Genomic DNA, 114725 nt, shown 5'->3' on the forward strand with positions numbered 1-114725 from the left:
GTGACCAAACGAACCCGTACGACCCGAAATGTAACCCTCCGGAGTCGAACGTGAGCCGAGAACGCATTGTCATCGTCGGAGCGGGGTTCGCCGGTTACCAGGCCGCCCGTACCCTCTCCCACCGGGTCAGGGGCGCGGCCGAGATCGTGCTGCTGAACCCCACCGACTACTTCCTCTACCTCCCGCTCCTGCCCCAGGTGGCCGCCGGCATCCTGGAGGCGCGCCGGGTGACGGTCTCCATCCCGGGCACGCTGCCACGGGTACGGCTCGTGCTCGGCGAGGCCGACCATGTCGACCTGGAGGCGCGCAGCGTCAGCTACACCGGACCGGAGGGCGACCGGGGCGAGCTGCGGTACGACCGGCTCATCCTCGCCGTGGGCAGCGTCAACAAGCTGCTGCCGGTCCCCGGAGTGGCGGAGTACGCGCACGGCTTCCGGGGGCTGCCGGAAGCGCTCTATCTGCGCGATCACATCACCCGCCAGATAGAGCTGGCCGCCGTCACCGGTGACCACGCGGAGGGCGCCGCGCGCGCCACCTTCGTCGTGGTCGGCGCCGGCTACACCGGCACCGAAGTCGCCGCCCAGGGCAAGCTCTTCACCGACGCGCTGGTCCGTAAACAGCCCGCGTGGCACCGGACGGACAAACCCCGCTGGCTGCTCCTCGACATCGCCCCACGCGTCCTGCCGGAGCTGGACCACAGGCTGTCGGACACCGCGCAGCGGGTGCTGCGCGAACGCGGTGTGGACGTCCGTACGGGCACCTCCGTCAAGGAGGCGCGACAGACCGGGATCACGCTGGACAACGGTGAGTTCATCGAGACCCACACCCTTGTCTGGTGTGTGGGTGTACGGCCCGACCCGCTGGTCACCGATCTCGGACTGCCCGTCGAGCACGGCCGGCTGCGGGTGGACCCGCAGCTCACCGTGGTCGGCCACCCCGAGGTGTTCGCCTGTGGCGACGCCGCGGCCGTACCGGATCTCACCAGGCCGGGACACTTCACCCCGATGACGGCTCAGCACGCGAGCAGGCAGGGCAAGGTGGCGGGCCGCAATGTGGCCGCCTCCCTCGGATACGGGGAGCGGCAGACCTACAAACACAACGACTTGGGATTCGTCGTGGACCTCGGCGGAGTCAAGGCGGCGGCCAACCCGCTCGGCGTGCCGCTGTCGGGGCCGCTCGCCGGGGCCGTCACACGCGGCTACCACCTGGCGTCCATGCCGGGGAACCGGGTGCGGGTCGCGGCCGACTGGATGCTCGACGCGGTACTGCCGCGGCAGGCCGTCCAGCTCGGACTGGTCCGCTCGTGGACGGTGCCGCTCGACTCCTCCTCGCCGGAACTGGCGAGGGTTCCCGGCGCACCCCGTAAGGAGTGACATGAACAGCCGACGCGCGAACAGCCAGCACCCGCACAGCAGGCGCCCGAAAGCCCGGCCCCACCATCTGAACACCGAACAACTCACCGAACTGGGACAGCAGTTGAGGGTGGACTCGGTACGCGTCGCCGACGCGGCCGGGTCGGGCCATCCCACCTCCTCGATGTCCGCCGCCGACCTCATGGCGGCGCTCCTCGCCAACCATCTGCACTACGACTTCGACCGGCCGGACCATCCGGGCAACGACCGGCTGATCTTCTCCAAGGGCCATGCCTCGCCGCTGCTGTACTCGATGTATCTGGCGGCCGGCGCCGTGGACGAGAAGGAGTTCCTCACCTACCGCACCCTCGGCAGCCGGCTCGAAGGCCATCCGACCCCGCGGCTGCCCTGGGTCGATGTCGCCACCGGATCGCTGGGCCAGGGTCTGCCCGTCGGCGTCGGCATGGCGCTCGCCGGCCAGCGGCTCGGCCACACTCCGTACCACGTCTGGGTGTTGTCCGGCGACAGTGAGATGGCCGAGGGCTCCGTATGGGAGGCGATCGAGCACGCCGGGGACCAGCATCTCGACTCGCTGACGCTCGTCATCGACGTCAACCGGCTCGGTCAGCGCGGACCCACCCGCCATCAGCGGGATCTGGACGCGTACGGCCGCAGGCTACGCGCCTTCGACTGGCACACCATCGAGATCGACGGCCATGACCTCGATGCCGTCGACGCCGCCTTCAGCGAGGCCCAATCAACCTTCCGCAAGCCGACCGCGATCATCGCGGGTACCCGTAAGGGCCGTGGCGTCGCCTCCGTCGAGGACCGCGAGGGCATGCACGGCAAGCCGCTGCCCGACGCGGAGAGCGCCATCGAGGAGCTGGGCGGCCGGCGCTCCATCCGGGTGTCGGTGGCGAAGCCCGCCGAGCCCGAGACCCACCCACGTCGCGCGGGACGGCGCGGCACCATCACGCTGCCGCACTACGACGTCGGCGACTCGGTCGCCACCCGTGATGCCTACGGCAGGGCGCTCGCGGCCCTCGGCACGGCCCGCGAGGATGTCGTGGTACTGGACGGCGAGGTCAGCGACTCCACCCGCTCCGAGTTCTTCGCCAAGGAGCACCCCGAGCGGTTCTTCGAGTGCTACATCGCCGAACAGCAGATGATCGCCGCCGCCGTCGGCATGCAGGCGCTGGGACATGTCCCGTACGCGTCGACCTTCGCGGCCTTCCTGACCCGCGCGCACGACTTCCTGCGGATGGCGTCCGTCAGCCGGGCGTCGATCAATGTCGTGGGCTCGCACGCGGGCGTCTCGATCGGCCAGGACGGTCCGTCCCAGATGGGCCTGGAGGACCTGGCGATGTTCCGTGCCATCCACGGCAGTACGGTGCTCCACCCCTGCGACGCCAACCAGGCGGCGCGGCTCGTGGCGGCGATGCACGAACTGCCGGGCGTCTGCTACCTGCGTACGCTCCGGGGCGCGACCCCGGTGATCTACGGGCCCGACGAGCGGTTCCCCGTCGGCGGCAGCAAGGTGCTGCGCCGCTCGGACGCGGACCGGGTGACCCTGATCGGCGCCGGAGTCACGGTCCATGAGTGCCTGAAGGCGGCGGATCTGCTGGCCGCGGAGGGCTTCCCCGTACGGGTCGTCGACCTGTACTCGGTCAAGCCCGTCGACGAACAGACTCTCCAGGCCGCGGCCGACGAGACCGGCTGCCTGGTCACCGTCGAGGACCACCACCCGCAGGGCGGCATCGGGGACGCTGTGGCCGAGGTGTTCTCGGACGGCCGTCCCGCGCCGAAGCGGCTCGTACGGCTCGCGGTGGGGAACATGCCGGGCTCGGCGACGCCGGCGGAGCAGCCCCGGGCGGCGGGCATCGACGCGGACTCGATCGCGGCGGGGCTGCGGCTGCTGGTGGAACAGACCCTCCGCTGAACAGCGCACTCACGGGAACACACGGCGCGGACACACACGAGAACCGGACACACACGAGAACCGGACACACACGCCGAAGAAGGGGAAGAGGGAAGACGGTATGAGCCCCCATCCAGGATCGCGGCCCGCACCGGCCGTGACACACCGGCCGACGGAGCGCGAAGGACGCATACGTACCTGCGTTCCGGCGCGGGTCACCCCGCGCGAGCGCCGGGCCAGAGCCCGCCATGGGCGACAGGAGACGGCCGATCAGGAGTGGAACGTAGTGCGTGGAGAGGACTGAATGACAGTGCGGCTGACCACAGCCCGACTGAATACCGGCCTGGACGTGGCGGCGGGCCAGGACGCGGACACCTGGGAGTGGCTGCGGCACGCGGCCTGCACCGGTGCCGACCCGGAGCTGTTCTTCCCCGTGGGGGACTCGGGACCTGCCGTGGAGCAGGCGGAGCGCGCCAAGAAGGTGTGCCACGGCTGCCCGGTGGAGAGCCAGTGCCTCGAATGGGCGCTGGCCACCGGCCGCACCTCCGGGGTCTGGGGCGGTACGGACGAGGAGGAGCGCCGTCGGCTGCGGCGCCGCGCGGACCGGCGCGGGGCCCCGGACGGACCCCTGGACGGACCCCCGGCGCGCCCCCGCCGGTCCACCGCGCCGGGGCGGCAGCGGCGCCCGTGAACCGGGCCCACGTCCCACGTGGTCCGGGCCCCCCGCCCGCGTCCCGTGTTGCGGGGCCGGGCGGGGCACGGGAGGGTCGGACTGCCGAATCGAGGCGAATCGAGGAGGAATCGCCCCATGCCCATCGCGACGGTGAATCCCGCCAGCGGAGAGACGCTCAAGACCTTCGACGCGCTGGGAGCCGAGGAGATCGAGAGCCGGATCGCGTCCGCCGACCGGGCGTTCCGGCAGTATCGGCTCACCGGATTCGACGAACGCGCGCGACTGCTGAACCGCGCTGCCGGCCTGCTGGAACGGGACGCGCCGGAGATCGCCCGGACCATGACCACCGAGATGGGCAAACCGGTCGTGGCGGCCCGCGCGGAGGCGCTGAAGTGTGTGAAGGCGATGCGCTGGTACGCGGAGCGCGCCGAGGAACTGCTCGCGGACGAACACCCCGCGGACGCGGACGTACGGGACGCGGGCGCCTCCCGGGCGAGCGTCCACTACCGGCCGCTGGGCGTGGTCCTCGCGGTGATGCCGTGGAACTTCCCCCTCTGGCAGGTCGTACGGTTCGCCGCGCCCGCTCTGATGGCCGGCAACGTGGGGCTGCTCAAGCACGCCTCTAACGTCCCGCAGACCGCCCTGTACCTGGAGGACCTGTTCAGCAGGGCCGGATTCCCGGCCGGCTGCTTCCAGACGCTGCTGGTGGGCTCCAGCGCCGTCGAGAACATCCTGCGCGACCCCCGGGTGGCCGCCGCGACGCTGACCGGCAGCGAACCGGCCGGCCGGTCGGTCGCGGCGATCGCGTCCGACGAGGTCAAGAAGACCGTTCTGGAGCTGGGCGGCAGCGATCCGTATGTGGTCATGGCCTCGGCGGACATCGAACGGGCGGCGCGTACGGCGGTCACGGCCCGCGTGCAGAACAACGGCCAGTCCTGTATCGCCGCCAAACGCTTCATCGTGCACGAGGACGTCTACGACGCCTTCGCCGAGCGGTTCACCGCCGGAATGCGTGATCTGACGGTCGGCGACCCGATGGACGAGTCCACGGACGTGGGGCCGCTCTCCAGCGAGCGTGGCCGCGCCGACCTGGAGCGGCTGGTCGACGACGCGCTGAGCCGGGGCGCGACCGCGCTGTGCGGCGGACAGCGGCCCAAGGAGCATGAGCGGGGCTGGTATTACGCGCCCACCGTGCTCGCCGGCATCACCCCCGCCATGCGGATCCACCGCGAGGAGACATTCGGTCCGGTCGCCACGCTCTACCGGGTCTCCGGGCTGGACGAGGCGGTGGCGGTCGCCAACGACTCGCCCTTCGGGCTGAGTTCCAATGTCTGGACGCGTGACGAGGGAGAGGTGCGCCGCTTCGTACGGGACCTGGAGGCGGGCGGCGTCTTCTTCAACGGGATGACGGCCTCGCATCCCGCCCTCCCCTTCGGCGGTGCGAAGCGCTCCGGGTACGGGCGTGAGCTGTCGGCGCACGGCATCCGGGAGTTCTGCAACATCACCACGGTGTGGCACGGGGCGGAACCGGACGACGGTTCCTAGACCCGGTCACACCACAAGGGCCACGGCTCTCGACCATGCCGGCCGGGATCACGACGGGGGCCAGGGCCGGGACCAGCAGGGAGACGGTATGCGCAAGGCGACCACGACCACCGCGGGGGCATCGGCCGGGCTCACCGATACGGAACTCGCCGCCCTCGACGCCCACTGGCGTGCCGCCAACTATCTCACCGTCGGCCAGATCTATCTGATGGCCAACCCGCTGCTCCAGGAACCGCTGGCGCCCGAGCACATCAAGCCCCGCCTGCTCGGCCACTGGGGAACCTCACCCGGTCTGAACCTGGTGCACACCCATCTCAACCGGGTGATCAAGGCCCGGGATCTCGACGCGCTGTGCGTCTGGGGGCCGGGACACGGCGGCCCCGCCGTACTCGCCAACTCCTGGCTGGACGGCACGTACGCGGAGACCTATCCGGATGTGGGCCGCGACCGGGCGGGCATGGAACGGCTCTTCCGGCAGTTCTCCTTCCCCGGCGGGGTCCCCAGCCATGTCGCCCCCGAGACACCGGGCTCGATCCACGAGGGCGGTGAACTGGGCTACTCGCTCGCGCACGCCTACGGAGCCGCGCTGGACAACCCCGAACTGCTGGTCGCCTGTGTGATCGGTGACGGAGAGGCGGAGACGGGGCCGCTCGCCGCGTCCTGGCACTCGAACAAGTTCCTCGACCCGGTCCATGACGGCGCGGTCCTGCCGGTCCTGCATCTCAACGGCTACAAGATCGCCAACCCGACCGTGCTCGCCCGGCTGCCGGAGAGCGAACTCGACTCCCTGCTGCGCGGCTACGGCCATGAGCCCCTCCATGTCAGCGGCGAGGAGCCGCGGGCCGTCCACCGCGCCATGGCCGCGGCCATGGACCGTGCCCTGGACCGTATCGCCCAGATCCAGCGGGACGCCCGCGAGGGCCGGACCACCGACCGGCCGTACTGGCCCATGATCGTGCTGCGTACGCCCAAGGGCTGGACCGGCCCCCACGAGGTCGACGGACTGCCCGTCGAGGGGACCTGGCGCGCGCATCAGGTCCCGCTGAGCGGCGTACAGGACAACCCCGAGCATCTGCGCATGCTCCAGGCGTGGCTGCGCTCCTACCGTCCCGAGGAACTCTTCGACGCGATGGGCACGCCCGACCCCGCCGTCCTCGACTGCGTACCGGCGGGAACGCGCAGGCTCGGCGCCAATCCGCACGCCAACGGCGGTCTGCTGCTGAAGGATCTGCCGGTCCCGCCGCTGGAGCGGCACGCCGTACGGGTCGACAAGCCCGGCACCATCCTGCACGAACCCACCCGGGTGCTGGGCTCGTTGCTGGAATCCGTCATGGAAGCCTCCTCCGGACGGCGTGACTTCCGGGTCTTCGGCGCCGACGAGACCGCGTCCAACCGGCTGGACGCGCTGTACGAGGCCACGGGCAAGGCATGGCAGGCCGCGACGCTCGACACGGACGAGCATCTCGCGCCCGACGGCCGGGTGATGGAAGTGCTCTCCGAGCATCTGTGCCAGGGGTGGCTGGAGGGCTATCTCCTCACGGGCCGGCACGGTCTCTTCTCCAGCTACGAGGCGTTCACCCATATCGTCGACTCCATGGTCAACCAGCACATCAAATGGCTGAGGACCTCGCGGCGGCTGCACTGGCGCCGCCCCATCGCCTCCCTCAACTACCTGCTCACCTCGCACGTCTGGCGCCAGGACCACAACGGCTTCTCCCACCAGGACCCCGGCTTCGTCGACCACATCCTGAACAAGAGCCCCGAGGTCGTACGGGTCTATCTGCCGCCGGACGCCAACACCCTGCTCTCCGTGGCCGACCATGTGCTGCGCAGCCGCGACTACGTCAATGTGATCGTCGCCGGCAAACAGCCGAGCTTCGACTGGCTCACGCTCGACGAGGCACGCGCCCACTGCGCCCGGGGCGCGGGGGTCTGGCAGTGGGCCGGTACGGAGAGCGCCTCCAAGACCAGCTACCGCGAGCCGGACGCCGTCCTGGCCTGCGCGGGGGATGTGCCCACCCAGGAGACACTGGCCGCCGCCGGCCTGCTGCGGCGGTATCTGCCCGAGCTGGTCGTGCGCGTGATCAATGTCGTCGACATGGCGCGGCTGCTGCCCCATGACGAACACCCGCACGGGATGACGGACTCCGAGTACGACGCCCTGTTCACCACCGACAAGCCGGTGATCTTCGCGTACCACGGCTATCCCTGGCTGATCCACCGGCTCGCCTACCGCCGCCGGGGGCACGAGAACCTCCATGTCCGCGGCTACCGGGAGGAAGGGACGACCACGACCCCGTTCGACATGGTCGTCCGCAACGACCTCGACCGGTACCGGCTGGTCATGGATGTGATCGACCGGGTGCCGGGGCTGGGGGTACGGGCGGTCGCCGTACGCCAGACGATGGCGGACGTACGCGCCCGCCACCACACCTGGATCCGCGCGCACGGCACGGACCTGCCGGAGGTCGCCGACTGGACATGGACGGGCTGAGCCCGGCTCCACCGGACGGCGGAGCCGGGCTCGTCACCACATGAGCGCCTCTGTCGTACGAGCGCCACTACGGCCTACGGCGTGAACTCGCCGCTCAGCGCGGCGGCCATCCGCAGCTGCGGCGCGGCCTCCTCGGCCCGGCCCTGCCGCTCCAGCGTGCGGCCCAGCATCAGCCGGGCGTAGTGCTCCACCGGGTCGCGCTCCAGGACGGTGCGCAGCTCGGCCTCGGCCTTCGCCAGCCGCGCCGAGTGGTAGTAGGCGCGCGCGAGCAGCAGCCGCGGGGCGACCTGCTCCGGGACCTCGTCCACCAGCCCGGTGAGGATACGGGCGGCGGTGACGTACTCCTTGGCGTCGAAGAACAGCCGCGCCCGGTCCCAGCGCTCGGCGGCCGTTCCGTACTCGTAGTACGTGGTCTCCACGTGCCCTCCTTCATCGGCTTCGTACACCGTGAACACCGTAAGATGGTTGAACATTCCACTATCGATTTCGTGTGGGTACTGCCCGACCGGGCACCACGGGAATAGGTTGTCCGCCATGAGCAATCTTGATCGTCAGGCATCCGTCAACGTCTGCGGCGGTCGCGGCTTTGTCGTCGCCGAACCCGTACGTGAGTTGCTGAGCCCGCGCCGGGTCCAGCTGGGGGAGTCCACGGAGGTCCGCCGGCTGCTGCCCAACCTGGGCCGCCGCATGGTGGGTGCCTGGGCTTTTGTTGATCACTACGGGCCGGACGACATCGCCGACGAGCCCGGCATGCAGGTGCCGCCCCATCCGCACATGGGGCTCCAGACCGTCAGCTGGCTGCACGACGGCGAGGTGCTGCACCGCGACAGCCTGGGCAGCCTCCAGACGGTGCGCCCGCGCGAACTGGGACTGATGACATCGGGCCGGGCGATCTCCCACTCCGAGGAGAGCCCGCGCTCACACGCCCGCTTCCTGCACGGCGCCCAGCTCTGGGTCGCGCTCCCGGACGCCCACCGCGAGGTCACCCCGCACTTCCAGCACCACGCCGACCTGCCCGTCGTCACCGCCCCCGGCCTGATCGCGACCGTCATCCTCGGCACCCTCGACGGCGCCGTCTCGCCCGGCACCACCTACAGCCCGCTCGTAGGCGCCGACCTCGCCCTCGCCCGCGGCACCGATACCCGGCTGCCGCTCGACCCCGACTTCGAGTACGCGGTACTGGCGATGTCGGGCGAGGCCGAGGTCGACGGCGTACCCGTACTGCCCGGATCCATGCTCTACCTCGGCTGCGGCCGCACGGAACTCCCCCTGCGCGCCGAGTCCGACGCCGGCCTGATGCTCCTCGGCGGCGAGCCCTTCGAGGAGGAGATCGTCATGTGGTGGAACTTCATCGGCCGTTCGCACGAGGAGATCGAGGAGGCGCGGAGGGGCTGGATGGACGGCTCCCGCTTCGGCGAGGTACGAGGCTACGACGGCGCCCCCCTGCCCGCCCCCGAACTCCCGCCGGTGGCCCTGAAACCGCGGGGCCGGGTGCGCTGACCTGTCGGCGGCCGTCGCAGGATATGCCCACGACTGCGTGATCACCTTGTTCAGGGCGTCGTTTCGGGGCGGAGGGTGATGGTGGCGGGTGCCCGTGTCGCCCGTACCTGGCAGGGGCCGAAAGACGCTGTGTGGGTCCGGACGGCGACCCGCGCACACCGGGGCGGGTCTCCCCGACGTTGGGGCCACCCGTGGGAGTTGTCCCGCTAGTGGCCCAAGATCCACAGCGGCCGGATGGCAGAGCCGCCCGGGGTGCCGGAACCTGTCGCCGCGGGCCCGGCGTCCCGGCCTGCCACAGAGCCCCCTGACAGAAGGAGTCCCATGCGTGTCCTGTACGCGCGGCTGCTGCCGGTCCTGGCAGTGTTCGCGGCTGTGGCGGGCCTGGTCACCCTGGGTTTCGGACAGCCCTCCTCCGCCGCCTCCAGTCCCGCCGTCCCCGAGCCGTACGGCGCCGAGGTCCGCGCGGCGGCCGCCCCCACCCCTCCCGTACCGGCCCCCGAGGCGCCGGCGCCCGGGAAGCCGTCGCCTCCCTCCGTGCCCTCGACGAACCCCGTGCCCGTGCCGCCCCCGAGCGCGGACCCCTGCCAGTCGGTCAACGGGATCCCGGCGAGCACCGCCTGTTCCGGCGTGGCACAGAACCAGGCGGCCAACGACAAGTGCCAGGTGGAGAACTTTCACAACTGCGCCCGGCCGATCACCGGCCAGGCACAGGAGACCTGGCAGCAGAACCAGGGCGCCCACGCCCAGGCGCAGCAGGAGTTCCACGCCGTTCAGCGGGACCAGTCCGCCGCGAGCGGCACCGCGGAGCTGTGCCATTCCTCCTCCGGGATGCGGGATCGGCTGACCGACTCGAATGTGATCGTTCCCCCCTCCGAGTGGTGGGCCTGCTGATCAGTCCGCCGGGCCCGGCACCTCGTACCGCCGGGCCCCTCCAGACCACAGCCCAGTGCTCCAGACAAGGAGATGTCCGTGTCACGACGCCTCGCGCGCCGCTGCATGACCGCCCTGCTCGGCGGCTCCCTCGTACTCGCCGCCCCGCCCCTGCCGGCCGCCGCGGCCGAGGAGGTCGCCGCGCCCATCGAGAACCCCGACGCCGCGGTGCCCGAGCTGACGACCGCGGCACCCGCGGCAAAGGCTCCCGACCGGTGGACGGGGGTGCAGGTCCAGCACTTCCCCAAGACACTCGCGGGCCACCCCGACGGGCTCCAGGCGGTCTCCCTGAACTCTGCGGGACCGGGCACCCTGACGACCCGGCTGTGGCGGGTCCAGAAGGGCTCGAAGGTCACTGTGACCTGGGACGACAGTTCCAGCACCCACGCCGACTGCAAGCAGAACGAGGTCGGCGACGGGCAGCGCTACGAGGTGGTCGCACCCGGGCCGTCGGCCGGCTCCGCCGTGCCCGAGCAGTTCACCACCAAGGGCACCGACAAGGGCAGAGCGGCCTGGCAGTCGGGCCGTTCGTACTCCTTCACGGCCGAGGAGAACAACCCGAAGATCACCTTCGCCTCGAAGCAGCCCGACAAGGCGTCCAAGTGCGGCCCGCTGCTGACCCGTTTCCGCGCCCAGCAGGAGCCCGCGCCCGTACCGTACAAGGACAAGAAGCCCCAGCTTCCGATGCCCGAGGCGTACAAGAACCATGAGGCGGTCCCGCCCAAGGACGTCGTGACGGCGTGCAACTCCGCCGACGCCTGCCGCTTCGAGAAGGACGAGCGCTACTCCTTCCAGTACTACGACCGGCCGCGCATGGTGGGCCAGGCGTACATCAACTGCACCCGCAACGCCGTCACCGACGAACGTCAGGTGGAGTGGCAGGAGTACCCCTACGACAATCTCACCCAGTACTTCGTGGCGGTGGAGAAGAAGCCGCTCAATCCTCGGCAGCCGCTCAACGAAAGCCTCAAGGAGATCGCCGTGCAGATCGGCGGTGGTTTCACCCGGGCCGACGGCAACCCGCTGGAGATGGCCACCACCAATCCCCTGCTGTGGAACCGCAAGGAACAGCGCAAGCTCGCCGTCACCGTCCAGCCCGGTGAGGTCAGCTGGGTCGAGGTGCAGCCGGCCCGGGAGCGGCTCACCGGCACCCTGGTGAAGACCCCGGATCTGCGCCTCGACGTCACCGCGGATGTCGCGTCGGGTGCCTTCGGTGACCGCTTCTACCAGCGGACCGGACCGCTCAGCCAGGTCGAGCTGGCCCGCTGCGCCGACTCCCGCTACAACGCGCGGACCCCGGACGAGACGATCGGCGCCCCGACCCTGCGCGCCGGGATCCCGGTGACCGGACTGCTCCCGGTGGCCGCGCGTGCCTCGGACGCCGGGACCCGGGTCCGGCCGGTCACCCCGGTCGAGGAGTCCCGGACCCACTGACAAGGGTCGTGCGCCGAGCACGGTGCAGGGCGGCCGGATCTGATCCGGCCGCCCTGCACCTCGTGTCGCGGGGGACGGATCAGCCGACTCGCCGCCAGGTCGTCCGGTTCGGCTCCAGGACATAGCGGCCGGTGGGCGTGCCGGTTCGGGGCGCCGGGGCGGCCCGGTGGAGGCTGCGGCGCTCCCCGTCGGGCTGGCCGGCCTCGGCCCCCTTGGGCCGCAGGGTCTGGCACTTGTCAGGGTTGGTGAAGGTCTGTGCCACCACGGTGCTGGAGTTCACCGTGGAGGGGACGTCCACGGCCACATTCCTGACCAGCTTGCCCGTGCCGTCCACCACGAGGTCCCCGACGACGCGGGTCATCGCGTTCAGCGCACCGAACTGCAACTCGTCGTTGGCCTTGATGGTGAACGCCACCTCGGTCGTCTCGGTGTTGGTCATGCTCCAGGTGCGGTTCCAGGTGCCCTTGAACGCCGCGGTGAAGGCACCCTTCAGCGCGAGATGGATGTTGCTCTTGGCGGCCACGGTGGTGCTGCCCGTCTCCGTCATCTGATCGGTGTTGGTGACCTGGTGCTCGGCGGTGACGCTGTCCTTGGCCGTGCCCTCGACCTTGGTCTCCTGGTTGGGGCCCTTGTCCTTGGGGGCGGTGTGATTCGTCGTGCCGGCCGTGGCGGTGGTCTCTTTGGTCTCGCTGGCCTTGTCGCTCTCCTGGTGCGTCTGCTGCGCCGAGACCGTAGCCGTGCCCGAACCGCTGACCTCGTTGTCGGTCGCCACCTCCCCCTCAATGGTGCCGCTGCCGGAGATCTCCCCGCCGATGTTGTCGGCGCTGCTGGACTCCAGCGTCACCGTGCGCTTGACGGTCATCGGTTCACTGGTGCAGTTGACGGCGCCGTTGGCCACGGAGTGCACCACGCTGGTGTATTCACGGGAGCGCTTCGGATCGAGCCGGAACGAGCAACTGTGTCTCCCGGGCCGGCCGCACAGCTGCGTCACCTCCGACACCGCCCCGAGCGCCCGCTCCCCATCGAAGGCCCGAGCCCTGGGCACAGGGCCGGGAGGGCCGCCGCCGTCCCGCGCGGTGGCCACCGCGGGCGCCGCGAGGGACAGGGTGAGGACGGACAGCGCGGGAAGGACCAGCGCTGTATGGCGGACCAGTTGCCCCCGGGCGGGGTGAGGCGGTGCGGGGTGGACCATGGAAGTCTCCTTGTCATCGCACGGGCCGGGGCAGCTGTCCTGACGGCACATCACACCGGTCGCGGGCAGACGTCACCGCGGGCCTGGTGCCCGTGGCGGTATCTCCATCGTCCGTGGCCCTTGCGTGCGTTGCGACCGCTGCTCCCGCCGAATACGCCGATCTGCCCTGCTGGTACGGCATACAGGTGGCGGGGTGGACAGGACGGACGTCGTCCCTCGGGTACCGGGCGGGCCCGTGCCACAGTGGCCCCGATCTGTGGCGCCGGGCGTCACGCCTTCAGCACAAGGAGTTGGAGTATGGCCAAGAAGAAGACCCGACTGCGGGTCAGGAACACGAACGGACACGTCAAGAACGCGACGGCCAGAATCGTCGCCACCCTTCACAGCGTTCCCGATGGCGAGCCGCTCGAAGGCGAGGACATCGAGTTCTACACGGGCGACGGCGACGACTCCCTCGGTTCTGCACGGACCAATGACCGTGGTGAGGCGGAGCTCAACGCCGGCAACAACTACCTTCAGCCGCTGAAGTGGGGCAGGGCGCTGGAGGGTGGCCTCAGCGCCGAGTACTTCGGCAGCGCCGAGTATCAATCCCACCCCAGGGTGAGGGTGACGATGGAACCGGGCGCCTGAACGAGGCGATCGTGCCCGCGGTGATCGCGACGGCGGCCTCGATGAGGTTGTAGGTGGTGGCAGCGACCACCAACCGTATGCGGCGGGTGTGCACCGTGACCGCACGTGCAGCCGAGACCTGAGACCGCCGCCTCGACGACCTGTTCACCGGCATCGGGCACCGCTTCGGGTGCGTCGAGCCACGCCGCCGTACGCGCGACCATGTCCGCGGCCTGCTCGCTCCAGTGGCCCGCAAGAACAGCCGGCAACTGGCCGAGCAGGCCGACCACACCACCCCCGACGGCCTGCGGCACCTGCTCTCGCGCGCCGCTGGGACGCGGACGAATCCGTGACGACCTGCGGACCTACGTCGCCGGGCAACTCGGCCGCGAGGACGGTGTGCTGATCATCGACGACACCGGGTGTGCGCCACGAGGCGCTGGTGCGCCGTGAGGGAAGGCAGGCCGCGGCAGGCCGGGGGGCGAGCGCGGGTCTCAGGTTGTAGCTGCCCGTCTCAGCTCGGCAGGCCGCAGTGTCAGCCTCTTGACCGCCTTGTCAGGACGGAGGCGACTTCTTCGGTTTCGCCTCGGGCGGTCTTGAGGAGCAGTCCGACGATGTCGTCCCAGGAGGCGAGGGTCGCGTCCACCGGTTCCGGCTGACTGGATTCGACGTTCTGCCAGCGCACGAACTTGTCCGGGAAGACGCTCAGCGACCATCCGGACTCGTGCTGCAGTGAGACATCCGGGTGTTCCTCGTCCGCGTTGCTGAGTTCGTTGAGGATTTCGCGGATCCGGGCCTCGTTGGGCTCGTCGAACTCTTCACCCATGGTGTCGTACATGAAGTAGGTCACGGTCAGGCTCTCCGGTTGGGCGGTGCGCCGTTGGGGATGGTCTACGGTCGATTCAGGTAGCGGCTCACGGTCTCCGGGTGGATGACGAGCCGCACCTGGTCCTCTGCCAGCATCCCGGCGAGGGCGTCGGCGCGCGTCGGGTCGTCGAGGTCCCAGTAGCGGGCTGCCAGGCGGGCGCACAGCTCGTGTGCTCCGTCGGGTTCCACCGTGGTGTGCCCGGCGACCGACAGCCAGCGCTCGCGTTCACCGACCGGGGCGGCGACAACGATCGAGGCGCGGGGGTCGCGGCGCAGGTGCCGGACCTTGAGTGTGTCCGGGCCCGTGAACAGCTGGATCGTGCCCCCGGCGGTGGCCTCGAACCACACCGGCCGGGGCTGTGGCGGGAGCGGCCCGCCGGCCACGGACAGGAGGCCGTGCAGGGGGCGTTGGAGGAATGCGAGGTCCTGGGCGGTCAGTGAACCGGTACCACGGGGCGTGCTCCCCGTTGGCGCGGCGCTTCGACCAGGCCCGCGTCCCGCGGGCCGGAGCTGACGGGCGGTCATCGGTGCCACGCCCCGGCGGTGGCGGCCCGTACGACGTAGTCCTCGAAGGTCCGGGGCGCCCGTCCCAGCACGGTGGCGAGGTCCTCCGTCGTCGTGGCGAGCAGCCCGCGTTCCATCAGCACGAACATCTCGGCGACATGCGCGGCGTCGTCCTCGCTCAGGCCGTCCTCGACCAGCGTCGCGGCGTACTGGGCGGGGGAGAGCCGCCGGTAGGTGAGGGGCCGCCCGGACGCGCGGGCGATCAGCTCGACGGCCTCCCCGAACGTCAGCGCCCGCGGCCCCGTCAGCTCGTAGACCCGTCCGGCGTGCCGGCCGGCCTCGGTCAGCACCGCGGTCGCGGCGTCGGCGATGTCCTCGACGTCGACGAACGGCTCGGGAACCTCTCCGGCCGGGAGCGCCAGCTCCCCGGCGGCCAGCGGGGCGTGGAAGACGTCCTCGTCGAAGTTCTGGGCGAAGTTCGACGCCCGCAGGACGGTCCACTCCAGCGCCGAGCCGCGCACGGCGTCCTCGGCCGACCGCATGTCCAGCCCGAACGTGGAGTCGCCCCAGGTGTCGGCGCCGCGCCCGGAGAGCAGGACCAGCCGCCGCACTCCGGCAGCCTCGGCCCGGGCCACGAACTCGTGTGCCGGGCCCGGCACACCCGGGGGCACCACATAGACGACGGCGACACCCCGCAGGGCCTCGTCCCAACCACCGGGGTCGGACCAGTCGAACCGGGTCGGGCTCGACCGGGAGGCGGTACGCACCGGCGTGCCGCGCAGCCGCAGCCGGGCGGCGACCCGCCGGCCGGTTTTACCTGTCGCGCCGAGAACAAGAGTGATGGCGTTGCTCATGACGCCGATTGAACACGGCCGGATCGGACGATCCCATAGGCCAGAAGCCGGATCGCCTGCGTATTCGTCCAGCTCCGCGGGCGGCTAACCTCGCTGAGGTGGACGTGTTCAGTGATCTGATCCGCGGGGTGCGGGCCCACGGCTCGTTGTTCGGCAGCTCGACCCTGTCCCCGCCCTGGGCGCTGCACTTCGTGGACGGCGCGCCGCTGACCCTGTGCATCGTCCTCACCGGGGCGGGCTGGATCGTGCCGGAGCACCGTCCGCCCGAGCCGCTTCGCGCGCGCGAGACGCTCATCGTGCGCGGCCCCGCGACGTTCACCTTCGTCGACGAGGTCGGCACCCGGGCCGAACCGGTCGCGTGCGGTGAACACTGCGCGACGCCCGAGCAGGGCGGGACCCGGCACCGCCTCGGCTGGCACGATTCCGGCGGTGACGCCGGTGGCGGCCGCGGTGCGACGACCCTGATCGTCGGCGCCTATCCGGTGCGCGGCGAGATCAGCCGCCGGCTGCTGGACGCGCTGCCCGTCGTGCTGCGCGCGGACGCAGGCGGTACGGCCGACGCCGTGCTGGATCACCTCGCCGCCGAGACCGGCATGGACACACCGGGCCAGCAGGTCGTACTCGACCGGCTGCTGGACTGGATGCTCGTCTGCACGCTGCGCGAGTGGTTCGACCGGCCCGGCGGCAAGCCCCCGGCCTGGTGGGCGGCCCAGCGGGACCCGGTGGTCGGCCACGCGCTGCGCCTGCTGCACGCCGAACCGGCGGCACCGTGGACGGTCGGCGCGCTGGCCGGGCGCACCGGGGTGTCGCGGTCGACGCTGGCCAAGCGGTTCGCCGACCTGGTGGGTGAGCCCCCGCTGACCTACCTCACCCGCTGGCGCATGACACTCGCGGCGGACCTGCTGGTCGAGAGGGCGGACGCGACCGTCGCGGACGTCGCCCGCACCGTGGGGTACTCCGACCCGTTCGGGTTCAGCGCGGCGTTCAAACGGGTCCGCGGCGCCAACCCGAGCGAGTTCCGGCGTTCCGCGGCCATGGCCTTCCCGGCAGCCGAGCGGCCCGTACCGGCCCGGCCCGGACGCCTGAGCCAGGGGTAGACCCGCGGTTCCGCCGGATACGCCTCCGATCCGCCGGCGGGCTCAGCGCTCCTCGGTGAGCAGCGCCAGGCAGGCCGCCAGGCTCACCGACCGAAGGTGCTTCGCCACGGCGAGCAGGTCCATGCTCCGGACCCGGCCGGACACCGACAGCGCCATGACGGGATTGCGGGCCTCGTCCAGCACGGGCACCGCCAGGCAGGCGACGCCGGGGATCAGCTCACCAAGGCTCGTCGACACACCCTGCCGGCGAACCTCGGACAGCACGATGCCGGTGTGATCGCCACGAGCGCCGGCGACGGACGGGGTGGCGACGGACGGGGCGGTGGCGAACGGATCGGCGGCGTCGAGCAGCGCGCGGCCCAGTGCGGTGCTGTGCGCCGGTACACGCTCGGGCAGCCGGAAGGAGGCCCGCGGTTTGCGGCTGCCGTGTACGCGCTCGACCAGGACGACGTCCCGCCCCTGGAGCACCGCCAGGCTGACGGTCTCGTGGGTGAGTTCGTACAAATCCACCATGTGCGGCAGGAGCGTCGCGCGTAATCGGCCCACGGGCAGCCCGAGAGCCCCGGCGGCCAGATCGGCCAGCGCCGGGCCGGGCCGGTAGGCGCCGTCCGCGTACGTGACCAAGCCGCGCCTGACGAGCAGTGACAGCAGTCTGTGCGTGGTGGACTTGGCCAGACCGCTGGCGGTGACGAGGCTGGTGAGAGTGGGCGGCACACCCGCGGCGGACAACCGGGTGAGGCACTCCAGCAGCAGGAGGGCCTTCTCCGCGGCGCCGGGCGCCCGTGCCGCCGCTGTTCTCGGACCCGCGTCGAGGGAATCCATCACGTGGTGGTGCTCCTGTCGGACAGTGTGGAACAGGCAGACGATTCTATGGACGTGCGGCCGAGCGGCGGCCCGCCGGCTACGCCCACCGCACCTGCTCCCGGTGGCTGTGGTAGCGGTTGGTGACCCCGTACCAGTCGAAGTGCGCCACGATCCAGGTCTCCAGGCCGGCTATGTACCGGGCGAGCAGCGGATCCGCCGCGCGCCGCACCTCGGCGGCGAGGGCCATGAAGGCACGGACCGCCTCGTCGTGTATCGCGGCGGCCCGCCGCAGCGCCTCCGCGTGGTCGCACCCGTACTGCTGGGCCAGCACCTGGGGCAGGCTGCGCGCCAGATCGTCCTCGTGCGTGTGCTCCTTGCGGGAACCGAGCACGTCGTTGGCGTAGTCGATGACGTCCGCCGCGGCGGTGTTGAGCGCGCGGACGGCCGGGCCCGCCCACACCGGTCCGGGCAGTTCGAACCCGCGGGCCACGTCCACGAGGGTGAACACGATGTGGCATATCCCCGTGTAGCGGCGCAGCTCCACGTACTCGTCGAACGTGGGCGTGTAGGCGCCGAGGCCATATGTCACCTGGCACAGCGCCGACATGAAGTACTCCGTCATGCTGCCGCGCACCCGCATCAACTGCTCGGGGCCGGCCCACGCGGCAAGCCGGACGAAGAGGTCGCGCAGGCTCGCGCCGTACGGATCGTCGGGCGCGGGAGCGGCGGCGGGGTCCTCCATCACGGCCCGCAGCCGCAGCACGAGACGGGCGGTGGGCACCCCCTGTTCAGCGGGGCGGGGACAGTCGGCGTACCGGTCGTCGAACGCCGTCAGCCATGCGGTCAACTGCGCAGCGATGATGCTCGGTTCGAGCAGGCCGTCGGCGTGTGCGGCGCCCGTCAGCCAGCCGATCCTGATGCCGGAGAGCCGCTCCCGCTCCGCCGGTGTCCGGATGAGCTCGAAGCGCTCCATCCACGCCACGACCTCCCGCTCGACCGTATCCGCGTGGGGGCGGGCGGTCCGGGGGAGCGGGCAGTACAGGTCGGGTACGAGCAGGGGCTCAGGCATGGTGCGCTCCGGGAGGTGACGGTGCTGGGCGGGCCGAGTCTGCGGAGCGAACGTGTGGGCGGGAAGCGGCTGTTCCACTGGGTGGAACGGCCCCTTGCCCCGCCCGTCGGCCGTGTTCACACTGCGTGTTCCGCAGGAGCAACGGGCCCCCTGCGACGCGACCCCTGGAGAGTCCCGCGCCATGCCTCCCAGCGACGGATGTCCTGTCTTCCCGTCCCCTCAGGACCCCTCCGCCGACCACGACATCAACGGATCAGCGCTGCTGGCCGACGGACCGGTGGCCGCGGCGGTCATGGCCGACGGCACCCCGGTCCGGCTCGCGCTCAGCCATGAGGCCGTCCGCCAGGTGCTGATCGACCCGCGGTTCAGCCGTGCCGAGGCAGCGCGCCCGGGAGCGCCGTCCGTTGTGCCCTTTCACTCGCGGAACGGGCTCCTGCACGCCATGGACCCGCCGGGGCACACCGCGCTGCGGGCACACATCGGCCGGGCCTTCACCTCGCGTACCGTCGAGCGGCTGCGCCCGGAGATCGAGGCGCTCGTGGCGGAGATGCTCGACGCGATGGAGGCCGCCGGACCGCCCGCCGACGTGGTCGCCCATCTGACCGCGCCGCTGCCGGTGAAGGTGCTCTGCCGGCTGCTCGGCGTCCCCTACGAGGATCACGGGGCCTTCCGCGGGTGGATCGAGGCGATCCTGCCCGCCTCCGCGGCCTCCGCCGGACAGGCGGCCACGGCCGCCGAGCAGCTCACCACGTACCTCGAAGACCTGATCGGTGCCAAGCGGCGCGCCCCCGGCGACGACCTGATCAGCACGCTGCTGGCCCCCGGACCCGACGGCCCCCCGCTGGACGACGCCACGGTGCTGGCGAACCTGGTGCCCGTACTGGTGGCCGGACATGACACCACCCACAACCAGCTCTCCAATTCGCTCGTCGCACTGTTCGCCCACCGTGAGCAGTGGGACCTGCTGGTGCGGTGCCCGGAACTGGTGCCCCGTGCCGTCGACGAACTCCTGCGCCACCAGCTCCTCAGCCGCATCGGCATGCTGATGCGCGTCACCACGGCGAAGGTGGACCTGGCCGGGGTCACCCTGCCTCCGGGTACGGCGGTGAACGCCCTCAACTGCGTCGCCAACCGCGACCCGGCCGTCTTCCCCGACCCCGACCGCCTCGACATCCGGCGCCGGGACGCCGGAAAGCACCTGGCGTTCGGCGCCGGGCCGCACTACTGCCCCGGCGGACAGCTCGCCCGGCTGGAACTCTCCGTCGCCCTGCTGGCACTGGTCCAGCGCTTCCCCGCCCTGCGCCCCGCCGTACCGGTGGCGGAACTGCACTGGAAGGACGGCATCATGCGGGGCCCCTGGCAGCTGCCGGTCGTCTGGTGACGGGCTCCGGCGGACAGCCCGTGACGGAGCCGGCCCGTGACAGCCGGGCGGAGCGCGCGGCGGACAGACAGCGCCCGCCGGGGGCCTCGCGCGGACCCTGGGGCCACGCCGTGGTGATCGGCGCGGGCTTCACCGGGCTGCTCACCGCCCGGGTGCTCGCCGGGCGTTTCGACCGCGTCACGGTGCTGGAACGGGACGAACTCCCTTCCGGCGCCGCACACCGCAGCGGACTGCCCCAGGCGCGGCACCCGCACGGGATGCTGGCGCGCGGCGCCCGGATCGTGGAGGACCTCTTCCCCGGGGTCCGCGCGGAGCTGGCCGCCCAGGGAGCCCCGGTGTTCGACTTCGGGGCCGGGTTCGCGACCCGCCTGCCGTACGGCTGGGCTCCGCGGCGTCCGGTCGGCATCGAGGTGCAGTCCTTCGGCCTGGCCGACCTGGAGGCGGTGCTGCGGGCCCGGGTCCGGGCACTGCCGGGCGTGCGGGTACGGGACGGATTCGTCGTGGAGGGGCTGCGCTTGAGCGCGGATCGCCGCATAGCGGTCGGCGTCACGGGCCACCGCAGGGCGGACCCCGGCCAAACGCCGGTGCGGATCGAAGCGGACCTGATCGTGGACGCCGCCGGCCGCAGGTCACGCCTGCCGGGCTGGCTCGCCGCGGCCGGGCTGCCCGCACCCCGGCGGTTGAAGGTGCCCTCCCCGCTGGTCTACAGCTCGCGCATGTACGAGCTGACCGGCGACCAGGCGCCCGACTGGCTGGTCGCCTTCGAGATGACCCTGCCGCCCCTGGTGGACCGCGGCGGCGCCGCGGTCACGGTGGCCGGCACGCGGCGGCTGATCAGCCTCGTCGCCCCGGCGGAGACGCTTCCGCCACCGCGTGACGACGAGGCGCTGCGACGGTTCGCCGCGACGCTGCGCAGCCCGCACTTCGCCGAGGTGATGGCACGGGGCCGCCCGGTGTCCCCGGTGTACCGCTGCGTGGTGGGCGGCAACGACTGGCTCCGCTACGACCGTCTCCGGCCGCGTCCGGACCGGCTGCTGGTGGCGGGCGACGCGTTCTGCGCGTTCAATCCCGTGTACGGCCAGGGACTCACCGTGGCGGCGCTCCAGGCCCGGCTCCTGGCCCGTCTGCTGGCGACCGCCGACGGTCCGGGCGGGCTCGCACACCGCTTCCAGCGCCGTGCCGCCCGGATCGCGCTCGTGCCCTGGCTGACGGCCACGGCCGCCGACGCCGGCTGGTCGAACGGGCTCGCGGGCCGCCCGGAGCGGATGATGCGCGGCCTCCTCGACGTGGTACTGAGGCGCCTGCCGGACGAGCCCGAGTTGTACGCGCGCTTCGCCCGGGTACAGAACATGCTCGCTTCCCCCGCCGTCCTGCTGCGTCCGCTCCTGACCCGTCGGGGGCGTCCGGCCCGTCCGGGGCGCCGTACGCGGTCAGCGGGTCCAGGAGCGGACGCGGCCGCTTCACCTGACGATGTCACCGTGCGGGATGGAGAGTTGGAGAACCGTGTCCCCGGTGCCCGCCCTAGATCTGGTAACGGGAGTGATGGATGTGCCAGACATAGGAGGACACGACGGACTCGACGGCCCGCGCGTGAACAGTGAGAGGTCGCTCCTCACTCACAGCCAGTTCGGTGATTCGGGCGCGGGCCACGGTGGCCTGCTCTTCGCACATGCGGGAGGCCAGCCGGAACGCCTCTTCGAGGTCGCACGTGTGCTCTCGCATCAGCAGTGTGGGCAGGCTGAGAGGGACCGGCCCGTCGTGGGCCGTCTCCTTCGCGTATGAGGCGAGGTCGTTGATCCACCCGGCGAGGTCGGCGACGGCCGTCTCCAGGTCCCGGACCGCCGCCGAGGACCTCCGCGCATCGGTCAGTTCGTACCCCAGCATGACTTCCGCGGTCGCCATGACGGTGCGTACGAAGACGGTGTGCGGACGCATCGCGCGGTAGTCGTGCAGGGTGATGTGTTCGGGCCTGTCGAGGTGATGTGCCTCCCAGAGGATGCCGAAGAGGTTGTCCCGCAGGTGCGCGGTGAGCCGCAGGTATTGCGTGGGCGTGGCCCGTTCCCTGAACCGGTCGAGGAGATCGCGCAGCGCGGCGGCGAAGGCGCTTGGTTCGCCCGGCGGTTCGTGGTGGCCGGCGAGGAGGTGGACGCACTCACTGATCCGGCGGACCAGACGGGCGGGGTCACGGGCGCCGGCCGCCTCGCCGTGGGCGTCGTCGAACGCGGTGAGCCACAGGAAGAGGTCGGCGCAGAGGAAGAGGCTGCTCCGGTCGGCCGTGGGGAAGGTGCGGGCCATCCCCTGGGCCGTGATGTCGGACAGCGCGCCCAGCGCGCGCTCCGAGCCGATGAGCGGAAACGTGTGCAGCCACTGGACAGCGTGCCGCTCGATGTCGGAGGCGTGCGGGCTGGCCGGGAAGGGGCCGGGGAAGGAGCCTCGTAGGTCGGGCATGGGCAGGGCACGCGCAGGCGTGCGGATCGCGTCGTTCACCGGGCGCTCTCCGTGTGGGCGTGCTGTCTGGGTTCGGGCACCATGTGGAGGGACGAGGGGTGTGTGGTGATCGCGCCGACCGGGCGTACGGCGGCGCCGGGTGTCGGCCGTAGCCGCCAGCGGGACGCGACCAGCGCGGTGATGATGGTCGCCTCGGTCCAGGCGAACGCGTCTCCCATGCACATGCGTTTGCCGGAACCGAAGGGGATGAAGGCGCCCTTGGGCGGCTGGGGGCGCTCCGGCAGCCAGCGGTCGGGGTCGAAGCGCAGTGGATCGGGGTAGAGGTCGGGGTCCCGGTGCAGCGCGTAGGCGCTCCAGATCACATCGGAGCCGGCCGGCAGGCTGAACTCACCGAGTTGCACGGCCGAGATGGCCTGCCGGGTCACGAGCCACGCGGGGCTGTACAGCCGCAGGGTCTCGCTGACGAGTCTGCGGGTGAAGGCCAGGCGGGGGATGCGCTCGGCGGTCAGCGGGCCTTCGGCGAGCACGGAGTCGACTTCCTCGTGCAGTCGGCGCTCCAGGTCCGGGTTGCGGCCCAGTTCGTGGAACAGCCAGGCGAGGACGACCGCGGTCGTCTCGGAGCCCGCGGCGAGCAGTCCGGTGACTTCCGAGAGGATCTCGTCGTCGGACAGTGTCTCGCCGTTCTCGTCCTGGGCGGTCAGGAGCAGCGACACGATGTCGTCGTACGCGCCGGGACGCGCTCGGTGTTCCGTGATGATGTCGGTGACCGCGGTGCGTAGCGCGTTGTTGGCGGCGTCGGCCTTCCGGTTGCGCCGGATGGGCAGCCGTTCCAGGGCCGAAATGGGCATCAGGGCACGCTGGAGGGCGGTGGTGAAGACGGTGTCGACGCTGTGGAGGATCGTGAGGGCGGGTTTCCGCTCGGGGGTCGAGGAGAACAGCGCCGACAGCACGACGCCCTGGGTCATGAGCTGCATTTCGGTCTTGAGGTCGAGCGGGGTGCCTTCGTGCCAGCCGGTGATGTACGGCTCGACGGTGTCCCGCATCGTGTCGACGTAGCCGGCGATCTGTTTGCGGTGGAAGGCGGGCTGCATCATGCGGCGCCGGCGCAGGTGCGGTCTGCCTTCCGCGACGGGCAGGGCGTCCTCGCCGAAGAGTTTGAGTTTCTCGAAGAGCAGCCCCTTGGTGAATTCGTCGGCCTGGCTGGTCAGCATCTTCTGGATCAGCTCGGGTGAGTTGACCACGGTCACCGTCTTCGGGCCGACGGTGAAGCGGACGACGGGGCCGTGGGTGCGCAAGCGCTGGATGAACGCCAGACGGTCCTTGAACAGCGGTACGGCGTGCCCGATGAGCGGCAGTTTCCCCGGAGCGATCGGCGGAACGTTCATGCTGGTCGTCACGTGTCTGTCCTACCTGTCGGCGTCTGTGGGGGTGGTCCGTCGCCCGTCCACGCCGGGGCGGGTCCGCAGCATCTCCCGTACGGCGAGTACTTCCGCGTCGATCATCGCCTGGGGTGCGTACAGGGTTTTGTCGTGCCACAGGGCGGGGTGGTGGCCGGGGCCCGCCGCCGCGTCCAGGTACGTCTCGGCGCGGTCCAGGGCGTGGTCCAGGGCGCGGTCATGCCGCGGCTGACGCGTGGCGGTGGCGGTGGCGGTGGCGGTGGACAGCAGGATCTGGGCGGCGTACGCGGTTTCTTCGACGGTGCCGCCCCATACCCCCCAGGAGCCGTCGTCCCGCTGGGTGTCGAGGGTCCAGGCGGCGGCGGTCTCCACGGCCGAGGACGCGTGGTCTCCGCCGTACTGCGTGAGCGCGGCCACGCACCGCTGGGTGGCGTAGTACGGCGAGGCGTGCCATTTGTCGGGCCACGGTCCTTCGGGCCGCTGTTGGCCGATGAGCCAGTCGCGCAGTTTCTCCGTCCGGGGACCGTAGGTGTGCTGTGCTTCGGGGTGCCGGCGCAGGTGGCTGCCGAGCGCTTGGAGGGCGTGGGCGTTCGCCGTGACCGATCCGGTGTCCTCGCCGATGTAGCAGTCGTAGTGGCTGCCGTTGTGGAACTGGTCGAGCGGCTCCGGGGTGTACGGAAGGCCGACGCGTGAGCCCACCAGCACGGCCATGGCGGTGTCGTCGGCGTCCGTCATGAGGCCGGGTGCGCCACGTACTCCCCGGGGATCGTGGATGTCGGCGGCCCACTTGCGGAGGGTGGGCAGGGTGGCGGCAGGCAGGTGGGCGCGAGCCAGTGCGGCGGCGACCCACAGGCGCTCGAAGACGAGGATCGGGGCCGCCTCGGGGAACAGACCCCCGTAGCGCTGTGCCACAGGTTCGAGGGCCGCGACGGCTCCCGCCGAGGGCGCCGGCGAGGCCGCCGCGGCGCGAGCGGCGGTGGCGGCCGGTGAACTGCCCAGCAGGTCCTGTCCGTCGGGTATGAGCGCCCGCGGTATGTACCCGGCGACACCTTCGAACGTGTGGTGAAGCTTGACGGGGAGGCTGCCCGCCGCGGTGTACCGCTTCGCCACGTACGCGGGCACCGCCTGGTCATAGCCGCGGGGGAGCGCGGGCCCGGGTCCAGGACGCCATCCGCCGAGGTCCGGTATCCCGTCGCGGGCGATGAGGGCCGTCCGCTCGTGGATCTTCGCGACCAGGCTGGGGACGAGGATCTCGGCCGCGGCGGTGTCGGGCCATGGCCCTGCCGGTGGCAGCGCGCGCAGCGCGGCGAGGCCCCGGTCCACCGCCGTGGCGAGCCGCCGGGCGGTCTCCGCGGACGTGGCGCCTCGCCGCAGGACCGCCAGCGCGGCCTCCACGCCGCTGAGCGTCGGCAGCAGGCGGTACGGCGCGGGCCCCTCACCCCAACTGCCGTCGGGCGCCTGCTCCTGGAGCAGATACGCGATCCGGCGCGACTCACCCGGCAGCCAGGGGGCCGCCGAGATGACACGGGCGGTCTCGTAGAAGGAGGGGCGGACGCTGCCCCACCTGTCCTGGTCGATCCTCGCCACCAGACGTGCGGCCTGATCGGAGTAGGTCGCGCTCACGACCGTGTCGCTCATGGGCTTGTTCCACCTCACGGTTCCGGTGACGGGTGTACGGGCGGTCATGTCTGCCGCTCCGTGGCGGCCAGGGCGATCCGGCGCAGTTGGCCGGTGGCCGCTTCCGGGAAGGGCGCCTCGTCCAGGGCGGTGAGGGCCGCGTCCCGGCGTGCGGCGATCATCTCTTCCACGGTCTGCCGGGCGCCGGTGGAGTCCAGGATGGTGCGGACCCGGGCGGCCTGGTCCTCGTTGAGGTCGCTTCGGCCGACGAGGCCGCGCAAGGTTCTGCGTTCTGTGGGAGAGGCCCGTTGGACAGCGAGGGCCATCAGTACGGTGGCCTTGCCCTCGCGCAGATCGTCCAGTATCGGTTTGCCGGTGGCGACGGGGTCGCCGAACACACCGAGCAGGTCGTCGCGCAGCTGAAACGCTTCTCCTAGCGGAATGCCGAAGGCGCTGCAGGCGTCGAGCACGGCCGGGTCGGCTCCGGCCAGGGCCGCCCCGATCTGAAGGGGGCGTTCGACGGTGTATTTGGCGGTCTTGTACCGGATGACGTGCAGTGCCGTTTCCGCGTCGCCGGTCAGCCGGCCGGTGGTCTGAAGGTCCAGGAGCTGGCCGTACATGACTTCGCTGCGCATGTCGGCCACCAGGGGCAGTACCTCGGCGAGCCGGCTCGGTTCGACGCCCGTTGAGTGGAGGAGCTCGTCGGACCACACCAGGGCCAGGTCTCCGAGGAGGACGGCCGCGCCCATTCCGTGTGCCTCGGCGCGGCCGAGGGGACCACCGCTCTCGGTGTACGCGGTGGCGAGCGCGCGGTGGGCGGACGGTTGCCCGCGGCGGACATCGCTGTCGTCCATCACATCGTCATGAATCAGGGCGAATACCTGGAAGAGCTCAAGGCTGGCGGCGGCGCGTATGGCGGCCGTCATCTCGCCGTCGGCTCCGGCGGCCTGCCATCCACAGACACACAACATGGAGCGCAGACGTTTTCCGCCGGAGAGGAGCCTGCGCAACGTGGATGTCAGGTAGCTCAACTCGGCTCCTGGCGCGGCCTGTTCTTTGGCGTCCAGGAATCCGGTCAGAGCCGCACTCACCTCGTGCCGTACGGAGGAGAAGCCCGGCAGTCTGGTGCCGGGAAGTGTCTCTGTCATATGCGGTTGATCCCCTTTCGGTCGAGAACCGTCCTAACGGTTCCGTTCGGGCAGAGGACGGGGCCAGGGACACTGTTTTTCCCCACGGCGTCGCGGTAGTGCGGATCAGTTCGCCAAGGGCACCACCGCGACGCCGTGTTCGAGAGCAGGTTATGAAGAGGTCACCGACTCGCGGTCGCCTGCTGTCAAGGAGGATCCCGTCTCCGTCTCAGGGCTGGAGGAACTCCGGCTCCAGGGAGTGGCGCCGTTGGCGTCGGGAGTCAGCGGAGTGAACCGGGCGGGAAGCGACGTGAGCGTCCGGTGGACGGGCCCGTCGCGGTAGATCAGCTCATCGGGGGCCACGGCGATCTCGATGTCCGGCAGGTAGCTGGTGAGTCTCTCGATCGCGGCGGTCGCGATCAGCAGAGCCAGGTCACGGGCCGGACAGGCGTGCGGGCCGGCGGCGAATGCCAGGTGCGCCTTGCTGCCCGAGCGGTAGCCGTCGGCCGGCGTCCCCGCGTGCGGGCAGGTGTTGGCGGCGGCGTACGACACCATGACCGGGGAGCCGGCGGGAATGTGCGTGCCGTAGAAGGTGACGTCCTCCTTGGGGAAGTGGAAGCTGTAGTTGGCCAGCGGCGAGTCGTTCCACAGCGCGTCGTCGATAGCGTGCTGGACGGGCAGGCTTCCGGTGGTGAGCGTGCCGAAGTACCGGTCGTCGGTCAGCATCCGTACGCACGTGTTGGCGATGAGGCTGGCTGTCGGCTCGTTCCCCGCGCCGAGGGTGATGAGGATCTGATTGATCGCCTCCTCCTGGTTCAGCCCGTTGGGGTGGTCGATGAACCAGGACGTCAGATCATGTCCGCGCTGCGCGGCCTTGGTCTGATAGAGGGTCTGCAGATAGGCGCCGAACGACTGCGCTCCTTCCGCCTTCTTCTCCGGGTCGGTGTCCACCATCGCCGCCAGAGCCCGTACAAGCTGGGGGCCGTGCTCGTCTCCCATCCCGAACAGGGCGTTGAAGACCATCAAGGGCAGCTGCTGCGCGTACTGACGGACGAGGTCGACCGTTCCGGTATCGGCGAAATCCTGAAGGAGCCGGTCGGCGTAGCGGAAGGTCAGAACGCGGACATCGTTGGGGTCGAGGAGAGCGAAGCTGTCCGTGATGACCTTGCGCAGGTGCGCGTGCTCGTCACCGTCGGCGAAGAAGAGACTGGGCCGCCACTCCACCATGGGTCTGATCGGGCTGTTCTCCGGAACCTGGGGCAGCCAGGTGCGGGTGTCCTTGGACCATGTGTCCGTGTCCTGCAGGAGTTTGAGTGCTGCCTGGTAGTCGGTGACCAGGTGGACAACGAGACCGGGGTCGATCTCGGCGAGGCCGACCGGCCCCTGCAGGCGCAGCAGTTCATAGCTGCGCTGCGGGTTGGCCGCGTGCTCTGGCCCGTGCAGGGACACAGCTGTCGCGGCTGATGGTGTGTTGCTCACGAGGCTCCGACTCCGGCGGTGGCTATGGAATGGGCGGTCAGTTCGATGAGGGCGCTGAGACTGCTGTTCAACTCGCGGGCATCACAGGTGACCAGTGGGGTGTCCGGGGCGAGGTCGAGTTTCGAACGAACGATCTCCAAGTCGTAGTCGGGCGAGTCAGGGAAGGTATTGACTGCCACGGCATACGGCAAACCGCGTTCCTCGATGAGATCCATCACCTCGAACGATTCGTCCAGGCGCCGGGTGTCGACAAGGACGAGCGCGCCGAGAGCCCCGAACGCGATGCCCTCCCACAGGGGAAGGAACCGGCGCTGGCCGGGAGTTCCGTACAGGTACAGGACAACTCGGTCACCGGGGAGGGTCAGACGTCCGAAGTCGATGGCGACCGTGGTGGTCTTCTTGTCCCGGAGGCCGACCAGGCTGACGTCGTCGGTGCCTGCCGCCGCGTCCGTCATGACTTCGTCGGTGTGCAGCGTGGGGATCTGTGACAGAGTCTTGATCGCGGTCGTCTTGCCGACGCCGAGAGGTCCGGCGACAAGGATCTTGACTCTCTGGTGGTCTCCCTCAGGCAGGTACACCGGACGCGGGCTAGGCGACACGGAGGGATTGGAGTCCACTCAGAACCTCTTCCATGAGTTGCCTCGACGGCCGTCCGGCGCGCGAGGGGGCGAGCGCATCCGGGATGGGCACGCTGGCGGTTAACAAGCCGTCACTGACGAGTTGCTCGGCGAGCACCAGGGCGACACTGACCGGCAGAGCGAGATAGCCGGCTATCTCGACCGCGGTGAGGGAACCACCGGTCACCAGCTCGACGACACGACGGTGCACCGCCGTGTGGTACGAGGCGAGCGGAATGCCACTGGCACGCAGAGCCGTCAGCGTGTCGAGGGTGCTGGGCAGCGAGGCACCGCTGGTCCCGGTCGCCAGATAGGGCGGAAGCAGGCGCCGCTGGTGCTTGTCGCGACTCATGACGCGCCGTCATTGGTGCGCGCGGAGACGGACATGAACTGCTCCCCGAGCTTCTTCGCCTGCCGGGCCATCTTGTTGATGACGACCCCCATGTGCATCGACTCGTCGCCCGCGGCCGCGATCAGGGTGTTGGCGCCGGCCGGCATCACCATGTAGGTGCCCGTGGGCATCGTCACGGCGACGGTCTCTATCGGGGTGTCCGGCGCGGCCCGCAGCGCTGTGTTGGCGGCGGCGCGAGAGGCGGAGTGCAGGGCCGAGGTCATCGCGGCTATGCCGTCCGCCTCGTCGACCGTCAGGCCCTCGGACCTGGCCTGGACCATCCCGTCGAGCGTCATGATCAGGGCATGGTGGACACCCGGGATCTCGGTGATGGGCGCCAGGTACCAGGTCTCGTTCTTACCGTCGGGCAGGGTCACTGTGTTTCCTCCAGATCAATACCGTCTCGGCCGCTTTTGAGGCCATCGTGGAAATCACTCCAGGTGGCGAGAGACCGCTCCGGGTCAGGGGCACGAGGTGTGGGAGCGGCGAGTTCACCGGTGGATATCGCGCTTCCACGGCGGCGGCGCTGCGGCAGGCTCTCCGCGGTGCCCGGCGCGCCCGTACGCGAGTGCGCGTCGCCCGGCGCGGTGTCGGCGACCGGGGCCGGCCGCCTGTCCGCCCTCGGAGCTGTGACGGGCAGGGGAGCCATCACCGAAGGCGGCTCGGCCTCCTCGTCGATTGAGGTCAGCAGGTTCGGGGGAATGGTCACCACAGCGCGCACCCCGCCAAAGGGAGACGGATTGTCAATGGAGACGTGGAAGCCGTGATCGGCGACGAGGCGCCCGATCGCGACAAAGCCCTGAGAGGGAGGGTCGCCGAGCTCGGTCAGCATGACCTCCTGCGTCTCGGCCGATACCAGCCGTACACCCCGGGCGAGTGCTTCGCTGGTCATGCCCTTGCCCGCGTCATCGATCGTGATGCAGACGCTGCCGTTGCCGGTCCGGATCAGACCGACATCCACGGCGAGGTCGTCACGGGAGTGCTCCAACGCGTTGGCCATGAGCTCCGTACAGACCACGGCGACGGGCTCGGCCGCACGCCCGACGAGCCCGACATTGGTCGCGAGCCGCGAGTTGATCTTGATCCGGTCGAAGCCGCGCAGCCGGGACGAGGCACCGGAAACGATCTCGGACACGTAGGTGTCCTTGCGCACGTGCCCCGGCCACGCGCCGCATACGATGGCGGTCCGCTGGATGAGGCGCAGATTCTGCTCGTTGAGATGGTCCGCGGCCAGCACCCGGTGCGTCACGCTCCGCGACCCGCTGAACTCCTGTTGCAGGGCTTCGAGTTCCGACTGCAACCGGTACGACAACGCCTGCGAGTCCTGGCTCGCGCCGCGCAGCGCCGCGCGGGCGGCCGCGTCCACCCGGCGGCGCTCCTTCAGCACGATCCCCGAGACGCGGGTGAGCACGGAGTCGAGAAGTTCCGCGTCCTTGGACGGTGTCGTTTCCTCGTGGAGCAGTCCGGGGACGGGGTGGTGAGAGCTGATCAGACTGAGCGCGAGGGCCGGAAGCCGGACGGAGGCGAGATGATCCACCTCATCACGGAACCGCGCCTCACGGGTCTCCACGTCCTTCGCGCGGGATTCGGCTCCGCGCCTGCGCGCCTCGGCGGATTGCGCGAGGTCCTCGGCGCTCTTCCGGGCTGCGTCCAATGTCCTGCACCGTCGCGCGTGTTGGCGACGCGAGCGCGCCAGCAGCAGTGCGACGGCGCCTGTGACGACAGCCACGGCGCCGAGCACAACGGCGGGATCTGAAAGAGATGTCACGGAAAAAGGGTCCTAGGGGTTTGATGGCGGGACAATGAAGTCGTCGAACCGGCATACATCGAGCGGCTCTTCACGTCAAAGTGTGTCCATCTTACGGGAGTTGATCTACCCCTGCGGCGTGGAGAGGCCGCGACGATTCCACGAGGAGAATGAGCTGTCTGCCCGTTTGCATATGCTCATGACTGGTTTCGTCAACCTTCGAGGGCGCGGTGGACGGACCACTGAGCTGGGGTGATGTCACCTCACGCCGTGGGCCGCGCCCCAAACGCCGACCGGGCGGTGCCCTGAGGACACCGCCCGGTGAAGCGCCGGTCCACGAGCTACCGGCCGGGGTCTACGAGCCGCCGGCCGGGAGCGTTCCGAGCCACTTCTCGATCGTGTCCGCCGTCAGCGCGGAGTGCTCCTTGGCGAGTGAGAGATGGTTCGCCTCGATGTCCAGGACATCGTCCGCGGGTACGGAGGAGGTGTCGAGGATGAAGCCGTCCAGGTCCTGGGTGCACCGGACTTGGAGGGTGCGGGCCGTGGGCGGCGGGGTCTTGGACTCCGTCAGCGCCATGAACCAGTGCACCATCGCGGACATCCTGGCGCTGTTCAGCATCACGGACGGGGAGTCGATGTCCGCCAGGTAGAACCGGGTGGTCGCGTCGAGGTCGTTGCCCTCGCCCAGGCCGTAGTGGATGCTCGCGCTGTCCAGCAGGATGACGCCCTCGGGCTTGATCCCCCAGGTCTCCTCCATCGCGCCCGCCGCCAGATAGGCGAGTGAGCCGCCCGACGAGTGCCCCACCAGGACGAACGGTTCGCCGTCGCTGGCGTGCAGTGCGCTCTCCGCGACGATACGGACCGCGGCCTCGCTCGTGGCGGGCAGCGGTTCACCGGGAGCGAAGCCCATCAGCGGGAGTGCGGAGAGGTGCCGCTTGCCGCGGAAGTGGGCCGCGATACGCGCGTACTGGTGTACGCCGCCGGTGGCGCCGGGTGCGCTGACGAAGATCAGCCTGGGGCTGCGCGGGCCGTCCGCCAGGACGACGGGCGTCGACAACTCCTCCAGATCGGCGGGGGTTTCGAACGTCGGCCGGGTGTTCGCCACGGCCTTGAGCAGGCGCATGCCCTCGACGAGTTTCCCGTTCCGTACCGCGCTGTAGAAGAGGCCCTCCAGCGTCTCGCTCGCGTCCTGCGACGGCCGCGTGACCGTGGCGGGACCGCCACCGCTCGCGGAGCGGGTCACCTGCTGCCCGGTCCGCTGCGAGGCGAGTTCCTGGTGCAGCCAGCCGGCGAGCTTGAGGGGCGTCTCGTTGTCGAAGACGACCGAGGTGGGCAGTCGCAGGCCGAGCGCCTCGGCGAGCTGGTTACGGAGTCCGACGGAGACCAGGGAGTCGAAGCCCAGCTCCAGGAAGCGCCGCTCCGGGTCGATGGCGCCGGGGTCACGATGGCCCAGCAGACCGGCCGCGTACCCCGTCACCAGCTCGGTCAGCAGGTGGAGCTGTTCGGCCGGTCCGAGTCCGCGCAGCCGGCCGAGCAGGGTGACGGGTGACCGGTTCGCCGCGGCGGCGGAGCGGCGCGCCCGGGGGACGAGGTCCCGCCACAGCGCGGGCAGTGACTGCTGGGCCTGGAGGCCCGCGATGTCGAGGCGGACCGGGATGACAAGCGCCTCGGCGCGCGCCACCGCCGAGTCGAAGAGCGTGAGACCGGCGGCCGTGGAGATCGGCGGCATCCCGGAGCGGGACATCCTGTCCATGTCGGACTGGGCCAGTGTGCTGGTCATCCCGCTGCCCTGGGCCCAGGGTCCCCAGGCCAGGGAGGTCGCGGGCAGTCCGAGGGACCTGCGGTGCGCGGCCAGGGCGTCCAGGAAGGCGTTCCCGGCCGCGTAGTTGGCCTGACCGGGGCTGCCCACGACACCGGAGACCGACGAGTAGAGGACGAACGCGGCCAGATCCAGCGCACGGGTCGCTTCATGGAGATTCCAGGCGGCGTCGGCCTTCGGCCTCAGAACCCGGTCCAGTCGCTCGGCCGTGAGCGAACCGAGCAAGGCGTCGTCCAGCACACCGGCGGTGTGCACCACGGCGGTCAGCGGACGCGCGGCGGGTACGGCCGCCAGCAGCGCGTCCAGCGCCGTACGGTCCGCGACGTCACAGGCGGCGACGGTCACCTCGGCGCCCTGGGCCGTCAGTTCGTCCCGCAGCTCCGTCGCGCCCGGTGCGTCCGGGCCCCGGCGGCCTGCCAGGAGCAGATGCCGTACGCCGTGTTCGGTGACGAGATGGCGGGCCAGTTCGCCGCCGAGGCCGCCGGTACCGCCGGTGATCAGTACCGTGCCCTCACGGTCCCAGACGGGCGCGGCGCCCGCGGGCGGGGAGGTCGTCCCGCTCTCCGGCAGACGGGCGAGGCGCCCGGCACGGACGGTGTTGTCGCGCACCAGCGTCTGCTGCTCGTCCAGGGCGAGCAGACCGGGCAGCACTCCGGCCGACAGGAACGTGTCGTCCATGTCCACGAGCAGGAAACTGCCCGGATTCTCCGTCTGCGCCGACCGTACGAGCCCCCAGACCGCGGCCGCGGCCAGATCCCGGACCTCCTCACCCTCCGCGGCGACCGCACCGCGCGTGACGAAGACCATCCGCGAACCCGACAGCCGCGGCTCGTCCAGCCACTCCCGCAGAAGGCCCAGCACCCACCGGGTGAGAGCACGCACCGCCGCCGCCTGCCCCAGCTCCAGATCACCCACCACCGGCACCAGGAACACATCCGGCACGGCACCGCTCTCGCCGACCGTCCCGGCCAGTGACTCCGCATACGCGACGACCGTCTCGTCCGCACGGTGCATCGCGTAACCCAGATCCAGCTCATCGGCGCCGACGACCGCCCAGCGGGTACCGGACACGGGCCGCTCCGTGGGAACGGAGACCCAGTCGACGCCGAAGAGCGAGGCCGGCTCCTCACGGCGTGGGGCGTCGGCCGCCTCCGGCAGCGCCGGCCGCAGGGCCAGCGACTCGACGGAGAACACCGGCTCGCCCCGCATGTCGACGGCCGCCAGCTGGAACGAATCCTGGCCACTGGGGGTCAGCCTGACCCGCAGGGCGGAGGCGTCCGAGGCATGCAGGGAGACCCCGGTCCAGGCGAAGGGGAGCAGGCCCCGTGAGGCGTCCTCGGGCCCGGCGAACACCGTGCTGTGCAGGACGGAGTCGAACAGCGCCGGGTGCACTCCGTAGCCGTCCGCGTCACCGGCGTCGTGGGGGAGTGCGACCTCGACGTAGATCTCCTCGCCCCGGCGCCAGGCCGCGCGCAGTCCGCGGAATGCCGGACCGTACCGCAGTCCCTTGCGGGAGAACCGGTCGTACAACCCCTCCACCGCCGCGGCGTCGACGGCTGTCGCGCCCTCGGGCGGCCAGACGGACGCGTCGAAATCGACCACGTACTCCTCGCGGCTGATCCGACCGGAGGCGTGCAGCGTCCACGCGGCGTCCGGGACACCGGAGGGGCGGGCGTGGCAGCGCAGCTCGCGGTGTCCGTTGCCGTCCGCGCCGCCGATGGAGATCTGGACCTCGGCCGCGTCGTCGTGGGGAAGGACCAACGGGGCGGTGAGAATCAGTTCCTCGACGCGGTCGCAGCCGACCTGGGTCGCGGCGCGGACGGCCAGTTCCACGAAGCCGGTGCCGGGGAAGATGACCAGCCCGTTCAGCACATGGCCGGCCAGCCAGGGATGCGACCGTACCGACAGCCGGCCGGTCAGCAGCACCTCGTCGGAGCCCGCCACCATCACCGCCGCGCCCAGCAGCGGGTGTTCGGCCGAGACCAGGCCCAGACCGGAGGCGTCCACGGGACGCGCCGATATCGACGGCCAGAACCGCTCGCGCTGGAAGGCGTACGTCGGTATCTCCACCCGCCGTGCGCCGGGGAACAGCCGCTGCCAGTCGAGGGCGGTTCCCCTGACGTACGCCTCGGCGGCGGACTGGAGGAAGCGGTCCCAGCCGCCGTCGTCCCTGCGCAGCGAACCGATCGCGAGCGCCCCGCGGTCGGTGGTGGCGATGGTGTCCTGGATGCCGGGGAGCAGCACGGGGTGCGGCCCGACCTCGATGAACTGCCCGTATCCGTCGGCCAGTAGCGCCCGGGTGGCCTCCTCGAACCGTACGGTCTCGCGCAGATTGCGGAACCAGTGCTCGGCGTCGAGTCCGGTGGTGTCCAGCCGCCCACCGGTGACGCAGGAGTAGTAGGCGGTCTCCGGGCCCTTCGGTCTGATGCCCGCCAGCGCTTCGAGCAACTCGTCGCGGAGCGCGTCCACCTGCGAGGAATGGGAGGCGTAGTCCACCGGGATCACGCGTGCGCGGGCCCCGTCGGCCTCGCACGCGGCGACCAGCTCCTCCAGCGCATCCGGCTCACCGGAAACGACAGTGGCGGACGGGCCGTTGACGGCGGCGATCTGGATACGGCCCTGCCACGGCGTGATCCTGCCGGTGACCTCCTCCGCCGGCAGGGCGACGGACGCCATGCCGCCATGACCGGACAGGCCGCGGATCGCGCGGCTGCGCAGCGCCACGATCCTGGCGCCTTCCTCCAGGCTGAGCGCGCCGGCCACGCAGGCGGCGGCGATCTCGCCCTGGGAGTGGCCGACCACCGCGTCGGGCACCACACCCACCGCACGCCACACCTCGGCCAGGCCGACCATGACGGCCCACAGCGTGGGCTGGACGACGTCCACCCGCTCCAGGCCGGGAGCGTCCCCGGTCTGCCGGAGGACCGCCTCCACGTCCCAGCCGGTGTACGGCGCGAGGGCCTGTCCGCAGGCGCGTACGCGCGCGGCGAACACCTCGCTGGTGTCCAGCAGGCCGACGGCCATGCCGGCCCACTGAGCCCCCTGCCCGGGGAAGACCAGCACGGTCTTGCCGCCGCCGCCGACCGGGCTCCTGCCCCGGACCAGCCCGGGGGCGGTCTCGCCGGCGGCGAGCGCGTCCAGACCGGCCAGGAACTCCTTGCGGTCCGAGGCGACGAGTACGGCGCGGTGCTCGAATCCGGTGCGGGTCGTGGCCAGCGAAAGGCCCACGTCCGCGGGGGACAGTTCGGGCCGCGCGGAGACGAAGTCCCGTAGCTTCGCCGCCTGGTCGCGTACCGCGGCCTCGCTCTTGCCGGAGACCACCCACGGCAGCGCCCCGGTACCGGCGAGCGCCGTCGCGTCCTCCCGGACGGCGGTCTGCTCCGGGACGGGCGGCTGCTCCGGAGCGGAGGGCTGCTCCGTGGCGGGGGGCTGCTCCAGGATCACATGTGCGTTGGTGCCGCTGATGCCGAACGACGAGACGCCCGCGCGCCGCGGGCGGCCGGTCTCCGGCCACGCCGTGCGCTCCTTGAGCGGCTCGACGGAGCCGGCCGTCCAGTCCACCCGGGTGGAGGGCGTACCCAGATGCAGCACCTCGGGCAGCACACCGTGCCGGAGCGCCATCACCGTCTTGATCACACCCGCGGCGCCGGCCGCCGCCTGGGTGTGGCCGATGTTGGACTTGACCGCGCCGATCAGCAGCGGCCGTTCACGCCCCTGTCCGTACGCGGCCAGCAGCGCCTGCGCCTCGATCGGGTCACCCAGACCCGTGCCGGTGCCATGGGTCTCCACCGCGTCCACGTCAGCGGGGGAGAGACCGGCGACGGCCAGCGCCTGCCGGATGACGCGCTGCTGCGAGGGGCCGTTCGGCGCGGACAGACCGTTGGACGCGCCGTCCTGGTTGACCGCACTGCCCCGCAGTACGGCCAGCACCGGATGGCCGTTGCGCTGGGCGTCCGAGAGACGCTCCACGACGAGCATGCCGATGCCTTCCGACCAGCTGGTGCCGTCGGCGTCGTCGGAGAACGCCTTGCACCGGCCGTCGGGGGCGAGGCCGCCATGGAGGCTGAACCCGGCGAAGCTCGACGACGTCGTCATCACCGTGACACCGCCGGCCAGCGCCATCGCGCACTCTCCCGCCCGTACCGCCTGCGCGGCCAGATGGAGAGTCACCAGCGACGACGAGCACGCGGTGTCGAGGGTGACCGCCGGGCCCTCCAGACCGAGCGCGAAGGAGAGCCTGCCCGACATGACGCTCGCGGCCAGGCCGTTGCCGGCGTACCCGGCCATGTCGTCGTCCGAGGCCAGTACGAGATGGGCGTAGTCCTGGGAGTTGGTGCCGACGAAGACACCCGTCCTGCTGCCCCGCAGCTCGGTGGGGTCCGTACCGGTACGTTCGATGGCCTCCCACGCCGTCTCCAGCAGCAGCCGCTGCTGCGGATCCATGGCGACGGCCTCGCGCGGCGAGATCCCGAAGACGCCGGGGTCGAACTCGGCCGCGTCGTAAAGGAATCCGCCCTGCTGCGTCGCGCTGCGCCCGGGACCGTCGCCGGCGAGTGCGTCGAGGTCCCAGCCGCGGTCGGTGGGGAACCCGGAGATCGCGTCGCCGCCGGAGGAGACCAGCTCCCACAGATCCTCGGGGGAGCGCACTCCGCCGGGATACCGGCACGCCATCGCGACGATCGCCACCGGCTCCTGCATGCCGGACTCGACCTCCTGAAGACGTTGGCGGGTCTGGTGCAGATCCGCGGTGACCCACTTCAGGTAATCGAGGAGTTTCTTTTCGTCCGGCATCCTCAGCGAACCTCTCTTCCCATGGCGATGAGCACGTCTGAGCACGTTGCGCTGGTACGGCCGTCATGACCGGTGCTCGGCGGCCGGCGTGGCCGCGGAGTGGTGCCATCCTGGGAGCCGAATGTGTCCGCCGTGGCTAGAGAACACGTCGGGACAGGCTCGGTTGTGCCGCGATGGGAAGTTCGCCGGATGTCGGTGGCGGGTCGAAGCGGTGTCGGCCGTGTATCGGTTCCGGCGGCGGGAAGCGGCCTCACACAGCACCACCCACCACATCCCGGGAGACGTGGTGGGTGGGCGTGATCGTGCCGCGGTGTGTCCGCGCGGGCGTCGGGCCCCGGTCAGCTGCCGACGTAGGCCGCGAGGTGTTCGCCGGTGAGGGTGGAGCGGGCGGCGACGAGGTCGGTGGGCGTGCCCTCGAAGACGATTTGGCCGCCGTCGTGGCCGGCCCCCGGACCGAGGTCGATGATCCAGTCGGCGTGTGCCATGACCGCTTGGTGGTGCTCGACGACGATGACCGACTTCCCGGAGTCGACCAGCCGGTCGAGCAGCCCGAGCAGCTGCTCGACATCGGCGAGGTGCAGGCCGGTGGTCGGCTCGTCGAGCACGTAGACGCCGCCCTTCTCGGCCATGTGGGTGGCCAGCTTGAGCCGCTGCCGCTCGCCGCCGGACAGGGTGGTGAGCGCCTGGCCGATGGTGAGGTAACCGAGCCCGACGTCGGCGAGCCGCGCCAGGATCCTGTGGGCCGCCGGGGTCTTCGCCTCGCCCTCGCCGAAGAACCTCTCGGCCTCGGTCACCGACATCGCGAGCACCTCACTGATGTCGCGGCCACCGAGGTGGTAGTCGAGCACCGCTGCCTGGAACCGCTTCCCCTCGCACTCCTCGCAGGTGGTGGCGACGCCGGCCATCATCGCCAGGTCGGTGTAGAGGACACCGGCGCCGTTGCAACTGGGGCAGGCACCCTCGGAGTTGGCGCTGAACAGCGCCGGCTTCACACCATTGGCCTTCGCGAACGCCTTGCGGATCGGGTCGAGCAGTCCGGTGTACGTCGCCGGGTTGCTCCGTCGCGAGCCGCGTATCGCGCCCTGGTCGATCGACACCACACCCTCGCCGGCGGCCCCCGACCGCTGACGCAGTGACCCGTGGACGAGCGAGCTCTTCCCGGAGCCGGCGACGCCGGTGACGACGACGAGCACCCCGAGCGGGATGTCGACGTCGACGTCCCGCAGGTTGTGGGCACTGGCGCCGCGGATCTCCAGCGCCCCGTTGGGCGTCCGCACCTTCTCCTTGAGGGCGGCCCGGTCGTCGAAATGGCGGCCGGTGACGGTGCCGCCGGTCCGCAGCCCCTCGACGGTGCCCTCGAAGCAGACGGCGCCGCCCGCCGTACCGGCGCCGGGGCCGAGGTCGACGACGTGGTCGGCGATCGCGATCGTCTCCGGCTTGTGCTCCACGACGAGCACGGTGTTGCCCTTGTCCCGCAGCCGCAGCAGCAGGCCGTTCATCCGCTCGATGTCATGGGGGTGCAGGCCCGTGGTGGGTTCGTCGAAGACATACGTGGTGTCGGTGAGCGAGGAACCGAGGTGGCGGATCATCTTGACGCGCTGGGCCTCGCCGCCCGACAGCGTGCCCGACGGCCGGTCGAGCGAGAGATAGCCGAGACCGATCTCCACGAACGAGTCGAGGGTCCCCCGCAGTGTGGCGAGCAGCGGCGCCACCGAGGGCTCGTCGAGACCGCTGACCCATGTGGCCAGGTCGCTGATCTGCATCGCGCAGGCGTCGGCGATGTTGATCCCGCCGATCCGCGACGACCGGGCCCCCTCGCTGAGCCGGGTGCCGTCGCACTCGGGGCAGGAGGTGAACGTCGTCGCCCGCTCCACGAACGCGCGGATGTGCGGCTGCAGCGCGTCGATGTCCTTGGAGAGCATCGACTTCTGGATCTTCGGTATCAGGCCCTCGTACGTCAGGTTGATGCCGTCGACCTTGATCTTGGTCGGCTCCTTGTGGAGGAGGTCGTGCAGTTCCCTCTTGGTGAACGTGCGGATCGGCTTGTCCGGGTCGAAGAAGCCGGAGCCGCCGAAGATACGGCCGTACCAGCCGTCCATGCTGTAGCCGGGGATCGTGAGCGCGCCCTCGTTGAGCGACTTGCTGTCGTCGTAGAGCTGGGTGAGGTCGATGTCGGAGACCGTGCCCCGGCCCTCGCAGCGCGGACACATGCCGCCGGTGACCGAGAAGGTCTTCTTGACGGCCTTGCTGCCGGCGCCGCGGTCGACCGTGATCGCACCGCTCGCCCGGACCGAGGGCACGTTGAAGGCGAACGCTTTGGGCGAGCCGATATGCGGCTCGCCGAGGCGGCTGAAGAGGATGCGCAGCATCGCGTTGGCGTCGGTGGCGGTGCCGACCGTGGAGCGGGTGTCGGCACCCATCCGCTGCTGGTCGACGATGATCGCGGTCGTCAGCCCTTCGAGTACGTCGACCTCGGGCCGCGCCAGCGTCGGCATGAAGCCCTGTACGAAGGCGCTGTACGTCTCGTTGATCAGCCGCTGCGACTCCGCGGCGATCGTGCCGAACACCAGCGAGCTCTTGCCCGAGCCGGAGACACCGGTGAACACCGTCAGCCGGCGCTTCGGGATCTCGATGCTGACGTCCTTGAGGTTGTTCACGCGCGCGCCGTGCACACGGATCAGGTCATGGCTGTCGGCAACGTGCAGCGCGGGCGACTGCGTGTCCGTCCTCGTGGCCGTGCTCATCGTGTCTCCATCTGTATCTGAGAGGCGGGACCGCCTTCTTCGCGCGGGCCGGCGGTGTCGGCCGGGGTGGCGCGTGGTGTCCGTCCGGCTGACATCGGCGCCTCCGGACCCCGGCCGCGCGGCGCGCCCGGCCGAGGCGCCAGACTAACAAGCGGCCGTCGCGCATCACCTCGACCGGCGCTCACCGGTCCTGAAGCAGCCCGAGGACGTTGCCGTCGGGGTCCGTGAAGGTGGCCACGAGACGGCCGCCGCCGACGTCGTGCGCGGGCTCCTTCACGGTGGCCCCCGCGGCGGTCACCTCGGCGAGCTTCGCCTCGATGTCCGGCACGTGCCAGTACGCCACGGGCGAGGTCATGCCCTGCGGTCCACCGCCCGGCACCAGTCCGATGTGCTGCCCCTCGGCCTCGAAGCCGACGTAGTAGGGCGCGTCGGCCTGCGGCTCCACGCCGAGCAGGGCGGTGTACACCTTCTTGGCCGCCGCCAGGTCGGAGACGGGATGCAGCACGGTCTTGATCCCCTGGGTGGAAGAGCTGGTCATGGTCACTCCTGAAGTCGTGGGTCCGGTCGCGATGGGCCGGTTCGAAGACGAACGGGCGGTCCGGGAACCGACAGTCCGATGGCTCCGGACGAGGCTCGCGTCGGTGGTGGTGATGTGTACGGCGATCACGCTAGTGCGGCTGGTTGACCGGCGCTTCTCGATTCCTGACCGGTCTGGTCAGCTGCTCCGGGACCACTGCTCCGGGCGCCCTGCTCCGGGATTGGGTCAGGCGTTGCGGGTGCTGCGGCGGGCGCCGCCGTACTCGGCGTCGGTGACATGGTCGAGCCAGTCGACCTCGTCGGTCTCCCACACGGCGATCTGGGTCAGGAAGCGGTCGGGGGCGGCGCCGTGCCAGTGCTCCTCTCCGGCCGGGGTCCGGATCACGTCGCCGGGGTGGGCCTCGATGATCTCACCGCCGCGGGACTGGAGCAGGGCGATGCCCTCGACGATGTAGAGGGTCTGGCCCAGGCCGTGGGAGTGCCAGGCGGTGCGGGCGCCGGGGGCGACATGGACCGCGTTCACACGGGCCCGGGACGGCTCCTCGCCGCGGTAGATCACATCGGCCCACGCGTCGCCGGTGAACCACTCGGCGGGCAGCTTGACGGTCGGCCGCTTCCTCAGGAGCTCCATGATTCTCCCCTTCCTTCCAGGAGGCCGGGAGCCCGAGCCCCCGGCCTCGTCGAGGATGTTCTCCAGCCGGGTGCCGGCGCTCGTCGTGTTGGGCCGGCCGGCGTAGAACGCCGGACGGGTCAGCGAGGTACGGCTCGGCCGGCGTGGTGACGGCGACGGTGAGTCAGGCCGTGTTCGCGGTCAGGGACCGAGCAACTGCCGGAGGTCGTGAATCACACCGTGCGTGGCATGGCCGAGGGCGGCGGGCGGTGTCGGGCCGCCCGCGTAGCCGACGACCGGCATCCCCGCCGCGAGGGCGGCGTCGACACCGGCGGGGCTGTCCTCGATGACGAGGCAGCGGTCCGGCGGGGTGCCCAAGGCGCCGGCGGCGTACCGGAAGAGGTCCGGGGCGGGCTTGCCGTGCGCGACGTCGTCGGCGCTGAAGACCCGCCCGGCGAACCGTTCCCACAGGCCGGTGACCGTCAGCGAGTGCTCGATGCGCTCGTGGCCGCCGCTGGAGGCGACGCAGTACGGCAGGAGCCGACCGTCGAGCGCGTCCAGCAGCTCGGCCACGCCGGGCATGGTGAACGGCCGGGCGGTGAACGCGGCACGGAGCCGGGCCCGGTAGCTGTCGAGCCAGTCCGGGCCGACGGGGACATCGGCGTGGGCACGGATCTCCGCGTACAGGTACGACTCCGGGCGGCCCAGAAACCGTTCCCGTACCTCGTCGGGAGTGAGCGGCCAGCCGGCTTCGGTGGCCAGCTCCGCGACGACGGCCGGGCCGATGCGTTCCGTGTCGACGAGCACTCCGTCGCAGTCGAAGACGACGAGACCGACCCCCCTCAGTCCGGTGGGGGCGCCGCCCGGGACGGCGTTCACCGGGACCCCGCCATGTCGAGGGACTCCAGGGCGGCCGCCACGACGGCTTCCTCGGTCATGCCCATCGCGGTCATCGCGTCGGAGGCGGAGGCCGAGGTGCCGAACCCGTCGATGGTCACGGCGCGTCCGGCGTCGCCGAGCAGATCGTGCCAGCCGAAGACGGAGGCCGCCTCGACCACGACGCGCGCCCGGACAGCCGGCGGGAGCACCGCGTCCCGGTACGCGGCGTCCTGCTCGGCGAACCAGTCCTTGCAGGGTACGGAGACGACCCGGGCGGTGATTCCGCGCCCGGCGAGAGTCTTCCGCGCGCCCAGTGCGAGCGACACCTCACTGCCGCTGGCCAGCAGCACCACATCGACGGCGCCCTCGGTCTCCTCGGCACCGGCGACGACGTACGCACCACGCGCCACACCTTCGCGCACGGCGTCGGCGGGCGTCGGCAGCACGGGCAGCGCCTGGCGGGCCAGTACGAGCCCGACCGGTCCCGGGCGGCCGAGGGCGGCGAGCCAGGCGGCGGCGGTCTCGGCGGCGTCGGCCGGGCGTACGACGGACAGACCCGGCATGGCGCGGAGCGAGGCGAGGTGTTCGACCGGCTGGTGGGTGGGGCCATCGGCGCCGAGCGCCACGGAGTCGTGCGTCCAGACATGCACGACCGGCAGCCGCATGAGGGAGGCGAGCCGCAATGACGGCCGCTCGTAGTCGCTGAACACCAGGAAGGTGCCGGCGAAGGGGGTGTCGTAACCGACGAGGGCGATGCCGTTCAGCGCGGCGGCCATCGCGTGCTCGCGCACACCCCAGTGGATGTTGCGACCGCTCAGCCCGTGCCCGCCGGCCCCGTGCCCGCTGTCCTCGTCGGCGGGGAGGAAGGAGCCGCCGGAGCCGATGGTCGTACGGTTGCTGTCGCCCAGGTCGGCGGAGCCGCCCCACAGACGCGGCAGCCGCTCGGCGAGTGCCTGGATGACCTGGCCGGACGCGTCGCGGGGCGCGACGGCGGCGCCCGGCTCGAAGACCGGCAGCGCGTCGGCGGCCTCGGCCGGATCGAGCGGGCGGATCGCACGCTCGCGGGCGGCGGCGAGTCCGGGGTGGACCAGCGCCCATTCGGCCAGTGCCGTGTCCCAGGCGCGGTGCAGTTCCGCACCACGTCCCCGCGCGGCCCTGGTGTGTTCCAGAACGTCCGCCGGCACGGTGAACGGCTCGTCGGCGACGCCCAACAGCGCCTTGGTGGCCGCGACTTCGGCCGCCCCGAGAGGAGCGCCGTGCGAGGCCGGGGTGTTGGTGGCGTTCGGCGCGGGCCAGGCTATCCGCGACTTCAGCACGATCAGGCTGGGGCGGCCCTCGTGCGCGTGAGCGGTGGAGAGCGCGCGGTCGAGCGCGGCGGTGTCGATGTCGCCGTCCGCGCCGAGTCCCACGGTCTGTACGAACCAGCCCTGCGCGGCGAACCGGGCGGCGGTGTCCTCACGGGTCGTCAGATCGGTGGAGCCCTCGATCTGGATGCTGTTGTCGTCCCAGACCACCACGAGGTTGTCCAGCCGGTGCCGCCCGGCCAGCGCTCCGGCCTCGTACGAGATGCCCTCCTGGAGGTCACCGTCGGAGCACAGCACCCACACCGTACGGGCGGGCACTTCGCCGCGCGCGACGGCACCGCCGCCGGTCAGCCGGCCCTCGTCCCGCTTGAGCGCCATGGCCATGCCGACGGCGGTGGCGACGCCCTGGCCGAGCGGCCCCGTCGTCGTCTCGACGCCTGTGGTGTGGCCCAGTTCGGGGTGCCCCGGTGTCAGGGAGCCGAGCTGCCGGAAGCGCCGCAGGTCGTCCAGACCGAGGCCGTAACCGGTCAGGTAGAGCTGCGTGTACTGCAGGATGCTCGCGTGCCCGCAGGAGAGCACGAACCGGTCGCGGCCCTCCCAGCCGGCGTCCGCGGGGTCGTGCCGGACATGCCGTTGGAACAGCAGATGAGCGACGGGCGCCAGCGCCATCGCCGTGCCGGGGTGGCCGGAGCCGGCCGTCTCGACGGCGTCCATCGCCAGGGCGCGGGCCACCGCGACGGCCCGTCGGTCCATGTCGCCGAATACGGGGGCGGTGACGGGCGCGGTGGTCGTCCGCGTGGGTAGGGCGGTCACGGCAGCTCCTCATAGATCATGTCGTCATGATGACTTCGCATAACGTAACCCATGGCCCAACCGGCCCCCGTGGCGGCGGATTGCGGTGGTCCTGGCCGGATCAGGCGTCGGGAGTGTGACGTGGAAATTGCCTATTGACGTCCACTCGGCTTCTAGTCATCATGACGTCTTGACGACACACGGACTCGATGAGGAGACCACGGATGGCCGAGCACAAGTACGCACAGGTGCGCGACCATTTGCTGCGGCGGGTGAGCGGTCTTCCCGTCGGCGGCCGGCTGCCGCCGGAGGCGGCGCTCTGCGAGGAGTACGCGGTGAGCCGCATCACACTGCGCCGCGCGGTCGACGAGTTGGTCAATGACGGACACCTCATCCGTGAGCAGGGCCGCGGCACCTTCGTCACCCGGCCCCGCTACGCGCTGAAGCACCGCGAGCGGTTCGTCAGCGAGGTCACGGGCTTCTTCACCCAGATGAGCCGTCAGGGGCACACGGTCACCTCGGAAGTGCTCGCCCAGGAGCCGACGCGGGCGGGCGCGCGGCTGGCGGCGGCCCTCGACATCAGCCCCGCCACGTCCGTCATCCGGCTGGAGCGGCTGCGCCGGGTGAACGGAGTCGTGCACCATCTCGCGGAGTCGTACGTGGAGGAGGAGCGCTTCCCCGACGTGCGGACGGCGGACTTCTCCGCCACCTCCCTCTACGCCTATCTGCGGGCACATCACGATGTGCTGCTCGCCAGGAACGAGATCGTCGTCGGCCTGCACGAGTGCGACGGCCGGGAGGCGGGACTGCTGGGCGTGGCGGTCGGGTCTCCGCTTCTGCTGGCGACCTCCAGGGTCTTCGACCTGAACCGGAAGCCCGTCATCCATGGGACGTCGAAGTTTCTGCCGGAGACCGCCGAACTGTCCTTCGACATCATCGCCGACGCCGAGTAGCCCCGGCCTCATCACCCTCTCGCAACGTACGGAGCGCGCACATGCTCAGCGAACTGCTGACCGAGGAGAAGATACGTTTCTCCAGTGACAGCCTGACCTGGCGGCAGGCCGTGACCCAGGTCGCGGACCCCCTTCTCGCCGCCGGTGACATCACGTCCGGCTATGTCGCCGCGATGATCGACTCGATCGCCGCCGGCGGCACGTACATCGACCTCGGTTACGGCATCGCGCTCGCCCACGCCCGTCCCGAGAGCGGCGCCGTCCGCACGGCCATCTCCATGCTCCGGCTGGCGGAGCCCGCGCCCCTGCTCGACCGGCCGGAGCACTCCGTCGACCTCTACTTCTGTTTCGCGGCGGTCGACGCCGCCGCGCACACCGGAGCCATGTCGTCGCTCGCCCGCATCCTGTCGGACACGGAGACCCGCGAAGCGCTGCGCGACGCGCGTTCCGCCGCCGATGTCACCACGTTGATCACTCGTTTCGAGGAGACCCGATGAAGTTCCTGGCCATGTGCAGCACCGGACTCGGCAGCAGTTTCATGGTGCGTATGAACATCGAGGACATCGTCCGTGAGCTCCGGCTCCCGGATGTCACGGTGGAGCACAGTGACATCAGCTCGGCGGGGCCGGAGAGCGCCGATGTGTTCTTCGTCGCCAAGGACCTGGAGGACGCCGCGGCCGGACTCGGCGATGTCGTGGTCCTGAACAGCATCATCGACAAGGACGAACTGCGTGACGCGGTGAAGTCCGCGGCCGCTCGCCACGGTCTGCTCTGACCGCGGCCCCGCGTCCGCCCCGGCTGTACCACCGGCAGCCCTTCATCACAGCGACCACGGCCCAGTCGTGCCCGTAGTGCCCCCAGACGTGCCCGAGTGGCCGTAGACGTGCCCGCAGAGAGGCGTTGCCCCAGTGAACAGCGTTCTGAACACCCTGCTCGACATCTTCAGAGAACCGTCCGTCATCATCGGACTGATCGCTCTGCTGGGGCTCGTGCTCCAGCGCAAGTCCCTCTCCGACACGCTCAAGGGGACGATCAAGGCGTTCGTCGGCTTCCTGGTCCTGGCCGCGGGCGCGGGTGTCGTGTCCGATGCCCTCACGCCTTTCGGTGAGATGTTCCAGCACGCCTTCGGTGTCCAGGGCGTCGTGCCGAACAACGAGGCGATCGTCGGCAAGGTCCTTACGGACTACGGTTCCCAGGCCGCGCTGATCTTCTTCTTCGGCATGATCGTGAACGTACTGCTGGCGCGCTTCACCAGGTTCAAGTTCATCTACATGTCCGGGCACGTCGCGCTCTACCTGTCCGCGATGATCGCCGTGATCCTCATAGCCAACGGATTCAGCACCTGGCAGACCGTGCTCTGGGGCTCTCTCGCCGAGGGTCTGATCACCACGCTCTCGCCCGCCCTGGTGCAGCCGTGGATGCGGAAGGTCACCAAGCAGGAGAACGTGGCTCTCGGTCACACCGGTAACTTCGGCATCGCCACCAGCGGTCTGGTCGGCAAGCTCGCCGGCGACACCAAGAAGTCCACCGAGGACCTGAAGATCCCCAAGGGGCTCGGCTTCCTGCGGGACACCACCGTCGTCATCGCCGTCTCCATGGGCGTCATCTACCTGCTCGTGACGCTGGTGGCCGGTGCCGGATACGTGGAGGACAAGCTCAGCGGCGGCCAGTGGTTCCTGCTCTGGGCCGTCATGCAGGCCGGTAAGTTCTCCGCCGGTGTCTTCATCATCCTGGCCGGTGTCCGGGTGGTCCTCGCCGAGATCATCCCCGCGTTCAAGGGCATCTCCGAGAAGCTGGTCCCCAACGCCAAGCCCGCCCTCGATGTTCCGATCGTCTTCACCTTCGCCCCCAACGCCGTCCTGATCGGCTTCCTGTCCAGCTTCGTCGGCGGACTGATCGGCATGGGCGTTCTTGTCGCCATCGGCGGGACGATCATCATCCCGGGCATCGTCGCCCACTTCATGACCGGCGCCGCCTCCGGCGTCATCGGCAACGCGACGGGCGGCAGGCGCGGTGCCGTACTCGGCGCCATGACCAACGGCCTGATGATCACCTTCCTGCCGCTGCTCGTCCTGCCCTTCCTGGGCGACGTCGGCCTGGCCAACTCCACCTTCTCCGACGCCGACTTCGGGGTCTCCGGCTTCCTCCTCGGCAGCGCCGTACGCTGGGGCCACGCCGCCGTCATCGTGCTGATCCTCGCCTCGCTGGCCGCCGTCTTCGTCGGAAGCGCCGTGGCCACCCGCCGCGAGGCGGCCAGGTCCGCGGCCGACCCGGACCCGGAGTCCGAGTCCGAGCGGCAGCCGGCCGTCTGACCCGCCGTGTGACGGCGTTCGACGCGGCCCGACGCACATCGTCGGGCCGCGTCACGCTGTGATGCCCTGCTCGTGGTGTGGTGTGTTGTCGTGCCGGGGGAGCAGGAACGGGGTCGCCAGCAGCAGGAGACCGGCGATCGCGATCGCGGTGCGGGGGCCGGTGAGGCCGGCGAGCAGGCCCCACAGGGCGGTCAGGGCCGCGATGGTGAGCTTGCTGGTGATCGACCACGCGGACAGGGTGCGGGCGACCCGGTCCGTCGCGGTGTGGTCGAGCCGGTACGTGGCGTACACCGGATTGAACACCCCCGAGCAGGTGATCAGTCCGAACTCGACGACCATGACGAGCACGAGTCCGCCGGCGCCGGGGCCGATGAAGGCCAGCCCGAACAGCCAGCACGCGCGCAGTGCCCCGGCGGTGAGCATGACCTTGTGCCGTCCGAACCGCGCGACGAGCCCGGGGGCCAGTCGTGAGCCGATGAGACCGCCGACGCAGGGCACGGCGAAGGCGAGACCGTACTGCCAGGGTGCGAACCCGAGGTGCCTGAGCATCAGGACGGCGAGCACCGGCGAGGTCGCCATGATCAGACCGTTGACCAGGACCGTGTTGAAGAACAGCGGACGCAGCGCCGGGTGGTCCAGGATGTACCGCCAGCCGTCGAGCAGGTCGCCGGCTCGGAACCGCGGCGCGCCGGTTCGTACGGGGCGCGGCTCCTCGCCGCCGATCGCACGGATCCCCGCCGCCGAGAGCAGATAGCTGACCGCGTTGGCCACCACGGTCATCACCGGGCCGAACAGCCCGATCGCGGCCCCGCCGAGCGGCGGTCCGAGCACCGACGCGGTCCAGGTCGTGGACTCGAACCGCCCGTTCGCCACCAGCAGGTCCTCCGGCCGCACGAGCGCCTTCAGGCACGCGCCGCTCGCCGACGTGAAGGCGATATCGGCCGCACCGACGACGACCGCCACGACCAGGAGCTGGGTGAAGCCGAGCAGGCCGAGCGCGAACGCGGCGGGGACGCTCATCAGCGCGGCGAACCGCAACAGGTCCATCGCGACCATCACCGGCCGCTTACGGCGGAACTCCACCCACGGCCCGAGCGGCACCGCGACCACCGCGCCGACCGCCAGCCCCGCGGCCGCCAGCAGTGACACCTCGGTCGTCCCGGCGTCCAGTACGAGGATCGCGATCAAGCGGAACGCGTCGAACGCCAGCCACGTGCCCAACGCGCTGACCCCGTACGCCGCCCACAGCCACCCGAACTGCCGGCCCAGCGACTTCCTGACCACCATCCCACCCTCTGACGTGCGACGTCCACGGCCTGCGCCGTCGCGTCCCGCAGTATGTCAGCCGGCGCGCGGGACGTAGTACGGGCGGTTGTGCGCCGCGACCGGGGCTGACTGGTATGTCCACGCCCCGGCGGCCGGGGCGCCCGCGATGAGGGCGGTCAGGTCGGCGCCGACGGGTGAGGACGCGTCCTGGACGGTGAGCCGCACCCGGTCGGCCTCGCCGGTCAACGACCGGTATTCGTAGGGCTGGTAGACGTTCAGGGGACCGGCGATCGGCCGGCCCGCCGGGTCGGTGCCGTAGCCGGTGATGGGGGTGTTGTTGACGGGGGTACGCGGCAGCCCGGCCAGGTCGGCGGAGAAGGAGAACAGCGGCAGCTCCTGGCGTTCGATGCCCGCGCCGGAGGGTGCGTGCGCCGCCTGCTTGCAGGCCACGGTCCAGCTGTCACCCGGGGGGCCGTTGAGGGACGGCATCGTCGCCTCGAACCACGCGGGGTACTTCGGCTCTCCGTAGAGCTTCGTGCCGGCCTCGATGGCCAGCGGGTTGTCGCACAGCACATGGAGCCGGGCGATGCCCAGCAGCTTGGTCTGGTCGTAGCCCTGCGCGAACTGCTCGTACGACAGCCGGGCCGGACGCCCGCCGCTCGCGGTGGGATGGGCGATGATGCTGTACTCGATCTCCTGCGTGATACCCCCGCCGTTCGGATACTGGGCGAAGTACAGCTGGTAGTTGAGCGTGACGCACGCCTGACCGTCGAATTCGGCCGCGCTCAGGTCGGGATGGTGCTCTGCCAGCGCCTTGCGTACCGGCGCGGGGTCGACCAGATAGTCGAGGCCGATGTTGTGCAGGGCCCCGTAATGGAACGGCAGTTGGTAGGGGGCGGCGACGGGCGGCAGTGTGAGGTCGTCGGTCACGGGGCGTGAGTCTCCTCGGGCGTGGCCGGGCCCGGAGAGTGTCCGGGGACCGGCGGGCGGATCGTGACGCGCTGTTCTGACAGGTCGCGGTCGATCTGTTCGGCGCTGCGCAGCGTGATCGCGGCCATGGTGAGCGTCGGGTTGGACGTGCCGAGCGAGGGCATGGAACCGCAGCCCACCGCGTACAGATTGGGGTGGTCCCAGCTGCGCTGCCACGAGTCGACGACGGAGTCGGCGGGGCGGGCGCCCATGATGTGCGTGCCCGCGCCGTGGCCCGCGCCGCGGTAGGCGTAGGGCCGGCCCCCGTACTCGAACCATCCGGGCTGCGACGGCCCCGGCTCGTACCGGCTGTGGTCCCGCGCCCCCAGAAGGGCGAAGATCTGGTCGGACACGGACTTGGCCGCGACGATGCCCTGTTTCACATGAGCGGACAGGTCATAGGTCAGAACGGGGCGCGGGTTGCCCAGCGGGTCGCGATGGCGGGCATCGAGCGTGACGCGATTGGCGGGATCGGCGCTCTGCTCCATCTCGAACTGAAGGGCGAACTGCCGCCCGATCCGGTCCCCGGCCGCCTGCCGCAACGCCGCGCCGAACAACGCCCCGCCTCCGCCGGGCGCCGCCGGGTCCGCGGGGCGCAGCAGCGCGGCGACTTCGTGTCCCGGCGGGCCGACCGCCCAGTTCCAGCCCCAGTTGCCGATCTCGATACGGAACGGGGCGCGGGCGGCGCGGACCGGACCGAAGCGGAAGCCCTCCAGGCCGGAGGTCGAGCCGGGGCCCCGGTAGGGGCCGACCCGCTGGGGCATCAGGCCCCAGGTGAGCAGGACGGGGTGATCCATCAGGTTCCGGCCCACCTGGTCACTGGAGTTGGCGAGGCCGGACGCGAGCAGGAGCCGGGCGTTCTCGATCGCGTGGGCCGCCAGCACGACCGTGTGCGCGTGGACCGTTCGCCGGGTGACGGAGGCGGGTCGGGCCGGGTCGTCGTAACGCTGGTACTCGACGCCCGTGATCCGGCCGGCGGCGTCGGCCAGGAGCCGTCCGGCCACCGCGCGGGTGCGCAGGGTGACGCCCGGCCCCCACCGTTCCTGCGTGCGCCGCGGCGTGTACTTCGCCCCGGTGGGGCAGATGGGGATGCAGCTGGCGCTGCCCTCGCATACGGGACCGTGCTCCTCGGTGGCCGTACTGTTGCGCGCCTGGGGCGTCCCGACGACCCGCAGCGTGGTGGGGCGCGGGGACGAGGGATCCCACACCTCGTGGCCATTGAGCCGTTCGGCCATGAGCCGGTCCAGATAGCTCGCGGGGAGCGGACGGTGCGGGAAGGCATAACCGTCGGCGAGCGGCAGGCCGACGTGGTCCCGCTGCTCCGCCGGATCGGCGGCGACCCCCAGTTCGCGTTCCGCGGCCCGGTAGTACGGCTCCAACTCCTCATATCCGATGGGCCAGTTACGGCCGTACCCGAAGTCGGCGGTGCGGAAGTCCTCCGGGTGCATGCGCGGGGTCAGCCCCGTCCAGGCCGTGCCCGTACCCCCGTTGACCCGCAGATAGCCGCTCGCGTACGGCAACGGGCCGTTCTGGACGAGGTATCCGCCGGCCCGGTAGCCACCGCCGGGGCGGCCCGCGAGATCCAGTACGTCGGGCGAGGGCACCAGGGCGTTGTCCGCGATCGCCGCGCCGGGAACCTTCACCGGCGCCGCCCGGAACCGTTCCGCGTCCGCCGCGCGTCCGCTATCGGGACCGGAGTCACCCTCGCCCATACCCGATTCCAGGACCAGGACACGCCACCCGCGGTCTCCCAGCCGCCGCGCCACCAACGACCCCGCGATCCCGGCGCCGACCACGATCACATCGAAACGCTCCCCGGCGGTCAACGCTCCCCGCCTTCCGCCGGCGCACCGGCGGGACGCTCGGCCCAGCTGCCGTAGCCGGGCCGGCCGGCGCCGGGGGCGTGGCCGCCGAAGCTGCTCCACACCAGCCCGCGGGCATAGGCGCGCGCCGGAAGCGGAACGGGTACGGTCCGGCCGTCGTCCCCCCGCAGTCCCGGCCACGTGCCCACGTACCAGAGGTGGCACACGGCGCGCGCCAGCTCACCCAGCTCCTCGTCCTTGTCCGCCACCGCCCGCGGGTCGGCCGCCTCATCCGCCAGCGCGTCCACCAGCCGTGCGTAGAGCGGCGGTTCGACCTGCCGGGCCACGAACTCCTCGTAGATCCCGGTCATTCCGGTCGCCGTCAGCTCGGCGGCGTCGAACCCCGTCAGCGCGGCCGAGAGCGTGACGAACCGCTCGGTCAGCGTCATGGACAAAATCCCCCTCTTCGAACCACTCACCGGAGACCGGGCATATCAGCCGGGATCCCTACCTCGATCGGAACCCGTTCATGCCTCGAAAGCTCGCCGAGTGCGAGTGCGGCCGAACGCAGAGTGACGGAGGGGTGTGTGGCGCCGGGGACGCCGGGGAACTACGACCGACGGCCCGGCTTGCCGCGCCGGCCGCCCTTGGGGCCGCCGGAACCACCGCGCGGACTCCTACCGGTCGACTTACCGGCTGACGTGCCGGTCGACTTGCCCGTCGACTTTCCGACCGCCGGCTTCCGCCGCGCACCGCCCGTGCCGGGACGCTCGCGCTTCGGCTGCGGCGGGGTCGGGCGGCCCCGCGAGCTGTTGACCGTGCGCCCGCGCACGATCCCGATGAAGTCCTCCACCAGTTCGGTGGTTTCGTCTTCCGGCCACGACAGAGCGACGCGCGACTCGGGGGCGTCCAGGACCGGCCGGTACGTAAGGTCCCTGCGGTGGTGCAGACGGGCCAGTGACTGCGGGACGACGAGCAGTCCCACCCCTGCCGCCACCAGTTCGACGGCGTCCGCCGTCGTGGCCGGGCGCGCGTTCGCGGGCCGTCCCGGCCTGAGCTGCCAGTCGAGGGTGTCATCGAGGGGGTGCAGCACGATCTCGTCCGCCAGGTCCTCGGCGGACACCTCGTCGACCGCCGCCACCAGATGGTCCTTCGGGACCACGACCACCGTCGTCTCGGTGTACAGAGGGATCGCACTGAGGGCGGTCCGGTCGATCGGCAGCCGTACGAAACCGGCGTCTGCCCCGCCGTCCCGCAACAGATCCGGCGCTTCGGCGGCGGACACCGTGACGAGGTTCAGCGGGATGCCGGGCAGCCGCTCGTTCCAGATCCGCACCCACTTGGTGGGCGTCACGCCGGGGACGTACGCGAGCCGGAACGAAGGGGGTACTTCCGAGCCTGTCACGCCACCAGGTTACCGGCCGTGGTCGGAGGTATCGCACACGCTCGCTACTCTTGACACCATGACGTCGCACCAGACCATCCAGACCATGAAGCCCGCGACCGCGGCGAAGAAGCTGGGTGTGTACCTTGAGGCCACCCCCGCCGAGTTCCAGGAGGGTGTCGTCTCGCGCACCGAGCTGAACGCGCTGCAGGCCGATCCGCCCCAGTGGCTGCTGGAACTGCGACGCGACGGCCCGCACCCCCGGCCGGTGGTGGCGGCGAAGCTGGGCGTCTCCATCTCCGGTCTCGCGCGCGGCGGCGTCACGGAAGCCCTCACCACCGAGCAGATCGAGGCGCTGAAGAGCGACAGCCCCGGGTGGCTGCGCCAGGAACGCGCCACCCAGGCCGAGGTCCGGAAGGAAGCGCTGCGTATCAAGGAGAGGAACGCGGAGCGAGGCGAGCAGCCCCGCCGTCCGCGCTCCTGACGCTCTCCGCCGCCGGCGCGCCGTCGCGTACGCCGAGTTCGACCACCGTGCCGGTCACCCGGGCCTGTTCCGCCGCCCACACCACGCGGTGGGAGGCGAGGCTCTCGGCGGCGTCGGAGAGCAGCAGGGACGCGTCGCGGGTGGCGACGGCGGTGAGGAAGGCGTCGGTCAGCTCCTCGTCCCCGCCTCCATGGCCGTCCTCCGGGGAAGGCCCCGGGCTCCCCGCCGCGTTGGTCCGTGTGTGGACCGTCTCCTCGGAGCCGTCGCGGAAATCGACCACCCGCAGTGTGCTTCCGTCACCGTCGATGAAGCCGTGTGTGCCCAGCAGCCGGGTGCGGCGCTGTTCCATGGGCGTGAAGGCGCTCATGGTGAACGAACAGGTGGCGCCGGAGTCGAACTCCATGCTGACCACCTGATGGTCGACCACATCGTTGTCGCACGCGTACACACAGCGGCCGTACGGCCCGGTGCGCAGCGCGTCCAGTACGCCCGCCTCGGTGTGGTCGTCGGTCACCGCCGACAGCGGCCAGAATTCCTGGTCCGGATCGCCGAGACAGCCCAGGTAGAGCCGCTTGGCCGAGTACGGGCAGCCGGTCTCCAGCGGGCAGTCGAGGCAGCGGCCGGTCGCGCCGGCCGGGGCGGCCTCGGGGCGGAAGTGCGTCAGGCTGCCGAAGGAAGCGACCTTGCGCGGCGCACGTCCGAAGAGATGCACCAGCCAGTCGATGTCGTGGCAGGACTTGCTCAGCAGCATGGGTGCGGAGGTGTCCTGACGGCGCCAGTTCCCCCGCACGAACGCATGGGCGTGGTGCCACCAGCCGACGGGCTCCAGATGCTGGACGCTGACCAGAGCGCCGATACGGCCACCGTCCAGCAGCCGCCTCAGCAGCCGGGTGTACGGCGTGTAGCGCAGCACATGGCAGACGGCCAGCAGGATGTCGTTGCGCCGCGCCGCGTCCGCGATCGCCGTGGCCTCGTCCTCGCTGGTCGCCATCGGCTTCTCCAGGAGAATGTGGTAACCGAGATCGGCCAGTGCCACCGCCGGTTCGGTGTGCAGCCGGTCCTGGGTGGCGATGACGCAGGCGTCGGCCAGCTTGCCCGCCGCCGCCACCTCGCTCCAGTCCGCGTACACCCGCTCCGGCGGAACCCCGAACTCCTGCGCCGCCCGCGCCCGGCGCCGCGGGTCCGGCTCGGCCACCGCGACCACCCGTCCCGCGCCTGTCGCCAGGGCGCGCCGGGCGTAGGTCATTCCGCGGAGTCCGGCTCCGACGAGGACCATCGTCACCTGGGACATGGGTCTCCCTTCCTTGAGTCCGTCGAGCCCATTGCGTCGGTTGGGACGCGCCCGTCCTGCCCCTGTCCGATCAGCCGCAGCAGCCGGGCGACCTCGTCCGTCACAGCCTCCCGCGCGGGACGCAGATAGGCGCGCGGATCGACGGTCGCCGGCCGCGCGGACAGCCAGTCGCGCGCCGACGCGGTGAAGAGGGTGTTGAGATGCGTGGCGATATTGATCTTGCGCATCCCGGCCCGCACGGCGTCGGCGAGATGGCTGTCGTCCACCCCCGACGAACCGTGCAGCACCAGCGGGACGGGCACCGCCGCGTACAGCTCCCGGATCAGATCCAGATCGAGCGACGCGGTGCGCCGGGTCATCTGGTGGGACGAGCCGACCGCGACGGCGAGCGCGTCGACACCGGTGTCGAGCACGAACCGGGCCGCCTCACCGGGATCGGTGCGTACGCCGGGGGTGTGGGCGCCGTCCTTGCCCCCGATCGCGCCGAGTTCCGCCTCGACCCACACTCCGTACGTATGGCACCAGTCGCTCATCTCGCGCGTACGGGCGACGTTCTCCTCCCAGGGGAGATGAGCGCCGTCGTACATCACGGAGGTGAAGCCGCGCCGGACCGCCTCCTCGATCAGATCGGGCCGGGTGGCGTGGTCCAGATGCAGCGCGACGGGTACGGAGACGGCGGCGATGGCCTCGTGCGCGGCGGCGGTGAGTGGTCCGAGGGCGCCCCGGTACGCGACGGCGTTCTCACTGATCTGGACGATGACGGGCTCGTTCGCCTGCTCGGCGCCCGCGAGGACGGCTTCGAGCTGTTCGAGGAGGACGACATTGAACGCACCGACGCCGTGCGTCGCTTCGCCGAGGATGTCGCCGGTGGGGACGAGTGGCATGTTCTGTTTCCCGTGATGGACAGGTGGGGGGCGGATGGCGGACGTGCGTTACAGGGACGCGGGAGTGCTCAGTGGCCGAGCGTCGTACGCAGCGACGGCTGGAGCAGATCCGCGTGCGCGCGCACCATGTCGTCGCACAGGTCCCAGATGCGTTCGACGGGCAGGGCCGCCGCGGTGGCCGGGTCGGCCATGGCCGCCTGCCGGATGGAGCGCGGATCGTCCTCCAGGGCGGCCCGGACGACCAGTTCGTTCATGCTCAGATAGCCCCGGTTGAGCGCGGCGCACTGGGCGGGCAGTGAGCCGACCCGGGTGGGCTGCACACCCAGCGCGTCCACCAGACACGGCACTTCGACGGTGCCGGCCGACGGAAGATTGTCGATCAGCCCGTGGTTCGGGACATTGCCGTAGACGGTGCGGGGTGTGCCGGTGGTGATGCTGTGGATGATCTGCGGGGCGTACTCCATGGTGCCCTCGACGGTCAGCGGGGCTCCGCAGGCCAGCGCGTCACGGGTGCGCTCGTACTCGGCGATGTTCTCGTCGACGATGCCGAGATAGGCGCCGACGGGCAGGCGCAGCCGCTCGATCTCGCTGTCGTGGTGCAGATACCAGGGGACGTATTCGGAGGAGTGCTCGCTGGTCTCGGTCGGGTAGTAGCCGAGGCGCCGGTACATGTCGACGCGGACCCGGCGCCGCAGCTCCGGGTTCTCCGCGACGAGGGCGTCCAGCCGCGGGTAGAGGTCGCTTCCCCGGTGCTCAAGACGGAGCACCCACGCCTGGTGGTTGACGCCGGCGGCCCGGTAGGTGACCTCCTCGTGCGGGACGCCCAGGAGGTCCGAGAGGTCGCGGATGGTCCAGTACACCGAGTGGCACAGACCGACGACACGGGTCAGCCCGGTGGCCCGGGTGAGGTACTGGACGTTCATCGCCATGGGGTTGGTGTAGTTGAGCAGCCAGGCGTCCGGGCAGACCTCGGCGATGTCCTCGCCGAGCGACTTGAGCAGCGGGAAGGTGCGCAGTGCGCGGAAGATCCCGCCCACGCCGAGCGTGTCCGCGATGGTCTGGCGTACGCCGTAACCGGCGGGGATGTCGAAGTCGGTACGGGTCGACGCCCGCATGCCGACCTGGACGATGTTGATGACGAAGTCGGCGCCTTCGAGGGCCGCGCGCCGCTCGGCGTGGGCGGTGATACGGGGCGTGGTGCCGCTCGCCCCCGTCAGCCGGTCCGCGATGTGGCGGGCCGCGCCCTCGGCCGTGGCGAGCCGTTCCGCGTCGATGTCGTGCAGCGCGATATGGGCGCCCTTGAGCTCCGGGAAGGCGAAGAGGTCCGCCAGCAGGCCCTGGGTGAATACGACGCTTCCCGCGCCGATGAACGCGATCTTCGGGGTGGTGAGGGTCATCAGAGGTTCTTTCCGTTACGGGCGAGGGCCGTTCGGGCCTCGTCCCAGGTGGGCTGGGCGGCGGTGCCGCCGTGCGCCCGGGTGGACAGAGCGCCGCAGGCGGCGGCGAACGCGAGCGCCTCGGCGGTGGACAGGCCGCGCAGGAACGCGGCGATGAAACCGGCGTCGAAACTGTCTCCCGCGCCGACGGTGTCCCGTGGCCGGGCGGGGATCGAGGGGGCGCGCAGCAGGGTGCGGCCGTCGTGGACGAGGGCGCCGTCGGCCCCGTTCTTGACCACCACCTGTGGTCCGAGGGCCGCGAGTGCGCCGGCCGCCGCCTCCAGGGAGCCCGTGGCGGCGGACGAGCCTGCCGCCTCCGGGGACGCGGCGGCGGACGCGAGAGCCAGCGCCTCCTGCGCGTTGGGCAGCAGGAAGCCGGTGACCGCGAGCGTCGCGTCGATACGGCCGGGCGCCCACTCGCCGGAGGGGTCGTCGTTGGTGTCGAGTGAGGTGGTGGCGCCGTGCGCCCGTGCCATGGCCAGCAGTTCGGGCAGCGCGTCGGCGAGTTTGGGCAGCAGGAAGTAGGAGGCGGCGTGCACATGCCGGCTGCTGGTGAGCAGCGCCTCGGGGACGTCGTCGGGCCCGGTGGCGGCGAGGGTGCCGGGAGAGGTGAGGATCGTACGGTCGCCGTCCCCGCGCGTCACGACCACCGTGAGCGGTGTCGGCAGAGCGGGATCGACGCGCAGCGCGTCGGTGTTGACGCCCCGGGCGGTCAGTGCCGTACGGACGAAACGCCCCGCGTCGTCGTCCCCGACGCGCCCGGCGAAGGCGACCTTCAGCCCGAGCCGGGCGGCTCCGCACGCCATGATCGCGGCGGAGCCGCCGAGTGTGAGCAGGCCGGTGTCGACGAGTTGTTCGCGCTGTCCGAAGGCGAGCGGCGCGTCGAGCGGTCCCAGAACGATGTCGGGGTTGGCGTCCCCGATGACAAGCAGGTCGAAGGTGTGCGGCATGCGGCTTCCCGTGATCGCGGCCCTGCCTGCGCAGGTGTGGTGTGAGTGATGGTGTGCGTGGTGGTGTGTGCGTGTGCGTGCGTGGTGTGTACGTGCGTGGTGTGTATGTGAGGGCGGGACCGGACTCAGCCCTTGAGACCGCTGGACGTGATGGACTGGATGAAGGACTTCTGTGCGAAGAGAAAGGCGAGCAGCACCGGAAGAACGGTGATCACATTGCCCGCCATGACCGCGGACCACTGGGTGTGGTGCTGCCCCTGGAAGGTCGTCAAGCCGAGCTGGAGTGTGTACTGGGTGTCGTGATTGATGGCGATCAACGGCCAGGTCAGGTCGTTCCAGGTGGTCAGGAAGGTCAGGACCGCCACGGTGCTCAGGGCCGGGCGCGACAGCGGCAGCACGATGAGGAACAGCACCCGCAGCCGTGAGCAGCCGTCGATCCAGGCCGCTTCCTCCAGCTCCCTGGGCAGGGAGAGGAAGAACTGTCGCAGGAGGAACACGGCGAACGGTGTGACGAGCGACGGGACGATCAACGCGCCCAGGGTGTCGATGAGTCCGAGATGCTTCATGACCAGGAACGTGGGGATCATCGTCAGCTGGAACGGGATCGCCATCGTGGCCAGCATCAGGCCCAGCAGGACACGGGAGCCGGCGAACCGCATCCGGGCGAACGCGTAGCCGCCGAGGGAGCCGAGCAGCAGGTTGGACGCCACCGCGACCACCGACACGATCAGCGAGTTGGCGAACCAGCGCGGGAACATCGCGTTGCCGAGCACATACCGGTAGCCGCCCAGATCGATCCCCGACGGCCAGAGGGCCGGCGGGAAGCGGTTGATCTCCGCGTTGCTCATCACGGAGCTGAGCAGCAGCCAGATCAGCGGGATCGCGAAGATCAGGGTGAGCGGGGCGAGCAGCAGATGCCAGGGGCTGAACGGCAGCCACCGACGGCCGCGCGGACGCCCGGCGGCCGGCCCGGCGGAAACGGAAGAAGAAGGAGAGGAGGGGGCGGAGGAAGCGGAAGCGGATGTGGCCGTCATCGTGCGGCTCCTTCGAGGCGGTGGTTCTCGCGCCGGCCGCGTACGGCCCGTGTGACCCGGGGGACCGCGCCGATCAGGAGCAGCGCGAGCGCCAGCGCGTAGGCGGCCGCCGCGCCGTAACCGGCGGTGAAGTTCTTGAACGCCTGCTCCCAGATGAAGTAGACGATCACCGTGGTGGAGCCGAGTGGTCCGCCCTTGGTCGTCACGTACACCAGGTCGAAGACCTGAAGCGCGTTGATGGTCTGCCACAGCAGGAGGAACACCATGACCGGTGTGAGCGCGGGGAGGATGACATGCCGCAGCAGGTGCCAACGCCCGGCGCCGTCCAGCCGCGCCGCCTCGATGAGCGACGGCGGCACATCCTGGAGCGCGGCGAGAGTGACCACCACGCAGAAGCCGGTGCCGCTCCACAACGAGATCGCCACCAGTACGAGCAGGGCCTGTCCCGGGTCGGTGAGGAAGCCCTGCGCCGAGATGCCGAGCTTGTGCAGGACGGAGTTGGCCGCCCCGAACTCCGGGTCGAGGATGAAGGAGAACAGCACCCCCTGCGCCGTCGCCGAGATGACGAACGGCACGAAGATCAGTGTGCGGTACACACCCACGAGCCGGATCCGCTGGTTCAGTACGAGGGCGAGCAGCAGCCCCAGGCCGATGCTCAGCGGTACGTACAGCGCCGTGTACAGCAGTGTGTTGCGCACCGCCTGGCCGAAGTGCGGATCCTGCGCCAGCGCGCGGTAGTTGCCGAGACCGACCCAGCGGCTGGGCGTGACCAGGTCGTCGGCCTGGAAGGACAGCAGCAGCGACCAGGCCACGGGGATGACGCTCAGCCCGAGAATGATCAGGACGGAGGGCGAGACGAACGCCCAGGCGGTCGCGGACTCGCCGCGCGCGCGGCGTCGTGGACCGCCCGGCCGTGGTCGCTTCCCACGGGCGCTCGACGCCGCGTCGCGGGTGCTGTCATGGGTGGTGCGGTCGTTGTGGCCGTTGTGTTCGGGGCCGTGGTCCGGAAGCGTGAGCGGAGTGGGCAGGCGCGACATCGTATTCCTCTCAACGCGGGATGAGCAGAGCGGCGTTGGCCTCGTCCGCGCACGCGCGCAGGGCCTTGACGGGGGTACTCCTGCCGAGGAGCACGGCGGCGATGGCCTGTCCGAGTGCTTGCGAGATCTGCGGATACGCCGGGTGTACGGGACGTACGCGCGCCGTGTCCAGCGCCTGGGTGAACACCGGCAGCCCCTCGGTCCCGGCCGCCTTCTCCCGCCAGGCGGGCAGGGCCTCCGTACTCCGGCTCAGCGGCAGGCTGCCGGCCATGATGTCCCAGCGCACATCCTGGGCGGGCCGCGACAGCCAGGTGACGAAGGTGAGAGCCGCCCGTACGCGCGCCGGACCGTTGTCGAACACGGTCCATGTGTCGGGTCCCGAAATGGTCATCGGCTTGCCGCTGTAGCTGGGCAGCGGCACCACGTGATAGTCGACCTTCGCCTGCTGGATGTCGGGCAGCTGCCACGGTCCGGTGGCGACCATGCCCATCCGGCCGGCGAGAAAGACCTGGTACATCTGCTCGCTGCCGGGCTTGGGGTCGATGTAGACGCTCTTGTCCTTCGCGAGCGCCGCCAGCGTCTCCAGGGCCTGTACGCCGGTGTCCGCGAACCCGATCCGCCGTCCGTCCTCGCTGACGACGTCGCCTCCCAGGTCCCACACCATCGGCCACAGCCGCCACACCGTGTCCTCGTCGCCCACACCGGGCCAGCCGGTGCCGAACGTGCCACGTGCTCCGTCGGTCAGCTTCCTGGCCGTCGCCACGAACTCGTCCCAGGTCCAGCCCGGTTCGGGAAGGGGCAGTCCCGCGTCGCGGAAGAGCTTCTTGTTGCAGACCACGGCGAGCGCGTCGAGCAGGGCGGGAGCCGCCCGTACCTGTCCGTTGAGCGTGACGGCATCGCGGGCGGGGGCCCAGAAGTCGTTCCAGGGGAGGGGGCCGGAACGGACCGTATCGGTCAGATCCACCACCGAAGGACTGCGTGCCACGCTGGCCAGGTCCGAGCCGAAGACATAGGCGACGTCGGGGAAGGAGCCGGACGCGAGCGCCGCGGTGATCTTCTGCAGCATCGCGTCGGACAGCACGCCTCCGCCGGGATCGACACGGATACCGGGATGGGTGCGGTTGAACTCCGTGACCAGTTTCTCGATCGCCTCGCGGCCGGTGTCGGTCTGTCCGTGCCAGAGCTCGACCGTGACCCGTCCGTCGGCTCCGACGCCGTCGCTCGTGCCCGCACCGCATCCGGGCAGGGCCGCCGTGGCGGCGGCGCCGAGCGCCAGACCGGTGCCCCGGCGCAGGACCGTACGGCGCGAGAGCCCGGCGGGAGTACCGGAAGTACCGGGAACGCGGTGTGCTGTGGCCATAGAAGCCCCCAGGGGAAAACGCGGCACGGGACGGTCACGCGGGGAGCGTCCCGGCACGGTGGGTGGTGTGTGCTGTGAGGTGGTGGCGAAGGGCGCGCCGCGTGGGGGGCGGGGAGCGGCGGCTCGGTGCACCCGACCGGAAACGGGGGTGGACCGAGCCGGTCAGAACCGCTCGACGGGCTGATCGGGCGGGCGGCTGATGAGGGGCATCGTGAGCTCCAGAAAATGGGGGGTACGTCCCCGCCTCGGACTCCGCGAACTCCGCGGGGGTCCTGGCGACTCAGTCCGGGCTGACGGTGTAGTGGACCGCGTACCGGCTGGGCGTACCTCTGGCGCCGGGTGCTCAACTCTGGCGTTGCATGGAGTAAAGCGAGCAAGTTTCGGCATGTCAACAGATCGAAGCTGCGCACTTTGCGCATATGGACAGCGGGTGCGAGGGTCACCGGACTTCCGGATATTCTCCGAGCTGCGCATACCCGCGCGGGTCTATGCTCATCTCATGCTGAAAACTGAGCGCCATGCGCGGATACTTGAGCATGTCTCCGCGCGAGGCGGCTCCGATGTCAGGGAACTCTCGCGGCTGCTGAACGTCTCGGGGGCCACGGTCCGGCGCGATCTGCAGCATCTGAGCCGGCTGAACCTGCTGCGCCGTACGCACGGCGGAGCGGTGGTCGGCAGCGTCGGGGCCGAGCTTCCGGTCCAGCACCGTACGGAGCGCTGCCGCCCCGAGAAGCAGGCCATCGCCCGGGCCGCGGCCGAGTTGGTGCCGCCGGGCGCGGTCGTCGGCCTGACCGGTGGCACGACCGTCACCGAGATCGCGCGTGTGCTCGCCGCGCGCGGACCCGTCACGATCGTGACCAACGCCGTCAACATCGCCGCCGAACTGGTGCCGCACAGGGATGTCACGCTCGTCGTCGTCGGCGGTAACGCCCGTACCGCGAGCTACGAACTCGTCGGCCCCATCGCCGAGAAGACACTGGCTGACCATCACACCGACATGACGTTCCTGGGGGTGGACGGGATCAGCGCGGCCCACGGCTGCACGACCCACGATCAGCTCGAAGCGGCGACGGACCGCGCCTTCGCCGACAACAGCGGCCGGACGGTCGTCGTGGCGGACCATTCGAAGATCGGGAAGGTCACCTTCGCGAAGATCTGCCCGCTGACGGACATCGACCACCTCGTCACCGACAGGGCGGCCCCGGCGGACCACCTGGCGCGCATCGCCGACCTGGGCGTAGCGGTGACGGCGGTCTGACCCGGCCCGGTGGCATGCGGCTGACCCGTGCGGTCACCACGAGGTTCCCCTGTCACCGGAAAGTGCGTTCTTCCACGTCAGGGCATACTCACCTACAGTTTCCGAGTAACCAGAAGAGACCGTCTCAGATGCCGCTGACACCCCGGCGCCTCTGCCGGGGCCGGCCGGGCGAGGAGCCACGTGTGACCATCCTGAGGACATACGCCCGCGCCCGCCATGCCGACGGGGCCGAGGCCGAGTACGTCGAGTGGACGCCGGAGCTGGTACGGCAGCACGTCCGTCGCTGAAGATCGCGCGTCCGTGCGCATCGCGTCACGCGGTGCGATTATGGGGGCATAGGGGATGGTGAGGCGGATGTCAGCGGCGCGCAGGCAGTCGAGCCCGAGCCCCGGTGCTCCGCCGCCCGCGCGTTCGGAGGTTCCTTTGGACGCACCCAATGACGCGACCGCGGTGGTGGACGCGGCGGGCAAGGTCGTCGCCTGGACCCGGGGTGCTGAGGAGGTCCTCGGCTACCCACCAGGGGAGGTGGTGGGCGGGTCCGCCGCGCTGCTGCTGGCCGACCCGGGCGACCGGGTGCGCGCGGTGGCCGTCGCCGAGCACTGTCGCGCGGGGGCCGGGTGGAGCGGGGTCGTTCCGCTCCGGCACCGCGACGGCCGGCGCCTCGAAATGAACCTGCGCGTCTCCACCTCGTTCCGTATCGGTGGCGATGAGTGCTTTCTGATCTCGGCATGGGCGATCAGGACCCAATGGGCGATGGGCCAGTCCGTACTGGACGGGTTCCTGACCCGGTCCCCCGTCGGCATGGCGGTCATGGACATGGACCTGCGCTACACCTGGCTCAACGACACCCTGGAGCGTTTCGGCGGTGTGCCCCGTGAGCAGCGCCTGGGCCGCCGTCTGAGCGAGCTGCTCCCGGGCCTCCAGGCCGACATCCTCGAAGACCTGATGCGCAAGGTGCTGCAGAGCGGGGTACCGGTCACCGACTACGAGTACCTCGGCTGGAGCTGGGCGGATCCGCATCGCCAGCACGCCTACTCCACCTCGTTCTTTCCGCTGGTCGACGCCGCCGGAGCCGTCACGGGCGTGTGCTACATGGTGCTCGATGTGACCGACCGATGGAACGCCCGCGAGCTGCTGGCCATGGTCAATGACGCGGGAGCCATGGTCGGCAGCACCCTCGACGTGACACGGACGGCCCAGGAGCTCAGCGATTTCGCCGTGCCGCGCTTCGCCGACTTCGTCACCGTCGATCTGCTGGAACCGATCCTCAGCGACGAGGGTCAGGGGACCTGGCTGACCGACGCGGGACCGGCCGTCACACAGGTGACGCTGCGCCGGGCGGCCATGAGCTCCGTACGGGAAGGGTGCCCGGAGGCCGTCGCCAGGATCGGTGAACGAGTGGAGACCATCCCCCCGCCGCACGGCCCCGACCTCCTGGTCAACGGTGAGCCGGTCCTGATACAGCTTCTCGAACCCACCAGCCGCCAGTGGGTGACGGGGCAGCCCGCCAGGGCCGCCTCCATCCGCGAGTACGGACTGCACTCGCTCATCTCCGTGCCGATGCGGGCGCGGGACACCATACTGGGCATCACCACGTTCTTTCGCTCGCAGAACCCCGTCTCCTTCAAGCCGGACGATGTCCTGCTGGCCCGGGAAGTCGTCGCGCGCGCGGCGGTGTGTGTGGACAACGCGCGCCGCTTCACCCGTGAACACAACGCGACCGTGACGCTTCAGCGCAGCCTGCTGCCGCACAGCCTGGCCGGCGGTGCCGCCGTGGACGTGGCCTCGGTCTATCTGCCGGCGGGCGCGGGGGACGGTGTGGGCGGGGACTGGTTCGATGTGATCCCCCTGTCCGGCTCCCGTGTGGGACTGGTCGTCGGCGATGTGGTCGGGCACGGCATCAGCGCCGCCGCGACCATGGGGCGGCTGCGTACGGCGGTGCAGACGCTCGCCGACATGGACGTGCCCCCGGACGAACTGCTGGCCCACCTCGACGATCTGGTGCTCCGCCTCAGTGAGGAGGAGCCGCCCAACGAGGCGGCCGACCCGTTCCGTACGACCGTGGTCGGTGCCACCTGTCTCTACGCCGTCTACGACCCGGTCACCCGGCGTTGCACGCTGGCCAGGGCCGGGCACCCGCCGCCCGTCGTCGTCACTCCGGAGGGGGACGTCAGCTTTCTGGAGCTGCCCGCCGGACCGCCGCTGGGGCTGGGCGGGCTGCCCTTCGAGTCCTCCGAGGTCGAGCTCGCCGAGGGCAGCCTGCTCGGTCTCTACACCAACGGACTCATCGAGGCCGCCGACCGGGACATCGACCTCGGCATGTCCCGCCTCGGACACGCCCTGGCCCAGCCCGGCCTGTCCCTCACGGCGCTGTGCGCCGCCGCCGTGGAGCGGCTGACCGCCGTGGCGCAACCCGACGACGTGGCGCTGCTGCTGGCGCGTACCCGTGCCCTGAGCGCCGAGCATGTCGTCTCCTGGCACGTCGCCTCCGAACCCGCCGCCGTCGCCGGCATCCGCAATCTGGCCACCCGCCAACTGGAGGAATGGGGCCTGGACGAGCTGGTCATGACGACCGAACTGATCGTCAGCGAGCTGGTCACCAACGCGGTCCGGTACGGCTCGGGGCCGATCCGGGTCCGGCTGCTGCGCCAGTCCCGGCTGATCGTCGAGGTCGCCGACGCCAACAGCACCTCTCCCCGGCTGCGGCACGCCAGGACCACCGACGAAGGCGGCCGGGGGCTCTTCCTCGTCGCCCAGCTCGCCCACCGCTGGGGCACCCGGCACACACCCGACGGCAAGATCATCTGGGCGGAACAGGAGCTGATGTGACCCCGCCTCCGCGCTGGGGTCAGTTCGAGGCCGCCCACGCGTAGCGGTGCTCCGGGCGGCCGGTGTCGCCGTACTTCAGGGTCAGGCTGATATGCCCGGCGCGCTCCAGGTACTTGAGATAGCGCTGGGCCGTGGAGCGGCTGACGCCGGTGCGTTCCGCGACCTCGTGGGCGGAGAGCGGTTGCCCGGCCTCGCCCAGGGTGCGGCGGATGAGGGCGACGGTCGCCACGGAGTGTCCCTTGGGGAGTTCGGAGCTCGGGGCGTCCGCGATCTTGAAGGCGCTGAAGATACGGTCCACCTGCTCCTGGCCGGCCTCGCCGCGGCCACCGACACCGTCGAGCGTGCGGCGCATGGCGGCGTAGCCGTCGAGTCGCGCCCGCAGCCCGGCGAAGCTGAAGGGCTTGACCAGATACTGGAGCGCGCCGTACCGCATCGCGGCCTGGACCGTGGCCACGTCACGGGCGGCCGTCACCATGATCACATCGGCGTGGTGGCCGAGTTGCCGCATACGGCGCACCAGCGTCAGGCCCGTCTCGTCCGGCAGATAGTGGTCGAGCAGAACGAGATCGACATGGCGGCGCTCCAGGGTGGCCAGGGCCTGAGCGGCGGTATGGGCACGGCCGATGACCCGGAAGCCGCGCACCTGCGCCACATACGCGGCGTTGATCTCGGCGATATGGAAGTCGTCGTCCACCACGAGGACATCGATCATCGTGACTCTCCTGCCGATGTGAGCTGACGCGCGGGACCGTCCCCGGCGAGGTCGTCCGGGGCGAGCGCCTCGGGCAGTACGACGGTGAAGACCGCGCCGCCGCCCGCGCGCGCGGTCACCCGGGCCATGCCGCCGTACCGCTCGGAGAGCCGGCGTACGAGAGCGAGCCCGATGCCCCTGCGCCGGCGGAACGCGACCGGCGCGGGATCGGACGGGTCGGCCGGCGGCGGGGGAGGGGCGGGCCGTTTCGTGGACCAGCCCTCCGCGAAGATCCGCTCGCGCATCTCGGGCGGCACTCCGGGACCGGTGTCGGAGACCCGGATCACCGCCGTGGTCTTCTCGGCACGCAACTCGACCTCTACGAAGGGCTCCACGAAGGACTCCACCAAGGGCTCCGCGGAGGTCTCCGTGGACGGCGCCGCGGAGGGCTCGGCGGGGGGTTCCGTCAGCCGCCGTCCGGCAGCGGCGTCCAGCGCGTTGTCGATGAGATTGCCGAGTACGGTCACCAGATCGCGCGGATCGACCACCCGGTGCGGCAGCAGTGTGGCGGGCGAGATACGCAGCGACACCCCGCGCTCGGCGGCGATCGCCGTCTTGCCCACGAGCAGCGCCGAGACCAGCGGATCACCTACCCGCTCGGCGATCTGTTCCGCGGACGCCCGGTGCGCGCTGGCGACCCCGGCGACGAACTCCACCGCCCGTTCGTGGCGGCCGAGTTCGAGCAGTCCGAGCACGGTGTGCAGCCGGTTGGCATGCTCGTGGTCCTGTGCCCGCAGCGCGTCGAGCAGCCCTTGGGTGCTGTCCAGCTCACGCCCGAGCAGCTCCAGTTCGGTACGGTCGCGCAGCGTCACCACGGCGCCGCCGTCCCGCGTCGGCATCCGGTTGGCGACCAGGACCCGGCTGCCGCTGACGGCCAGCAGATCCGTCCCGTCCACCCGTCCCGCCAGCACATCGGTCGTACGGCCCGGCGCGAGCACCTCGTCCAGGGCGCGGCCGGTGGCGTCCGCGTCGAGCCCGAGCAGCCGTACCGCCTCGTCGTTGGCGAGCCGGATCCTGCCGTCCCGGTCGAAGGCGACCACGCCCTCCCGTACCCCGTGCAGCATCGCCTCCCGCTCGTCCAGCAGCGCCGAGATATCGGCGAAGGCGACACCGTGTGTGATCCGGCGCAGCCGGCGGGCGACCGCGACGGCGGCCAGCGCGCCCGCGCCCAGCGCCGCGCCCGCGCAGAGCAGCAGCCCGGGGATGGTGTCGATCAGCCGCTGGCGCACACTGTCGTACGCGATACCGACCGACACCGCGCCGATGATCCGCCCGTCGCTGTCGTACAGCGGCACCTTGGCGCGGGCCGAGCGGCCCAGGGTGCCCTTGTCGATCTGCCGGATCTCCCGGCCGGAGAGCGCGGCGCTGGGGTCGGTGGAGACATGCCTGCCGATCTCGCCGGAGGTGGTGTGCGACCAGCGCACGCCATGGGTGTCCATCACCACGACATACAGCGCGCGCGTGGCCCGGCGGACCCGTTCCGCCTCGGTCTGCACCGGCCCGGTGGGGCTCGGGGAGGTGCTGGTCAGCCCCCGGGCGATATCCGGATCGGCCGCGGTGGTCTGGGCGATGGCGAGGGCCCGGAGTGTGGCCGCGTCGTCCAGCTCGGATCCGAGCGGGGCGAGAAAGAGCCCGGTGGCGAGCACCATCACCCCCGTGGTGATGACGAGCTGCACCACCAGAACCTGGGCAGCGACGCGTCTGGGCCAGCGCAACCGCATCTCGTCCCCCTCCCTCTCCGGCGCTCTCCGGGCCGGCCGGCCCGGTCCGGAACAGGCAGGTCCGGATTTAACTTCGTTGTGCACGCAACGTAGGCCCACAACGCGCGGCTGCCCACCCCCGTGCTCCGTTTTTGTGGTTCCGGCGTGAGCAGAACGAGCAAAACGCGGAATGCGCGCAGAAAGACAGGTTGCGCCCACAAGACTGCCGCCGCGGCCGGGGACGCTCCTAGCCTCCCGGGCCATGAGCAGCCACACGAGCCCCGCCATCGAACTGCGGGGAACGAGCAAGGCATTCCGGACCCCGTCGGGGTCGCTGCACACCGCCGTCAGGGATCTGGACCTGACGGTCGAGCGCGGCGAGTTCGTCGCGGTGGTCGGCCCCACGGGATGCGGAAAGTCGACGACGCTGACCCTCGTCAGCGGGTTGGAGGAGCCCACCGAGGGCGAGGTACTGGTGGCCGGTGAGCCGGTGCGCGGCATCGGCGACAAGATCGGATTCGTCTTCCAGCAGGACGCGGTCTTCCCCTGGCGCACCGTGCTGTCCAATGTGATGGCGGGCCCCCGCTTCCGCGGCGTGCCCAAGGGCGAGGCCAGGGAGCGGGCCCGTGAGTGGCTGGCCCGGGTCGGGCTCGCCTCCTTCGAGGACCGCTATCCGCATCAGCTCTCCGGCGGCCAGCGCAAGCGCGTCGCCCTCGCGGCGACCTTCGTCAACGATCCCGAACTCCTGCTCATGGACGAGCCGTTCTCGGCTCTCGATGTGCAGACCCGGGCGCTGATGTCGGACGAGCTGCTGGAGCTGTGGGAAGGCACGGGCGCCTCGGTCGTCTTCGTCACCCATGACCTGGAGGAGTCGATCGCCCTCGCCGACAAGGTCGTGGTGATGACGGCGGGACCCGCCACCGTCAAGGAGGTCTTCGCCATCGACCTGCCGCGTCCCCGCAAGGTCGAGTCCGTACGGCTCGAACCGCGCTTCATCGAGATCTACCGGGAGATCTGGTCCTCCCTCGGCGAAGAGGTACGGATCACCCGCGAGCGAGGAGCCACCGATGCCGCCTGAGACCGTCACCGTCCCGTCCGCCACCGCCAAGGCCGCCGTCGGCAGGGCAAGCGGCGGTGGGGAGCGTACGCAGGCCAGGGCGCGAGCCGCCCGCAACCACAAGATCATCGTCTACACCAGCCGGGTGCTGCTTCTCATCGCGCTCATCGGGATGTGGGAGTGGCTGGCCAGGACCGCCGTCATCGATCCCTTCAACTTCTCGATGCCGTCCAGGATCTGGGACCAGATGCGCCAGTGGGCGGTGCACGGCACTCCGCAGGGCTCCCTGTGGGAGCAGATCTGGTACACGCTCTACGAAGCGCTCCTCGGCTGGGTCATCGGGGTGATCGGCGGTGTGGTGCTCGGTATCGCGCTCGGCCGGATCCGCTTCCTCGCCGAGGTGCTCGGCCCGTACATCAAGGTCCTCAACGCGCTGCCCCGGATCGTCCTCGCCCCGATCTTCCTCATCTGGTTCGGTCTCGGTCCGGCCTCGAAGGTCGCCTCCGCGGTCGTGCTGGTCTTCTTCCCCGTCTTCTTCAACGCGTTCCAGGGCGCGCGGGAGGTCGACCGCAATCTGGTCTCCAACGCCCGGATCCTCGGGGCGAGCAACCGTCAGGTCACCCTCCAGGTCGTCATCCCCTCCGCCACCTCGTGGATCTTCACCAGCCTGCATGTCAGCTTCGGCTTCGCGCTGATCGGCGCGATCGTCGGCGAGTACATCGGCGCGACCAAGGGGCTCGGTCTGCTGGTCTCGGCCTCCCAGGGCACGTTCAACGCGGCCGGTGTGTATGCGGCGATGGTGATCCTCGCCGTGGTGGCACTGCTCGCCGAAGGGCTCCTGTCGTTCCTGGAGAAACGGCTCTTCCGCTGGAAGCCGGCCGAGCCGGGCACCGAACGCTGATTCCCCGGCCCGTCCGGCCACTGCCCCCGCCTGCCCGGCACCCCTCGGGCCGCCCAGTACCCCTCGGTCCACCCAGCAGTCCCAGCAGTCCCACCTTCCCCAGCACCTCTTCACAAGGACGTGAACCATGCGCAGACATCTCAGGATCTCGGCCGCCGCGCTCGCCGCGACCCTCGCCCTCGGCACCCTCACCGCCTGTGGCGGCGGCGACTCCTCGGCCTCCGGCTCCGGCGGCAAGGTCAAGATCATGGTGGGCGGCCTGGACAAGGTCATCTATCTGCCCGCGATGCTCACCCAGAAGCTCGGCTACTTCAAGGACGAGGGCGTCGAGGTGGAGCTGCTGACCGAGCCGGCCGGCGTGCAGGCCACCACCTCGCTCGTCTCCGGCGATGTGCAGGGTGTCGTCGGCTTCTACGACCACACGCTCGATCTCCAGGTCAAGGGCAAGCAGGTGGAGTCCGTGGTGCAGTTCTCGCACGCCTCGGGCGAGGTCGAGGTCGTCTCCAACAAGGCGGCCGCCACCATCACCTCCCCGAAGGACTTCAAGGGCAAGAAGCTCGGGGTCACCGGCCTCGGCTCGTCCACCGACTTCCTCACCAAGTACCTCGCGGTCAACGACGGCGTGCAGACGGAGCAGTTCACCCCGGTCGCGGTGGGAGCGGGCCAGACCTTCATCTCGGCGCTTCAGCAGGGGTCGATCGACGGAGGCATGACGACCGACCCGACGGTCGCGCAGATCCTGGACAAGAAGCTCGGCAAGGTCCTCATCGACATGCGGACGCCCGAGGGCTCCAAGGCGGCGCTCGGCGGTCCGTACCCCTCCTCCAGCCTCTATATGAACACCGACTGGGTCAACAGCAACAAGGAGACGGTGCAGAAGCTGGCCAACGCGTTCGTGAAGACGCTGAAGTGGATGTCGACCCACTCCCCTGAGGAGATCGCGGCGAAGATGCCCGCCGACTACGCGCAGGGCGGCAAGGAGCTGTACGCGCAGGCGATCAAGAGCACCCTGCCGATGTTCACCACGGACGGTGTGATGCCCGCCGACGGCCCGGAGACCGTGGAGCGCGTCCTGAAGGCGTTCAACCCCAATCTCAAGAACGCCACGGTCGATCTGAGCAAGACCTACACCACGGAGTTCGCCGAGAAGGCGGCGGGCTGACCGGTGAGGTGACCGACCGGACCAGGTGTCCGGTGTCGTGCCGCTGCCCGCCCCCGTCCACCGGGAGGCGGGCAGCGGCATGCCGCGTCGTCGGCGACGCCTCTCTGTCACTTCCTCCAGTGCCGGACATTCCAGCTGTACTGGTCGCCGCCCACCCACCGGACCTTCTCCGGGTCGTCCAGATCGGCGCCCTTCAGGCCCAGCGCGAAGGCGTACTCGTACACATCCTCGATCGAGAACGCCTTGCCCGCCAGCTCGCCGTGGATCTCCACCAGCCGGAAGGGCCGTTCCCCGTCCTGCACCGGCAGGACCACCACCGGCGCGTATTCGAACCGCGGGCTCTCACTCTCTGTCATGAAATCGACCCCTGCCTCACAGCGTGCCTCGAAGATTCGCGCCTTCCCGCTCTGACAGGCTCCGGCGCCGCGGCGCACACGGCAACCCGGGGCCGGAACCCCGCCGTCAGACGAACGCCTCGTGCATATAGCACCAGCGCCAGTCCTCGCCGGGCTCCAGGGGCGCCACCAGCGGATGGCCGAGGGAGGCGGCGTGGGCGCGGGCGTGCCGTAGCGGGGAGGAGTCGCAGCAGCCGACATGGCCGCAGGTCAGGCAGAGCCGCAGCCGTTCCCAGGGCGCGCCGAGCCGCAGGCACTCCTCACAGCCGTCGGGGGTACGGGGGGTGACGGGCCGCACCATGGAGACATGCCAGTCGGCGTCCGTGGCCATGGCCCTCACCTCCCCCGTCACCGCCCTCGCTTTCCCGGCCACGGCCCTCACTCCTCCGGTGCGGACTCGGACGGGTCCCGGTACGTGACGACCAGTTCGCCGTTCTGGGCGTCCACCGTGATACGCGAACCGTCCGCCGCCTCCCCGCGCAGCAGCGCGCGTCCGATCAGCGTCTCGACCTCGTGCGAGATATAGCGCCGCAGCGGCCGGGCCCCGTACACCGGGTCGAAGCCCTGGTGGGCGATGAGTTCGCGGGCCGGCTCGGTGAGGTCCACCGTGATCCTGCGCTCCGCGAGACGCCGGCGCAGTTCATCGAACTGGAGGTCCACGATCCGCTCGATCTGGGTCAGGCCGAGCGGCTTGAAGAGCACGATGTCGTCCACGCGGTTGAGGAACTCCGGCCGGAAGTGCGCGCGGAGTTCGGCCATCACCTGCGCGCGGGCGTCGGGCTTGATCTCACCGTCCGCGCTCGCGTCCAGCAGATAGGGCGAGCCGATGTTGGAGGTCATGATGACGACGGTGTTGCGGAAGTCGACGGTCCGCCCCTGCGCGTCGGTGATCCGGCCGTCGTCCAGGATCTGGAGCAGGGTGTTGAAGACATCGGCGTGGGCCTTCTCGATCTCGTCGAACAGAACCACCGAGTACGGCTTGCGGCGGACGGCCTCGGTGAGCTGGCCGCCCTCCTCGTACCCCACGTATCCGGGCGGGGCGCCGACGAGCCGGCTGACCGTGTGCCGTTCCTGGTACTCGCTCATGTCGAGGCGGACCATGCTCTCCTCGGAGTCGAAGAGCGCCGCCGCGAGGGTCTTCGCCAGCTCCGTCTTGCCCACCCCGGTCGGGCCCAGGAAGATGAACGACCCGATCGGACGGCGCGGATCACGGATCCCGGACCGGGCCCGGATGATCGCGTCGGCCACCAGCCGTACGGCCTCGTCCTGCCCGATCACCCGCTCCTGAAGGATCTCGTCCAGCCGCAGCAGCTTCTCGCGCTCGGCCTCCTGGAGACGGCTCACCGGAATGCCGGTCCACGCGGCGACGATCTCGGCGATCTCGTCCTCGGTGACCACCTCGCGCAGCAGCCGGGTCTCGCCCTGTTTGGTGCGCAGCTGCTCCTCCTCGGCGGCGAGGCGGCGTTCCAGATCGGTGAGCGTCCCGTAGCGCAGTTCGGCGGCGCGGTTGAGGTCATAGGCCCGTTCGGCCTCGTCGGCCTCCTGACGGACCCGTTCCAGTTCCTGCCGCAGCTCCTGGACCTTACGGATGGCCTGGCGCTCGGACTCCCACTGGGCGTGCCGGGCGTCGGCCTCGGCCCGTACATCGGCCAGCTCCCCGCGCAGCTCCGCCAGCCTGGTCACACTGGCCGGGTCGGTCTCCTTGGCGAGCGCCGCCTCCTCGATCTCCAGCCGGGTCACCCGCCGCGTCAGCTCGTCCAGTTCGGCGGGCATCGAGTCGATCTCGGTACGCATCCGGGCGCAGGCCTCGTCCACCAGATCGATCGCCTTGTCGGGCAGGAAGCGGTCCGAGATATAGCGGTGGCTGAGCGTCGCCGCGGCGACCAGCGCCGTGTCCTGGATCCGCACACCGTGGAAGACCTCCAGGCGCTCGCGCAGTCCGCGCAGGATGGAGACGGTGTCCTCCACGCTCGGCTCGTCCACCATGACCTGCTGGAAGCGGCGCTCCAGCGCGGCGTCGGACTCGATGCGCTTGCGGTACTCGTCCAGGGTGGTGGCGCCGATCATGTGCAGCTCGCCGCGCGCGAGCATCGGCTTGAGCATGTTCCCGGCGTCCACCGCCCCTTCGGCGCCGCCGGCGCCGACCACCGTGTGCAGTTCGTCGAGGAAGAGCAGGATCCGTCCGCCGGCCGCCTTGACCTCGCCGAGGACCGCCTTGAGCCGTTCCTCGAACTCTCCGCGGTACTTGGCCCCGGCCACCAGCGAGGCGATGTCGAGCGCGAAGACGGTACGGTCGCGCAGCCCCTCGGGCACATCGCCCCGGACGATCCGCTGCGCGAGGCCCTCCACGATCGCGGTCTTGCCGACCCCCGGGTCACCGATCAGCACCGGGTTGTTCTTGGTCTTGCGGCTGAGGATCTGGGTCACCCGCCGTATCTCGGCGTCCCGGCCGATCACCGGGTCCAGCGTGCCGCTACGGGCCTCGGCGACCAGGTCGCGGCCGTACTTCTCCAGGGCCTCGTAGGCGGCCTCCGGGGTCGCGGAGGTGACGCGCTGATGGCCCCGGACGCGGGTGAGCGCGGAGAGGAACGCCTCCTTGGTGAGCCCGTGGTCCTTGAGCAGCCGCCCCGCGGCGGTGGCGGAGCCCTCGTCGGCCAGCGCCATCATCAGATGCTCGACGGAGACGTACTCGTCCTTGAGCCGTCCGGCCTCCTGCCCGGCGGTCTCCAGCAGCCGCGACAGCCGCTGGGTGACGAACACCTGGCCGGGCGCGGCTCCCGGGCCGGTCGACCTGGGCCTGCGGGACAGCTCGCCTTCCACGGCCGTGTGCAGCGCGGCCGGATCGACGCCGGCCTGGTCGAGCAGCCGGGGGATGAGCCCGTCCCGCTGGCCGAGCAGCGCCAGCAGCAGATGCTCCCCGTCGACTTCGGTGTGCCCGAGGCGCACGGCCGCGCTCTGGGCGTCCTGCAGGGCTTCCTGGGACTTCTGGGTGAGGCGGTTCATGTCCATGGCAGGTCGTCACTCCTCGCGCCGGTACGGCGCAGCGCGGCCTCCAGCAGACTGATCCGGTCCAGCAGGTCCAGTACCAGCCCGATGGAGGCGTAGTTGAGGGGGAGTCCGGCCCGCAGCCGCTGGATACGGGCCAGCGTGCGCGGGGCGGACGGGTCGAACCAGAGCCGGCCCGCGGGGTCCCGGGCGGCGTCCACCAGCCCCAGGGCCACCAGGCGCCGGACCATCTCGGGGTGCAGCCCGGAGCTACGGGCCACGCTCTCCAGACTGAGCCTGCGGACGGGCACCAGCTCATAGACCCGGACGGTCGCCGCGTCCGGCCGTCGTCGCCGTTGATCGGGCGTCATCCCGGCCTCCTCGGGTCGAATCCGGACGCGGCCGACAGCTCCTCGAACAGCGCGCGTTCACGGTCGGTGGGGTGCGGCGGGACCATCACCCGCACCTCGGCGTACAGATCACCGTCGGTGCCGCGTGGGTGGGGCATGCCCTCGCCGCGCAGCCGCAGCCGGCGCCCACTGGAGGAGCCGGGCGGGACGGTGACCTTGGCGGTGCCGCCCGGGGTGGCCAGCGGCACGGTCGCGCCGAGAGCCGCCTCCCAGGGCGTCACGGGCAGCCGGACGTGGATGTCGCGGCCGTCCAGCCGGTAGCGCTCGTGGGGCTTGATACGCACCCGTAGATACAGGTCACCGGCGGGCGCGTCACGGCTGCCCCGGCCGCCCTCGCCGGCCAGCCGGATCCGCTGCCCGTCCCGCACCCCCCGGGGAATGGTGACCTGGTAATCGCGCCGCCCCTCCGGTCCGGCGAGGCTGACCCCGCGCCGCCCGCCCCGGTACGCCTCCTCCACGGACAGCTCCACCTCGGCCTCCTGGTCGGCGCCCGGGACGGTCCTGCGAGGCCCGCCGCGCCCGCCGAACAGGCCGCCGAAGAGATCCTCGAAGTCCACGTCCTGGTAGGCGCCGCCCGGCCCCTGGGCGAAGCGCACGCCGCCGCCGGTGGAGGCCCGGCCCCCGCCGCCGGCGCCCGCGGCCACCCGCTCGTCGTAGTCCTCGGGGATCTGCCGGAAGTCCGGGCCGAACCGGTCGTAACGCGCCCGGGTGCCCGGGTCGGCCAGGACGTTGTACGCCTCGTTGACGTCCTTGAAGCGTTCCTCCGCCTTCGGGTCCTTGTTGACGTCCGGGTGGTGGCGACGGGCCAGCTTCCGGTAGGCCTGCTGGATCTCCTCCTGAGTCGCCGAGCGGGGGACGCCCAGCACCTGGTAGTAGTCCTGCGCCATGCGCCCTCACTCCCGTCGCCGGCTGACCGCCACGGCCATCGGGCGCAGCTGGCGGCCGTCATCCCCGTATCCGGGACGCAGGACCTCCACGACGGTCCCCGGCTCGGTGTCCGGATCGTCGACGACCCGGACCACCTCGTGCCTGTTCGGGTCGAACGGCACACCGCTCTCCTCCTGGCGCGGATAGCCGAGCCCGGCCAGTACCTCCACGGCCTGGTCGCGTACGGCCTCGACACCCTGAACGATCGAGTCGGGATCGGCGCCGGCGTGGGTCAGGGCCAGTTCGAGATGGTCGAGTACGGGAAGCCACGCGGCGGCGGTACGGGCGCGCTCGGCCTCCCGTACCCCCTCCAGCTCCCGGGCGTGGCGCTTGCGCAGATTGTCGAGATCGGCGAGCGCGCGCCGCCAGGCGTCCTGGGCCTCGGCCAAGTCCTTCTGGATGTCGTCCGGTTGACCGGCCTGATCGGCGGTCCCGGCCTCCTCGGGCGCAGCCGCGCTCTCCGCTTCGTCCGGCGGCGGTACCGGTTCCGGCTCTTCCGGCTCGGTGGCCATGGTGTGACCTCAGTTCCGGTCGAAGTCGGCGTCCACGACGTCGTCATCGCCTCCGGCGCCGCTCGCCGGGGGCGGGCCACCGGGCTCCGACGGTCCGGCGGGACCGGCCGGCCGGGCGGCCAGCGCCTGGTGGACCTGCTGGAGTTCGGAGGTCAGCGACCTGACCCGGTCCAGCGTTTCCTCGCCCTTGACGGCCTGCCGGGCGTCGGAGACCAGCAGTTGGGCGCGGGCCCGCTCGTGCTCGGGCGCGTTGTCGCCCAGCTCGCCCAGTCTGCGTTCCACCTGGTAGGCGATGGCGTCCAGCTCGTTGCGGGCGTCCACGGCCTGCCGCAGCGCCTGGTCCTCGCCGCGGTTGCGGTCCGCCTCGGCGATCATGCGCTCCACCTCGGACGGTTCGAGGTTGGAACCCTCGCTGAGGGTGATGCCCTGTTCCTTGCCGGTGTCCTTGTCGCGTGCGGTCACATGGAGGATGCCGTTCGCGTCGATGTCGAAGGTGACCTCGACCTGCGGTTCCCCGCGCGGCGCCGGGCGGATGTCGGTCAGCTGGAAGCGGCCCAGCACCCGGTTGTCGGCCGCGCGCTCGCGCTCGCCCTGGAGGACGACGACATCGACGGCGGGCTGGTTGTCCTCGGCCGTGGAGAAGGTCTCGGTGCGGCGGACCGGGATCGTGGTGTTCCGCTCCACGATCCTCGTCATCACGCCACCGCGTGTCTCCACACCCAGCGAGAGCGGGGTGACGTCCAGCAGCAGTACGTCCTTGACCTCGCCCTTGAGCACCCCGGCCTGCACGGCGGCGCCCAGCGCCACCACCTCGTCCGGGTTGACGCTCATATTGGGGTCCTTGCCGCCGGTCAGCCGCCGGACCAGCGCCTGCACGGCCGGGATCCGGGTCGAGCCGCCGACCAGGATGACCTCGTCGATATCGCTGTCGGTCACCTTCGCGTCGGACAGCGCCTGCTGGACGGGGCCCAGGCAGCGGTCCACCAGGTCGGCGGTGATCTGCTCGAAGGTGGAGCGCATGACGGATTCCGTCAGATGCTTGGGGCCGGTGGCGTCGGCGGTGATGAACGGCAGGCTGACCTGGGTCTGCGTCACCGAGCTCAGCTCGGTCTTGGCCTTCTCCGCCGCCTCGAAGAGCCGTTGCAGCGCCTGGGTGTCCTCGCGCAGATCGATCCCGTTCTCCCGCTGGAACGTGTCCGCGAGATGGTCGACCAGCCGGCGGTCGAAGTCGTCGCCGCCGAGGTGCGTGTCACCCGCGGTGGAACGTACCTCCACCACACCGTCACCGACGTCCAGGATGGACACGTCGAAGGTGCCGCCGCCGAGGTCGAAGACGAGCACCGTCTCGTGCTCCTTCTTGTCCATGCCGTACGCCAGGGCCGCCGCGGTCGGCTCGTTGATGATGCGCAGCACGTCCAGGCCCGCGATCCGTCCCGCGTCCTTGGTCGCCGTGCGCTGGGCGTCGTTGAAGTACGCCGGTACGGTGATGACGGCCTCCGTGACCCGCTCGCCCAGCGACTTCGAGGCGTCCTCGGCGAGCTTGCGTATCACGAGCGCGCTGATCTCCTCCGGCGCGTACAGCTTGCCGCGGATGTCGAACCGGGCCACGCCGTTCTCGCCCGGCACGACGTCGTACGTCACCGCCTTGATCTCGTCCGCGACCTCGTCGAAGTGCCGGCCGATGAACCGCTTGGCCGAGTAGATGGTGCCCTTGGGGTTGAGGATCGCCTGCCGGCGGGCCAGCTGGCCCACGAGCCGTTCGCCGGAGTCGGTGAAGCCGACGACGGAGGGGGTGGTGCGGGAGCCCTCGGCGTTGGGGAGGACCGTCGCTTCACCGCCCTCCCACACGGCGATCACCGAATTGGTGGTGCCCAGGTCGATGCCGACTGCCTTGGCCATGAGGTGCTCCCTTGCGTCCACTGCCTTCGTTCGCCGCCCTCGGGGTGCACAGCCCTCGGGACAGGGTTCGTCCTCTCCAGCCTGACGAGGGAGCCGTGCCGATTCCTGCTCCTGAGAGGTCGAAATCCAGGCGGTGACTGCACCTGCCGGTACAGGCGTGCCACCGGGCGGACCGGATGCGCGGCCCCGGTCGCTCGGTAAAGTTGTCCTGGGGGGCGACTCTCTTCGGGAAGGTGCCGGACCAGGGAGATGAGCACGGCCGCCGGAAGAACCGGAGCACCGGAACCCCCGGGCAGCCGGTCCTCCCGCCTCCACCGTCTGATGGCGCTGTCGGGCGCCCTGTCCGACGGCCGTGACGAGCGCGAGGTGCTGCGGCTGGCCGCCTCCTGGGTCACGCGGCTCGGCCCGTGGCGTACCGAGGCCGGATATCTGCCCGCCGACGGACGGCTGGTCCGCTGCCCACTGGACTCCCGCGCCCCCGCCGCCGCCATGAGCCGGGCGCTGGACAGCCAGGTCGACGGCCTCGCCGGCCAGGACGGCGCCGTCCGGCTGCCCGGCCGGGAGTGGTCATGGGCGTTCGCCCTCCAGGCACCCGTCGGGCGAGCCGGAAGCACTCCGGCCGGATATCTGGTCGTGAGCGCCGGGCGGCGGCCGGGCGACGACGACATCGCGCTGCTCGGCCTGCTGGCGCGGCAGACCGGCGCGGCCGTGGCGGGCGCCGCGGCCCGTCGCCGGGAGCGGGAGTACGCCGCCGAGCTGAGCCGGGCACGCCAGGACGGGGCCGCCGCCCGCGCGCGGCTCGCCGCCGTGGAGTCCGAACTGTCCTACCGGCGGTCGGTGCACGACGCGCTGAGCGGTGCCACGGCCACCGGGGACACCGAGGCGGGCATCGCGTGGACGGTCCACCGGCTGACCGGCTTCCCCGCCGTCGTGGAGGACCAGTTCGGCAATCTGCGGGCCTGGGCCGGCCCCGGCTGCCCCGACCCGTACCCGAAGCCCGACCCGGGACGCCAGGAGCAGCTGATCCTCGACGCGATCCGGGACCCGCGCCCGGTGTATGTGGGCCACCGGCTCACCGCCGTCGCCCGCCATCGCGGCGAGATCCTCGGCACCGTCTCCCTGGTCGATCCCGAGGGGGCGGCGGGGGAGCGGGAGGAGTTCGCGCTCGACCACGCGTGCGACGCGCTGGCCCTGGAGATGGCGCATCTGCGCAGCCTGGCCGAGATGGAGCTGCGGCTGCGCCGAGAGCTGGTCGACGATCTGATCACCGGTACGGACGACGAGAGCGCCTTCGCACGCGCCGCGGCCGTCGGCCACGATCTGCACGGCGCGCAGCATCTGGTCGCGGTGGGGTGGACGGGGCTGACCGCCGACGACGCGTTCGTCCAGGCGGTGGCCGGTGCGGCGGCCGGTCTGGGGCTCCGGTCGCTGGTGGCCAGGCGCTCGGGCCGGGCGGTCCTGGTGGTCCAGGGCCGTCCCAAGGGTGAGGAGCTGTATCTGGCGGTCTCCCAGGAACTGGGCTCGCGCGCGGGAGCGATCGGGATCGGCAGCCGCTGCGATTCCCCGGCCGAGATCCCGCGCTCCTACCAGGAGGCGCTGCGCGCACTGGAGGTACGGCAGCGCTCACGCGCCCCGCACGGCGCGACCTCGTTCGACGATCTGGGCCTGTACCGGATCATCGGTACGGGCGACGACTACCGGGAGATCGAGGGGTACGTGCGCGAGTGGCTCGGCCCGCTCCTCGACTACGACGCGGCCCACCGGGGCGATCTGGTCCGTACCCTCTCCCAGTATTTCGAGGCGGGCGGAAACTACGACGGCGCGGCCTCGGCCCTCGGCATCCACCGCAGCACGCTGCGCTACCGGCTCCAGCGCCTGCGCGAGATCGGCGGGCACGATCTGGGCGATGTCGAGACCCGCCTCAATCTGCATGTGGCGACCCGGGTCTGGAAGGTCCTGGGCGGCGAGGCCTGATCCGCTCACCGTTCCGCGCCGCTCCGGTTCCCGTCGGGCCCGCGCGGCTCGTGCCGCGAGGGCCGGCGGGGGCCACGGGAGGTAGTCCGTACGGAGGAGTCTTCCGCTCAGGACTGGGGCCGTCGGCCGTGGTTGGCGCCGTTCTTACGACGCGCCTTCTTCTTGCGGCGCCGCTTCGATGACATGACGTCTCCTCTCGTGAGTGCTGCTCGTTGCCGGATATACACCGTTCTACCGCGTTTCCATCCGGCGGCCAGGAACCGCTTACCCCACGCCCGCGATCCTCATGCGCCGTGCCGTTTGTACGGCATCCTCTGCTGGACGGTAGAACGTGCCCGGGACGCAGGTCTTCCTCCCCCGCGCCCGTGACGGTAAAGGACCGAGAAGCTGATGACTGACGACAACGCGGACCTGCTGGCGTTCGTGCGGGCGCGCCTCGCCGAGGAGGCCGGACGCGCGCTGGAGGCCGGCGAGGAGCGCTGGCGGTGTCCGCCCGAGATGCCGGGCGAGATCCACGACCGTACCGGCGGGATCGCGTTCACGGTGCGGACGCGCGGCTACGACGAGCACATCGCCCACCAGAACCCGGAGTACACCCTCCGGCGCATCGAGACGAGCCGGGTCCTCCTCGACGAGTACGAGGAGGTGTCCCACCTGGACACCGACCGTCCCGCCGACGACTTCCCGTCGGGCCGCGCCGTCGGGCTGGGGTTCGTCGTCCGGCAGATGGCGGCCGAGCACGCGAGCCACCCCGGCTACCGGGCGAAGTGGCTGCCCCGTTTCGTGCGGTAGCACATGTCGTGTGAGGGGCAGCACGATTGCCCCGAGATGTGCTCGGGCGACGCTTTCGGTGCCTATGGTGTGGATCATGAGTACACACTTTGATGTCGTGGTCCTCGGCGCGGGACCGGGCGGATACACCGCAGCGGTCCGCGCGACGCAACTCGGCCTGCGGACGGCAGTCGTCGAGGCGAAGTACTGGGGCGGTGTCTGTCTGAACGTGGGGTGCATCCCCTCGAAGGCGCTGTTGCGCAACGCCGAACTCGCGCACATCTTCACCCAGGAGGCGAAGACCTTCGGAATCCGGGTGGAGGGACGGGTCAGCTTCGACTACAGGGAGGCGTTCACGCGCAGCCGCAAGGTCGCCGACGGCCGGGTGGCCGGCGTGCACTATCTGATGAAGAAGAACGGCATCGCCGAGTACGACGGCCGCGGCATGTTCATCGATGACCGCACTCTCCAGGTCGCGCTGTCGGCGGGCGGTACGGAGACCCTGACGTTCGACCACTGCATCGTCGCGACGGGGACCACGACCCGGCTGCTGCCGGGGACCTCCCTGAGCGAGCGGGTCGTCACCTACGAGGAGCAGATCCTCTCCGACACGCTGCCCGAGAGCATCGTCATCGCCGGGGCGGGCGCCATCGGTGTCGAGTTCGCGTACGTGCTGCACAACTACGGGGTGAAGGTCACGGTCGTCGAATTCCTCGACCGGCTGGTGCCGTTGGAGGACGCCGAGATCTCCAAGGAGCTCGCCAAGCACTACCGGCGTCTGGGCATCGAGGTGCTGACCTCCACCCGGGTCGAGGCGATCGACGACAGCGATCCGTCGGCGAAGGTACGGGTCACCGTCTCGCGCGACGGGCAGCGGCAGGTGCTGGAGACCGACAAGGTCCTCCAGGCGATCGGCTTCGCGCCGCGTATCGCCGGCTACGGCCTGGAGAACACCGGCGTCCGGCTGACCGAGCGCGGAGCGATCGACGTGGACGGGCGCGGCCGTACCAGCGTGCCGCACATCTTTGCGATCGGGGATGTCACGGCGCGGCTGATGCTGGCCCACGCCGCGGAGTCGATGGGGGTGATCGCGGCCGAGACGATCGCCGGCGCGGAGACCATGGAGCTGGACTTCGTGATGATCCCGCGCGCCACCTACTGCCAGCCGCAGATCGCCAGTTTCGGCTGGACCGAGGAGCAGGCGCGCGAGCGGGGCCATGAGGTGAAGGTGGTGAAGTTCCCCTTCACGGCGAACGGCAAGGCGCACGGTCTGGGCGACCCGGTCGGTTTCGTGAAGCTGATCAGCGACAGCCGGTACGGCGAGCTGCTGGGCGCGCATCTGATCGGCCCCGAGGTCACCGAGCTGCTGCCGGAGCTGACGCTCGCCCAGCAGTGGGACCTGACGGTCCATGAGGTGGCACGTAATGTGCACGCCCATCCGACGCTGGGCGAGGCGGTCAAGGAGGCGGTCCACGGTCTGGCCGGACACATGATCAACTTCTGACGCGTTCCGTATCGCCAACAGCTCCCTCCCGGAGGGCTCTTGACGGGTGGTTGGTCCAGTCCTATCTTCCCCTCAACCATTCAAAACCAGAGCCAGTGTTCACATACGTGAAACGCAGAGGGAATGCGCGCTCTGGTTGCGTCCTCCCCCCAGAGAGGGAAGTGAGACATGTTCACACGCCTTCGGACGTTCACGGTTCTCGCCGCGGTGGGTGCTTCCTCATTCCTCGCCGTCCCGCACGCCTCCGCCGAGGTGGAGCCCGGCGGGTGGACCTCCGTCTCGCCCACCTTCACGGTCCAGGAGCGGGGGTGCGGTCAGGTCGACGGTCTGACGTTCACGCTCAGCTGCTCCACCGCGAGCGGCGACCAGCGCGCCGAACGCCGGTACGCCACCTACACCGGAGGCACCCGGCAGTTCGAGGGCTACTTCCGCATCAGCAGCCTGAGCGGTACGCGCATCAGCCTCAAGCAGACGTTCAACGAGTCCGCCGCCGGCCCCTACTTCATGCTGGCCGCCGAACGCGGCGGGCGGCTGTACGCCGTCCACGGCGGCGACACGCTCTCGAACGCCGGCACCGTCGGCGCGACGGTCCGCGTCAACACCGTCCACCAGGTCGGCACCTCGCACCGTACGTACATCAACGGGTCGCTCAAGCACACGTACGACAGCCCCGGCGGCAGCTTCTACGACAAGTTCGGCGCCTACCGCACCAACAGCGGCAACGGACCGGCCACGGTGGTCTGGAGCGACGTCCGCTTCTGGCGCAAGTAGCGGACCCGTCCGTGCGCCGAGCCATCCGAGCCGCGGTGCCGGCCGTCGCGCTCGCGCTGGCGGCAGCGGCGTGTTCCACGCAGCCGCCGGCCGAGCGCCCCGCCCGGGGGTCCGCCACCGCCCCGGGCGGAGCCGCCGTCACCCCGGACACACCGCGGACCGGCGACGGAGCGGGCGCCACGCTCCGCGCGGTCCTCACCACCCCCACCGATATCGATCTCAGCTGGCGGGGCGGCGCGCCCGGTGCCTCCGGCCACGTGCTGGAGTTCGCGACGGACGAGGCGGGCCCGTACACCGTCCTCCAGTACCTGCCTCCCGGCGTGACGGCCTACCGTCACCCCGACCTGATGCCGCGTACGACCTTCTTCTACCGGCTCCGGACCTTCGGCGGCCCGGCGTCGGCGCCGGTCGATGTCGCCCTGCCGCCGGGCGAACTGACCGCGGCGGAGCAGGCGTCCCCCCACGACTGGCTGGCTCCGCGCAGCGATCCCGGACGGTCCGCGACCGGTCGTTCCGTCCGGGACGGCGCACCCGCCGCGCCTTCCGGGCTCAAGGCCGTGGTCAAGCATGCGAACGGCATTCTGTTCACCTGGACCGATCACGCCTCGGACGAAGAGGGTTTCCTGCTGGAGGCGCGCCCCCGGGGAGGTTCCGCTTACGCGCCGGTCGCTGTCCTCGACCCCGACATCAACTCCTGCGGTCTGATCACGCTCCCCACCGAGAAACGCGCCTCGTACCGGGTCCGCGCCTTCACCTACGGCGCGCGGTCGAACGTTCCCCGGCTGACGACCGGAGAGCCGGCGGCGGAGCGGCGTTGATCCCCGCTCCGCCCGCCGGTCGCTCAGGCGGACTCCCTGATCACGAGCTCGGGCGTGAACAGCTCCGACCGTACGGCCTGGCCGGGCCTGGCGATCCGGCGCAGCAGGAGCTGGGCCGTCGCGGAGGCCATCTCCTCGACCGGCTGCCGTACGGTGGTCAGCGGCGGATCGCAGGACTGGGCGGCATGGCTGTCGTCGAAGCCCACCACCGCCACGTCCCGCGGCACGTTCCTGCCCGCGCGCTGGAGGACCGGCAGCGCGCCGAGCGCCATGAGGTCGGACGCCACGAACAGCCCGTCCAGATCCGGCCGCCGCGTGAGCAGCTCCCGTACGGCCGAGGCGCCCCCGGTATGGGTGAAGTCGCCCTCCGCCCACGGGACATCGCGGATGCCGTGCTCCGCCAGGGCCGCGCGGAAACCCTCCAGGCGCTCCCGGGCCGCGGGCATGTCCTGCGGTCCGGCCACCGAACCGATCCGGGTCCGTCCCAGGGACACCAGATGACCGGCGGCCAGCCGGGCTCCCCCGCGCTGGTCGGCCTCCACGAACGCGAGCGAGGAGTCGCGGCGCGGACGCCCCGACAGCACGGCGGGCAGCCGGGTGTCGGCGAGCAGCCGCGGCAGCGGGTCGTCCACGTGCGAGGAGATCAGCACCACTCCGTCCACATGCCCTTGGCGCAGATACGAGAGGGTCTGGAGGCGGGATGCCTCGTCGTCCACCAGCATCAGGACGAGATGGACGCCGGCGGGCCGCAGCACATCGACCAGCCCGCTGACGACGCGCCCGAAGTGCGGGTCGGTGAACACCCGGCCGAGGAAGGGCGCGGCGGCGTGGCGCTTCTCCTGTTCGGAGACCACGAGCGCCACCGAACCCGTCCGCCGGGTCACGAGCGAGCGGGCGGCGCGGTTGGGTACGTACCCCGTGGCGGCCACGGCGTTCTCCACGGCGTCGCGGAGCGTCCGGTCCACCGTGGGTGTCTCGTTGATGACCCGGGACACCGTGGCCCGGGACACACCGGCGACGCGGGCCACGTCCTCCAGTGTCACCGGGCGGGAAGGGCGCGGGGAGTCGGCATCCATGGACTCTTTTATATCCGCGCCCTCCCCGTCGGCACACCGTCAGCCCTTCTGCTCGACCCTCACCCAGTCGATCTCGGCCTGGATGCCGCCCTGGGCGATACGGTCGACGCTGGACTGCGGCAGACCCCAGTAGGGCGTGGTGACCTTGTTCCAGCCGGCCGGATAGGCGCCGCCGAGGGCGAAGTTGAGGATCACGTACTGGTTGTGGCCGAAGACCCACTGACCGCGCGTGGACTCCAGCTTGTCGCGGGTCGTCTCCTGGACGATCCGGTCGTCCACGGAGAACCGCATGGTGGTGGGCGTCCACTCGACCGCGTAGGTGTGCCACTGGTCCGCGCTTCCCCCGCCGGGGTAGTACTGCTGCGCGCCGATGTTGCCGTCGGCGGAGTAGCCCGGCCCGTGCAGGGCGCTGCTGGTCCAGTTTCCGTAGCCGATGTTCTCCATGATGTCCGTCTCGCCCGAGGCGGGCCAGGACACGGCCGGGTCGTCGACATCGCTGCCGAGCAGCCAGAAGGCGGGCCAGTAGCCGTCGCCCACGGGAAGCCTCAGCCGGGCGCTGACCCTGCCGTAGGTGAAGTCGAACTTCGTGTGGGTGTCGATGCGCCCCGAGGTGAAGTCGTACGTGCCGCCGCCCGCCTGGGTGCAGCCCTTGCAGTACTTCGGGGTCAGGACCAGACTGCCGTTCGCGGTACGGACGGTGTCGGGGGAGTCGACATACGCCTGGGCCTCACCGTTGACCGAGCCCATCTCCTGGCCGGTTCGCACGACCCGCCACTTCGAGCGGTCGAGCGAGGCACCCGTGAAGTCGTCGAAGAACGTCGTACGGTACGTGCCCCCCTGCTCGCCGGGGAGCGCGGGATAGGCCGCCGCCGCGCTGCCGCCGGTGCCCCACACCTGGAACTCGTAGAGCGAGTAACCGAATGGGGCCGTGGCGGGCGCCGGGTTGTAGAACGAGCGCCGCTCCTTGCCGAGCATACGTACGTAGCGCCCGGTGGCGGGTGTGGAGAGCGTGACGGTGTCATGGCGCCCGGCCGCCTCGGCCGGGGACTTGATGTCGGCGCGGCGCGCGGCGACCTCGGCGGCGGACGGGCGGTGGACGGTGCGCCAGGTCCTGTTGTCGTCCGAGACCTGGAGCTCGTAGTCGACGGCGTACGCGGCTTCCCAGTACAGGTCCACGCTGTTGATGGTGGAGGAGGCGCCGAGGTCGACGGAGACCCAGCGATCGGCGTTCCAGTCGCTCGCCCATCGCGTCTGGTCGCCCTTGAGCCCGGCGGGCCAGCCGCCGTCGGTGACGAACGCCGGCGAATTCCCCGCGTGCTGATAGAGGTTGGTGTAGGCCGGGTGGTGGAGCGCGAGATTGGCCCGGGTGGTGGAGGCGGGGGCCGGGGTGCCGCCGTAGATCTTGAAGGAGTACAGCGAGTAGCCGTAGGGCGTGGCGCGTTCGACTCCGCGCAGACGTATGTACCGGCCCCTGACCTCCTGCGGGTAGGTGTGCGCGGTGACGGTCCCGCCGGTGCCCGCGTTCTCGGTGTAGAAGGGCCGCCAGCCGGCGCCGTCGCCCGACACCTCCAGGACGTACTTCTTGCCGTAGGCCGCCTCCCAGCCGAGGGTGACCCGGTCGATACGGAGGGTCTGGCCCAGGTCGATCCGGATCCAGGCGTCGTCGGCGGCGTTGCTCGACCATCGGGTCGCGCCGTTGCCGTCGAAGGCGGCGCCGGGCCCCAGGCCGGCGTTCTCACTGCCGGACGCGGTGGCGGCGGCCGGGTTCGCGCTCTGGGCCGCGGCGGCGAGGTCACTGTCCCAGGCGGCGGCCGCGGCCCGGGGCGTGCCGGCCGCGCTCGGAACCGTCGCGGCCGTCAGCGCGGCGACGACGGCCGCGGCGGAGGCGAAGAGAAGACGTGGGCGCATGGCTCTCCTTCGGGAGAGGTGGGGGAGCTCGGAGACAGCCCGCACGGAGGGGCGGGGCTGAGGAGACCACAGCGAGAGAGCGCTCTCGTGGAACGTAGAAGCAGCCCCGGAAGGTGTCAAGGCACCTGCGGCACATGAACCCCTGTCCAGTGGAATCGACACTTCGTGAATGCAATACCGCACTCCGTGAAGCGCGCTCGATCAGCCGGAACAGCTCCTCATATCGCCCCATCCCAGGGCTGGTTGGGCGGCCGATCGGGTGTCGGCGCGGTGCGGAACCGGTCATCTCCCTTGACGCGCTGTTCACATGCCGTGAACATGCCTGAGTGAGAGAGCGCTCCCCAGCACCCCCACCGTTCACACTTTGAACAAGGAGAGCCGCCATGCCCACTCCCCCCGCACGCCGTACGGTTCTCGGCGCCATGGCAGCGGCCGTGTCCGCTCCGAGCATGCTCGCCCTGTCCTCGCCCGCGTCCGCGCGTACCGCCGCCGCGGCCCTGCCGGGCGGCGGTGATCTCGGTCCGAACGTGGTGGTCTTCGACCCGTCGACGCCCAATATCCAGGGCAGGCTGGACGAGATCTTCCGCCGGCAGGAGTCGGCGCAGTTCGGTTCGGGACGCTACCAACTGCTGTTCAAGCCCGGCACGTACAACAACATCAACGCCCAACTCGGCTTCTACACCTCGATCTCCGGTCTCGGTCTGTCACCCGACGACACCACCTTCAACGGCGATGTCACCGTGGACGCGGGCTGGTTCAACGGCAACGCCACCCAGAACTTCTGGCGCTCCGCCGAGAACCTCGCCCTCAATCCCGTGAGCGGCACCAACCGCTGGGCCGTCGCCCAGGCCGCCCCCTTCCGCCGTATGCACGTCAGGGGCGGCCTCAACCTCGCCCCCAACGGCTACGGCTGGGCCAGCGGCGGCTATATCGCCGACAGCCGCGTCGACGGCACCGTCGGCCCCTACTCCCAGCAGCAGTGGTACACCCGCGACAGCTCCGTCGGCGGCTGGACCAACGCCGTCTGGAACATGACCTTCTCCGGCGTCGAAGGCGCCCCCGCCCAGAGCTTCCCCAACCCGCCCTACACCACCCTCACCACCACCCCCGTCTCCCGCGAGAAGCCCTTCCTCTACCTCGACGGCACCGACTACAAGGTCTTCCTGCCGGAGCTGCGCACCAACGCGCGCGGCACCACGTGGGGAAGCGGTACACCCAGGGGTACGTCCCTGCCGCTCACCCAGTTCTACGTCGCCAAGCCCGGTGTCTCCGCGGCCACCCTCAACGAGGCGCTCACGCAGGGGCTCAACCTGCTGTTCACGCCCGGCGTTTACCACCTCGACCAGACCGTACGGGTCGAGCGCGCGAACGCGGTGGTCCTCGGACTCGGCTACGCCACGCTCGTGCCGGACAACGGGGTGACGGCGATGCGGGTCGCCGACGTCCACGGGGTACGGCTCGCGGGCTTCCTGATCGACGCGGGAACCGTCAACTCCGCCACCCTGCTGGAGATCGGGCCGCAGGGCACCACCACCGACCACTCCGCCAACCCGACCACCGTGCAGGACGTCTTCATCAGGATCGGCGGCGCGGGCCCCGGCAAGGCCACCACCAGCATGGTCGTCAACAACCGCCACACCATCATCGACCACACCTGGGTCTGGCGCGCCGACCACGGGGACGGTGTCGGCTGGGAGACCAACCGGGCCGACTACGGCGTCGTCGTCAACGGCGACGACGTCCTGGCGACCGGGCTGTTCGTCGAGCACTTCAACAAGTACGACGTCCAGTGGAACGGCCAGCGGGGCCGCACCATCTTCTTCCAGAACGAGAAGGCGTACGACGCCCCCAACCAGGCCGCCATCCAGAACGGCGCCACCAGGGGCTACGCCGCCTACAAGGTCGCCGACAACGTGACCACGCACGAGGGCTGGGGACTGGGCAGCTACTGCTACTACAACGTCGACCCCACCATCCGCCAGGCCCACGGCTTCGCCGCGCCCGCGGTCCCGGGCGTGAGGTTCCACGGCCTGCTCGTCGTCTCGCTCAGCGGCAACGGGCAGTACGACCACGTCATCAACGCCATCGGCGCCGCCACCTCGGGCACCACGACAGTGCCCTCGACGGTGGTGTCCTTCCCCTGACGGCGGTCGGCGCGCGCCGTGAGCCACGCGCGGCGCGCGCTGTAGACCGGTGGGCGTCGGGCTGGCATCCTCGGCGGGACAAGGGGGTTGCCCATGACGGACGGGATACCGGGCGCGACACCGGACGGGATCGACGAGAGCAGGCCGAGCATCGCGCGGGTGTACGACGCCGTGCTCGGCGGTGAGCACAACTTCGCGGTGGACCGGGCCATCGCGGCCGAGTCGCTGCGGATCGTTCCCGAGATCGGCGATGTCGGCCGGTACAACCGGGCCGTCCTCGGCCGCGGCGTACGGTACATGGCGGGGGTGGGCATCCGGCAGTTCCTGGATCTGGGCTCCGGACTGCCGACCGTGCAGAACACCCATCAGGTGGCACGGGCCGCCGCGCCGGACGCGCGGGTCGTGTACGTCGACAACGACCCCATCGTGCGGGCGCACGGCCGCGAGGTGCTCGCCGGGGAGAACCGCGCCGCCGTGGTCATGGCGGATCTGCGCGACCCCGAGAGCATTCTGGCCCACCCTCAGGTGCGCGGGCTCATCGACCTCGGCCGGCCCGTCGGCCTGATGCTGCTCGGTGTGGTGCACCATCTCAATGACGAGGAGGACCCCGCGGGCATCGTGCGGCGGTACCTCGACGCGATGCCGGCCGGGAGCCATCTCTTCCTCACCCACTTCTGCGCGTCGAGCCCCGAGGCCGCCGGACTGGAGCGAGCCCTGCTGGCCGACCTCGGGACCGGCCGCTTCCGGACCCTGGAGGAGATCACCGCGTACTTCGACGGCCTGGAGCTGATCGACCCGGGCGTCACCTATCTGCCGCTGTGGCGTCCCGAGGAGCCGGTCGAGCCGCCCCTCACCGTGGGCCAGTCCCTGATGGCGGGGGGACTCGCCCGCAAGGTGTAGCGCCTGGGGGCGGGGGCGCGGCAGGTTCGCCATCCGTACGGTCCATCACCGCGCGCGGCCCGCCGTACGCGGGCGTGCAATGGACGGGTGACCGCGCCTCCCGACGACTGCCTCGCGCGCAACGAGTGGATCTGCGGCGACTATCTCTCCAGCCGCCGCGCGATCCTGTGGGAGGCGGTGCTCCAGCATCTCCACCTGACCTTCCTCGCGATCCTGCTCGCGCTCCTCATCGCCGTCCCCCTCGCACTGGCGGCCCGCCGCTGGAACTGGGCGGTCGGGCCGGTGCTCGGGATCACGACCATCCTCTACACCATCCCCTCGCTCGCGATGTTCTCCCTGCTGCTGCCGCTGTACGGACTGGCCGCCTCGCTCGTCGTCGCCGGGCTGGTCCTCTACTCGCTGACCCTGCTCGTACGGAACATCCTGGCCGGACTGCGCGCCGTCCCCGAGGAGACCCGGCAGGCCGCCCGCGGGATGGGGTACGGACCGGTCCGGCTGCTGCTCACCGTCGAGCTGCCGCTCGCCCTGCCCGCCGCCATGGCCGGACTGCGGATCGCGACCGTCTCCGCCGTCTCGCTCGTCACCATCGGGGCGATCGTCGGCTATGGAGGGCTCGGCAATCTCATCTACGCCGGGATGAACACCTTCTTCAAGGCGCAGGTGCTCACCGCCTCCGTCCTCTGCGTCATCATCGCCGTCGCCGCCGATCTGCTGCTGCTCGGACTCCAGCGGCTGCTCACCCCCTGGGCGAGGGAGCGCCGCGCGTGAACACCCTCGCGGCGGCCTGGTCCTGGCTCACCAGCGCCTCGAACTGGTCGGGGTCCGGCGGGGTGTGGAACCGGCTCGGCGAGCATCTCTTCCTCACCGTCGTGTGTCTGGTCATCAGTTGTGCGATCGCGCTGCCCGTCGCGCTGATCCTCGGCCATCTGGGCAGGGGCGGCGCGCTGGCCGTCAATATCTCCAATGCCGGCCGGGCCGTGCCGACCTTCGCCGTTCTCGTGCTGCTGCTGCTCACCCCGATCGGCACGCACGGACAGTGGCCGACGATCATCGCGCTGGTGCTGTTCGCGATCCCTCCGCTGCTGACGAACGCCTATGTGGGCATGCGCGGGGTGGACCGCGATGTCGTCCAGGCCGCCCGTGGCATGGGGATGACGGGCGGTCAGCTGCTGCGCCGGGTCGAGGTGCCGCTCGCCCTGCCGCTGATCCTCACCGGCGTACGGATCGCCGCCGTCCAGCTGGTGGCGACCGCGACCATCGCGGCCCTGGTCGGCGGCGGCGGTCTCGGCCGGATCATCACCGCCGGATTCAATCTCGCCGACACCCCCCAGGTGGTCGCGGGCGCGGTGCTCGTCGCCGTGTTCGCTCTGCTGGTGGAAGGGGTGTTCGAGCTGGTGCGACGGCTGGGCCCGCGGTGGGTGAGGGGCGGGGGATGAGGCCGGCGCGTACCGCCGCGGCCCTGTTCGCCTCGTTCCTCCTGGCCGCCGCCTGTGCCACCGGACCGTCCCTGGAGAACCGGGGCGACATCACGGCACCGCCCGGCGACAGCAAGCATCTGACCATCGGGTCGGCCGGTTTCACCGAGAGCGATCTGCTCGCCCAGATGTACGCGCTCCTGCTGAACCACGCGGGGTACCACACCCGGATCCTCTCCGTCACCAACCGGGAGATCTACGAACCGGCCCTGGAGAGCGGCCAGATCGATGTCGTACCGGAGTACGCGGCGACCTTCGCGGACTGGCTGAACGCCAAGGCCAACGGCCCCGACGCGCAACCCGTCGGCTCACCCGACCTGGCCGCGACGATGAAGGCGCTGCGCTCGCTCGCCGCGCCGCGCGGGCTGACCGTCCTCGATCCGGGCCGCGCCGTCGACCAGAACGCCTTCGCCGTCGCCGCCTCCTACGCCCGTGAGCACCGGCTCAGGACACTGAGCGATCTGGGCAGATCCCGGCTGCCCGTCAGGCTCGCCGCGGGTGATGAGTGCGTACGGCGCCCGTACTGCGAACCCGGGCTGAAGAAGACTTACGGCATCGACATCACCGGCGTCGACCCCAAAGGCGTGGGGACGACACCGGCGAAGCGGGCCGTGCAGAACGGTCAGGACCAGATGGTCCTGACCACCACCACCGACGCGACGCTCGACCAGTTCGGGCTGGTGCTCCTCGCCGACGACAGACATCTCCAGAACGCCGACTACATCGTGCCGGTCGTCAACCGTGCGCGGGCCGGCGGCAAGGGGGTGACCACGGCGCTGGACAGGCTCAACACCGTGCTCACCACCAAGGACCTGGCCCGGCTGAACCAGCGGGTGGACAGCTGGCGCCGGCTCCCCGAGGACGTCGCACGGACCTATCTGGAGTCGAAGAGGCTGATCCCGGCCTCGCACTGAAGACCCGCCGGCTCAGGACCCGCGCAGTTCGACGGAGACGGCGGCCAGCGCCGGCGGACCCGCCGCGAGCAGGACGAGCGGCGGCAGCGCCCAGACGATCGCGGCGCAGAGCACCAGAGCCACCGCGATCAGTACGGACCCGGCCGGATCGGCGATCGAGCGGCGGGCGGCGCCCCGTACGGCGGCGGGCCAGCTGCGCCGCGCCACCGGGTGCGCGGCGGCCCGTACCCCCACGACCAGTGCCCCCGCCCCGACGGCGGCCAGCGCGGCCGAGACGGCGGCGGCCCCCGGCAGTCCGGCCCCGGCCAGCGCCAGATCCAGCAGGAACAGCGCCCCGAGCCCGAGCAGCACCGCGCCGGCCGCCAGCGTACGGGCGACGCCGTGCGCCCGGAGCGCGTCCCGGTACCGGCCGGCGGTCGCCGTACGCTCCGTACGGGCGGAGTCCCGCAGCACGGAACAGCCGGCGGCCAGCGCGGCCGGGGCGGTGATCAGCGGCAGACTCGCCAGCGTCGTGAACAGACCGACGGCGAGCATGTCGGCGAAGAGCGCGAAGCGCGGGCCGAACAGCTCCCCGGGCTCACGGCGGTCGTACGGCGAGGACGCGGTGGTCCGGGTGCCCATGGCGCTCATCCCTTCAGCCCGGACGTCGCCATGCCCTGCACCAGATAGCGCTGGAACGCGGCGAAGAACAGCACGATCGGCAGCAGCGAGATCACCGACATCGCGAACATCGGGCCGAACGCCGACTGGCTCGACTGGTCCACGAAGTTCCGCAGAGCCAGCGTGATGGTGAACTTCTCCGGGTCGAAGAGATAGATCAGCTGGGTGAAGAAGTCGTTCCAGCTCCAGATGAAGGTGAAGATCGCCGTGGTGATCAGCGCCGGACGGGTCAGCGGCAGCACCACCGACCAGAAGGAGCGGAACGGCCCGCAGCCGTCGATCCTGGCCGCCTCCTCCAGCTCGCGGGGCAGCCCCCGCATGAACTGCACGATGAGGAAGACGAAGAACGCCTCCGTGGCCAGGAACTTCGGCAGTACCAGCGGCCAGTAGGTGTCCACCATGCCGAGCTGGTTGAAGATGATGTACTGCGGGATCAGCACCGCGTGGTGCGGCAGCATCATCGTGGCGACCATGAAGCCGAACATCACACCCCGCATCCGGAACCGCAGCCGGGCGAAGGCATAGGCGGCCAGCGCGCACGAGATGACATTGCCGAGCACCGAACCCGCCGAGATCAGCAGGGAGTTGCCGAGGAGCGTGGAGACCTTCACCCCGCTCACCCCGTCCAGGGCGGTGCTGTAGTTGCTCCACTCCAGCCGGCTCGGCAGCAGTCTCAGACTGGTCAGGACCTCGTCGGCCGGCTTGAGCGAGGTGGCGAGCAGCCACACCAGCGGATAGAGCAGGACCAGCAGGATCAGGACGGCGGCCAGATGCAGGGCGATCCGGCGGGCGCGATGGCCCGTACGGGTACGGGCGTCGCGCTTGCCGACGGCGACGGTGGACATCAGGCCCCCTCGTTGGCGTAGAAGACCCAGGAACGTGATGTCCTGAAGAGCACGACGGTCACCGCTCCGATCCCGAGCAGCAGCGCCCACGCCATGGCCGAGGCATAACCCATGTGCGAGGCGGAGAAGCCGCGTTCGTACAGATAGAGCGTGTAGAACATGGTCGAGTCGGCCGGGCCGCCCTTGCCCCCGCTGATCGCGAAGGCGGGGGTGAAGACCTGGAACGACTGGATGGTCTCCAGCACCAGATTGAAAAAGAGGACCGGGGAGAGCATGGGCAGGGTGACGGAGACGAACTGCCGCCACCGCCCGGCGCCGTCGAGCGCCGCCGCCTCGTAGAGGTCGCCCGGTATCTGCTGGAGCCCGGCCAGGAAGATCACCATCGGCGCGCCGAACTGCCAGACGGCCAGCAACGCCACCACGAACACCGACAGATCGGGATCGGCGACCCAGCCCCCGGTGTGGATACCGATCCGGGAGAGCAGATCGTCGACCGTACCGCCGTCGTTGTACAGCGCCCGCCAGACCAGCGCGATCGACATACTGGCGCCGAGCAGCGACGGGGCGTAGAAGGCGGAGCGGTAGAAGCCCTTGCCGGAGCGCATGTTCTTCAGCAGCATCGCCACCCCGAGGGCGAGGGCCAGCTTCAGCGGGACCGCCACCACCACGAAGATCAGCGTGGTGCCGACCGAACGCCAGTAGCGGGGATCCTCGAAGAGCATGTCCGTGTAGTTGCGCAGCCCGACCCACTTCGGAGCGTCGAAGAGGTTGTAGTCGGTGAAGGAGAGATAGAGCGAGACGGCCATCGGCGCGAGCGTCAGCAGGACGACGCCGAGGATCCAGGGGGAGAGGAAGACATAGGCGGGGCCCTGGCGTTCGCGGCGCGGGGTGCGCCGGCGCTCGTGCGCCGTGGCCGGAGGCGGGGACGCGGCCTGACGTGTATCCCTGGTGAGGCTCATCGCAGCTCCCTCTCCGCCTCGGCGACGAACTCCCGGGCCGCCTCGGCGGGACTCTGCATACCGTGGATCACCTGCTGGTAGATACGGGTGAAGGAGACCTGGAGGACCACATCACCCCGGGGCGGTGCCATCGGCGGCGGATCGACCCCGTACGCGGCGATCTTCCTGCCGTACTCGAAGACCTCCCTCTCGGGGCCCCGCAGGTCCGCGCCGATCGACCGCGCGATATCGCGGTTGGGCGGGGTGGAGCGGGTGACACCGAGGATCTTCCCGGCCTCGGGGTCATTGAGCAGGAAGTCCGTCAGCGCCGCCGCCTCCCTGGGGTGCTCGGTGTTGGCGCCGGCGCCGATCAGGACGCTGGGCTTGAAGTACTGACCCGCCCTGCCGTCCACCGTGGGGACGGGCGCGAGATGGACGCCGTCGCCCATCAGCGGGGCATAGCCGAGGAACGGCCCGTCCCAGGTGAAGTCGGTGGCGGCCAGACCGCGTCCCATCGGGCCGTCCTCGACCGCACCGCCGATCTGGGAGGTGTCCTTGGCGTGCGAGGCCGTGCCCTCCCCGCGCAGCCCGTTGGTGAACGTCCAGAACGCGGTGAGGTCGCCGGCGGTGAAGCCCAGCCGGTGCTGGGAGGCGTAGAGCTTCTTGCCGTGCCCGCGCAGCCAGTTCTCGAACGCGTCCTCGTTCACGCCGATATCGGTGACGCCGGTGTACGGGCGTCCGTCCGGGCCCTTCAGCCCGAGCGCGCTGATCGCGCGGCCCGCGTCGGCCCACTCCTCCCAGGTCCAGCCGGGCTCCGGTGACTTGAGCCCGGCCTTCGCGAACACCGCGGCGTCATAGGCGAATCCGGTGGAGCCCTGCCCCATCGGCAGCGCGTACTGCCCCGGTCCGTAGCGGCCGGTGGAGACCAGACCAGGGTCCATCGCGCCGGTACGGAGTGTGCCGTCCTTGATGTAGGGAGTGAGGTCGAGCAGGGTGCCGCTCCCCGCGTACTGGGATATCTGGCGGTAGTCGAGCTGGGCGACATCGGGCAGATCGCCGCCCGCGGCCTGGGTGGCGAGTTTCTGGACGTACGCCTCGTAGGCGGCGAAGGACGTCCGAACCGTCACGCCCGGATGTCTCTTCTCGAAGAGACGTACGGCCTCGTTGGTGCGCTGGGCGCGGCTCTCATTGCCCCACCAGCTGAAGGTGAGGGTGATGCCGCCGCCCTTGGCGGACCCTCCGCCGGAGCAGCCCGTCAGCAGCAGGACGAACGCGGTGAGCGCGGAGAGTGCCGCCAGGGCGGCGGTGCGGGGCGGGCCGGGCGGTCTCATGACCGTGCCTCCTGGTGAACGTTCTCTGACATCGTTGTCGGAAAGCGCTTTCTCCAGGAAACCTAGGGTTAACGCATGGTGCCGGTCAAGAGCTGTATCGAATCGATTCGTCCTCGGGTGGGGCGGGACGGGGCGGGACGGCGGGGGCCGGGCGCGGCGGCCGGTCAGGGAGTCAGCCGGTCCGCCAGCCAGGCCAGTTGGGCGGCCTCCTGGTACGGGCCGCCGCCCTCATGGTCGTTGAAGTCGTACACCTCGATCGACTTGTCCTCGTGCGCGTAGGCGTTGAAGGCCCCGAAGACCGTGGAGGGCGGGCAGGTCCTGTCCTCCAGGGCCGCCGAGAACAGCGCCGGAGCCCGGCCGCGCGCCGCGAAGTGCACGCCGTCGAAGTAGCTGAGCGTCCGCCAGGCGTCCGCCGTCCTGCCGCGGTAGGTCTTGAGGTAGTTGCCCACCTCCCGGTACGGATGGCGGTCGGTGAACGTCGTCGCGCGCGGGAAATCGCAGAGGAACGGCACATCGGGCGCGATCGCCGCCAGATCCGGCACCAGCCCGCCCACCGCGAGTGTGATCCCGCCGCCCTGGCTGGTGCCCAGGGCGACCGTGCGCGAGGCGTCGGCGAGGGGATGGGAGCGCGCGGCCTCCACGGCGCGCACCGCGTCGGCGAAGAGCCGCCGGTAGTAGAACGCGTACGGGTCCTCGATGCCCCGGGTCAGAAAGCCGGGGTACGAGGACGCGCTGCCCACCGGGTCGGGGGTGTCGCCGCCGTTCCAGCCGCTGCCCTGCCCCCGGGTGTCCATCACGAAGTGCGCGAAGCCGGCCGAAGCCCAGAGCAGATGGGTGTGCGGAAGACCGCGCCCGCCACCGTAACCGAGGTACTGCACGACTATGGGGAGGGGTTGTGACGTGCCCGCGGGCAGGACGAACCAGCCCTTGACCGGATGGCCGCCGAACCCGGCGAAGGTCACATCGAACACGTCCAGCGTGGCGAGCGCCGTCGGGACGGGCTCGAAGCGGGCGCCCAGATCGTGGCCGCGCGTTTCGGCGAGGGTGGCTTCCCAGAACCGGTCGAAGTCCTCCGGCTCCGTGGACCGGCTCCGGTAGTCGCGGAGTTCATCGAGGGGCAGGTCGAACAGGGACATATGCAGCCGCCTTGTCGAGGGGAACGGGTCGCGGGGGATGGGGCATCACACCGTACGACCGCGGGCCACTCGGGCAGAAGTCCCGGACGGAGCCCCGGAAAGAAGTCCGGTCCGCCCTCTTGACCCCGATCGCCCGGAGGTCCACAGTGCACGTTAATGCGCATCACTAATACGCATTAATTGATTTCTGGGGAGCACGAGGAGCACCGGTGGACGAACCAAGGAAGCGTTCCAGGCCAGGCCGCGCCCCGGCTCCGGCCGGGCGCACCGCGCGACCGCGCCAGTCCGAGGTCGCCCGGCTGGCCGGGGTCTCGCAGGCCACCGTCTCGCTGGTACTCGCCGGCAAGAGGCAGGGCGCCACCATCTCCGAGGAGACCCGGCGCAAGGTGCTGGACGCGGCGCGCAGCCTCGGTTACGTACCCGATCCGGCGGCCCGCAGGCTCGCGGCGGCGCGCAATGACCTGCTGGGCGTCTTCAGCTTCACCGCCACCTTCCCGACGGATGTGCAGCACTCGTACTACCCGTTCCTGGTCGGCATCGAGCAGGAGGCCGCCGCGCGCGGCTACGACCTGGTGCTCTTCACCGGTTCGAGCAGCGGCGGCGCGGGGGCCGCCGGGCCGGACGCGCTCAGCAGGGTACGGCTGGCCGATGGCTGTCTCTTCCTCGGCCGCCACGCGCCGGCCGGGGAACTGCGGCGGCTGGTCGCCGACGGTTTCCCCGTGGTCCATATCGGCCGCAGGGACGAACTGGAGGGCCTGGCCTGGGTCGGCGCCGACTACGTCAGCGCCAGCCGTGAGGTGGTCGCCCGGCTCGCCGCGCTCGGCCACCGCAGGATCGTGCTCATCCGCGAGGACGACGACGCGCCCGCCTCCACCGACCGTGAACACGGCTTCCTGAAGGGGCTGGAGGCGGCGGGCCTGCCCGGCGGCCCCGCGGCGGTCTTCCGCTCGGCCGCCCCGGAACGCGAACTGACCGCGGAGCGGCTGCGCGGATGGACCGACGACGGAGTCACCGCCTTCGTCGCGGAGGAGACCGACACGGGCGGCGCCTGGCGCGCGCTGCGTACGGCCGTCCGTGACGCGGGAGTCGACTGCCCGCGCGAGGTCTCGCTCGCGCTCCTCGGCTCGCCGCCGCCGGACCTGGCGGACGGTCCGCGGGTCACCGGATTCGACATCCCCAGAACCCGGTTGGGCGCGGCGGCGGTACGTCTGCTCGCCGCGCTGGTGGCGGGGGAGGAGGCCACGGAGCCGCTGGTGTCCTGTGTCTTCAGGGCCGGTGCCACCGCCGGACCGCCCCCTGCCCCTTAGACCCTGTCCGGCACCACACAGCGCCGCACCACACAGCGCCGCACCACACAGCACTGCACCACACCGCACCACACAGCACCGCAAGGAGATCCGTGATACCCGAACCGGACATTCTCATCGTCGGCGGCGGACTCGGCGGCGTGGCCGCGGCACTCGCCGCCTGCCGTGCCGGGCGCAGTGTCGTCCTCACCGAGGAGACCGACTGGATCGGCGGCCAGCTCACCGCACAGGCCGTCCCGCCGGACGAGCATCCCTGGGTCGAACGGTTCGGCACCACCGCCTCGTACCGTCAACTACGCGAATCCATCCGGGACTTCTACCGCCGGTGGTACCCGATGCGGGCCGAGGCGCTCGCCCTCACCTCCCTCAACCCCGGCGCCGGACGGGTCAGCAAGCTCTGTCATGAGCCACGCGTCGCCCTCACCGTCATGGAGTCCATGCTCGCGCCCCACCGTTCCTCCGGGCGGCTCACGCTCCTCACCGAGCACCGGCCGGTGGCCGCGGAGGCGGCCGAGGACGACACCGTACGGAGCGTCACCGTCGAGAGCCTGCGCGACGGCGGCCGGCGCACGATCGCCGCGCGCTATGTCATCGACGCCACCGAGACCGGCGAGCTGCTGGAACTCGCGGGCGTGGAGTACGCGGTGGGCGCGGAGTCCCGCGCCGAGTACGGCGAGCCGCACGCCCCCGAGACCGCCCAGCCGCTCAACCAGCAGGGCATCACCGTCTGCTTCGCGCTCTCGCACCACGAGGGCGAGGACCACACGATCGAGAAGCCCGCCGACTACGACTTCTGGCGCTCCTACCGGCCCGAGTTCTGGCCGGGGCCGCTGCTCGGCTTTCTCGCCCCGGACCCCCGCACACTGGAGGCCGTACCGCGCACCTTCGTACCCAACCCCGACCTCGACCCGCTCGATGTCAACGCCGACCAGAGCGCCGACGCGGGCGACAAGGAGCTGTGGGGCTTCCGCCGGATCCTCGCCCGCAAGCTGCACAGGGACGGTGCCTTCGACTCCGACATCACCCTGGTCAACTGGCCGCTCAACGACTACTGGCTGAAGCCGCTGATCGGCGGTGGCGCCGAGACCGCCGCCCAAGCCGTCGCCGGGGCACGGCAGTTGTCGCTCTCCGTCCTGTACTGGCTCCAGACCGAGGCGCCGCGCGCCGACGGCGGCACCGGCTTTCCCGGGCTGCGTCCGCGTCCCGATGTCACCGGCACCCCTGACGGCCTCGCCAAGGCCCCGTACGTACGCGAGTCGCGCCGGATCAAGGCGGTCACCACCATCACCGAACACGATGTCGCGATCGATCTGGTCGGTCCGTACGGCGGCACCCGCTACCGGGACTCGGTCGGCGTCGGCAACTACCGCATCGATCTGCACCCCTCCACCGGCGGCGACACCTATGTCGACATCGGCTCCGTGCCCTTCGAGATCCCGCTCGGCGCCCTCGTACCGCGCCGCGTCCGCAATCTGCTGCCCGCCGGAAAGAATATCGGCACGACCCACATCACCAATGGCTGCTACCGGCTCCACCCGGTGGAGTGGAACATCGGCGAGGTGGCCGGTGCCCTGGCCGCCCACTGTCTCGCGGAAGGCGTGGAACCGCACCAGGTCCAGTCCGAGGACAAGCGGTTCGACGCGTTCGCCGCGGTACTCGACCGCGCGGGAATCCAGCGCAACTGGCCCGACGTACGCGGCTACTGACGCGCGTCGTCGTCCCGCCCCCACGGACGGGGACGGCCGGACGGAAGCAGCTCCACCTGCCCCGCCCGGCCCACCGCCCGCGTACCGGTCCTGACCGGCCGACCGCATCGGCCGGTCAGGACCTGCCCACCGTGCACAAGGAGGTGCCCATACCATGACCACCCACCGCATCCGCGTCGGCATCGACGTGGGCGGAACCTTCACCGACGCCGTGGCCGTCGACGCCACGACCCTCGAACTGCTGGGGCAGGTGAAGGTTCCCACCAGCCACCACCACGAGGACGGCGTCGCCCACGGCATCGTGGAAGCGCTCGACCGACTGCTGGACCGTACCGGCCACGCCCCTGAGGACGTCGCCTTCCTGGCCCACGGCACGACCCAGGCTACCAACGCCCTGCTGGAGGGTGACGTGGCCACCGTCGGACTGATCGGTATCGGCTCGGGCCCCGGCGCCACGCTCACCCGCAGGCTCGCCGCCCTCGGCAAGCTCGAACTCACCCCGGGCAAGCGGCTCCCGCTCCACTACGCGCATGTTCGCGACCCCGATGACACCGCCGCCGTACGGAGCGCCGTCGACGACGTCGTACGGCAGGGGGCCGAAGTCCTGGTGGCCACACAGCCGTTCAGCGTGGACCGGCCGGAGGGCGAGGACGCCGTACTCGACGCGGCCCGCGGCCGGGACCTGCCGCTGACCGCCGCGCACGAGATCACCTCGCTGTACGGGCTCCACAAGCGGACCCGTACCGCTGTGGTCAACGCGGCGATCCTGCCCCGGATGCTCGCCACCGCCGATCTGGTCGACGCCTCCATCACCAAGGCGGGCGTCGGCGCCCCGCTGATGGTGATGCGCTGCGACGGCGGTGTGATGTCCCTGGACGAGATGCGCCGCAGACCGCTGCTGACCGTGCTGTCGGGACCGGCGGCGGGGGTGGCGGGCGCGCTGATGGGGGAGCGGATCAGCGAGGGCCTGTTCCTGGAGACCGGCGGCACCTCCACCGACATCAGTGTCGTACGGCGCGGCAGGGTCGCCGTACGGCACGCCACCATCCTCGGCAGGACGTCATGTCTCTCCGCTCTGGATGTCAGGACGGTGGGGGTCGGCGGTGGCTCCATGGTGCGGACCGGCGGCGGGAAGGTCACCACGGTGGGCCCGCGCAGCGCGCATATCGCCGGGCTGCCGTACGCCTGCTTCGCCACCCTCGACGAACTGCGCGGCGCGACCCTCGCCACCGTCAGCCCGATGGACGACGACCCGGCCGACTACGCGGTGCTCGACGCCGCGGGCGGCCGGTTCGCGCTCACCATGACCTGCGCCGCCAACGCCCTGGGACGCGTCCCGGAAGGGGACTTCGCCCGCTGCGACCAGGAGGTGGCGCGGGCCGCGCTCGCCCCGCTCGCCGCCGCGCTGGGCACCGATGTGGCCACCGCCGCCGCCCGTGTCCTGGACGCGGGCACCGGCCAGGTGAAGGCCGTGGTGGACGCCATGATCCGCGACTACCGGCTCGACAAGGACAACGCCGTCCTGGTCGGCGGGGGCGGCGGCGCCGCGTCCGTCACCCCGCATCTGGCCGCGGTCTCCGGGCAGGAAGGCAGGATCGCCCGGCACAGCGAGGTGATCAGCCCCATCGGGGTCGCCCTCGCGCTGGTCCGCGAACAGATCGAACGGATCATCCCGGGCGCGGGCCAGGAACAGATCCTCGCCGTACGCGCCGAGGCCGAACGGGCCGTCATCGCCCAGGGCGCGGCGGCCGGCGGCGTCGAGGTCGAGGTCACCGTCGATCCGCAGACCCACACCGTCCGCGCGGTCGCCACCGGCGCCACCGAACTGCGCACCCAGGACCGCGCCCACCGCGCCGACGCGGACGAACGGCTGCGTGCCGCCGCCGCCAGCCTCAGGACCGGAACGGCCGAGGTACGGATTCTGGCGGACACCCCGTCCCACACCGTGTACGGCACGGAAGTGCGCCGCCGGTTCCGCGCCCCCCGCCATCCGGTGCGGGTGGTCGACGCGGACGGCGTCGTCCGGCTGCACGCGGCCGACGCCCGCGTCGAGACCACCACCGCCGGCCGCGCCCCCGGGGTACTGGCCGGGCTGGTGGGCGAGGCCACCTCGTACGGTGACGGCGGCGTCCGTGCGCCCGCGCTGCGCCTCCTCATCGGCGCCAGGATCGCCGACCTCTCGGGGGTCCTGGACCCGGGGCCGCTGCTGGCCCTCGCCCGGGGCGAACTCCGGACCCGCGCCGCCGACGAACCCGTTATCGCCGTGCTGGAGGTACGGACATGACCCGTACGGTCACCCTCGGGCGGGCCGTCCGCGAACTGGCGGAACTCGACGACATCGAGTTCGCCGTACGCCTCCTCGCCGCCACCCCCACCCACGAGGGCCGCGATCCGGGACTGCTGCGCCAATGGGCGTACGCCGCCGAGGAGTTCGGCGCCGCGCTCGAACCCGCGCGGTGCACGGCCCGGATCACCGAGCGCGACGGCGGCATGGAACGCGGACTGATCGCCCGCTACACCTCCCGGCCGCCGGCCGTCGAGCTGTACACCGACACGCTCGCGGCCGCCGAGGAGCTGGTCGACCGGCTCGGCTGGCGCGACTGGTACCCCGTCGGCTCCGTACGCGCCGCCGCCCTCGCCCATGAGGCCGTGCACCAACGGCTGCACCACGGACCGGACAAGGCCGCTCTGCGCCGCTCCCTCGGCCATGTCGTGCTCCGCCTCGGCCGTCACACGGCGTACGGCCATGTCGCGGGCGCCGACGAGATCGCCGCCCATGCCCACGCCCGCACGGTGTGCGGACTGGGCCGCAGCCCTCTGCTGCTGACCGCCGCGCTCGCGGCCACGGCCACCACGCACGGAAGAGAGAAGTAACGCCATGGGCGTCGTCATTCTGCTGATCATGGCGGCCGGGGTGGCCGCGATGCTGAGCCGCAAACTCCCCACGGCCTTCGCGCTCGTCCTGCTGGCCCTCGCGATCGCGCTGGCCTCGGGCGCCCCGCCGACCGGCGAGAACAGTCTGCTGGACACGGTGCTCCAGGAGGGCGCCCCGGCCCTCGCCGCCACCATGATCGCCATCCTGCTGGGCTCCTGGCTCGGCAGGCTGCTCGACGAGACCGGGATCGCGGGCACGCTCGTCCGCAAGATCGTCGAATTCGGCGGCGACCGGCCCGTGGTGGTCGCCCTCGGTGTGCTGGCCGTCTCCACCCTGGTCGGTACGGTCACCGGCTCGGCGCCGGCCGCGATGCTCGCCGGGATCATCGGTATCCCGGCGATGATCGCCGTCGGTATTCCGAAGGTCACCGCCGCGGGCACGATCCTGATGGGGATCGCCGCCGGGATGCCCTTCGAACTGCCCGTCTGGCAGTTCTTCTCCAGCGCGCTGGAACTGCCCGTTCCGACCGTGCGCGGCTTCATGGTCAAGCTGTTCCCCTTCGCGCTGGCCGCCGCGGTCCTGTTCGTCCTCATCGAGACCCGGCGCAAGGGCACCGAGCACGCCTGGTCGCTCACGTCCGTTCCGGAGAAGCCGCTTTCACGCCGCCGACGGCTCGGCGACGCGCCCTGGTACGCGCTGCTGACCCCGGCCGTGCCCCTGATCCTCGCGCTCGGCCTGGACGTGGCCATCGTGCCCTCGCTGCTGGCAGGTGTGGTGTACGCCCTGGTCACCACCACCCGGCCGGGAGAGATGAACAAGCGGCTGCTGCGCACGCTCTACGGCGGCTTCGAGACCGCCGCCGCGCCGATCGTGCTCTTCATCGCCATCGGGATCCTGCTCGCCGCGGTGAAGCTGCCGGGCGCGGTGGCGGCGCTGGCGCCGCTGGTGAAGGCGGTCAGCCCGCAGAACCCCGTGCTGTTCGTCCTGGTCTTCACCCTGCTGGTACCGCTCTGCCTCTACCGGGGCCCGCTCAATGTGTTCGGACTCGGCGCGGGTATCGCCGGGGTGCTCATCGTGGCCGGCATCTACCCGGCCGTGGCGGTGCTGGGCCTGGCCACCTCGTACAACCAGGTCTTCGGTGTCGCGGACCCGACCAGCACCCAGACGGTGTGGAGCGCGCAGTACGCGGGCGTCACCCCTCAGCAGGTGATGGCGCGCACCCTGCCGTACGTCTGGCTCGTCGCGCTCGGTGGATTCACCGTGACCGCAGCGACATACCTCTGACGCCCGCACCGCTGTCCGGACCGCCCGTCCGCGCAACCCCTTGCACGCCCTACTCCTGCCACGCGCCACTTTTGCCACGCGCCACTCCTGTCACTCAACACTCCTGAAACGGAGCACCTGATGACCGAGCCGCAGAACCCGAGCCGACGAATCCTCCTGCGCGGCGCCGTCGCCACCTCGGCCGTACTGGCCGCCGGTGTCGGCACCGCGCCGAGCGCCGCCGCGGCCCCCGGCGGATTCCCCGACTACCGTTATGTCAGAACCCTGCTGACGCCCTCCCGGCTGAAGTACAACCCGACCGGCGAGATCATCTTCCCGTGCGTCCGGGGGACGGCGGGCCGGATCGCGGGCGCGCTGGGCCGGTACTACCTCTACTACGCGCCGCACGACGCGCCCGGCGGTATCTGCCTGGCGTACGGCGACTCCCTGGAAGGCCCGTTCACGGAGTACCCGGCCAATCCGCTGGTCTCGCGCACCTGGCAGCCCCACTACTCCGTCAGCCATGTCTCGTCCCCCCATGTGCTGTGGAACGAGGACGCCAAGGAGATGTGGCTCTACTTCCACGGCGAGAACACGACCACACGGCTCGCCCGCTCCAAGGACGGCATCACCTTCACCTACGACAAGGTGGTGCTGTCGACCTCGATGATGCCCGCCGGGTCCACGGAGACCTCCTACGCGCGGGTCTTCGCACACAACCTGCCGTCGAGGAACGCCCGCTACGTCATGCTCTTCATGCTCAACAACACCACCAACCACCGTGACATCGCCTGGGGCTGGTCACCGGACGGCCGGAACTGGACCTTCGATCAGACCCCGCTCGTACGCCACTCGGACGTCGGCGCGGTCAATGTCGGCGGCCCGCATCTGCTGACCCGTAACGGCAGCGCGTACGTGGTCTACAACAAGGACAAGGAGAGCGGCGGCGACCTCATGATCACGGAGGTCGGCAACGACTTCACGCGCCGCGACCACCTCGGCGTCTTCTACAACTCCGCCGCCGGCGCCCCGGACAACGGCCGCAGTGCCGCTCCGAGCTTCGGTACGGACGGCGGAGTGCCGTACATGGTCTACGAGGCGGGCGAGCGGCTCGCGGGATCGATCGCCGTCGCCCGCGGCTAGGGCGTGTTGCGGAAGTAGCGCCGTCCGCCCTCAGGGCAGACGGGACTTCGGACGTACTCGTCCAGGTCCCGCCGGTACGGGATCCGGCCGCCGCGCCCGGTCCCGTACCGCCACCGCTCACGCGTCCGACACCGAGTCGAAGTCGACCTCGTCGCGCCCGATCCCCTGGGCGTCCGCGTCCACCGAGCGGCGCAGCGCCTCGTGCAGCTTCGCCGGGGTCAGCACCCCGGCGAAGCGCGCCCCTTCCAGCACCGCCACCCACCCCGCGTCATGCTGGAGCATCTCGCTGAACGCCTGCTTCAGCGGGGACCCGAGCGGTACCCACGCCTCCATCCGGCGGGCGAAGTCACCGACCGAGCCGCGCTCCCCGGCCTGCGCCAGCGCGTCCGCGGAGACCCAGCCGTGCAGTTCGCCGTCCCCGTTCAGCACCACCGCCCAGCGGGCCCGCTGCGCGCGCATCCGGGCCGCCGCGTCCCTGGCCGGCTCGTCGGTCCTCGCGACCGGCGGCTCCTCCAGATCGGCCGGCTCGACGGCGGTCACCGAGAGCCGCTTCAGCCCCCGGTCCGCGCCCACGAACCGGGCCACATAGGGCGTGGCCGGGGTGCCGAGGATCGCGCCCGGCCTGTCGTACTGCTCGATACGGCCCTCCCCGTACACCGCTATACGGTCGCCCATCCGCACCGCCTCCTCGATGTCGTGCGTCACCATCAGCACCGTCTTGCGCACCGTCGCCTGGAGCTTCAGAAACTCGTTCTGCAGCCGCTCGCGCACCACCGGGTCCACCGCGCCGAACGGTTCGTCCATCAGCAGCACCGGCGGATCGGCGGCCAGGGCGCGCGCCACCCCCACCCGCTGGCGCTGCCCGCCCGACAACTGCGCCGGATAGCGCGGTCCGTAGGTCGCCGGGTCGAGTCCCACGAGATCGAGCAGCTCCGCCGCCCGCTCACGCGCCTTCGCCTTCTTCCAGCCGATCAGGGCGGGCACGGTCGCCGTGTTGTCGAGGACCGTGCGGTGCGGGAACAGCCCCACCTGCTGGATGACATAGCCGATCCGGCGGCGCAGCCGGACCGGGTCGACCCGCGAGATGTCCCGGTCCTCGACGAAGATGCGCCCCGAGGTGGGCTCGATCAGCCGGTTCACCATCATCATCGTGGTCGTCTTGCCACAGCCGGAAGGCCCCACCAGCATGACCAGTTCGCCCTCGTCGACGTCGAAGGACAGCCCGTCGACGGCGGCCGTTCCGTCCGGGTAGACCTTGCTGACCTGCTCGAACCGGATCATGACCTCACGCTAGGAGCGGGCGGGCCGCCGCGCGCGCGGGCCGGGACTGTCCGGGGAACCGCGTACGCGCTGAACGGAGGGCGCCCCGGGTCCGTACAGCTCCTCGAACCCGCGGTCGCGGAGCGTGGCGGCACGGAGCGGGGCGCCTGGAGCGGGGCGGTCTCGGCCGGGCGGCGGCCCGTGTGCTGAACTGTCCGGCGTGACTGCCCCGGGAGGGGCGCGACCGGCCCCGGAAGGGGCGAGCGAGAACAGGAGCAGCCTTGACCAGCTACCGCCAGCCCGGCGTCGTCCTCACCGACCACCGCTTCACGGTCCCGTTGGACCACGGCGATCCGTCGGGGGAGCGGATCGAGCTGTTCGCCCGCGAGGTCGTCGCGAGCGCGCGGGCGGCGGCGGACCTGCCCTGGCTGGTGTATCTGGAGGGCGGGCCGGGCTTCGGCGCGCGCCGGTTCATCGGCCGGCAGGCGTGGCTCGGCCGCGCCCTGAAGGAATTCCGGGTGCTCCTGCTCGACCAGCGCGGCACCGGCCTCTCCACCCCCGTCAACCGGCAGACCCTGCCCCTGCACGGCGGCCCGGAGCAGCAGGCCGGCTATCTCGCGCACTTCCGCGCCGACTCGATCGTGCGCGACTGCGAGACGATACGTCCGCTGCTGACCGGCGGCGCCCCCTGGACGGTGCTCGGCCAGAGCTTCGGCGGTTTCTGCGCCACCCACTATCTCTCCACCGCTCCCGAGGGGCTGGAGACCGTTCTGATCACCGGCGGGCTGCCCTCCCTGGACGCCACGGCCGACGAGGTCTACCGCGCCGCGTACCCGCGCGTCGCGCGCAAGGTGGAGGCGTTCTACGCGCGCTATCCGCAGGACATCGGCACGGCCCGCCGGATCGCGGAGTATCTGGCCGAGCACCGGCCCGTACTCCCTACCGGCTACGTCCTGACACCCGAGGCGTTCCAGTCCCTGGGAATCATGCTCGGCGGTGGGGACGGCGGCCATCAGCTGCACTATCTGCTGGAGAACGCCTTCGTCCGCACGCCGAAGGGCCCGGCGCTCTCCGACGCGTTCCAGGAGAGCGTCGCCACCGCCCTCTCGTACGCCGGACATCCGCTGTACGCCGTGCTCCACGAGGCGATCTACGGTCAGGACGGCCGGCCGACGCGGTGGGCCGCCGAGCGGGTGCGCGGCGAGTTCGCGCGGTTCGACGCGGCCAAGACCCTCGCGGGAGAAGGGCCGTTGTACTTCACGGGCGAGTCCATCCACCCCTGGCACTTCGCATCCGACCCCGCGCTCCGCCCGCTGCGCGAGGCCGCCGAACTGGTCGCGGCCCGCACGGACTGGAGCCCGCTGTACGACCCCGCCCGGCTGGCCGCCAACGAGGTGCCGGTCGCCGCGGCCGTCTACCACGACGACATGTATGTCGACACGGAACACTCCCTGCGCACCGCGCGCGCGATCCGCGGGCTGCGGACCTGGGTGACGGACGAGTACGAGCACGACGGTCTGCGGGCGAGCGGTCCGCACGTCCTGGACCGGCTGCTCGCGCTCGTACGGGACGAGGCCTGAGGCCGGGCCCCGCCACCGGCGCCCGGCGTCACCGGGCCCCGGCCGGTCCCCACCGGACTCGCCGAGCGGATGCCGGGAGCCGGGTGGACAATGTCCCGGAGGGGAACGCGGGAGGTGGTTGGCATGCTGCTGCCGGACAGACATCTGGTGGCCGATCTGCTGGCCCGGTACCGGGCCTGGGAACGGCTGGTGCTCGCCGATCCGCTCGACGAGGAGATACGCGGACGGTTCGAGGACGTGGCGTACACCCTCTGTGTGCTGATGGGACAGCGCACCGCACGTGAGGCGATCTGGCAGGCGGAGGCGTATCTGCGCCGGATCAGGCCCGTTCCGCTCTTCCCGGAGGGTACGAAGCCCGTCGCGCCGGGAGTCACGCCGTAGCCGTGTCGCGCCCGGCAAACCCCGTTGCCATCCCGGCAAGCGATCGATGATGCAATGGGTCCATGGACGACGACGCCCGGCTCGAAGACGTACTGAACGAAGTGGGACCCCGGCTGCGCAGGATCCGGCAGGAGCGCGGTGCCACACTGAGCGCGCTCTCCGAGGCCACCGGTATCTCCGTCAGCACCCTCTCGCGGCTGGAGGCCGGCCACCGCCGCCCCAGCCTCGAACTGCTGCTGCCCATCGCCCGCGCCCATCAGGTCCCGCTGGACGAACTGGTCGGCGCGCCCCGTGTCGGTGACCCCCGGGTGCGTGCCAAGCCCATCGTGCAGGGCAACCGTACGTTGCTGCCGCTCACCCGCCAGCCGGGCGGGCTGCACGCCTACAAGATCATCATCCAGCCCTCGCCGGACGACGACTGTGAGCAGCGCACCCATGAGGGGTACGAGTGGCTCTATGTGCTGGCGGGCCGGCTGCGGCTGCGGCTCGGTGAGCACGATGTGGTGCTCGGCGCGGGGGAGGCGGCCGAGTTCGACACGCACGTACCGCACTGGTTCGGGCCGGCCGCGGACGCGCCGGTGGAGTGCCTGAGCCTGTTCGGCCCGCAGGGTGAGCGGATGCACGTGAGGGCGCGGCCGAGGACGTCCTGAGAGGCGGATCCCCCGGCGGACCGTTCCCCGGCGGGCCGTTCCCGGGCCGGATGTTCCCAGCGAGGCAAGCGACCGCTTAGTATGCGCACGAGTGCGGTACTGCCCATCGTGTGTGGAGGCCCCGAATGCAGGCATGGCGAGTGCACCGGAACGGCGAGCCGGGCGAGGTGATGCGGCTCGAAGAGGTGGAGCGTCCCGTGCCCGGCGAGGGGCAGGTCCGGCTGCTGGTCCGGGCGGCGGACATCAACTTCCCGGACGCCCTGCTCTGCCGGGGCCAGTACCAGGTCCGGCCGCCGCTGCCCTTCACTCCGGGCGTGGAGATCTGCGGTGAGACGGAGGACGGACGCCGGGTCATCGCCACGCCCGCGCTGCCGCACGGCGGGCTCGCCGAGTACGTGGTCGCCGACGCGGCCGGGCTGCTGCCCGCGCCCGAGGCGCTGGACGACGCGGAGGCGGCCGCCCTGCATATCGGCTATCAGACGGGGTGGTTCGGGCTGCACCGGCGGGCACGGCTCCAGCCGGGGGAGACCCTTCTCGTCCACGCGGCGGCCGGCGGGGTCGGCAGCGCGGCCGTACAGCTCGGGAAGGCGGCCGGAGCGACCGTCATCGGGGTCGTCGGAGGCCCGGACAAGGCGCGGGTGGCCCGGGACCTGGGCTGCGATCTGGTGATCGACCGCCGTGCGGACGACATCGTCGGCGCGGTCAAGGAGGCCACCGGCGGCCGGGGCGCTGATGTCGTCTACGACCCGGTGGGCGGCGACGCCTTCGCCAAGTCCACCAAGTGCGTGGCCTTCGAGGGCCGCATCGTGGTCGTGGGCTTCGCGAGCGGTGTGATCCCCACCGCGGCCCTCAACCACGCGCTGGTCAAGAACTACGCGATCCTGGGCCTACACTGGGGCCTCTACCACACCAAGGACCCGGCGGCGGTGGCCGGTTGCCACCGGGAGCTGACCGCGCTCGCGGCCCGGGGCGCGATCAAGCCGCTCATCAGCGAACGGGTCCCCATGAAGGATGCCGCCGACGCGGTCCAGCGGGTCGCCGACGGCACCACCACCGGACGCGTGGTCGTCCTCCCCGAGGGCGGTGCCCGATGACCGACGCCGCCGAACTGCGCTCCCTCACCAGGGAGTTGCTGGCCGGCCACCCGCCGGCCACCACCGGCCGCACCGACTTCCTCAAGGCGCGCTTCGACGCCGGGCTCGCCTGGGTGCACTACCCGGCGGGGCTCGGCGGGCTCGGCGCGCCGCGCTCCCTCCAGGCCGTCGTGGACGCCGAGCTGGCCGCCGCGGGCGCGCCCGACAACGATCCGCGCCGGATCGGCATCGGCCTAGGCATGGCCGCGCCGACCATCCTGCGCTACGGCACCCAGGAGCAGAAGGAACGCTTCCTGCGGCCCCTGTGGGTCGGTGAGGAGGTGTGGTGCCAGCTGTTCAGCGAGCCCGGCGCCGGCTCCGACCTGGCCGCGCTCGCGACCCGCGCGGTACGCGACGGCGACTCCGCTTCCGGCGACTGGATCGTCAACGGGCAGAAGGTATGGACCTCCAGCGCCCATCTCGCCCGCTGGGCCATCCTCATCGCCCGTACCGATCCGGACCTGCCCAAGCACCGGGGCATCAGCTACTTCCTCTGCGATATGACCGCCCCCGGCGTCGAGGTACGGCCGCTGCGCCAGATCACCGGCGAGGCCGAGTTCAACGAGGTCTTCCTGACCGGCGTCCGCATCCCCGACGCGCACCGGCTCGGCGGGATCGGCGAGGGCTGGAAGGTCGCCCGGACCACGCTGATGAACGAGCGCGTCTCCATCGGCGGCGCCCGGCTGCCCCGCGAGGGCGGCATGATCGGTACGGTCGCCCGCACCTGGCGCGAGCGGCCCGAGCTGCGCACGCACGAGCTGCGTCAGCGGCTGCTCACCCTCTGGGTGGAGGCGGAGGTCGCGCGGCTGACCGCGGAGCGGCTGCGTCAGCAGCTCGTCGCAGGACAACCGGGCCCCGAGGGCAGCGGGATGAAGCTCGCCTTCGCGCGGCTCAACCAGGAGATCAGCGGTCTGGAGGTGGAACTCCTCGGGGAGGAGGGCCTGTTGTACTCCGACTGGACCATGCGCAGGCCGGAGCTGGTCGACTTCACGGGACGGGACGCCGGTTACCGCTATCTGCGCGCGAAGGGGAACTCCATCGAGGGCGGTACGAGCGAGGTACTGCTGAACATCGTCGCGGAACGCGTACTCGGCCTGCCCTCGGAGCCGCGCAACGACAAGGACGTCGCCTGGAAGGACCTGGCCCGATGACCGACGCTTCCCCCGATCTGCTCTACTCGGACACCGAGGACGATCTGCGCGCGGCCGTACGGTCGTTGCTCACCGACCGCTCCGATGTACCGGCGGCGCTCGTCCGCGCCGAGGCCGGAGATCCCTACGACGCGGAGCTGTGGACCTCGCTCACCGCCGGGATCGGCGCGTCGGGGCTGCTCGTCCCGGAGAAGCTCGGCGGCCAGGGCGCGGGCCCTCGCGAGGCCGCGGTCGTCCTGGAGGAGCTGGGCCGCGCCGTCACGGCCGCGCCGTATCTCACCAGCTCCGTGGTGGCGACCGAGACGCTGCTCGCCTGCGACGGGGAGAGCACCGAGAGCACGGATGTCGCGGGCCTGCTCACCGCGCTCGCCCACGGCCACCGGGTCGCGGTGCTCGCGGTGCCGCTGTCCACCGCCCCGGACGGACCGCTGCCCGCCGGTGCCGCAACGGTGACCGGGGTCGCCGACGCCGTACGCGCCGATGTCCTGCTCGTGGTGCGTCACGACGGGCTGTACGCGGTCGAGACGGCCTCGCCCGGGGTCACCGTCGAGCCGCTGACCCCGCTCGATCTGACCCGGCCGCTCGCCGCGGTCACCGTCAATCCCGCCGCCGGGATCCGGATCGCCGAGGCTCCCGCGGCGCAGGCCGCCGTACGCCGTGGACTGCTGGCCGGGGCGGGGCTGCTCGCCTCCGAGCAGCTCGGTATCGCCGAATGGTGTCTGGAGGAGACCGTCCGGCACACCCGTGAGCGCACCCAGTTCAACCGGCCGATCGGGTCCTTCCAGGCGCTCAAGCACCGGATGGCGCAGCTGTGGCTGGAGGTCGTCTCGGCCCGCGCGGCGGCCCGTAACGCCGCCGACGCGCTGGCCACCGGCAGCCCGGAGGCTCCCCTCGCGGTGGCTCTCGCGCAGGCGTACTGCGGACGGGTCGCCGTTCACGCGGCCGAGGAGTGTGTCCAACTGCACGGCGGGATCGGGATGACCTGGGAGCATCCCGCGCATCTGTATCTCAAACGCGCCAAGTCCGATGAGATCGCCTTCGGTTCGCGGGGCCGGCACCAGGAGACGCTGGCCTCGCTCGTCGATCTGCCGGGACCCCGGTAGCCGGTCCGCCTCGTCCAGGTGGCGGGCCGCGGGCACAGCCGTCCGGGCCGTCTGGACAAGCACCCCTTTACTTGCTGTTTAATTGCGACTCGATCGCAATAACGGATGATCTTCAATAGGGGTGGACGCATGACGGCCCGATCGATACGCGGCACGGCCGCCGCGGTGCTGGCCGGAGCACTGGCCCTCACCGCGGCGGCCTGCTCGAACCCGGGCGGCCCGGGCGCGGGTGGCGGGGCGAAGGATTCGGTGGTCGTGGGCATCGCCTACGAACCCGACAGCCTCAGCCCGCTCCTCGGCTACGGCAAGGACGGCAACTCCAAGATCTTCGACGGGCTGCTCGCCTACGACGGCGAGATGCGGCTCAGGCCCGCGCTCGCCACCGCGCTGCCGACGGTGAGCGAGGACGGGCTGACCTACACCTACCGGCTGCGCGAGGGCGTGAAGTTCAGCGACGGCAAGCCCTTCGGCGCCAAGGACGTCGTCTTCACGTACCGCACCATCCTGGACGAGAAGACCAACAACGCGTCCAGGACCGAGCTGGACGCCGTCAAGGACGTCACCGCCCGGGGCGAGCACACCGTCGTCTTCACCCTGAAATACCCCTACGCGCCGTTCGACCGGCGGACCGTCCTGCCCATCGCGCCCGCGCACATCGCGGGCGAACAGGACGTCAACACCGGCCCGTTCACCACGAAGCCCGTCGGCACCGGCCCCTATCTCCTCACCGGCTGGTCCAAGGGCGAGAAGATCAGCTTCACGGCCAACCCGGACTACTGGGGCGGCGCGCCCGAGGTGAAGAAGTTCACCATGGCGATCATCAAGGACGACGACGTGCGCGCCACCCGGCTGCGCGCCGGGGAACTCGACGGCGCGATCCTGCCGCCCAACCTCGCCAAGGGCTTCGCCGAGGACAGCGGCCGCACGACCTACGACGCCACGACCTACGACTACCGCACCGTCACCCTGCCGACCCACCACAAGGTCACCGGCGACACCGCCGTCCGCAGGGCCCTGGACATCGCCGTCGACCGCGAGACCATGGTCGACCGGATCCTCGAAGGCGCGGGCAAGCCGGCCTACGGCCCGGTCCCCACCGGCAGCGAATGGTTCGCCCGGGGCACCGAGCGCCGCTACGACCCCGAAGGGGCCCGGCGCATCCTCGACGACGCGGGCTGGAAGCCCGGCAAGGACGGGGTCCGCGTCAAGGACGGTGTGCGCGCCGCCTTCCCGCTCTGGTACCTCACCGGCGACAAGCTCCGCCAGGAACACGCCCTCGCCTACGCGTCCGACGCCAAGAAGGCGGGCATCGACATCACGACCCAGGCGGGCACCTGGGAGGTCATCGAACCGCGGATGAGGCAGGACGCGGTCCTGGCCGGCGGCGGCTCGCCGGGCGACCCGGACTTCGACCAGTACACCCTGCTCATGTCCTCCCTCGCGGGCGACGGCTTCAACAACATGGCGTGGTACGACAACCCGGCCGTCGACAAGGCCCTCGACGCGGGCCGCGAGAGCGGTGAACCGGCCGCGCGCAA

General features: G+C 71.0%; 97 protein-coding genes and 1 pseudogene (1 of these 98 running past the window's edge). 46 read left to right on the forward strand and 52 right to left on the reverse strand.

Features of this window, described 5'->3' with window-relative positions; genetic code table 11:
- Window positions 1-50 precede the first annotated feature (50 nt).
- From ACFRKB_RS05390 to ACFRKB_RS05410, 5 genes are all read left to right on the forward strand, one after another.
- Entirely contained in the window at window positions 51-1373 is a 1323-nt protein-coding gene (locus tag ACFRKB_RS05390) for an NAD(P)/FAD-dependent oxidoreductase (protein ID WP_383103493.1), read from the forward strand.
- 67 nt (window positions 1374-1440) lie between these two features.
- Window positions 1441-3291: a transketolase gene (locus tag ACFRKB_RS05395; RefSeq protein WP_383103889.1), complete on the forward strand. Its 1851-nt coding sequence runs from the start codon at window positions 1441-1443 to the stop codon at window positions 3289-3291.
- A gap of 328 nt (window positions 3292-3619) precedes the next feature.
- Window positions 3620-3961, forward strand: a complete 342-nt coding sequence (locus ACFRKB_RS05400) for a WhiB family transcriptional regulator (protein ID WP_383103891.1) — start codon at window positions 3620-3622, stop codon at window positions 3959-3961.
- A gap of 117 nt (window positions 3962-4078) precedes the next feature.
- A complete protein-coding gene (locus tag ACFRKB_RS05405; protein ID WP_383103494.1) occupies window positions 4079-5488 on the forward strand; it encodes an NADP-dependent succinic semialdehyde dehydrogenase in 1410 nt (469 codons plus the stop codon).
- Window positions 5489-5576: 88 nt separating this feature from the next.
- On the forward strand, window positions 5577-7982 hold the full coding sequence (locus ACFRKB_RS05410; protein ID WP_383103496.1) for a phosphoketolase family protein: 2406 nt from the start codon (window positions 5577-5579) through the stop codon (window positions 7980-7982).
- Window positions 7983-8056: 74 nt separating this feature from the next.
- Here the strand turns inward: ACFRKB_RS05410 and ACFRKB_RS05415 are convergent, their stop codons facing one another.
- Window positions 8057-8401, reverse strand: coding sequence for a tetratricopeptide repeat protein (locus ACFRKB_RS05415; RefSeq protein WP_383103498.1), 345 nt, complete (start codon window positions 8399-8401; stop codon window positions 8057-8059).
- A gap of 115 nt (window positions 8402-8516) precedes the next feature.
- On the opposite strand from ACFRKB_RS05415, the gene ACFRKB_RS05420 reads away from it, so the two are divergent.
- From ACFRKB_RS05420 to ACFRKB_RS05430, 3 genes are all read left to right on the forward strand, one after another.
- Window positions 8517-9482 carry a pirin family protein gene (locus tag ACFRKB_RS05420; protein ID WP_383103500.1) on the forward strand — a complete coding sequence of 322 codons (966 nt, stop codon included), beginning with the start codon at window positions 8517-8519 and terminating at the stop codon, window positions 9480-9482.
- Window positions 9483-9803: 321 nt separating this feature from the next.
- A complete protein-coding gene (locus ACFRKB_RS05425) occupies window positions 9804-10373 on the forward strand; it encodes a hypothetical protein (protein ID WP_383103502.1) in 570 nt (189 codons plus the stop codon).
- A 78-nt stretch (window positions 10374-10451) separates the two neighbouring features.
- Window positions 10452-11846, forward strand: coding sequence for a hypothetical protein (locus tag ACFRKB_RS05430; RefSeq protein WP_383103503.1), 1395 nt, complete (start codon window positions 10452-10454; stop codon window positions 11844-11846).
- A 79-nt stretch (window positions 11847-11925) separates the two neighbouring features.
- Here the strand turns inward: ACFRKB_RS05430 and ACFRKB_RS05435 are convergent, their stop codons facing one another.
- The gene (locus tag ACFRKB_RS05435) at window positions 11926-13038 is read right to left on the reverse strand and encodes a hypothetical protein (RefSeq protein WP_383103504.1); all 1113 of its coding nucleotides are present in this window, start codon (window positions 13036-13038) and stop codon (window positions 11926-11928) included.
- 297 nt (window positions 13039-13335) lie between these two features.
- Between ACFRKB_RS05435 and ACFRKB_RS05440 the strand changes: the two genes are divergently transcribed.
- Together ACFRKB_RS05440 and ACFRKB_RS38925 are read left to right on the forward strand one after the other, a co-directional pair.
- Window positions 13336-13668, forward strand: coding sequence for a hypothetical protein (locus tag ACFRKB_RS05440; protein WP_365976989.1), 333 nt, complete (start codon window positions 13336-13338; stop codon window positions 13666-13668).
- Between the two features lie 140 nt (window positions 13669-13808).
- Window positions 13809-14085, forward strand: a pseudogene (locus ACFRKB_RS38925) (transposase); the annotation flags it as partial.
- A gap of 97 nt (window positions 14086-14182) precedes the next feature.
- Here the strand turns inward: ACFRKB_RS38925 and ACFRKB_RS05445 are convergent.
- From ACFRKB_RS05445 to ACFRKB_RS05455, 3 genes are all read right to left on the reverse strand, one after another.
- A complete protein-coding gene (locus ACFRKB_RS05445; RefSeq protein ID WP_383103506.1) occupies window positions 14183-14497 on the reverse strand; it encodes a hypothetical protein in 315 nt (104 codons plus the stop codon).
- Between the two features lie 41 nt (window positions 14498-14538).
- Entirely contained in the window at window positions 14539-14952 is a 414-nt protein-coding gene (locus tag ACFRKB_RS05450; protein ID WP_383103892.1) for a pyridoxamine 5'-phosphate oxidase family protein, read from the reverse strand.
- Between the two features lie 83 nt (window positions 14953-15035).
- On the reverse strand, window positions 15036-15872 hold the full coding sequence (locus ACFRKB_RS05455; RefSeq protein WP_383103507.1) for an NAD(P)H-binding protein: 837 nt from the start codon (window positions 15870-15872) through the stop codon (window positions 15036-15038).
- 98 nt (window positions 15873-15970) lie between these two features.
- Here ACFRKB_RS05455 and ACFRKB_RS05460 point away from each other — a divergent pair, with 98 nt between their 5' ends.
- Window positions 15971-16969 (forward strand): AraC family transcriptional regulator, encoded by a 999-nt coding sequence (locus ACFRKB_RS05460; protein WP_383103508.1) that lies wholly within the window; start codon window positions 15971-15973, stop codon window positions 16967-16969.
- A 42-nt stretch (window positions 16970-17011) separates the two neighbouring features.
- Here ACFRKB_RS05460 and ACFRKB_RS05465 read toward each other — a convergent pair whose 3' ends face one another.
- Complete coding sequence (locus ACFRKB_RS05465; protein WP_383103893.1) at window positions 17012-17791, reverse strand: IclR family transcriptional regulator; 780 nt, start codon at window positions 17789-17791, stop codon at window positions 17012-17014.
- 79 nt (window positions 17792-17870) lie between these two features.
- Complete coding sequence (locus tag ACFRKB_RS05470; protein WP_383103509.1) at window positions 17871-18842, reverse strand: terpene synthase family protein; 972 nt, start codon at window positions 18840-18842, stop codon at window positions 17871-17873.
- A gap of 181 nt (window positions 18843-19023) precedes the next feature.
- Here ACFRKB_RS05470 and ACFRKB_RS05475 point away from each other — a divergent pair, with 181 nt between their 5' ends.
- Both ACFRKB_RS05475 and ACFRKB_RS05480 read left to right on the forward strand, forming a co-directional pair.
- Window positions 19024-20223, forward strand: a complete 1200-nt coding sequence (locus ACFRKB_RS05475; protein WP_383103510.1) for a cytochrome P450 — start codon at window positions 19024-19026, stop codon at window positions 20221-20223.
- Window positions 20224-20243: 20 nt separating this feature from the next.
- Window positions 20244-21824, forward strand: a complete 1581-nt coding sequence (locus tag ACFRKB_RS05480; protein ID WP_383103511.1) for an NAD(P)/FAD-dependent oxidoreductase — start codon at window positions 20244-20246, stop codon at window positions 21822-21824.
- On the opposite strand, the gene ACFRKB_RS05485 is transcribed toward ACFRKB_RS05480, so the two are convergent.
- The 15 genes from ACFRKB_RS05485 to ACFRKB_RS05555 form a co-directional block, all read right to left on the reverse strand.
- Window positions 21745-22710, reverse strand: coding sequence for a terpene synthase family protein (locus ACFRKB_RS05485; RefSeq protein ID WP_383103513.1), 966 nt, complete (start codon window positions 22708-22710; stop codon window positions 21745-21747). The two genes, ACFRKB_RS05480 and ACFRKB_RS05485, sit on opposite strands and share 80 nt — an antisense overlap.
- Window positions 22707-24068 (reverse strand): cytochrome P450, encoded by a 1362-nt coding sequence (locus ACFRKB_RS05490; RefSeq protein WP_383103515.1) that lies wholly within the window; start codon window positions 24066-24068, stop codon window positions 22707-22709. The genes ACFRKB_RS05485 and ACFRKB_RS05490 overlap by 4 nt, the downstream gene beginning before the upstream one ends.
- Before the next feature lie 9 nt (window positions 24069-24077).
- Window positions 24078-25706, reverse strand: coding sequence for a prenyltransferase/squalene oxidase repeat-containing protein (locus ACFRKB_RS05495; protein WP_383103517.1), 1629 nt, complete (start codon window positions 25704-25706; stop codon window positions 24078-24080).
- A 44-nt stretch (window positions 25707-25750) separates the two neighbouring features.
- Window positions 25751-26833, reverse strand: a complete 1083-nt coding sequence (locus tag ACFRKB_RS05500; RefSeq protein ID WP_383103519.1) for a polyprenyl synthetase family protein — start codon at window positions 26831-26833, stop codon at window positions 25751-25753.
- A gap of 150 nt (window positions 26834-26983) precedes the next feature.
- A complete protein-coding gene (locus ACFRKB_RS05505; protein ID WP_383103521.1) occupies window positions 26984-28291 on the reverse strand; it encodes a cytochrome P450 family protein in 1308 nt (435 codons plus the stop codon).
- The gene (locus ACFRKB_RS05510; protein WP_383103522.1) at window positions 28288-28908 is read right to left on the reverse strand and encodes a GTP-binding protein; all 621 of its coding nucleotides are present in this window, start codon (window positions 28906-28908) and stop codon (window positions 28288-28290) included. Before ACFRKB_RS05510 ends, ACFRKB_RS05505 begins: the two co-directional genes overlap by 4 nt.
- Complete coding sequence (locus ACFRKB_RS05515) at window positions 28880-29260, reverse strand: DUF742 domain-containing protein (protein ID WP_383103523.1); 381 nt, start codon at window positions 29258-29260, stop codon at window positions 28880-28882. Before ACFRKB_RS05515 ends, ACFRKB_RS05510 begins: the two co-directional genes overlap by 29 nt.
- Window positions 29257-29676 carry a roadblock/LC7 domain-containing protein gene (locus ACFRKB_RS05520; protein WP_383103524.1) on the reverse strand — a complete coding sequence of 140 codons (420 nt, stop codon included), beginning with the start codon at window positions 29674-29676 and terminating at the stop codon, window positions 29257-29259. The genes ACFRKB_RS05515 and ACFRKB_RS05520 overlap by 4 nt, the downstream gene beginning before the upstream one ends.
- Window positions 29673-30953 carry an ATP-binding protein gene (locus ACFRKB_RS05525; protein WP_383103526.1) on the reverse strand — a complete coding sequence of 427 codons (1281 nt, stop codon included), beginning with the start codon at window positions 30951-30953 and terminating at the stop codon, window positions 29673-29675. The genes ACFRKB_RS05520 and ACFRKB_RS05525 overlap by 4 nt, the downstream gene beginning before the upstream one ends.
- A 448-nt stretch (window positions 30954-31401) precedes the next feature.
- A complete protein-coding gene (locus tag ACFRKB_RS05530) occupies window positions 31402-37656 on the reverse strand; it encodes a type I polyketide synthase (RefSeq protein ID WP_383103528.1) in 6255 nt (2084 codons plus the stop codon).
- Window positions 37657-37994: 338 nt separating this feature from the next.
- Window positions 37995-40400, reverse strand: a complete 2406-nt coding sequence (locus ACFRKB_RS05535) for an ATP-binding cassette domain-containing protein (RefSeq protein WP_383103530.1) — start codon at window positions 40398-40400, stop codon at window positions 37995-37997.
- A 181-nt stretch (window positions 40401-40581) separates the two neighbouring features.
- Window positions 40582-40938 (reverse strand): VOC family protein, encoded by a 357-nt coding sequence (locus ACFRKB_RS05540; protein ID WP_383103532.1) that lies wholly within the window; start codon window positions 40936-40938, stop codon window positions 40582-40584.
- Window positions 40939-41163: 225 nt separating this feature from the next.
- Window positions 41164-41568, reverse strand: coding sequence for a (R)-mandelonitrile lyase (locus tag ACFRKB_RS05545; RefSeq protein WP_383103534.1), 405 nt, complete (start codon window positions 41566-41568; stop codon window positions 41164-41166).
- A 180-nt stretch (window positions 41569-41748) separates the two neighbouring features.
- Window positions 41749-42426, reverse strand: a complete 678-nt coding sequence (locus ACFRKB_RS05550) for an HAD family hydrolase (RefSeq protein WP_383103536.1) — start codon at window positions 42424-42426, stop codon at window positions 41749-41751.
- Window positions 42423-44483 (reverse strand): transketolase family protein, encoded by a 2061-nt coding sequence (locus tag ACFRKB_RS05555; RefSeq protein ID WP_383103895.1) that lies wholly within the window; start codon window positions 44481-44483, stop codon window positions 42423-42425. Before ACFRKB_RS05555 ends, ACFRKB_RS05550 begins: the two co-directional genes overlap by 4 nt.
- A 263-nt stretch (window positions 44484-44746) precedes the next feature.
- Here ACFRKB_RS05555 and ACFRKB_RS05560 point away from each other — a divergent pair, with 263 nt between their 5' ends.
- From ACFRKB_RS05560 to ACFRKB_RS05575, 4 genes are all read left to right on the forward strand, one after another.
- Complete coding sequence (locus ACFRKB_RS05560) at window positions 44747-45475, forward strand: GntR family transcriptional regulator (RefSeq protein ID WP_383103538.1); 729 nt, start codon at window positions 44747-44749, stop codon at window positions 45473-45475.
- A 41-nt stretch (window positions 45476-45516) separates the two neighbouring features.
- A complete protein-coding gene (locus ACFRKB_RS05565; protein ID WP_383103539.1) occupies window positions 45517-45972 on the forward strand; it encodes a PTS sugar transporter subunit IIA in 456 nt (151 codons plus the stop codon).
- Window positions 45969-46250, forward strand: a complete 282-nt coding sequence (locus ACFRKB_RS05570) for a PTS sugar transporter subunit IIB (protein WP_383103541.1) — start codon at window positions 45969-45971, stop codon at window positions 46248-46250. The genes ACFRKB_RS05565 and ACFRKB_RS05570 overlap by 4 nt, the downstream gene beginning before the upstream one ends.
- Window positions 46251-46383: 133 nt before the next feature.
- Window positions 46384-47787, forward strand: coding sequence for a PTS ascorbate transporter subunit IIC (locus tag ACFRKB_RS05575; protein ID WP_383103543.1), 1404 nt, complete (start codon window positions 46384-46386; stop codon window positions 47785-47787).
- Between the two features lie 51 nt (window positions 47788-47838).
- Here the strand turns inward: ACFRKB_RS05575 and ACFRKB_RS05580 are convergent, their stop codons facing one another.
- The 5 genes from ACFRKB_RS05580 to ACFRKB_RS05600 form a co-directional block, all read right to left on the reverse strand.
- Window positions 47839-49074 carry an MFS transporter gene (locus tag ACFRKB_RS05580; protein ID WP_383103545.1) on the reverse strand — a complete coding sequence of 412 codons (1236 nt, stop codon included), beginning with the start codon at window positions 49072-49074 and terminating at the stop codon, window positions 47839-47841.
- A 54-nt stretch (window positions 49075-49128) separates the two neighbouring features.
- Window positions 49129-49983 (reverse strand): hypothetical protein, encoded by an 855-nt coding sequence (locus ACFRKB_RS05585; protein WP_383103546.1) that lies wholly within the window; start codon window positions 49981-49983, stop codon window positions 49129-49131.
- A complete protein-coding gene (locus tag ACFRKB_RS05590; RefSeq protein ID WP_383103548.1) occupies window positions 49980-51848 on the reverse strand; it encodes a GMC family oxidoreductase in 1869 nt (622 codons plus the stop codon). The genes ACFRKB_RS05585 and ACFRKB_RS05590 overlap by 4 nt, the downstream gene beginning before the upstream one ends.
- On the reverse strand, window positions 51845-52273 hold the full coding sequence (locus ACFRKB_RS05595; RefSeq protein ID WP_383103549.1) for a hypothetical protein: 429 nt from the start codon (window positions 52271-52273) through the stop codon (window positions 51845-51847). Before ACFRKB_RS05595 ends, ACFRKB_RS05590 begins: the two co-directional genes overlap by 4 nt.
- Before the next feature lie 161 nt (window positions 52274-52434).
- A complete protein-coding gene (locus ACFRKB_RS05600) occupies window positions 52435-53229 on the reverse strand; it encodes a LysR family substrate-binding domain-containing protein (RefSeq protein WP_383103550.1) in 795 nt (264 codons plus the stop codon).
- Between the two features lie 58 nt (window positions 53230-53287).
- Between ACFRKB_RS05600 and ACFRKB_RS05605 the strand changes: the two genes are divergently transcribed.
- A complete protein-coding gene (locus ACFRKB_RS05605) occupies window positions 53288-53692 on the forward strand; it encodes a DUF5997 family protein (protein WP_383103552.1) in 405 nt (134 codons plus the stop codon).
- On the opposite strand, the gene ACFRKB_RS05610 is transcribed toward ACFRKB_RS05605, so the two are convergent.
- The 7 genes from ACFRKB_RS05610 to ACFRKB_RS05640 all read right to left on the reverse strand — a co-directional run bounded on the left by ACFRKB_RS05610 (window position 53640) and on the right by ACFRKB_RS05640 (window position 61684).
- Complete coding sequence (locus ACFRKB_RS05610; protein ID WP_383103553.1) at window positions 53640-54983, reverse strand: Gfo/Idh/MocA family oxidoreductase; 1344 nt, start codon at window positions 54981-54983, stop codon at window positions 53640-53642. The genes ACFRKB_RS05605 and ACFRKB_RS05610 overlap by 53 nt on opposite strands.
- Window positions 54971-55867, reverse strand: coding sequence for a class II fructose-bisphosphate aldolase (locus ACFRKB_RS05615; protein ID WP_383103555.1), 897 nt, complete (start codon window positions 55865-55867; stop codon window positions 54971-54973). Before ACFRKB_RS05615 ends, ACFRKB_RS05610 begins: the two co-directional genes overlap by 13 nt.
- A gap of 68 nt (window positions 55868-55935) precedes the next feature.
- Window positions 55936-57264 carry an alpha-glucosidase/alpha-galactosidase gene (gene melA / locus ACFRKB_RS05620; protein WP_383103557.1) on the reverse strand — a complete coding sequence of 443 codons (1329 nt, stop codon included), beginning with the start codon at window positions 57262-57264 and terminating at the stop codon, window positions 55936-55938.
- Window positions 57264-58253, reverse strand: a complete 990-nt coding sequence (locus tag ACFRKB_RS05625; protein WP_383103559.1) for a carbohydrate kinase family protein — start codon at window positions 58251-58253, stop codon at window positions 57264-57266. The genes melA and ACFRKB_RS05625 overlap by 1 nt, the downstream gene beginning before the upstream one ends.
- Window positions 58254-58378: 125 nt before the next feature.
- Window positions 58379-59287 carry a carbohydrate ABC transporter permease gene (locus ACFRKB_RS05630; RefSeq protein ID WP_383103561.1) on the reverse strand — a complete coding sequence of 303 codons (909 nt, stop codon included), beginning with the start codon at window positions 59285-59287 and terminating at the stop codon, window positions 58379-58381.
- The gene (locus ACFRKB_RS05635) at window positions 59284-60324 is read right to left on the reverse strand and encodes a carbohydrate ABC transporter permease (RefSeq protein ID WP_383103563.1); all 1041 of its coding nucleotides are present in this window, start codon (window positions 60322-60324) and stop codon (window positions 59284-59286) included. Before ACFRKB_RS05635 ends, ACFRKB_RS05630 begins: the two co-directional genes overlap by 4 nt.
- Before the next feature lie 10 nt (window positions 60325-60334).
- The gene (locus ACFRKB_RS05640) at window positions 60335-61684 is read right to left on the reverse strand and encodes an ABC transporter substrate-binding protein (RefSeq protein ID WP_383103565.1); all 1350 of its coding nucleotides are present in this window, start codon (window positions 61682-61684) and stop codon (window positions 60335-60337) included.
- 499 nt (window positions 61685-62183) lie between these two features.
- Between ACFRKB_RS05640 and ACFRKB_RS05645 the strand changes: the two genes are divergently transcribed.
- Both ACFRKB_RS05645 and ACFRKB_RS05650 read left to right on the forward strand, forming a co-directional pair.
- On the forward strand, window positions 62184-62942 hold the full coding sequence (locus ACFRKB_RS05645; protein WP_383103566.1) for a DeoR/GlpR family DNA-binding transcription regulator: 759 nt from the start codon (window positions 62184-62186) through the stop codon (window positions 62940-62942).
- 354 nt (window positions 62943-63296) lie between these two features.
- On the forward strand, window positions 63297-65771 hold the full coding sequence (locus tag ACFRKB_RS05650) for a SpoIIE family protein phosphatase (RefSeq protein ID WP_383103568.1): 2475 nt from the start codon (window positions 63297-63299) through the stop codon (window positions 65769-65771).
- Window positions 65772-65790: 19 nt separating this feature from the next.
- Here the strand turns inward: ACFRKB_RS05650 and ACFRKB_RS05655 are convergent, their stop codons facing one another.
- Window positions 65791-66483, reverse strand: coding sequence for a response regulator (locus tag ACFRKB_RS05655; protein WP_383103570.1), 693 nt, complete (start codon window positions 66481-66483; stop codon window positions 65791-65793).
- Window positions 66480-68243 carry a sensor histidine kinase gene (locus ACFRKB_RS05660; RefSeq protein ID WP_383103571.1) on the reverse strand — a complete coding sequence of 588 codons (1764 nt, stop codon included), beginning with the start codon at window positions 68241-68243 and terminating at the stop codon, window positions 66480-66482. The genes ACFRKB_RS05655 and ACFRKB_RS05660 overlap by 4 nt, the downstream gene beginning before the upstream one ends.
- 241 nt (window positions 68244-68484) lie before the next feature.
- Here ACFRKB_RS05660 and ACFRKB_RS05665 point away from each other — a divergent pair, with 241 nt between their 5' ends.
- From ACFRKB_RS05665 to ACFRKB_RS05675, 3 genes are all read left to right on the forward strand, one after another.
- Window positions 68485-69300 (forward strand): ABC transporter ATP-binding protein, encoded by an 816-nt coding sequence (locus ACFRKB_RS05665; RefSeq protein ID WP_383103573.1) that lies wholly within the window; start codon window positions 68485-68487, stop codon window positions 69298-69300.
- Window positions 69290-70180, forward strand: coding sequence for an ABC transporter permease (locus ACFRKB_RS05670; protein ID WP_383103575.1), 891 nt, complete (start codon window positions 69290-69292; stop codon window positions 70178-70180). Before ACFRKB_RS05665 ends, ACFRKB_RS05670 begins: the two co-directional genes overlap by 11 nt.
- 127 nt (window positions 70181-70307) lie before the next feature.
- Complete coding sequence (locus ACFRKB_RS05675; protein WP_383103577.1) at window positions 70308-71342, forward strand: ABC transporter substrate-binding protein; 1035 nt, start codon at window positions 70308-70310, stop codon at window positions 71340-71342.
- 107 nt (window positions 71343-71449) lie between these two features.
- On the opposite strand, the gene ACFRKB_RS05680 is transcribed toward ACFRKB_RS05675, so the two are convergent.
- From ACFRKB_RS05680 to dnaK, 7 genes are all read right to left on the reverse strand, one after another.
- The gene (locus tag ACFRKB_RS05680; protein WP_383103578.1) at window positions 71450-71698 is read right to left on the reverse strand and encodes a hypothetical protein; all 249 of its coding nucleotides are present in this window, start codon (window positions 71696-71698) and stop codon (window positions 71450-71452) included.
- Between the two features lie 106 nt (window positions 71699-71804).
- The gene (locus ACFRKB_RS05685; RefSeq protein WP_383103580.1) at window positions 71805-72068 is read right to left on the reverse strand and encodes a UBP-type zinc finger domain-containing protein; all 264 of its coding nucleotides are present in this window, start codon (window positions 72066-72068) and stop codon (window positions 71805-71807) included.
- A gap of 47 nt (window positions 72069-72115) precedes the next feature.
- Entirely contained in the window at window positions 72116-74746 is a 2631-nt protein-coding gene (clpB, locus tag ACFRKB_RS05690; RefSeq protein ID WP_383103581.1) for an ATP-dependent chaperone ClpB, read from the reverse strand.
- Entirely contained in the window at window positions 74737-75093 is a 357-nt protein-coding gene (locus ACFRKB_RS05695) for a chaperone modulator CbpM (RefSeq protein ID WP_383103582.1), read from the reverse strand. Before ACFRKB_RS05695 ends, clpB begins: the two co-directional genes overlap by 10 nt.
- Window positions 75090-76019: a DnaJ C-terminal domain-containing protein gene (locus tag ACFRKB_RS05700; protein ID WP_383103584.1), complete on the reverse strand. Its 930-nt coding sequence runs from the start codon at window positions 76017-76019 to the stop codon at window positions 75090-75092. The genes ACFRKB_RS05695 and ACFRKB_RS05700 overlap by 4 nt, the downstream gene beginning before the upstream one ends.
- Window positions 76020-76025: 6 nt before the next feature.
- A complete protein-coding gene (locus ACFRKB_RS05705; protein ID WP_383103585.1) occupies window positions 76026-76571 on the reverse strand; it encodes a nucleotide exchange factor GrpE in 546 nt (181 codons plus the stop codon).
- Between the two features lie 9 nt (window positions 76572-76580).
- The gene (dnaK, locus tag ACFRKB_RS05710) at window positions 76581-78470 is read right to left on the reverse strand and encodes a molecular chaperone DnaK (RefSeq protein WP_383103586.1); all 1890 of its coding nucleotides are present in this window, start codon (window positions 78468-78470) and stop codon (window positions 76581-76583) included.
- Window positions 78471-78719: 249 nt separating this feature from the next.
- Here dnaK and ACFRKB_RS05715 point away from each other — a divergent pair, with 249 nt between their 5' ends.
- Complete coding sequence (locus ACFRKB_RS05715) at window positions 78720-80444, forward strand: PucR family transcriptional regulator (RefSeq protein ID WP_383103587.1); 1725 nt, start codon at window positions 78720-78722, stop codon at window positions 80442-80444.
- A 107-nt stretch (window positions 80445-80551) separates the two neighbouring features.
- Here the strand turns inward: ACFRKB_RS05715 and ACFRKB_RS05720 are convergent, their stop codons facing one another.
- Window positions 80552-80629 (reverse strand): 50S ribosomal protein bL37, encoded by a 78-nt coding sequence (locus ACFRKB_RS05720; RefSeq protein ID WP_372486533.1) that lies wholly within the window; start codon window positions 80627-80629, stop codon window positions 80552-80554.
- Between the two features lie 205 nt (window positions 80630-80834).
- On the opposite strand from ACFRKB_RS05720, the gene ACFRKB_RS05725 reads away from it, so the two are divergent.
- The 4 genes from ACFRKB_RS05725 (at window position 80835) to ACFRKB_RS05740 (ending at window position 84308) form a co-directional block, all read left to right on the forward strand.
- Window positions 80835-81236 carry a DUF6221 family protein gene (locus ACFRKB_RS05725; RefSeq protein WP_383103589.1) on the forward strand — a complete coding sequence of 134 codons (402 nt, stop codon included), beginning with the start codon at window positions 80835-80837 and terminating at the stop codon, window positions 81234-81236.
- Window positions 81237-81312: 76 nt separating this feature from the next.
- Window positions 81313-82719: a dihydrolipoyl dehydrogenase gene (lpdA, locus tag ACFRKB_RS05730; protein WP_383103590.1), complete on the forward strand. Its 1407-nt coding sequence runs from the start codon at window positions 81313-81315 to the stop codon at window positions 82717-82719.
- 168 nt (window positions 82720-82887) lie between these two features.
- Window positions 82888-83490 (forward strand): hypothetical protein, encoded by a 603-nt coding sequence (locus ACFRKB_RS05735; protein ID WP_383103592.1) that lies wholly within the window; start codon window positions 82888-82890, stop codon window positions 83488-83490.
- 11 nt (window positions 83491-83501) lie between these two features.
- Window positions 83502-84308 carry a fibronectin type III domain-containing protein gene (locus tag ACFRKB_RS05740; protein ID WP_383103593.1) on the forward strand — a complete coding sequence of 269 codons (807 nt, stop codon included), beginning with the start codon at window positions 83502-83504 and terminating at the stop codon, window positions 84306-84308.
- Between the two features lie 23 nt (window positions 84309-84331).
- Here ACFRKB_RS05740 and ACFRKB_RS05745 read toward each other — a convergent pair whose 3' ends face one another.
- Together ACFRKB_RS05745 and ACFRKB_RS05750 are read right to left on the reverse strand one after the other, a co-directional pair.
- Entirely contained in the window at window positions 84332-85384 is a 1053-nt protein-coding gene (locus ACFRKB_RS05745) for a LacI family DNA-binding transcriptional regulator (RefSeq protein ID WP_383103594.1), read from the reverse strand.
- Window positions 85385-85423: 39 nt separating this feature from the next.
- Window positions 85424-87292: a discoidin domain-containing protein gene (locus tag ACFRKB_RS05750; protein WP_383103596.1), complete on the reverse strand. Its 1869-nt coding sequence runs from the start codon at window positions 87290-87292 to the stop codon at window positions 85424-85426.
- A gap of 383 nt (window positions 87293-87675) precedes the next feature.
- On the opposite strand from ACFRKB_RS05750, the gene ACFRKB_RS05755 reads away from it, so the two are divergent.
- The 5 genes from ACFRKB_RS05755 to ACFRKB_RS05775 all read left to right on the forward strand — a co-directional run bounded on the left by ACFRKB_RS05755 (window position 87676) and on the right by ACFRKB_RS05775 (window position 92725).
- A complete protein-coding gene (locus ACFRKB_RS05755; protein ID WP_383103597.1) occupies window positions 87676-89436 on the forward strand; it encodes a coagulation factor 5/8 type domain-containing protein in 1761 nt (586 codons plus the stop codon).
- Between the two features lie 93 nt (window positions 89437-89529).
- The gene (locus ACFRKB_RS05760; protein ID WP_383103598.1) at window positions 89530-90336 is read left to right on the forward strand and encodes an SAM-dependent methyltransferase; all 807 of its coding nucleotides are present in this window, start codon (window positions 89530-89532) and stop codon (window positions 90334-90336) included.
- An 87-nt stretch (window positions 90337-90423) separates the two neighbouring features.
- Window positions 90424-91104 (forward strand): ABC transporter permease, encoded by a 681-nt coding sequence (locus tag ACFRKB_RS05765; protein ID WP_383103599.1) that lies wholly within the window; start codon window positions 90424-90426, stop codon window positions 91102-91104.
- Window positions 91101-91772, forward strand: a complete 672-nt coding sequence (locus ACFRKB_RS05770; RefSeq protein WP_383103600.1) for an ABC transporter permease — start codon at window positions 91101-91103, stop codon at window positions 91770-91772. Before ACFRKB_RS05765 ends, ACFRKB_RS05770 begins: the two co-directional genes overlap by 4 nt.
- Window positions 91769-92725, forward strand: a complete 957-nt coding sequence (locus ACFRKB_RS05775; RefSeq protein WP_383103602.1) for an ABC transporter substrate-binding protein — start codon at window positions 91769-91771, stop codon at window positions 92723-92725. Before ACFRKB_RS05770 ends, ACFRKB_RS05775 begins: the two co-directional genes overlap by 4 nt.
- A gap of 12 nt (window positions 92726-92737) precedes the next feature.
- On the opposite strand, the gene ACFRKB_RS05780 is transcribed toward ACFRKB_RS05775, so the two are convergent.
- The 5 genes from ACFRKB_RS05780 to ACFRKB_RS05800 all read right to left on the reverse strand — a co-directional run bounded on the left by ACFRKB_RS05780 (window position 92738) and on the right by ACFRKB_RS05800 (window position 97635).
- The gene (locus ACFRKB_RS05780; RefSeq protein WP_383103603.1) at window positions 92738-93346 is read right to left on the reverse strand and encodes a hypothetical protein; all 609 of its coding nucleotides are present in this window, start codon (window positions 93344-93346) and stop codon (window positions 92738-92740) included.
- A 5-nt stretch (window positions 93347-93351) separates the two neighbouring features.
- Window positions 93352-94230 (reverse strand): carbohydrate ABC transporter permease, encoded by an 879-nt coding sequence (locus ACFRKB_RS05785; RefSeq protein ID WP_383103604.1) that lies wholly within the window; start codon window positions 94228-94230, stop codon window positions 93352-93354.
- Window positions 94230-95189, reverse strand: a complete 960-nt coding sequence (locus ACFRKB_RS05790; protein WP_383103606.1) for a carbohydrate ABC transporter permease — start codon at window positions 95187-95189, stop codon at window positions 94230-94232. Before ACFRKB_RS05790 ends, ACFRKB_RS05785 begins: the two co-directional genes overlap by 1 nt.
- Window positions 95186-96499 (reverse strand): ABC transporter substrate-binding protein, encoded by a 1314-nt coding sequence (locus tag ACFRKB_RS05795; RefSeq protein WP_383103607.1) that lies wholly within the window; start codon window positions 96497-96499, stop codon window positions 95186-95188. Before ACFRKB_RS05795 ends, ACFRKB_RS05790 begins: the two co-directional genes overlap by 4 nt.
- A gap of 164 nt (window positions 96500-96663) precedes the next feature.
- Complete coding sequence (locus ACFRKB_RS05800; protein ID WP_383103608.1) at window positions 96664-97635, reverse strand: acetylxylan esterase; 972 nt, start codon at window positions 97633-97635, stop codon at window positions 96664-96666.
- 209 nt (window positions 97636-97844) lie between these two features.
- On the opposite strand from ACFRKB_RS05800, the gene ACFRKB_RS05805 reads away from it, so the two are divergent.
- From ACFRKB_RS05805 to ACFRKB_RS05830, 6 genes are all read left to right on the forward strand, one after another.
- Window positions 97845-98942, forward strand: a complete 1098-nt coding sequence (locus ACFRKB_RS05805; RefSeq protein ID WP_383103609.1) for a LacI family DNA-binding transcriptional regulator — start codon at window positions 97845-97847, stop codon at window positions 98940-98942.
- Between the two features lie 92 nt (window positions 98943-99034).
- Complete coding sequence (locus tag ACFRKB_RS05810) at window positions 99035-100648, forward strand: FAD-dependent oxidoreductase (protein ID WP_383103611.1); 1614 nt, start codon at window positions 99035-99037, stop codon at window positions 100646-100648.
- A gap of 154 nt (window positions 100649-100802) precedes the next feature.
- The gene (locus ACFRKB_RS05815) at window positions 100803-102932 is read left to right on the forward strand and encodes a hydantoinase/oxoprolinase family protein (protein ID WP_383103612.1); all 2130 of its coding nucleotides are present in this window, start codon (window positions 100803-100805) and stop codon (window positions 102930-102932) included.
- The gene (locus ACFRKB_RS05820) at window positions 102929-103522 is read left to right on the forward strand and encodes a hypothetical protein (RefSeq protein ID WP_383103613.1); all 594 of its coding nucleotides are present in this window, start codon (window positions 102929-102931) and stop codon (window positions 103520-103522) included. The genes ACFRKB_RS05815 and ACFRKB_RS05820 overlap by 4 nt, the downstream gene beginning before the upstream one ends.
- Window positions 103523-103526: 4 nt before the next feature.
- Window positions 103527-104807 (forward strand): TRAP transporter large permease, encoded by a 1281-nt coding sequence (locus ACFRKB_RS05825; protein WP_383103615.1) that lies wholly within the window; start codon window positions 103527-103529, stop codon window positions 104805-104807.
- Window positions 104808-104927: 120 nt separating this feature from the next.
- A complete protein-coding gene (locus ACFRKB_RS05830) occupies window positions 104928-105929 on the forward strand; it encodes a glycoside hydrolase family protein (RefSeq protein WP_383103616.1) in 1002 nt (333 codons plus the stop codon).
- 117 nt (window positions 105930-106046) lie between these two features.
- Here the strand turns inward: ACFRKB_RS05830 and ACFRKB_RS05835 are convergent, their stop codons facing one another.
- The gene (locus tag ACFRKB_RS05835; protein ID WP_383103617.1) at window positions 106047-107210 is read right to left on the reverse strand and encodes an ABC transporter ATP-binding protein; all 1164 of its coding nucleotides are present in this window, start codon (window positions 107208-107210) and stop codon (window positions 106047-106049) included.
- Window positions 107211-107470: 260 nt separating this feature from the next.
- Between ACFRKB_RS05835 and ACFRKB_RS05840 the strand changes: the two genes are divergently transcribed.
- The 7 genes from ACFRKB_RS05840 to ACFRKB_RS05870 form a co-directional block, all read left to right on the forward strand.
- Window positions 107471-108769, forward strand: coding sequence for an alpha/beta fold hydrolase (locus ACFRKB_RS05840; protein WP_383103618.1), 1299 nt, complete (start codon window positions 107471-107473; stop codon window positions 108767-108769).
- Window positions 108770-108892: 123 nt separating this feature from the next.
- Window positions 108893-109150 carry a DUF5133 domain-containing protein gene (locus ACFRKB_RS05845; protein ID WP_383103620.1) on the forward strand — a complete coding sequence of 86 codons (258 nt, stop codon included), beginning with the start codon at window positions 108893-108895 and terminating at the stop codon, window positions 109148-109150.
- A gap of 62 nt (window positions 109151-109212) precedes the next feature.
- Complete coding sequence (locus ACFRKB_RS05850; protein ID WP_383103621.1) at window positions 109213-109800, forward strand: helix-turn-helix domain-containing protein; 588 nt, start codon at window positions 109213-109215, stop codon at window positions 109798-109800.
- A 125-nt stretch (window positions 109801-109925) separates the two neighbouring features.
- Window positions 109926-110894 carry an NADPH:quinone oxidoreductase family protein gene (locus tag ACFRKB_RS05855; RefSeq protein ID WP_383103622.1) on the forward strand — a complete coding sequence of 323 codons (969 nt, stop codon included), beginning with the start codon at window positions 109926-109928 and terminating at the stop codon, window positions 110892-110894.
- The gene (locus ACFRKB_RS05860; RefSeq protein WP_383103623.1) at window positions 110891-112084 is read left to right on the forward strand and encodes an acyl-CoA dehydrogenase family protein; all 1194 of its coding nucleotides are present in this window, start codon (window positions 110891-110893) and stop codon (window positions 112082-112084) included. The genes ACFRKB_RS05855 and ACFRKB_RS05860 overlap by 4 nt, the downstream gene beginning before the upstream one ends.
- Window positions 112081-113187 carry an acyl-CoA dehydrogenase family protein gene (locus tag ACFRKB_RS05865; RefSeq protein WP_383103625.1) on the forward strand — a complete coding sequence of 369 codons (1107 nt, stop codon included), beginning with the start codon at window positions 112081-112083 and terminating at the stop codon, window positions 113185-113187. The genes ACFRKB_RS05860 and ACFRKB_RS05865 overlap by 4 nt, the downstream gene beginning before the upstream one ends.
- 129 nt (window positions 113188-113316) lie before the next feature.
- Window positions 113317-114725 carry the 5' portion of an ABC transporter substrate-binding protein gene (locus tag ACFRKB_RS05870; protein ID WP_383103627.1) on the forward strand. 187 nt of this gene lie beyond the right edge of the window, so only the first 1409 of its 1596 coding nucleotides appear in the window; its start codon is at window positions 113317-113319; the stop codon falls past the right edge of the window.

The organism is Streptomyces scopuliridis (genome assembly GCF_042790125.1).
In the GTDB taxonomy this organism is placed as follows: Bacteria; Actinomycetota; Actinomycetes; order Streptomycetales; family Streptomycetaceae; genus Streptomyces; species Streptomyces scopuliridis_A.

What these genes read in the sequence shown, in the direction of transcription:
- ACFRKB_RS05405 (WP_383103494.1), top strand. Translation starts at nt 4,079, where the DNA reads ATGCCCATCGCGACGGTGAATCCCGCCAGCGGAGAGACGCTCAAGACC.
- ACFRKB_RS05545 (WP_383103534.1), bottom strand. Translation starts at nt 41,568, where the DNA reads ATGGAGCTCCTGAGGAAGCGGCCGACCGTCAAGCTGCCCGCCGAGTGG.
- ACFRKB_RS05570 (WP_383103541.1), top strand. Translation starts at nt 45,969, where the DNA reads ATGAAGTTCCTGGCCATGTGCAGCACCGGACTCGGCAGCAGTTTCATG.
- ACFRKB_RS05725 (WP_383103589.1), top strand. Translation starts at nt 80,835, where the DNA reads ATGACTGACGACAACGCGGACCTGCTGGCGTTCGTGCGGGCGCGCCTC.
- ACFRKB_RS05420 (WP_383103500.1), top strand. Translation starts at nt 8,517, where the DNA reads ATGAGCAATCTTGATCGTCAGGCATCCGTCAACGTCTGCGGCGGTCGC.
- ACFRKB_RS05715 (WP_383103587.1), top strand. Translation starts at nt 78,720, where the DNA reads ATGAGCACGGCCGCCGGAAGAACCGGAGCACCGGAACCCCCGGGCAGC.
- ACFRKB_RS05845 (WP_383103620.1), top strand. Translation starts at nt 108,893, where the DNA reads ATGCTGCTGCCGGACAGACATCTGGTGGCCGATCTGCTGGCCCGGTAC.
- dnaK (WP_383103586.1), bottom strand. Translation starts at nt 78,470, where the DNA reads ATGGCCAAGGCAGTCGGCATCGACCTGGGCACCACCAATTCGGTGATC.
- ACFRKB_RS05785 (WP_383103604.1), bottom strand. Translation starts at nt 94,230, where the DNA reads ATGTCCACCGTCGCCGTCGGCAAGCGCGACGCCCGTACCCGTACGGGC.
- ACFRKB_RS05720 (WP_372486533.1), bottom strand. Translation starts at nt 80,629, where the DNA reads ATGTCATCGAAGCGGCGCCGCAAGAAGAAGGCGCGTCGTAAGAACGGC.
- ACFRKB_RS05640 (WP_383103565.1), bottom strand. Translation starts at nt 61,684, where the DNA reads ATGGCCACAGCACACCGCGTTCCCGGTACTTCCGGTACTCCCGCCGGG.
- ACFRKB_RS05670 (WP_383103575.1), top strand. Translation starts at nt 69,290, where the DNA reads ATGCCGCCTGAGACCGTCACCGTCCCGTCCGCCACCGCCAAGGCCGCC.
- ACFRKB_RS05680 (WP_383103578.1), bottom strand. Translation starts at nt 71,698, where the DNA reads ATGACAGAGAGTGAGAGCCCGCGGTTCGAATACGCGCCGGTGGTGGTC.
- lpdA (WP_383103590.1), top strand. Translation starts at nt 81,313, where the DNA reads ATGAGTACACACTTTGATGTCGTGGTCCTCGGCGCGGGACCGGGCGGA.
- ACFRKB_RS05615 (WP_383103555.1), bottom strand. Translation starts at nt 55,867, where the DNA reads ATGCCACTCGTCCCCACCGGCGACATCCTCGGCGAAGCGACGCACGGC.
- ACFRKB_RS05465 (WP_383103893.1), bottom strand. Translation starts at nt 17,791, where the DNA reads ATGGATTCCCTCGACGCGGGTCCGAGAACAGCGGCGGCACGGGCGCCC.
- ACFRKB_RS05665 (WP_383103573.1), top strand. Translation starts at nt 68,485, where the DNA reads ATGAGCAGCCACACGAGCCCCGCCATCGAACTGCGGGGAACGAGCAAG.
- ACFRKB_RS05790 (WP_383103606.1), bottom strand. Translation starts at nt 95,189, where the DNA reads ATGAGCCTCACCAGGGATACACGTCAGGCCGCGTCCCCGCCTCCGGCC.
- ACFRKB_RS05535 (WP_383103530.1), bottom strand. Translation starts at nt 40,400, where the DNA reads ATGAGCACGGCCACGAGGACGGACACGCAGTCGCCCGCGCTGCACGTT.
- ACFRKB_RS05780 (WP_383103603.1), bottom strand. Translation starts at nt 93,346, where the DNA reads ATGGGCACCCGGACCACCGCGTCCTCGCCGTACGACCGCCGTGAGCCC.
- ACFRKB_RS05705 (WP_383103585.1), bottom strand. Translation starts at nt 76,571, where the DNA reads ATGGCCACCGAGCCGGAAGAGCCGGAACCGGTACCGCCGCCGGACGAA.
- ACFRKB_RS05540 (WP_383103532.1), bottom strand. Translation starts at nt 40,938, where the DNA reads ATGACCAGCTCTTCCACCCAGGGGATCAAGACCGTGCTGCATCCCGTC.
- ACFRKB_RS05695 (WP_383103582.1), bottom strand. Translation starts at nt 75,093, where the DNA reads ATGACGCCCGATCAACGGCGACGACGGCCGGACGCGGCGACCGTCCGG.
- melA (WP_383103557.1), bottom strand. Translation starts at nt 57,264, where the DNA reads ATGACCCTCACCACCCCGAAGATCGCGTTCATCGGCGCGGGAAGCGTC.
- ACFRKB_RS05755 (WP_383103597.1), top strand. Translation starts at nt 87,676, where the DNA reads ATGCCCACTCCCCCCGCACGCCGTACGGTTCTCGGCGCCATGGCAGCG.
- ACFRKB_RS05495 (WP_383103517.1), bottom strand. Translation starts at nt 25,706, where the DNA reads ATGAGCGACACGGTCGTGAGCGCGACCTACTCCGATCAGGCCGCACGT.
- ACFRKB_RS05565 (WP_383103539.1), top strand. Translation starts at nt 45,517, where the DNA reads ATGCTCAGCGAACTGCTGACCGAGGAGAAGATACGTTTCTCCAGTGAC.
- ACFRKB_RS05835 (WP_383103617.1), bottom strand. Translation starts at nt 107,210, where the DNA reads ATGATCCGGTTCGAGCAGGTCAGCAAGGTCTACCCGGACGGAACGGCC.
- ACFRKB_RS05625 (WP_383103559.1), bottom strand. Translation starts at nt 58,253, where the DNA reads ATGCCGCACACCTTCGACCTGCTTGTCATCGGGGACGCCAACCCCGAC.
- ACFRKB_RS05595 (WP_383103549.1), bottom strand. Translation starts at nt 52,273, where the DNA reads ATGACGCTGACCGAGCGGTTCGTCACGCTCTCGGCCGCGCTGACGGGG.
- ACFRKB_RS05750 (WP_383103596.1), bottom strand. Translation starts at nt 87,292, where the DNA reads ATGCGCCCACGTCTTCTCTTCGCCTCCGCCGCGGCCGTCGTCGCCGCG.
- ACFRKB_RS05475 (WP_383103510.1), top strand. Translation starts at nt 19,024, where the DNA reads ATGCCTCCCAGCGACGGATGTCCTGTCTTCCCGTCCCCTCAGGACCCC.
- ACFRKB_RS05865 (WP_383103625.1), top strand. Translation starts at nt 112,081, where the DNA reads ATGACCGACGCTTCCCCCGATCTGCTCTACTCGGACACCGAGGACGAT.
- ACFRKB_RS05820 (WP_383103613.1), top strand. Translation starts at nt 102,929, where the DNA reads ATGACCCGTACGGTCACCCTCGGGCGGGCCGTCCGCGAACTGGCGGAA.
- ACFRKB_RS05675 (WP_383103577.1), top strand. Translation starts at nt 70,308, where the DNA reads ATGCGCAGACATCTCAGGATCTCGGCCGCCGCGCTCGCCGCGACCCTC.
- ACFRKB_RS05775 (WP_383103602.1), top strand. Translation starts at nt 91,769, where the DNA reads ATGAGGCCGGCGCGTACCGCCGCGGCCCTGTTCGCCTCGTTCCTCCTG.
- clpB (WP_383103581.1), bottom strand. Translation starts at nt 74,746, where the DNA reads ATGGACATGAACCGCCTCACCCAGAAGTCCCAGGAAGCCCTGCAGGAC.
- ACFRKB_RS05735 (WP_383103592.1), top strand. Translation starts at nt 82,888, where the DNA reads ATGTTCACACGCCTTCGGACGTTCACGGTTCTCGCCGCGGTGGGTGCT.
- ACFRKB_RS05440 (WP_365976989.1), top strand. Translation starts at nt 13,336, where the DNA reads ATGGCCAAGAAGAAGACCCGACTGCGGGTCAGGAACACGAACGGACAC.
- ACFRKB_RS05555 (WP_383103895.1), bottom strand. Translation starts at nt 44,483, where the DNA reads ATGGACCGACGGGCCGTCGCGGTGGCCCGCGCCCTGGCGATGGACGCC.
- ACFRKB_RS05435 (WP_383103504.1), bottom strand. Translation starts at nt 13,038, where the DNA reads ATGGTCCACCCCGCACCGCCTCACCCCGCCCGGGGGCAACTGGTCCGC.
- ACFRKB_RS05685 (WP_383103580.1), bottom strand. Translation starts at nt 72,068, where the DNA reads ATGGCCACGGACGCCGACTGGCATGTCTCCATGGTGCGGCCCGTCACC.
- ACFRKB_RS05635 (WP_383103563.1), bottom strand. Translation starts at nt 60,324, where the DNA reads ATGTCGCGCCTGCCCACTCCGCTCACGCTTCCGGACCACGGCCCCGAA.
- ACFRKB_RS05580 (WP_383103545.1), bottom strand. Translation starts at nt 49,074, where the DNA reads ATGGTGGTCAGGAAGTCGCTGGGCCGGCAGTTCGGGTGGCTGTGGGCG.
- ACFRKB_RS05760 (WP_383103598.1), top strand. Translation starts at nt 89,530, where the DNA reads ATGACGGACGGGATACCGGGCGCGACACCGGACGGGATCGACGAGAGC.
- ACFRKB_RS05800 (WP_383103608.1), bottom strand. Translation starts at nt 97,635, where the DNA reads ATGTCCCTGTTCGACCTGCCCCTCGATGAACTCCGCGACTACCGGAGC.
- ACFRKB_RS05860 (WP_383103623.1), top strand. Translation starts at nt 110,891, where the DNA reads ATGACCGACGCCGCCGAACTGCGCTCCCTCACCAGGGAGTTGCTGGCC.
- ACFRKB_RS05815 (WP_383103612.1), top strand. Translation starts at nt 100,803, where the DNA reads ATGACCACCCACCGCATCCGCGTCGGCATCGACGTGGGCGGAACCTTC.
- ACFRKB_RS05795 (WP_383103607.1), bottom strand. Translation starts at nt 96,499, where the DNA reads ATGAGACCGCCCGGCCCGCCCCGCACCGCCGCCCTGGCGGCACTCTCC.
- ACFRKB_RS05470 (WP_383103509.1), bottom strand. Translation starts at nt 18,842, where the DNA reads ATGCCTGAGCCCCTGCTCGTACCCGACCTGTACTGCCCGCTCCCCCGG.
- ACFRKB_RS05630 (WP_383103561.1), bottom strand. Translation starts at nt 59,287, where the DNA reads ATGACGGCCACATCCGCTTCCGCTTCCTCCGCCCCCTCCTCTCCTTCT.
- ACFRKB_RS05410 (WP_383103496.1), top strand. Translation starts at nt 5,577, where the DNA reads ATGCGCAAGGCGACCACGACCACCGCGGGGGCATCGGCCGGGCTCACC.
- ACFRKB_RS05660 (WP_383103571.1), bottom strand. Translation starts at nt 68,243, where the DNA reads ATGCGGTTGCGCTGGCCCAGACGCGTCGCTGCCCAGGTTCTGGTGGTG.
- ACFRKB_RS05515 (WP_383103523.1), bottom strand. Translation starts at nt 29,260, where the DNA reads ATGAGTCGCGACAAGCACCAGCGGCGCCTGCTTCCGCCCTATCTGGCG.
- ACFRKB_RS05825 (WP_383103615.1), top strand. Translation starts at nt 103,527, where the DNA reads ATGGGCGTCGTCATTCTGCTGATCATGGCGGCCGGGGTGGCCGCGATG.
- ACFRKB_RS05560 (WP_383103538.1), top strand. Translation starts at nt 44,747, where the DNA reads ATGGCCGAGCACAAGTACGCACAGGTGCGCGACCATTTGCTGCGGCGG.
- ACFRKB_RS05425 (WP_383103502.1), top strand. Translation starts at nt 9,804, where the DNA reads ATGCGTGTCCTGTACGCGCGGCTGCTGCCGGTCCTGGCAGTGTTCGCG.
- ACFRKB_RS05530 (WP_383103528.1), bottom strand. Translation starts at nt 37,656, where the DNA reads ATGCCGGACGAAAAGAAACTCCTCGATTACCTGAAGTGGGTCACCGCG.
- ACFRKB_RS05455 (WP_383103507.1), bottom strand. Translation starts at nt 15,872, where the DNA reads ATGAGCAACGCCATCACTCTTGTTCTCGGCGCGACAGGTAAAACCGGC.
- ACFRKB_RS05700 (WP_383103584.1), bottom strand. Translation starts at nt 76,019, where the DNA reads ATGGCGCAGGACTACTACCAGGTGCTGGGCGTCCCCCGCTCGGCGACT.
- ACFRKB_RS05500 (WP_383103519.1), bottom strand. Translation starts at nt 26,833, where the DNA reads ATGACAGAGACACTTCCCGGCACCAGACTGCCGGGCTTCTCCTCCGTA.
- ACFRKB_RS05850 (WP_383103621.1), top strand. Translation starts at nt 109,213, where the DNA reads ATGGACGACGACGCCCGGCTCGAAGACGTACTGAACGAAGTGGGACCC.
- ACFRKB_RS05855 (WP_383103622.1), top strand. Translation starts at nt 109,926, where the DNA reads ATGCAGGCATGGCGAGTGCACCGGAACGGCGAGCCGGGCGAGGTGATG.
- ACFRKB_RS05645 (WP_383103566.1), top strand. Translation starts at nt 62,184, where the DNA reads ATGCTGAAAACTGAGCGCCATGCGCGGATACTTGAGCATGTCTCCGCG.
- ACFRKB_RS05605 (WP_383103552.1), top strand. Translation starts at nt 53,288, where the DNA reads ATGACGTCGCACCAGACCATCCAGACCATGAAGCCCGCGACCGCGGCG.
- ACFRKB_RS05830 (WP_383103616.1), top strand. Translation starts at nt 104,928, where the DNA reads ATGACCGAGCCGCAGAACCCGAGCCGACGAATCCTCCTGCGCGGCGCC.
- ACFRKB_RS05650 (WP_383103568.1), top strand. Translation starts at nt 63,297, where the DNA reads ATGTCAGCGGCGCGCAGGCAGTCGAGCCCGAGCCCCGGTGCTCCGCCG.
- ACFRKB_RS05610 (WP_383103553.1), bottom strand. Translation starts at nt 54,983, where the DNA reads ATGTCCCAGGTGACGATGGTCCTCGTCGGAGCCGGACTCCGCGGAATG.
- ACFRKB_RS05745 (WP_383103594.1), bottom strand. Translation starts at nt 85,384, where the DNA reads ATGGATGCCGACTCCCCGCGCCCTTCCCGCCCGGTGACACTGGAGGAC.
- ACFRKB_RS05655 (WP_383103570.1), bottom strand. Translation starts at nt 66,483, where the DNA reads ATGATCGATGTCCTCGTGGTGGACGACGACTTCCATATCGCCGAGATC.